Raw genomic sequence first — 111528 nt, 5'->3', positions numbered from 1 at the left:
CGGTCCCCGCGCTCTGCCCACGCGTGTTTACGCAAATTTTTCGTAAGAGCGCCACCTTTTTCTGAAATTGTTCGGTCGACCGGCGTAGCCTTTCAAGGAGTTTGACAAGTAAAGCGCTAACGCAAATGAACAACAATCCCGGTGATCGGCAAGGCGCTCGTTCGCGTGGCCTTCGCGCGCTCGTTCTGGCGGCGCTCCTGGTGGGTGGTTCGTTCAACGGCATGACCTATGGCGCCGACGCATCGGTCGTTGTGCCGACCGAGCCCGCCTATGACGCCGTCCCACAGGGCATACCGACAGCCGAAGACATCGCGACGATGTTGAACCTGCGGTTTCATATCGGCCTGCACGATGCGCTGAAAATCGGCGAGGCGGTGCTGCAAGCTGCACGACGCGACACGATCTCGCCGATTCTGCTGCTCGCCGTCATCGCCGTCGAATCGAATTTCGACCGCTTCGCCGTGAGCGTCGCCGGCGCCAGGGGGCTCATGCAGATCCTGCCGTCGCAGCACAGGGACATCGTGCTTCGTGCTTCCGATCTGACCGACGCGGGCACCAACGTCAGCATCGGGTCGTCGATCCTGCACGGCTACATCGAGGCGTCCGATGGGGACGTTCACGACGCGCTTCTGCGCTATAGTGGTGGCGCTAAAGACTACCCGCGGCGCGTGGCCGATCGCGTAAGCGTGATCAAGACGGCATTCCCCGTCCAACCGCGTAGTCCGGCATCCGAAGCGGCGGCGCAATTTTAGTAACGACGCTTGCGTGGGAGGTACAACAACCATGATTCAGCCAACTGCTCAACTCACTGAGCCCATCCTGGCCGCGGACTCGTCCGTATGGTTTTCGGCCTACCGGTTTGGGTGGGGATATTGCGCCTATTCACTCCCTTGCGAGGTGCTTTGTGAAAAGCTGGGTGCGACGGACGAGTCCCCGAAACAACTCATGCTGGCATTTGCACTCAATAAATCGAGGCTCGTTCGTGTAATCGAGCATCGATATCCTCTACTCGTCAACGAGCGCATCACACTGGCGGCCACCGATCTCTGAGTGCGTTCTGGCTCGCTCGCTCGCGAATATAAACCCGACTGAGCAGCGCGAACCCCCGAGACCTGCGTCAACGGGGGGCTTCGGTTTTGTCAGGTGCCTTGCTTTAACGGCGTTGCATCTTGATGACGCGCGAAACCTGCGCGGACGTCAATCCACAGTTTTGCACATACGGCGCGCAGGAAAGCGGGGTGACGAAGGACTCGTCCGGAGCATACAGCCCCGCAAACCGGTAGGCGTCCGTGTCCGTCTTGATGAATACGGGGATGGCATCGCGTTGTCCCGACAGCGTTCGCCCCGCCGCATACGCAGAAGCACTGCTGTTGCAGATGATGACTTCGGGCGCTTGCGGATTGAGGTCCGTCCGCAAACAGGCGGCGACGACCTTGCCGTTCTTCATGGGAAGAAATGCCTGCTTGTTGCCGCCACAGACCTGGTGGATGAATTCGCGTGTGTAGTTCTTGTTAATCTCAAACATGGAAAACTCCTGAATCGACTGCTGTTGATATCCACTCGGCGAATGGCCGAACAGGATTAGGGTGCTTTCCGCATTGCAGTGACGTGCGAACCGATCGGGTACGAGCCGACGGCTGATCAACCGCAATCGCGGTGTTCAGATGACAATGAGGGTCGTGCGGAATTGCTGCCGGGACGCGCACCGTTCGCCTGCTGGCAAGACGGTGGCTTGAGGAGAAGGCTCAGACGTCTTGTCAGTCAGGCAAGGAACAACCAGGGGGACGAGGACATCGGATGTTCATGGAACATCTCCGTATTGGATTACCGCAATATTTTAATGCGCTATCTTTTTGCGGCAAGTAAAAAGAGCGTAAAGGCGTTCACAGGATAGTGAATTCAGTGCCGCTCCACCATATAGGCGTTATCGGTCGTTCTGCAAGCGACGGTTAGCGTGCGTCGCAGGTGCGTGCCGCCAGCCAATTAAGGTAGGACGACTGAGTACGGCGCTGTCATCGGGGCAACCGGGGAAGTGGACCGTATCGACGAGCCTGAACCCTAGCGTGTGGTAGAAGTCGAGAAGACCACCCGCGGCAACCGGCGTATCGAGAGCCAGTTGCGCATAGCCCAGGGCTGCTGCCCACCGATTGGCAAACGACAGTAATGCCCGGCCAATGCCCAGGTGTTGCCAACGCGGATCGACGCCGTACCGGTGAATCGTTGCCACGTCCTGGCGCCGGTAGTGGCGGCACGGTGAGGAGGGGTTGGTTGCTTCGATGGTCAGCGTTCCCACGAGCTGACCGTTGCACGCGGCGATAAAGCACGCCTCTGCTTTCGCGCTTCGCCGCCGGCCGGATTCGCGACTCACGTAGTAGCGGCTAATTTCCTCTTTCCTGTCGAGGCTCGAGACGGCGCTGCGAAGCAGCTTCGCGATCAGTTCCGATGAATCGCGATGGATGTCGAACCGCCGGATCTGGAGCCGGACCATTTCGGACGGATCCAGGCTGAGCCATTCGTCGTGTTCTTCTGTTGCGATCATGAATGATTCGGCTTTGGAGTAGGAGAACCGGCGCCTCAATGCGGCCGCGTAACGGGTGTTGCGCGCAGCGGCCAGGTCTTCTGAACATGCCGGGATGGCTGGCATCGACGACGAGAATGGGGCTCAGCGTTACCGCCTACGCACGGAAGCGCGGAGACCGATCCCGTGATCGCCTCCGTACAGCGTAGAACGAAGCCTGTAAAGATGGTGCAAAAAGATGGTGCTTCCCGACACGGCACGTGCGATGCGCGCCGTTCGCTGCGCGAGTGGCACTCGCTCGTGAAGGCCGAGGGCGCGTATTTCGCGGCCACGGAGCGCTTCGCCAACGGTCAGGCCTTCGACTGGGCGGCGTTCGCCCAGGACGAAGGCTTCGCGGACAGGCGCACTCGAGCCGCACGACCCGCCGCATGACGGGCTTCTCGCCCACCGACTTCGCGCAGCGCTATGTCGAGGACGAGGCGTTCTGGATGTACCGGTTGTGGGTGTGAGCTGGCCGTGCGCGCGCAGGCTTAGCGGTCCACGCGCTGCTGCCACTGCGCCGGATAGCGGTCGCCCGCGACCTGGATCTCGTTGAGTGCCGCTTCGATGGCGGCGAGATCGCCCGCGCTCAACTCCACACTGGCCGCGCCCACGTTCTCGTCGAGGCGCGCAAGCTTCGTGGTGCCAGGAATCGGCACGATCCACGGCTTTTGCGCGAGCAGCCAGGCCAGCGCGATCTGCGCGCGCGTCGCGCCTTTGCCGTCGGCGACGCGGCCGAGCACGTCGACCAGCCCCGCGTTCGCCTTGCGGTTCTCCTCCGTAAAGCGCGGCACCATGGCGCGGAAGTCGCTCTGGTCGAACGACGTGCGCTCGTCGATCGCGCCGGTCAGAAAGCCCTTGCCGAGCGGGCTGAACGGTACGAAGCCGATGCCCAGCTCCTCCAGAACCGGCATCACCTTGTGCTCCGGCTCGCGCCACCAGAGCGAATATTCGCTCTGCAGCGCCGCGACGGGCTGCACGGCGTGGGCGCGGCGGATGGACTGCTCGCCCGCTTCGGAAAGGCCGAAGTGCTTGATCTTGCCCTCGCGGATCAGGTCCTTGACCGTGCCGGCCACGTCTTCCATCGGCACGTTCGGATCGACGCGGTGCTGATAGAACAGGTCGATGCGGTCGGTCTTCAGGCGCTTGAGCGACGCTTCGGCCACGGCGCGGATGCGCTCGGGGCGGCTGTCCATGGGCTTCTTCGAGTCGCCGTCCTGAAAGCCGAACTTCGTGGCGATCACCACCTGATCGCGAATCGGCGCGAGCGCCTCGCCAACCAGTTCTTCGTTGACGAAGGGCCCGTAGACCTCGGCCGTGTCGAAGAACGTGACGCCGCGCTCGAACGCCGTGCGGATCAGGCGGATCGCGTCGTTCTTTTCGGTGGCGGGGCCGTAGCCGAAGCTTAAGCCCATGCAGCCAAGGCCCAACGCGGAAACTTCCAGGCCGTTCTTGCCGAGTGTGCGCTTTTGCATGTCTTGCTCCTGTTTGCGTGAACTGAAATGAGCGGCGCTCCGTTCGCGTGGGCCCCGCCTTCTACCCGATCGAGTGTAGGTTGCTGCAGGGCGCTCAACAATCCCGCTAAACTTGCATGGGGTATTGAGGAAAATTCACAAATGGTGCGCACCGGCTTATCCGAATTGACGGCCTTCGTGACGATCGCCGAGCAGCGCAGCTTCAGCGGCGCCGCGGGCGTGCTGGGCGTTTCGCCTTCCGCGCTGAGCCATACCGTGCGCAACCTGGAGGCGAAGCTCGGCGTGCGCCTCCTGAACCGCACCACACGCTCCGTGGCGCTGACCGAGGCGGGCGAGCAACTGCTCAGCCGCGTGCGGCCCGCCATGGCCGATCTCGAAGACGCCGTCAACGACGTCGCGACCGCGAGCAACCGGCCTTCGGGATCGATCCGCATCAGCGCCTCGGAGTCGGGCGCGCGCCCCCTCATTCGCCATGTCCTGCCGGGGTTCCTCGCCCGCTATCCGGACATCCGCGTGGAGTTCGTGGCGGACTCGCGGCTCGTGGACATCGTGGCGGGCGGATTCGACGCCGGTGTGCGCGTGCTCGAAGACGTGCCGCGCGACATGATCGCCGTGCGCTTCACGCAGGACATGCGCTTTGGCGCGGTGGCCTCGCCCGACTATCTGGCGCAGCATGCGCCGCCGCGCGCGCCGCACGACCTCGAGCAGCACCGCTGCATCCGCTTTCGCTTCGAGAGCGGTGCGCTGTTCCGCTGGGATTTCGCGCATCGCGGCAAGAGCGCCAGCATCGACGTGGACGGCCCGCTCACGCTCGGCAACCTCAACCTGATGGTCGAGGCGGCGCTCGCGGGGGTGGGCGTGGCCTGGGTGCCGGAAACGCTCGTGGCTGAGCATGTGGCCGCCGGGCGGCTCGTCCACCTGCTGCCCGAGTGGGGGCCGGTGTTTTCCGGGCTCTGCCTTTACTATCCGGCCAATCGGCATCCGCCCGCGGCGCTGCGCCTGTTCGCGCAGGCCGTGCGCGAATGGGCCGATGCCGCACCGCAGCGCAAGCCGCAAACGTGAACGGACGCGCTGAAACGAACAAGCCTGCAATGTATTGTGTCCCGCGCCCGCGCCGATACAGTGAGATACAAAGCCTGTCGCGGCATGGGGTATAAACGCATCATTCCCTGCACACGGAGTCCGAACATGCACGCCGATGGACTTGCGGCCCGCCGCACACCGCTGGTTTTAGCGGGCGGCGCGGCAATGAGCGCGCTGCACTGGCCGCGCACGCTGTTCGCGCGCCTCGCCCTGATCCTTTGCGTCGGCCTCGCGCTCGCGCAGGGGCTGTCGTTCAAGCTCACGATGACCGAGCGCAACGACGCCACCGCGAACATGATGACCAATTACATCTCGCGCGAAGTCGCCATCTCCGTGGCGCTGCTCGACCATCTGCCCGCGGCCGAACGCGCCGCGTGGCTGCCGCAACTCGCGCGGCGTACCTATAGCTTCATCCTCGGTCCCGGCACGCCGGGCGAGCCGCCCGAAGCGAGCCGCTCGAAGGACGTGGCCTCGGCCATCGCGGCGGGCCTCGGCGACAAGTACGCGCTCACGACCAATTCGGTGCCCGGCAAGCACGAACGCCTGCAGATCCACCTGCGACTGTCGGATGGCTCGCCGCTCACCATCGACTACCGTCCGGGTCCCGCGCTGCCCCTGTCGGGCTGGCTGCCGGCCGTGCTCGTCGCCCAGCTCGTCGTGCTGGCGGCATGCTGCTGGTTCGCGGTGCGCACCGCCACGCGGCCGCTGCACGAACTCGCGCGCGTGGCCGACGCGCTCGGTCCGGACCTGAAGGCGGAGCGTCTGGAGGAAGAAGGGCCTTCCGAAGTGGCGCGTGCGGCGCGCGCGTTCAACGCGATGCAGCAGCGCATCTCGGCGCACGTGGCCGAGCGCATGCAGATTCTGGCGGCCATCTCCCACGATCTGCAGACGCCGATCACGCGCATGCGGCTGCGCGTGGACCAGATGGACGACGAAGCGCAGGCGGGCAAGCTCGCCCAGGACCTGCACGAGATGGAGCAGCTGGTGAAGGAGGGCGTGGCCTACGCGCGTACGCTGCACGGCACCGGCGAAGCGCCCGCCCGCGTCGACCTCGATGCGCTGCTCGACAGCCTCGTATGCGACTACGTGGATGCGGGCTCGCCCGTGACCTTCGAGCGCCGCCTGAACGTGGCGATCGTCACGCGCGTGCAGGCGCTGCGCCGCATCGTCGGCAATCTCGTCGATAACGCGCTGAAGTATGGGAGCACGGCGGCCATCGAGGTGAGCGCGTCGCCGCAGGACAAGACCGTCACGATCTCGGTGCTCGACAGCGGCCCCGGCATTCCCGAGGAAGCGCTCGAAAAGGTGTTCGAGCCGTTCTACCGGCTCGAAACCTCGCGCAACCGGGGCACGGGCGGCACGGGCCTGGGCCTCGCGATCTCGCGCCAGCTCGCCGTGGCGATGGGCGCTGAACTCACGCTGCGCAACCGGCCCGAAGGCGGGCTGGAAGGGCGGCTCGTGCTGGGCGGCGCGGAGGCGTGAATGGCGGCGCGCCACGAGCGCCCGGTCGTGCGGGTCAAGCGGTTGCTCAGGCGAGCGGAATGAACACGTTGAACTGGCCTTCCTCGGGGTGGCGCGAGCGATGGCCCTTGCCAATGGTGTCTTCGCACAGCACGACCGTGCCCGGCTCGCAGTGGCGCGTGTCGCCGTCGCTCGTTTCGAACTCGACCCAGCCGGTCATCCAGATCACGAACTGACGAACCGGCGTGGTGTGCCAGTCCGCCTCCTTGAGGCCGGCCGGCACCCAGCCGAAGCGCACCGCCTTTGCCGGCTCCCACGTCGAGAGGTAAATGGGCGGGATGTTGGGAAAGAGTTCGAGCGGCGTGAGCGGGATATCGATGTCCTCGAAATGGGACTCGCCCTGGGCGTCGGCATAGATGCGCAGACATTTCATGGGGACCTCCTGGAGCCGTTCTCTGCGTTTCGCTCGCTATCAGCTTGCGAGCATAAACAATGCCGGTTTGTGGCTGGCCCGGCTGTGGTCATCGCCGGCCATTTCAGGTCGATATGCGTCGCGCCGGATGGGCGCTAGCGGTCATTGTCGTCCCGAATCGGGTGGGGCGGTTCCAGGTTGTACGCGGCGGATGGCGCGCTATCCATCACCCAACGAAATCAATGGAGAGCAAGATGAGCACGTCGACGAGCACGACCCGCTGGAAGGGTACCTGTCATTGCGGTGCGGTAGAGTTCGAAGTTCACACGGCGATCGAGCCGGCCGGGCGTTGCAACTGCAGCCTGTGCCGGCGCAAGGGCGCGCTGATGAGCCCGCCGTTCGAGGCCCGCGAACTGACGATCCTCGCGGGCGAAGACGCGCTCACGCTGTACCAGTTCAACACGCGCGTGGCGAAGCACTATTTCTGCAGGCACTGCGGCATTTATCCGTTTCACCAGACGCGCAGGGACCCGGCGCGCTGGCGCGTCAATCTCGGCTGTCTGGAAGGCGTGGACGTCTACGCGCTCGAAGCGTCGGTTGCCGACGGTGCTAGTCTTTCCCTGGTGGAGGACGCATGAAACGCCTGCTCGCCATCCTGTTCTTCGCGGCGAGCGGCCTGGCTGCGGAGATTGCGCATCCGGTGTACTGTTCGTGCATCGCAGAAACCCGTTCACGCCCCGCGCGCAAGGAGAAAAACACCAATGACGGAAAAGATGGATCACGTCCTGATCGTCGACGACGATCGCGGCATACGTGAACTGGTCGGGGCCTACCTCGAGAAGAACGGCATGCGCGTGTCGCTGGCCGCGAACGGGCGCGAAATGCGCTCGGTGCTGGAGGGCGGCGCGCCCGACCTGATCGTGCTCGACCTCATGATGCCCGGCGACGACGGGCTCGTGCTGTGCCGCGAGCTGCGTGCGGGCAAGTTCCGCGCCGTGCCCGTGGTGATGCTCACTGCGCGCAATGAGGAGACGGATCGCATCGTTGGCCTCGAAATGGGTGCCGACGACTACCTGCCCAAGCCGTTCGCCGTGCGCGAACTGTTCGCCCGCATCCGCTCGGTGCTGCGCCGCACACGCATGCTGCCGCCGGGCATGGAAGTGAGCGAGGCGGCGCAACTGCTCGCGTTCGGCGACTGGCGGCTCGACACGACGGCGCGGCATCTGCTCGACGCCGAGGGCACGATCGTCGCGCTGAGCGGTGCGGAATACCGGCTGCTGCGCGTGTTTCTCGACCATCCGCAGCGCGTGCTCACGCGCGATCAGTTGCTGAGCCTCACGCAAGGCCGCCAGGCCGACGCGTTCGACCGCTCGATCGACCTGCTCGTGAGCCGGCTGCGCCAGCGCCTGCGCGACGAGGCGCGCGAGCCGCGTTACATCAAGACGCTGCGCAGCGAGGGGTATGTGTTTTCCTCGGCGGTGACCACGGTCGAAGCACCGGAGTAACGCCCGAGGAACGCCGGAGGAACGCCGGCCCTGGTCAGGTCTGGCCGAAGAAACGCAGCAGTGCTTCGGCCACGGCCGCGGGTTGCTCCTCCGGCAGAAAATGACCGCAGTGGGCCAGCGTCGCGCCTTGCACCTCATCGGCGTAAAGGTGCAGCGGACCGGCCATGTCGGCAATCGAGCCCTGATCGGCGCTCAGCGCGAGAACGGGCATTCGCAATTTGCCGCGTGAGCCCAACTCGCGATTCTGACGCGCCGAAACGTCGGCCGCGCGGTAGTAGGCCAGCCCCGCACGCAAGCCGCCTTCCTTCGTGAACACGCGCAGATATTCGTCGATATCGGCATCTGTGAAGGTTTGCGGATTCGCCGTTTTGCGGCGCAGAAACCACTCCAGATACACGCGCTCCTTGCCTGCTATCAGCAGCTCCGGCAGATCGGGCACCGCATGGAAGGCGAAGTGCCAGGTGCGCCACGCGCGCTCGGGCGCGACGGGCAGCGCTTCCGGCAGCGTGATGCCGGGAATGCCGGCGTCGAGCAACGCGAGGCTCGACACTTCATCGCTGAATAGTGCCGCATAGGGGTAAGCGACCCAGGCGCCGACATCATGAGCGGCGAGGTGGTAGCGGCGTGCTCCGAGCTTACCGAGCAGCGCGTGCAGGGCGGTTGCGACGGATTGCGTGTCGTAGCCGCCCTGTGGGCGGTCGGAGTCGCCCTGGCCGGGCAGGTCCGGTGCGATCACGCGGTAACGCTCGGCGAGCAGCGGCATGACCTTGCGCCACGCGAACCAGCTTTCCGGATAGCCGGCCAGCAGCACAATTGTTTCGCCATCCTGATTTCCGCCGATCACGTAGTGGAGCCGTGTGCCTTCGATGGTTTCGAAGCGATGCGTGAAGCCTGGCAGGATGGAGTCGGCCAGCGACGCTGGACCGTGGTCGATGATGCGTGAGGGCGTACTCATGGCGTGACACTCCAGTGGGTTTGAGGAACGCAGGCATCGATTGGAAATAATAATTTCCAAATTAGCCAAAAAAATTTCAACGCAGTAGACGCATGGCTTCGTCGGCGGCGGCCAGCATGTCGCGCTGCGTGCGACCGGATTTGCCGATCAGACGAAAACCGTGGAGCAGGGCGAGTAACGTGCGCGCCATGGCCGGGACATGGATTTCCGCTGCAACCGAACCGTCTTGCTGGCCTTGCTGGAGGAGTTCGCGCAGCATCTCTTCGGTGCGCCGCATGGCGGCTTCGATGCGCGTGGCGACTTCGTCGTCGAACGTGGCGAGCGCCGTTGCGCTGGAAACCACGAGGCAGCCACGCCGGCCCTCGCTGCCGTGGGACGACTCGGCGTAGAAGATGAAGATGACGCGGATCTTCTCGCTTGCTTTGGACTGCTTGTCGAGGCGAAGGCGCAATTCGGCGTTGCGCGTGGTGACGTAGTGGTCGAAGGCGGCGAGGAAGACGCCGCGTTTGTCGCCGAAGGCCTTGTAGAGGCTGCCTGCGGTCAGGCCCGTTGCTTCGCTGAGGTCGCCTACGGAGGTGGCGTAATAGCCGCGCTCGCGGAAGACGCGCACGGCGCCGTCCACGACGGTTGCCATGTCGAATTCGCGTGGGCGGCCGGGGCTGCGGGCCAGAGGTTGGGATGGGTGCTCGAATGCCATGGGGGTGATTATAGGAAATGTTTATTTCCTAATCAAGGGATTTTTCTGACAGCAATTCAAGATAAAACGGGTATGGGGATTCCACCCTGTTGTTGCACACTGGAAGGCCTTACCGCGGTTTGCCGACACCGCTCGCCGGATTTCATCCGCTAAGCCGGCGCCATGTTTCGCAGGCTAATCAACGCCTCCATTTGTCAGTCTTTGACACGCTAGCACTGAGATGCGTCAAAAGATCTCCAGTTTTCGGTCTATACCTCATTGAGGCCGTGTCGTCCGCACGATATAACCGGAATGATTCGAGAGTGAACACCTTCGCTGTCTTCTGAAGCCCAGATCACGATCCAGATCTTGGTCACGTTTCCCAAAAAACAGCTGCGAAATCAATTTGTTTAAAAAGGCAAGAGAATGCGGACTTTCTCAAAGAAAGGAGTGACCGGCATCTTACTCTGCCTCTTATTTATGCTCCAAGGTTGCAAGAAAGAGCCCTACATGCTGGGGTTGGTTGGATACAACTATACAGACCGGCAAATTGCTGACTTTTCGGTGAATGGTCAATGGGGTGCAAATCTCGCGCTAAGTACGCCAACCTCCGGTGGAGGAAGCACCATGTGTTGCGTAGTTATGAGCCGTGACACGAAGACGCCGTTCTCGGTTGATGTGGAATATCAGATGGATGCACTTGAAGCCTTTCCACCACGCATGGTAATTGAGCCAGATGGCTTATACAGAAAATCGAGGATTCAGGTGACCGGTCCCATTCCACAAGATCCAAACTACCTTGAGATTCATTTTTTATCCTGACGGTCATATCGAGGCGGCCCTATCAGGCCGGGACGGCCCTTCACCGCCGCGGTTGAAGCTTGAGCGCCGCTTACCTTTCGTTCGCTGAAACACAAAGACATCAAGTGAAAACGAAGAACTCCGTTCTGCTTCTTATTTTTTGCGTGCTGCCGGTTCTGTTAACTCAGGGTTGCAAGAAAGAGCCTTATATGCTTGCCGTTATCGGCTATAACTACACCGACCGCGCTATAGCTGATTTCGCAGTCAATGGTCAGGGAGGTAGCAACGTAGAACTTAGTACACCTTACGCTGGCGGAGGAAAGGAATCTTGTTGCGTCCTTATGAATAGCGACACGAAAACACCATTTTCGGTCGACGTTGAGTTTCAAATGGATGCACTCGAAGCGTATCCGCCACGGAAAGTAATTGAGCCAGCAGGACCATACAAAGAAAAGAGGGTTGAGGTAACAGGCCACATACCGTCCGACCCAAGCTACCTCGAGATTCACTTTTATCCGGATGGCCATATTGAGGCCGCCCTATCAGGCCGAGATGGCCCGTCACCGCCGCGACTGAAGCTTGAACGCCGCTTGCCTTTCGTCCGATAGAGGATAGTCATGCTTGACGATACCCAAGTTCCGCACATCGCAGGTCTGCGCTCCCTGACTTTGCCTGAGCGAGAGGCGCGCGCTGCTGCGATGGCCTGTATGGACCCCGCAAAGAAACCAGGAATGGCAGATTGTTCGCAGTCGATTTGGATTTCTATCTTTTTCGACGGTACTGGAAATAATCGGTTCGTAGACACCTCCAAGTCGAAGCATAGTAACGTTGCACGTCTTTTTTTCGCGCACGAAGCAGATACGGGGGCTAGCGGTCGATATCCGATTTATATCAACGGCCTTGGTACACCATTTCCAGAGATCGGCGAGCATGCGTACAGCCCCATCGGTTCGGCATTCGGAGTGGGTGGCGAAAAGCGCTTGCAATGGGCACGTAAGCAGTTTGACGATCGCATTCAAAAGGCGAAGGCTCGGGCAAGGAATCCAAGGCAGCCAATTCGAATAATCAATGTCGCCCTGTTTGGTTTTTCCAGAGGCTCGGCGCTCGCGCGTGCCTTCGCTGTGAGGCTTGCCAAGGAGTGTCGGAAAGTGGGAGACGACTGGCAATATCAAGGGTACCCAATTCGCCTGTATTTCATGGGCATGTTCGACACAGTCGCGTCGGCCGGACTACCGGCGAGCTTCCAGCTTCTGGATCGCAGTCCGATGATCCAGATTGCGACTACTACGGTTTCCGCAGTCCTGAGTTCCGCTCTGGTGTATGTCCCAAAGGATGGGCACTACACCTGGGCGAAGGACCTGAAGATTCCACCGATGGTTGAGCAATGCGTCCACTACATTGCGGCACATGAGGTTCGGGATTCATTCCCACTCGATTCGGTGCGTGACGGCAAGAGTTATCCACCCAACTGTGTCGAAATCGTCTATCCCGGTGTGCACTCCGATGTTGGTGGCGGATACGCGCCGGGTGAGCAAACCCGTACCCTGAAAGACGACGAAAAACTGAGCCAGGTTCCGCTGCTGCACATGTATCGAGCCGCAATCGCCGCTGGTGTACCGCTTCAGGCATTGAACACCATGGCTGGAAAGGTTCAGGAGACATTCAATCTTTCCCCGAAAACCGCGTCGCTTTTCGACGCTTATCAAAAGCTTGCCCACGCATCCGGCCCGGTTGAAAATGCTGTCGCGGGCCACCTCTATCCGCTGTATCTAGCGCGTAGCTACCTGTCCAAACAGAAGGCCGATGAGGATGCGCGCGCTCGCGTGCCCGCAGCAAAGCGGGTTCTTATGCAAACGGGAAACCAGAAACTCGCAGATGCCCTGGAAATGGAACTGGCCAGAATCACCGCCGGGGGGAATGCCGTGAACGTGGCGGCCGCAGACGCGGAAACGCGCAAAATCGATGGCAAGTCGCTCAGCTTGCGAGAGGCGATGCTGGCGCGCGCGTACGAGGACATGACCTTGATCACCGGCTCCGGTGAGACGCACCAGGCGTTGCTAGATTTCTTCGACTACCTTGTACATGACTCCGTGGCTGGCTTCGGCATGGACGCCTCGAAGTTACAAAACTGGAGAATGATTTACTTCGGGAATCAGGGTTATCAACCTGCGAATGACTGGAGCGTAGCGGATGCGACCGAGCCAGACGAAAACGCGGATGCCATTGCATGACTGGCGACAGCATGTGTCGTTCGCCAGCTTTGGGGGGGCGAGTGATGTAACTTATACGCCGAACGTGGTTCCAGCGGGGCAGTTCTGTTGCGGCAAATCGGTGCGGTGTCAGGCAGTGGCCAGCCAACCCCCTCACTCCACACTTTCCCCCCGCCCCTTATGCTGCGCCGCCAGCCTTTCCTGATGTGTCGGCGGCACCGGATCGTAGTGGCTCAACTGAATGCTGTAATTCCCATTGCCGCCCGCGAGCGAATTCAGCCGCGACTGGTAATCGTTGAGCTCGGCAAGCGGCACCTTCCCCGCAATGACCATGGCCTGGCCGCCCACCGTGCGCGTGCCATGCACCTGCCCACGCCGCGCGGAAAGATCGCCGATGATGTCGCCCATCGCGGCCTCGGGCGTCATCACCTCGATATCGACAATCGGTTCGAGCACGATGGGCTGCGCTTTGAGCACCGCATCGATAAACGCCTTGCGCCCCGCGGTAACGAACGCCACTTCCTTCGAATCCACCGGATGGTGCTTGCCGTCGTACACGATCACGCGCACGTCCTGCATGGGAAAGCCTGCGAGCGGTCCGCTGTCGATCACCTGCAAGATGCCTTTCTCCACCGCAGGCATGAACTGCGAAGGAATCGCGCCGCCTTTCACGGCATCCACGAACTCGAAGCCCGCGCCGCGAGGCAGGGGCTCCACGCGCAGCATGACTTCGCCGAACTGGCCCGCGCCGCCCGTCTGCTTCTTGTGGCGGCAATGGCCCTCGGCTTTGCCGCCAATCGTCTCGCGCCACGCAATCGTCGGCGGACGCGTCACGACTTCGAGTTTGTACTGATCGGTGAGCCGCTCCAGCATGTAGCGCAAGTGCAGTTCGCCCAGCCCGCGCACCACGGTTTCATTGGTCCCTTCGGGGTGATCGATCTGCAGGCAGGGATCTTCCGCCGCGAGCTTTTGCAGCACTTCCCACACGCGCTGCTCATTGCCGGGCCGCGCCGGCTCGATAGCGAGACCGTAAATCGGATTGGGAAACGCAGGCGGCGTGAGGTGGATGTTGCCGTCCTCGGGCGCGTCGTGCAGCACGGCGTCGAAGCCGATGTCGTCGGCCTTCGCCACCGCGCAGATATTGCCGGGGCCCGCGCGCTGCACCTCCGTATGCTCCTTGCCCTGCAGCATCAGCAGATGCGCCACCTTGAACGGCTGTCGCGCGTTGCCGATATAGAGCTGGCTGTCACGCGTCACCGTGCCCTGATGAATGCGAAACACGGCCACCTTGCCGATATACGGGTCCATCACGATCTTGAACACATGCGCGAGCACGTGCTTGTCGGCATCCGGCTCCGCGCGCACGGGCTCCTTGCCTTCCTTGCCCTCCACTTCGCGGTAGAACAGCGGCGGATTGCCTTCGGTGACATTGGGCAAGAGCCGCACGAACACGTCGAGCAGTTGCGCGATGCCCGCACCGGTCGCCGTGGAGGTGAAGCAGACCGGCACGAGATGGCCTTCGCGCAGCGCGCGTTCGAACGGCTCGTGCAGTTGCTCGGGGCTGATGGCTTCGCCTTGTTCGAGGTACAACTCCATCAACTCGGGATCGAGTTCGATCACCTGGTCGACGAGCGCATTGTGCGCTGCTTCCACCGAATGGAAATCGGCCTCGCCGGCCGGGTTGAAAAAGCAGTCCACCACTTCGCTGCCGCCCTGCGCAGGCAGATTGATCGGCAGGCAGGTCTTGCCGAAGGTCTCCTGAATCTGCTCGAGCAGCCCCGGCAAATCGACCTTTTCGGCGTCGATGCCGTTCACGATGATCATTCGGCACAGCTTGCGCTGCTGCGCGTACGCCATCATGCGGGTCGTCGTCATTTCGATGCCGGTGCGTGCATTGATGACGATGGCCGCCGTTTCCACCGCGGGCAACGCGCTCATCGACATGCCGGCGAAGTCCGGGTAGCCGGGTGTGTCGAGCAAGTAGATGCGTGTGTCCTGGTGGTCGAAGTGGGCGATGGCGGAGTTGAGGGAGTGGTGGTACTTGCGTTCGAGGGGATCGAAATCGCAGAGGGCGGTGCCGCGATTCACGTTGCCTGGCGCGTGCAGCGCGCCGCCCTGGTGCAGGAGCGCTTCGGCAAGCGAGGTCTTGCCGCAGCCGGCATGGCCGACCAGAGCGATCGTGCGGATGGCTTCGGGACTGTAATCCATGGCCGCCGTCGTCCGTTAGTGGATGTTCGGCAATTATTGGCGATATTTCCGCGCTCTGCCAATCCCAAGCTCAAAAGAAGCGTGCACGAGCGCGCGCAGTGCAGTGGCCTGCTTTTTCGCTGCGCTGCAATATTCAGGTGAACTGCCGAAGGCGCAAGCGGCTCGAAACCGAGGGGCCGGATCACTTGCCCAAGCGCTCGATCAGCGCGTTGAGCAGTTCGATCGGCAGCGGGAAGACGATGGTGGAGTTCTTGTCGGCGGCGATGGTGGTGAGCGTCTGCAGATAGCGCAGTTGCATCGCCTGTGGCTGCTTCGCGAGGCATTGCGCGGCTTGCAGCAATTTTTCGGACGCCTGCAGTTCGCCTTCCGCGTGAATCACCTTTGCGCGGCGCTCGCGTTCGGCTTCGGCCTGGCGGGCAATTGCGCGGATCATCGTTTCGTTGAGGTCCACGTGCTTGATCTCGACGTTCGACACCTTGATGCCCCACGCGTCTGTTTGCGCATCGAGTACTTTCTGGATGTCGGCGTTCAGTTGCTCGCGCTCGGCGAGCAGGGCGTCGAGTTCGTGTTTGCCGAGCACGGCGCGCAGCGTGGTTTGCGCGAGCTGGCTCGTCGCGTCGATGTAGCGCGCCACCTGAATCACGGCCTTTTCCGGGTCCACCACGCGAAAATAGACCACGGCGTTGACCTTCACCGAAACGTTGTCGCGCGTGATGACGTCCTGCGAAGGCACGTCGAACACCACGGTGCGCAGGTCGATGCGCACCGCCACCTGCACCACGGGAATGATGAGCACGAGGCCCGGCCCCTTGACCTTCCAGAAGCGCCCGAGCATGAACACGACGCCGCGTTCGTACTCCTTGAAGATGCGGATGGACGATAACGCGATCAGCACCAGCAGCGCGATCAGAAGACCTGTGAAGCCGAACGTGAAGCCGATCATGAATGTTCTCCCTTGTCGTTTGCCTTCTCGTGTACCGCGCCGTGCAGCGGGGTGACGGTGAGCGTGAGACCGCTGCGCGAGCTCACGCGCACGCGGCTGCCGGCGGCGAGCGGCGTGGCGCACGCCACGCGCCAGCGCTCGCCGTGCACGCGCGCCCAGCCTGTGGCTAAGGCTGCGTGGCCTGGCCGCGGGTCGGGGTGCAGGCCCTCGTCGATCACTTCGCCCGTGGCGCCTACCATCGCCTCCGCGCCGGTCACCACGGGCCGGCGTCGCGCGCGCAGCGCCACGCTGGAGACGGCGGCGACGAACGCCGCGCCGCCGAGCGCGAGGCCCGCGATGAGCGGAATGGGGATGCCGTAGCCAGGCGCGCTGGTGTCCATCAGCATGAGCGCGCCGATGGCGAACGCCACGATGCCGCCGAAGCCCAGCACGCCAAAGGTCGGCAGAAATGCCTCCGCGATGAGGCATGCGAGCCCGAGCAGCACGAGCCCGAGGCCCGCGTAGTTCACGGGCAGCAGCTGCATGGCGAAGAGGCCCACCAGCAGGCAGGTCGCGCCCGCCACGCCGGGCAGCACGAAGCCCGGGTTGGCGAACTCGAAGAAGAGTCCGTAAATGCCGATGGTCAGCAGAATCAGCGCGACGTTCGGGTCGGCGACGATCGAGAGGAAGCGGTTGCGCCAGTCGGGCGCGACGACTTCGAGCGGTGCGTGCGCGCTGGCGACGCGCAGCGTGCCCGCCGTGGTCGTGACGGTGCGGCCGTCGAGCTGGCGCGCGAGATCGGCGGGGTCCTGCGCGATCAGATCGATCACGTGCTGGTCGCGCGCTTCTTCGTCCGAGAGGCTCACGGCCTCGCGCACCGCACGCTCGCCCCACGCCGCGTTGCGCCCGCGCAGCTGCGCGAGGCCGCGGATGTAGGCGGCGGAGTCGTGCATGACCTTGCGGGCTTCCGTCGATTCGTTGTCGTCGGCGTGCGGGGCCGAGGCGCCGGAAGCTGTCTCGGGGGCGCCTGGCGGGCCACCTGGCAGGCCACCGCCACCGCCGCCGCCCACGCCGAGCTGCACCGGCGATGCCGCGCCGAGGTTCGTCCCCGGCGCCATGGCCGCGAAGTGGCTGGCGTAGACGATATAGGTGCCCGCGCTCGCGGCGCGTGCGCCGCCGGGCGCGACGAACGTCGCAACCGGCACCGGCGAGGCGAGAATCGCCTTGATGATCTGGCGCATCGACGTGTCGAGCCCGCCGGGCGTATCCAGTTCGAGGATCGCAAGCGGCGCGCGCTCGCGCGCGGCGCGCTCCAGCGAGCGGACGATGAAATCGGCGCTGGCGGGCCCGATCGCACCGTTCACCGTCATGACGACGACGGGCGGGCTCGGTGCCGCGAACGCAGCCGGCACGGCCAGCGCGGCCGCCAGGGCGGCCCACGCGACCAGCAAGGCGACGAACACAACGGCGCGAGCGAGCCGCGCCGTGAGCGGGTGGTGCGGGTGAGCGTGCGGCGCGTCGTGCACCGCGGCATGCGAGGGGCGATGATCGCGCATCGGAAGTCCGGAAGGTGGCGCACGTTCCGGCTCACAGATGGGGCAAGAGCCGATACCTCAAGATTAGGCGCTTTCCGCCCAAAGCGCGAACCGGCCCGAATGGCGCGAAAACGCGCCGAACGTTGCGCCGCACACTTAATCCGCGGCGCCGAAGGCAATGGAGGAATCGGGATTTGGCGCGCAGGGCGCTGTGGCTAACATCCGGTGGCCGGGGAGGTCGTTGCTATTGCAACTAAATGGCAAGAGGGATGTGGAAGCACGCACGGACCGAGCTTTGCTGCATCGACGCAGCGAACTCCGAAGACGAACAGGGCGTAGCCGCGTACCGCTCGAACGCGGTCGCGCATTTGATGCTCACGCGCTACCAGGATTCGGTGCGGTGGCCATGGTGAAAGCCACGCGCTCACCCCCGGCGGGGTCTGGACGACCGGCCGGTCACGCGGGAACTGCGTGGCTTTGCGCAAGCCTATGACCGCGCACGCGAACTTCTGGCTGCGCCGGGATCACGGCCCGATGCGGCGCGCACGGATGCCTCCCGAATCGAGGCACGGCTGGGCGCCGCATGAAACCCGACCGCTCGATGCGGCCGCGTATTACTTTTCGTCCCTCGTTTGTACGGGCAGGGACGCTTGCTGCAGTCAGGCGCGGTTTAGTACCAGCGGCGCTGAGCTTCTGCGAGCAGTTCGCAGTATTCGAGGTGACGGTTCAGCGCTTCGGCGCCAAGACGACGCAGTGCAGCCAGAACTTGAGTCAGTTTTTCGACGATTGCACCCATGATTTCCTCTTTGCTAGGGTTAGTGCCTAAGGGATAACCCTTATTATAGGGTTTTCAGGGCGGAATGCAAGGCGCGGGGGGCTAAGTGTGCAGTGCAGCAACACTTTCGATTCGCCCCTTTTTGGTGTACTAGCGGGCCCCGCCCACCCGGCCGGGCGCCTTCTTGTATCGCACTGTGTCTGGCCGTCCGCCTGACAAGCGCGCTTGCAAAAACGGGCTCGCGCGCAAACAAGCCAGATACATCGCGGCGTTCAAATGTCTCCTACGCAAGGTTGATACACAACAGTGCGCAACCACTCACCAACGTCAGGAGAAACACCATGAAGCTCGCACACTCGCTCGCCGCCGCCGCTCTTGCTGCCCTCGTTGCCGTTCCCGCGCTCTCGTTCGCACAGTCGAGCCAACCGGTGACCCGCGCCGAAGTGAAGGCCGAACTCGTGCAACTCCAGAAGGCAGGATACAACCCCGCGAGCGACAACACGCAATACCCCGCGAACCTGCAAGCCGCGCTCTCGCGCGTGAGCGCCGAAAGCGGTGCAGCGGCGTCGTCATTCGGTGGCGTAGCCGATGGCGCATCCGCAGCAGGCAGCCGCACGCACGCCCGCGCCGCATCGAACGCGGCCGGTGCCGATGAGGCCGGTCAGGATGTCGTCGGCCTCGGCCCGATCTACGCGCACTCGTAATGCGCGCGGCACCACGCCGCGAAGTTTGCCGCGCACCGGCAGGCTTCGCGGCGTTGCCGCGTCCAGGACCAGCCTCAGCCCCAGCCCACTCGTTCCCGATCCCCCGCCGACCTGCTGTTACCATGTGCTTGCGTGGCTACGCGGCACACGCGAACGCTTTCACGTTCGAGTTCAAGGCGCATCCATGCGCATCACGGCGCCCTTCGCGCCCACACCCCGAAGCTCGCACGAGGTCAACATGCCGGGAACCCAGATCCCCCCTTCCGCTCGGCCGCGCATGATCCTGTTCAGCGCGCGCCAGTACGACGTCGATACGTTCACCGAGGCGAACACCGCTTTCCAGTACGAACTGCACTACCAGGAATCGCATCTCGATGCCGATACCGCCGTGATCGCCGATGGCTACGACGTGGTGTGCCCGTTCGTCAACGATACGGTCGACGCCGCCACGCTCGAGCGCCTCCAGAAGGGCGGCACGCGACTCGTGGCGCTGCGTTCGGCGGGCTTCAATCACGTCGATCTCGGGGCGGCGCAGCGTCGTGGCATCACCGTCGCGAGAGTGCCCGCTTATTCGCCGCATGCGGTGGCCGAGCATGCCGTCGGGCTGATCCTCGCGCTCAACCGCAAGCTGCCGCGCGCCGTGTCGCGCACGCGCGAAGGCGACTTCTCGCTCGCCGGGCTGCTCGGTTTCGACCTTCATGGGAAGACGGCCGGCGTGATCGGCACGGGCATCATCGGCCGGTGTTTTGCGCGCATCATGGCGGGCTTCGGCATGCAGGTGCTCGCCCATGATCCGGGCCCGCCGGCCGCCGACTTGCTGGTGCTCGGCGCGCGCTACGTGCCGCTCGATACGCTGCTTGCGCAGTCCGACGTGGTGAGCCTGCATTGCCCGCTCGTGCCCGCAACCCGTCATCTGATCGACCGTCACGCGCTCGCGAAGATGAAGCGCGGCGCCATGCTTATCAATACCGGCCGCGGCGGGCTCGTGGAAAGCACCGCACTCGTCGATGCGCTCAAGAGCGGCCAGCTGGGACATCTCGGACTCGACGTGTACGAGGAAGAAGGCGGCCTGTTCTTCGAGGACCACTCGGATGCGCCACTGCAGGACGACGTGCTCGCGCGTCTCCTGATGTTTCCGAACGTGATCGTCACATCGCACCAGGCGTTCTTCACGCGCGAGGCGATGAGCGAGATCGCGCAAACGACGCTGCGTAACGTGGAGGCCTGGCGCAACGGCTCGCCCAGCAATCTCGTGGAAGCGCCGCACGGCTGAAGCGCCACGTGCGCGGCGACACGCCAAAGCAAAGCGGGGCGCGCACAAGCCGCCCCGCTTTTTTGCTTCCTGCTGCTACGCGATTACGCCTCGACCACGCTCAGCGTGACGTCGATGTTGCCGCGCGTCGCCTTCGAGTACGGGCAGATCTGGTGTGCCGTTTCGACGATGCGCTGCGCCGTCTCGCGATCGACGCCCGGCAGGGTGACGTTCAGGCGGCCGCGCAGCTTGAAGGCGTCGTCGGCGTTGATGAGGTCGATCTCGGCGTCGACTGCCACGTCGCGCGGCAGCGTCGTGCCGAGCTTCGTGGCGGCGCGGCCCATCGCGCCGATGAAGCACGCCGACCAGCCCGCCGCGAACATCTGCTCCGGGTTCGTGCCCGGCGCGCTCGATCCGGGCGGCGAGAGCTTCACGTCCAGACGCCCGTCGTCGCTGCGTGCCGCGCCATCGCGGCCGCCGGTGGTGTGGGTCTTGCCGGTGTACAGCACTTTTTCTGCCTGACTCATGGTATTTATCTCCTAGGGTTAGCGTCGTTGGGACAATGAATTAGCTGCCGCGGTACAGTTGCTGGATCGCGGCGAGCTGGCCGTCGTGCTGCGCCTGAACCAGTTCCTGGCGAACCTGTGCACGCGTGATCTTTGCGTTGGCCGCATTGCTGGCGGGCATCCATGCCTGGCTTTGCTGAACTGAGGGTTGCGCGGCGACCGACTGAGCGGGCATGGCGGCGAAGGCCGGAGCGGCGGTGAGGACCGCGGCGCTGGCGGCGAAGGCGAGGGCGAGCTTCGAGACGTTCATGACTTTCTCCTTGGAAGGGTTCGGAAATCCGTCCGGTCAACAGCAAGTTCCGGCGTTGATGCATTACAACCACCGGACGTATCTGCCGTGTTTCATGAACGCCGCGTTTTGCAAGGGTATGTGTCTGTCGTCGGCGCTTATACATTGCGATACAAACTCGCCGCTCTTTCAATCCCGCTCGCGCCGCAGCGATCCTGGCACGCCGACGCTTTTTTGATTCGTTTTGTGTACGCGCTCGCAACAGACACATTGGGATACATGGCGCTTTTCCTGCCCGGTTATAAATTCACCGGGGCATTTGCCTGCCGCCGCGAGCGCGATCGACCGGTTGAACGATCTGCTGCCGCCGGCTCATCAACGAGGCCAAGCCGTTCGGGCGCGGCCTGCATGCACAACAAGGAGAAATGGTCATGTCAGATCCCGTCAACGTCCGGCGCCGTCGCCTTCTCGGCACGTCGCTTGCCGGCCTCACGCTCGCGGACTTCGCATTCGGCGGTCTCGCGCACGCACAGTCGGCTGGCGGCACGGAAGGCAACTCGCGCACGGGCAACGGCGTCTCGTTCGGCCCGATCAAGCAGGTCAACGCTGGCTTGCTCAATGTAGGCTACGCCGAAGCGGGTCCGAAGAACGGTCCGGTTGTGATCTTGCTCCACGGCTGGCCGTACGACATCTATAGCTATGTCGAGGTCGCACCGATGCTGGCCGCGTCGGGCTATCGCGTGCTCGTGCCGTATCTGCGCGGCTACGGCAGCACGCGCATTGTCTCGGACGACACGCCGCGCAACGGCCAGCAGGCCGTCACCGCTGTCGATCTGATCGCCTTCATGGACGCCCTGAAGATCGATCAGGCCGTTCTGGGCGGCTACGACTGGGGCGCGCGCACGGCGAACATCGTCGCGGCGCTGTGGCCCGAGCGCGTGAAGGGAATGGTCTCCGTGAGCGGCTATCTGATCGGCAGCCAGGAGGCGAACCGCAAGCCGCTGCCGCCGCAAGCCGAACTGCAGTGGTGGTACCAGTTCTACTTCTCGACCGAGCGCGGCGCGCAGGGCTATGCCGCGAATCGCGACGCGTTCAACAAGCTGATCTGGCAACTCGCCTCGCCGAAGTGGAACTTCGACGACGCGACCTACGAGCGCAGCGCAGCGTCCTTCCAGAATCCGGACCACGTGGCCATCGTGATCTCGAACTACCGCTGGCGCCTCGGGCTCGTGCAGGGCGAGGCGAAGTACGACAGCCTCGAGCAGCGTCTCGCCGCCGCGCCGGCCATCACCGTGCCGACCATCACGCTCGAAGGCGACGCCAACGGCGCGCCGCATCCCGCGCCGGCCGCTTACGCGAAGAAGTTCACGGGCAAGTATCTGCACCGCAATCTCGACGGCGGCATTGGCCACAATCTCCCGCAGGAAGCGCCCAAGGAGTTCGCGCAGGCCATCCTGCAAGTCACGCATCTGTGACGGGGGCCGCGATGCAAGCACGTTTTCTCAGGCATCGCGCGCCCGTCGCGCTCGCCCTGCTCGCGGGTCTCGCGCAGGGGCCTGCCGCATGGGCCCAGCAAGGTACGCAAGCGCCGGGCCAGGCCGCCTCGCCGATCTACGGCGTGACGATTCCGCCCGGCTACCGCAAGTGGGAAATGATCGCGCCGGCCGAGGAGGCCGCGCCGCTCGACGAACTGCGCGTGGTGCTCGGCAATCCGGTTGCGATCAAGGCCATCGAGAATGCGACGCTGCCGTATCCCGACGGCACGATCCTCGTGAAGCTGGCGTACAAGCGTAAGCAGTCCGACGATTTCGGGCCGGCCACGGTGCCGGGCCAGCCCACGACCGTGCAGGTCATGGTGAAGGACTCGCGCCGCTATGCGTCGACGGGCGGCTGGGGGTACGGGCGCTTCATCAACGGCGTGCCGGCCAACGAGGCGCAGCATCAAACCTGTTTTGCGTGCCACGCTTCGAAGGTGAAGGATCGCGACTACGTATTTACGCGTTTCGCGCCTTGACAGGGTGCAGGGGCTCCTGATTCAGGATCGGTGACATAATCCGGCAGTCGTCTTCACACTGATCGGGAGAGCCCCATGCAGCGGACGTACCGTGGAAGTTGCCATTGCCAGTCGGTGAAGTTCGAAGCCCTGATCGATTTCAGCAAGGGCACGGGAAAATGCAACTGCAGCTTCTGCGGAAAATTGCGCCTCTGGCTCGTCCAGGTTCGCCCGGAAGCTTTCGTTCTGCTCTCGGGCGAAAGCGAACTCACGCATTACGAAGGGAGCAACCCGGTGGCGCATCATCCGTTCTGCAAACACTGCGGCGTGCATGTATTCGATCGCGTCGATATGCCGAATGGAACGGGCTACCCCTATATCAACGTGAATATCATGTGCATCGACGACTTCGACCTGAACGAAGCCCTCGACGCACCAATGTACTATGCCAACGGTCTCGCGAATGACTGGGGCAATCCGCCTCGGGAAACGCGGCATCTCTGAGTGTTTCAGGGCGCTCGTCCCGTATGTTGGGCAACGCTGGGCCCGCGGGCGTCCAGTTGATGCCGTTCACACGTGAACTGTACGAATTCGGCGTGGAATCGTGAGGGTTCATCGAGCGTGCCGGCGTAGATCGTCACGATATCCGGCGCATGCTGCGGTGTGCCAAAGAGCAGGCTGCTGCAATGTGCACAAAAATTTCGCGTAGTCGGCATGCCGCTGCCGCCGGTCATCGTGTAAGACCGGATTTCGCCTTCGAACGAGAATTCATCCGCGCTCACGACGACCACCGGCAACCCGGCCGATCCTGAAGCGCGCTGACAATCACGGCAGTGACAAACGAGCTGCGCGAGCGCTCCGCCGCGCGCGTTGTATTGCACCGCGCCGCACAGGCAGCGGCCTTTCCAGTCCGTCGACATCGGTCTTCTCCCTTTATGCGGGTACGTGCGCATGTTACGCGTATAGTCGGTTGCTTCGCTCGCGATCTCGAAGGGAAAACATGGCGCAGAATATTTACGATGATCCGGATTTCCTCGCAGGCTACAGCCAGCTCCCGCGCCAGCTGCTGGGGCTCGAAGGCGCGCCCGAATGGCCGGCAGTTCGCGCGCTGCTGCCGGATTTGCGCGGCAAACGCGTGGCCGATCTGGGATGCGGCTTCGGCTGGGCATCACGCTGGATGCGCGAGCAGGGCGCGGCCTCGGTGCTCGGCATCGACATTTCGCAGCGCATGATTGCGCGCGCGAGGGCAGATACGGCGGACCCCGCCATCGAGTACCGGATCGGCGATCTCGACACGCTGAGCCTGCCCGGCGAGGCGTTCGACCTCGTGTACAGCGCGCTGGCCTTTCATTACGTCGCCGATTTCGGCCGCCTCGTGCGCACCCTTCGCGGCGCGCTCGCAGGCGCCGGCCAACTGGTCTTCACGATCGAGCATCCGGTGTACATGGCGGCGGCGAACCCGCACTGGATCAGTGGCGAGGCGGGCGACCAGCAGGGCCGCAAGACCTGGCCTGTCAACGGCTACGCCATGGAGGGCGAGCGCCGCACCGACTGGTTCGTCAAGGGCGTGCTGAAATACCATCGCACGCTGGGCACCACGCTGAACACGCTGATCGACGCGGGTTTCCATATTCAGCGCGTGAATGAATTCGCGCCGACGCCCGGGCAGATTCAGCAAACGCCCGCATTGGCGGAGGAACTCGAACGTCCGATGCTGCTGCTGGTTTCGGCGAATACGTAGCGTAGCGCCTTGAGAGCGCCGCCGCCCCGCAAGCCGGAGCGGTGGCGCCAGCCGATCATCCCTGCTTGCCCTGAATGCCCAGCAGATCGCGGACTTTCTGCTCGGTCTGCGCGTAGTCGCCCTCGCCGAAGTGGGTATAAACGAGCTTGCCGTTCTGGTCGATGAGGTAGACCGCCGGCCAGTACTGGTTGCCGTAGGCATTCCACGTCGCGTAACCGTTGTCCTGCGCGACCGGATACGTAATGCCGTATTGCTTGATGGCCTTCTGCAGGTTGCCGGTGTCGCGCTCGAACGAATACTCGGGCGTATGCACGCCGACCACCACGAGACCCTTGTCGCGATAGCGCGCGTCCAGCTCCTTGATGTGCGGGATAGTGTGCGCGCAGTTGATGCAGTCGAAGGTCCAGAAGTCGACGAGCACGACCTTGCCTTGCAGCTGTTTCAGGTCGAGCGGCGGGCTGTTGAGCCAGTTGTTGATGCCGGTGAAGTTGGGCGCCTGCGCGCCAGTCTGCAGCGCGGCCGAGCCGCCCGACGGCGCTTCGCCCGAAGCGTACGCGGCGAGCCCGGCGGTGGCGGCGAGGCCGATGGCGACAGCGGCAATCTTGAGACGAGAGATCATGAGGGTTCTCCTTGTGTGGACGACGAGCGTATTGGAACGCTCCCGCGTATCTGGCTCGTGTCCCGTTGGCGGCACTGTTGAAACGTAGTGTGTCGCCGCCGGGGCGCGATACGTAGCGATACAAATCGTCCACTGCGCGTGCCCAGCCTCGCGCGTGCCGCGGCACGCCGCGCGCGTGTTTGTATCGCTTTGTATCCAGCCGCTTTCGCGATACATGACGATGCACGACGCCCGCGTTCCAGACATTCCCCGGATACATGCCCGCGCTGAAATACGCCACATGGCAAGTCCGCCGACATTCGTCTGGAGACCGAACTCATGTTACTCATCGTCATCGCATTCGTGGGCGGTGCGTTCACCGTCCTGAGCCCCTGCATCCTGCCGGTCGTGCCGTTCGTGTTCGCGCGTTCCGAAGAACCTTTTCTGACTGGCCGGCTACCCATGCTGCTCGGCCTTGCGCTCACCTTCGCGCTGCTCACGGGGCTCGGCGCCGCCGGCCTGAACGGCGCGGCGCAGCTGAGCGAGTACGGCCGCTGGGTCGCGCTCGGGCTCTTCGCGCTGTTCGGCGCGGCGCTGCTCTTTCCCGCGCTCGCCACGCGCCTTTCCGGCCCGCTCGCGGCGCTCGCCGACCGCTTCATGGCGCGCTCGCAGGACGACGGGGCGTCGCGCCGCATCGGCTCCGCCGTGCTGCTCGGCGCCGCCACGGGCCTGCTGTGGGCGCCGTGCGCCGGGCCGATCCTCGGTCTCATCATCACCGGCGCGGCCCGCCACGGCGTGACCTGGCTGACCTGGGCCGCGCTCGCGGCCTACGCGGTGGGCGCCGCCAGTTCGCTCGCGGTGGTGGCGGGCCTCGGCCATCGCGCGATGGCCGCGCTCAAGCGCTCGCTCGGCGTGGGCGAGCATGTGCGGCGTGCGATGGGTGCGCTCGTGCTGCTCACGGTCGGCGCGATCGCACTGGGCGTGGATACGCGCCTGCTGGCGCTGGTGCCGGGCGCGCCGACCAATGGCGTGGAGGCACGCCTCGTCGACTTGCTTGCGAGCCCCGCTACGGCACGGCAAGCGCCGCGCGCGGAGCCGACGCGTCAGGAGGAGCGGCAAGCCCAGGCGCGTCCAGCGGTGCAGGACGAATCAGCGGCTCACATCGTGCGCGTGTCGATGCCGGCCCCGGCGCCCGCCGTCGATCTTCCGGTGGAAGGCCGTCTGCCCGCGCTCGACGGCGCGAACGCGTGGCTCAACTCCGCGCCGCTCACGCCCGACGCGCTGCGCGGCAAGGTCGTGCTGGTCAACTTCTGGACCTATTCGTGCATCAACTGCCTGCGAACCCTGCCGTATCTGAAGACGTGGGCCGACCGCTACCGTAACGACGGCCTCGTCGTAATCGGCGTGCACACGCCGGAGTTCGGCTTCGAGCATGACACGGGCAACGTCAAGCGCGCGCTGACCAATCTGGACATCCGCTATCCCGTTGCCGTGGACAGCGACTACCGCATCTGGAACGCCTTCGGCAACCAGTACTGGCCGGCGTTCTATCTCGTCGATGCCCAGGGCCGCGTGCGCTATCACCACTTCGGCGAAGGCGATTACGCGCAGGCCGAGCAGGCGATCCAGCAACTGCTGGCCGATAACGGCCGCGCCACGGCTGCGGCCACGCCGAAAGCACCGCAGGCGAGCGGCGCGCTGGCGCCCGCGGATCCGCGCGACATCGGCTCGGGCGAGACGTACGTGGGGTATCGCGAGGCGCAGGGCAATGCGAACGCGCAGCGCGTGCAGGCCGATACTGCTGCCGCGTACACGTTGCCGGGGCAGCTCGACTTGAACCAGTGGGCGTTCGGCGGGCAGTGGAACGTGGGCGCCGAGTCCGCCGTGGCGAGTGCGCCGCAGGCGAGCATTGCCTATCGCTTCCATGCGCGCGACCTGCATCTGGTGCTCGCGCCCAGCGCCGACGGCAAGCCCGTGCGCTTTCGCATCAGCATCGACGGCGCGCCGCCGGGCGCCGCGCACGGCGCCGACGTCGCAGCGGACGGCAGCGGCGTCGCCACGAGCGCGCGCCTGTATCAGCTCGTGCGGCAGTCCGGCCGCATTGGAGATCACACCTTCGAGATCCGCTTTCTCGACCCGGGCGCGCAAGTCTACAGCTTCACGTTCGGCTGATACGCGACGCGCTATGCCATGCCGCGCCGCCGTGCCCTCGCGGGCCGGCGGCGTTTTGCGTTACGGCCCGCGCCGCGCATCGCGGCGGGCTTTTTGTAGCGCAATGTATCTGCGCGCAATTCGGACACGTTGATATGCAAACCGCGCCCCAAATGGAAACACGGCAGATACATCCGGACGTTCAAATACACCTACGCCAGCTCGATACACCCCTCGCGCTGAACCGAACCCGGTTTGAACCCGATCGCTGTCTACCTCATTGATCTTTGGAGAACGTCATGAAAGCCCTCAAGCTCCTCGCCCTTGCAGCTCTTGCCGCCGCCCCGGTTCTCTCGTTCGCCCAGTCGAACGAGCCCGTCACCCGTGCGCAGGTGCGCGCCGAACTCGTGCAGCTGCAGAAAGCCGGCTACAACCCGGCCGCCGACGAAACCCAATACCCGCGCAACATCCAGGCAGCGCTGGCGCGCGTGGAAGCCACCCAGGTCGCGCAACAAGCCGCTTCGTCGTCGTATGGCGGTGTGGCGGACGGGGCGTCCGATGCGTCCGCTCCGCGCAAGCCGCATCACGCCATGAACGGCACGAAGGCCGCGCGCGCCGCCCAGGACGATATCCCCGGCCTCGGCCCGATCTACGCGCATTCGTAATCCGCCTTTCCCGACCCACCGAACGACCCGATAAGAGAAGAGAGAAAAACGATGGCTTCGATCAAGCAGATTTTCACGTCCGTGGCGCTCCTCGGCGGCCTGTTCGCGCTGCAGGCGGCGCATGCCGCGCCGCCGCAGGACCTGAAAGGCACCAACGTCGTGCTGGTGCACGGCGCGTTCGCCGACGGCTCCAGCTGGAACCGCGTGATTCCGTTGCTCGAGGCGCGCGGCCTGCACGTCGTGGCCGTGCAGAACCCGCTCAGCTCGCTCGCCGACGACACGGCCGCAACGAAGCGCGTGATCGAGCAGCAGAAGGGCCCGGTGGTGCTGGTCGGCCACTCGTGGGCGGGTGTCGTGATCAGCGAAGCGGGCAACGACGAGAAGGTGAAGTCGCTCGTGTACGTGGCGGCCTTCGCGCCCGACAACGGCCAGTCGATCGCCGATATCACCCAGGGCCAGCCGGACGCGCCCTGGGCGAGCGAACTGCGCAAGGACTCGGCGGGCTACCTGACGCTCTCCGACAAGGCGATCGGCGAGGACTTTGCGCCCGACCTGCCTCCCGTGCAGCAACGCATCGTGGCGGCCACCCAGGGCCCGTGGTTCAGCGGCGCGCTCTCGCAGAAGGTCACGCAGGCCGCGTGGCACGACAAGCCTTCGTATTTCGTCGTGACGGCGCGCGACCGCATGATCGACCCCGCGCTGCAGGAATCGATGGCGAAGCATATCGGCGCAAAGGTGACGCGCGTGAACGGCAGTCACGTCTCGATGCTGAGCCAGCCGAAAGCCGTGGCCGACGCGATCATCGACGCGGCGGAGCACGCGCAGCAGGACGCAAAGTAACCGGCCCGCGCCAGCCGTGCGGTGGAGGCGCTTCCACCCGCGCGGCAGCTAGCCTGCCACCGACATCGCACCCGAGGAGCACCTGAATGCAGCGCTGGGTACAGGGACTGATAATCTGCACACTTCCGTCATCGTCCGGAATTTCCGCCGTGCGCCCATTCAGTGCTCTCATCATGCTTGTCGGCGTCCTGCTCGCATCGGCAGGCTATGGCGCGACGTTCCTGTTTTCCATGCACGTGCGCGCCATCGGCGGGAACGACATCAACACCGGCGTGGCGCTCGCGGGCGCCGCGCTCGGCACCTTCGTGGGCGTCTCGCTCACGGGCTGGGTTGCCCAGCATGTGGGCGCGGCGCGCATGGCCGCGCTCGCGGCGCTCTGCGTGGGTGCGGGCGTGGTGAGCTTCGCGCTCGTCGAGCACGTGAGCAGCTTCGACGTCGTGCCCGGCTTCCTCGTGGGCTTCGGCTGGGGCGCGTTCTGCCTCGCCGCGCCCATGGCGCTTGCCGAGCGTACCAACGACGCCGAGCGCGGTCTCTGGTTCCTGCGCTTCGCCACCATGCAGATGACGGGCATCGGCGCCAGTCCGGCGCTCGCGGGCTTTGCGATCCGCTTCTGGCGCATGCCGCTTGGCGGCGTGCTCTACACGATCGGCGGCCTGTGCGTGCTGGCGGCCGTCCTGCTCGAACTGTTCGGCCGGCTCGCGCCGCACGTGCGCGCCGCTTCCACTGCCACGACGCAGGAGCCGGCCTCGCCGGACCCGTGGCTCCTGAAGATGGGCGTGATCGCCCGAACGCGCGCGGTGTATCCCATCGTCATCATCGCGCTGGGCGGCTGCGTGTTCTCGGGCCTCATGACGTTCCAGATGTCGCTCGTGCAAGGCACCGAGGCGAAGGCGACGACCTTCTTCAGCGTCTACACGGTGACGGTCATCGCCACGCGCTGGCTGCTCTCGCGCGTGGTCATCAAGATGCGCTCCGAAACCGCGACGAAAGTGCTGCTCATCATGATGGTGATGGGCAGCGCGGCGATGTTCGTCGTGCCGTTTCACGTGTTGTTCCAATCGGCGGCCGCGGTGCTGCTGGGCACCGGGTACGGGCTCGCTTACCCGATCGTCCAGCTCCAGGCCGTCAACGACTCCGTTGCCGCGCACCGCCGCGCCGCGCTGACGTGGTTCGTCGCGGCGTACTTCGTCGGCGCGTTCGGGTTTCCGACCGTCGGCGGCTGGGTGCTGGTGCACGGCGGCCGCGCGGCGCTGCTCGCGCTCATTGCGGCGTGCGGACTCGCGGCGCTCGCGCTGGCGGTTCTGCGCGACCGGCGGCGTGTCGAGACCTTATCGGCCAGCGCCTGAACAGGCCTGGCCATTCCCAATTTGCCAACGAACCGGAGGGATCGTGACTGAACTATGGCGTTTAACTGCAACTGAACTCGCCAGGCGGGTTCGCGCGCGCGAGGTGTCGGCACGCGAGGCCGCGAAGGCCGCGCTCGAGCGGCTCGAAGCCGTCAATCCGCTCATCAACGCGGTGATCGACTATCGGCCCGAATGGGTCTTTGACCAGGCCGACAGGATCGACGCGGCGATTGCGCGCGGCGAAGACCCGGGGCCGCTCGCGGGCGTGCCCGTGACCACGAAGATCAACATCGACCAGGCGGGCTTCGCGACGACCAACGGCACGCGGCTGCAAAAGGATCTGATCGCGCAGGTGAACAGCCCCGCCATCGAGAACCTCGTGCGCGCGGGCGCGGTGCTGCTCGGCCGCACCAATTCGCCGACCTTCGCGCTGCGCTGGTTCACGAGCAACCAGGTCCACGGGCATACGAAGAACCCGCGCAACGCGTCGCTCACGCCGGGCGGTTCGAGCGGCGGCGCGGCGGCGGCGGTCACGGCCGGCATCGGGCATATCGCGCTCGGCACCGACATTGGCGGCTCGGTGCGCTACCCGGCCTATGCGTGCGGCGTGCACGGTTTGCGGCCCAGCATCGGGCGGGTGCCGGCGTTCAACGCGTCGTCGCCCGAGCGGCCGATCGGCGCGCAGATGATGTCGGGCGCGGGCCCGATGGCGCGTACGGTCGAGGACCTGCGCCTGGCGCTCGCGGCGCTTGCCGCGCCCGACCTGCGCGACCCCTGGTGGGCACCGGCGCCGCTCATCGGGCCCGATGTGCCGCGGCGCGCGGCGCTCTGCCTGCGCCCGGGCGGCATGAGCATCACGAAGGAGGTGGAGGACGCCTTGCTCGACGCCGGCCGCCGGCTCGCCGAGGCGGGCTGGACGGTCGAGCAGATCGACGACGTGCCGCTCCTGCGTGACGCCGGCGAAGTGCAGGAACGCCTGTGGCTCGGCGACGGCTTCCCGGCCCTCGCCGACGCCGTGGCCCGCGACGGCGACCCGGGCGCGCAGGCGGTGGTGGACGGCGTGCGCGCCAAGGTCGCGGCGATGCCCGAGAACGTGGTGGTCCCGTCGCTGGTGCGCCGCACGACGCTCACGCGCGCATGGCGCTTGTTCCTTGCGGACTATCCCGTGCTGCTGCTGCCGGTTTCGGGCGAACTGCCGTTCCCCGACAACCTCGACATGCAGGGCGCGGCAGGATTCCAGCGCGTGTGGGACGCCCAGCTGACCATGCGCGCATTGCCCGCGATGGGCCTACCGGGACTCGTCGTCTCGACGGGCATGGTGAAGGACGTGCCGGTTGGCGTGCAGATCGTCGCCGGGCACTTCCGCGAAGACCTGTGTCTGCTGGCGGGCCAGGCCATCGAGGAACGCGGCGCGCCGCCTTCGCCGATCGACCCCGCCATGTAAGTCGGGGGCGGGCGTTATGCGGGCTTCTTGACCACGGTGTCGTGAGGGGTGAGCGCCTGCCCCTCACGGGTCTGCGGAAACATCGAAAGCAACGGCTTGCCCGTTGCTTTGTCGATCAACCACGAATGCCGTTCGCCGCGCTCGAACAAATGGCGCTCGCCCCACTGCTGAAGCGCGACGATGATGGGGAAGAGGCTTTCCCCTTTCTTCGTTAGCACGTACTCCTGATAGGTCGTGCCGTCGGAGGCAGGCCGGGTTTCGAGAATGCCGGCCTCGACGAGATGGCTCAAGCGGCCGGACAGGATATTGCGCGCCACGCCCAGATTGCGCTGAATGTCACCGAAGCGGTAGATGCCGTCGAAGACGTCGCGCAGGATCATCAGCGACCACCGGTCGCCGATCACGTCGACCGAGCGCGCGACGGGGCAGGTCTCCTTCTGCATGGATTTGCGGCTTGCCATGACGACTCCCTCTTATGCCAGTCCAGATTGACGCAATGCGTTCGCCTCACGTAGTTGCATTTTAAAACCAGTCGACATACCATTCAATCAGTTTTGTTTTGAAACTGGATTGAAGATCATGGAAGCGGATCCCGTTGCGCTTGCACCGCCGGCCCGCGGCGCTCCCGTGCGGCCGCACGCGCCGTTGCCGCGTGGCATCGTACTGCTGTTCGCCGTGGCCAGCGGTTTGAGCGTCGCCAATGTCTACTATGCGCAGCCCTTGCTGGACGCCTTGGCGCGCGATTTCGGCATTACCCGCGCCGCGATTGGCGGCGTGGTCACGGCGACACAGACCGGTTGCGCGCTGGCGTTGCTGCTGCTCGTGCCGTTGGGCGACAGGGTGGAGCGCCGCCGCCTGATGATCGCGCAACTGCTGGCGCTGGTGGCCGCGCTGGGCGTGGTCGGTCTCGCGCGATCAGTCGCGGTGCTGCTGGCTGGCATGCTGGGTGTAGGCATGCTGGGCACGGCCATGACGCAGGGTTTGATCGCCTATGCGGCCGCCGCCGCCGCGCCCGACGAGCGCGGGCGCGTGGTGGGCGCAGCGGGCAGTGGCGTGTTCATCGGCCTGCTGCTGGCTCGCGTGTTCTCCGGCGGCGTGAGCGATCTCGCCGGTTGCCGCGGCGTGTATGGCTGTTCCGCCGCCGTCATGCTCGCGCTTGCCGTGCCGTTGTGGCGCCGGCTGCCGAAACTGGCGCGCGGCGCGCTAGATACGATGAGCTATGTCCAGCTGATCATCTCGATGTTCGCGTTGCTGCGCTCGGATCGCGTGCTGCAGACGCGCGGCGCGCTCGCGCTGCTGATGTTCGCGACCCTCAATATCTTCTGGAGCGCATTGGTGCTGCCGTTGAGTGCGCCGCCCTACAATTTCTCTCATACGGCGATCGGGGCCTTCGGCATCGCCGGGGCGACGGGCGCACTGGCCGCCGCGCGCGCGGGCCACTGGGCCGACCGGGGTTGGGGCCAGCGCACCAGCGCTGCCGCGCTGGCGCTCCTGTTGCTGGCGTGGTGGCCGCTCTCGATGCTGGGACACTCGCTATGGATGCTGCTGGTCGGCATCGTGCTGCTCGATCTCGGCGGCCAGGCGCTGCACGTGACCAATCAAAGCCTGATTTTTCGCAGCGATGCGCAACTGCATAGCCGTCTCGTGAGTCTTTACATGCTGTTCTACGCGGTTGGCAGCGGGCTTGGCGCGATCGGCACGACGGCGACGTATGCCGTGGCGGGCTGGCATGGCGTGTGTATGCTGGGCGCGGCCACGAGTTTGCTGGCGCTCGTGTTCTGGACACTCACAGTGCGCAGCATGCCGCGCGCGGCCTCGTGCGCCTGCACATCGAATTGAAGCTTGAATGGAAACCCGAACCGGGAGACATGGATGGATGAACTGAAACTGCTGGCGGATGCCGACGCGCGCGGCCTGCGCTACCTCGAAGGCAACGCCACGCGGCGCGTTTTCCCCTCGAACGAAGCCATTGCGGCGCTCGGTGCGTTCGACGAACCGCTGCCCGCAAGCGGATTACCCGCCGAAGACACGCTGTCCCTGCTCGACCGCGTAGGCTCGCCGGCGACTACGGCTTCAAACGGCCCGCGCTATTTCGGCTTCGTGATCGGCGCGGCGTTGCCCGCGGCGGCCGCGGTGGAGCGGCTCATGCTGGCGTGGGACCAGTGCGCCTCGACGTTCGACAACTCGCCGGTCGCGGCCACGGTGGAACGCATCGCCGGCCGCTGGGTGCTCGAAGCACTCGACCTGCCGCGTGAGAGCGCCGTGGGCTTCGGCACCAGCGCCACCGCGTGCACGCTCGGCGCACTCGCCACGGCCCGGCGCGCGCTGCTGGCACGGCAAGGCTGGGACTTCGACCGCCAGGGGCTGATGGGCGCGCCCGAGATCAAGGTCGTGATCTCGGAACTCGCTCACATCACGGTGAAGAAGGCGCTGCGCATTCTGGGCTTCGGGCTGGATCGCATCGTCTACGCGGCCGTCGATGCTCATGGCTGCGTGGATGCGGCGCGACTCCCGCCGCTCGACGACCGTACGATCCTGTGCCTGCAGGCCGGCGAGGTGAATACCGGCGAATTCGACCCGTTTGCGCCGATCATCGCGCGTGCGCGGGCGGCCGGCGCGTGGGTGCATGTCGATGGCGCGTTCGGCCTGTGGGCGCGGACCTCGTCACTGGCTGCGCTGACCGAAGGCATCGAAGGGGCCGATAGCTGGACGACCGATGCGCACAAGTGGCTCAACACGCCGTACGACTGCGCCATGGTCATTTGCCGCGATGCAACGGCGCTGGCCGAGGCGATGAACAGCGACGCGGCGTATTTGTCCGCGAGCGCCGACGCGCAGAAGAACCTCACGCTGGAATTTTCGCGCCGCGCGCGCGGCATTCCCGTGTGGGCGGCGCTGCGCACGCTCGGACGCGGCGGTGTCGCGGCCATGGTCGAGCGCCATCACGCGCAGGCGCAACGCATCGGCGCGGAACTCGGGCGGCTGGGCTACGAGGTGCTCAACCGGGTCGTGCTGAACCAGGTGCTGTTCCGCTGCGCAACGGATGCGCAGACGCAGGCGCTGCGCAGCGCCGTGCAGGCCTCCGGCAAAACGTGGTTCGGCGGCACGATCTGGCAAGGGCGGCCTGCGTTGCGGATCAGCGTGTCGTCGTGGCGCACGCGGGATGAAGACATCGAAGCGCTCGTGCAACTGCTGGCATCGTTGCGCGGCGATTCGCGTGCGCCGTAGCCAACATCGGTGACAACGTTGCGCGCACAGCGAAAGAGGCGGTATGGCCGCGCACGGCTCATGACCTCGAGTCAACGCAGCAATGCGAGACTCAGCGCGATACCGGCCGCGTAAGTGCCGAGCGCGCCGAGAAATCGGGCGGGATTGGGTTTCGCCATCGAGGGAAACGCGATCAGCCCGACGACGAGCAGGCACCGGCAGGCGGTCGCGGCCACGATCAGCGCGAGCGTGACCGGCGAGGGCGAGCGTGTGCCCAGATAGAGAAACAGCACGGCCAGGAAGGGCACATATTCGGCGGTGTTCGCATGCGCGCGCACGACCTTGTGCAGCAGGCTGGCCGGGTCCGTCGCGCATCCCGAGAGCGTGCCTTCGCGAAAGCGAAGCATGGAAATGGACAGGCCGAGGCCAAACAGCAGGAGACCCAGCACGGCCACGCAGGCCAGCACAATTCTGTCCATTTGAAGCTCCCTGGCGAAAGCAGGCGATGCGATTGCTTGTGGTGCGCGCTAGCCGACTTCCACGCGGTTGCGTCCGCTGTCCTTGGCCCGATAGAGCGCCACGTCCGCGCGTTTGACGATCGCACCGAAGTCATCCTCGCCCGGCAGGCGTTCCGTCACGCCAATGCTCACCGTAAACGGCACAGGCTTGCCCAGCCGCCATTTGTGCTCGAAGTCCTGCTGCTCGATGGTCTGGCGCAGCTCCTCGGCCACGGCCGTTGCCTGCTCGATATCGAACTCGGGCAGGGCGGCGACGAATTCTTCGCCGCCCCAGCGGGCGAACACGCCAATGCGCCTGTCACTGTTCATCACGACCTTGGCCAGCACGCGCAGCACTTCGTCGCCGATGTCGTGCCCGTAGCTGTCGTTGATCTTCTTGAAGTAATCGATATCGAGAATAAAGACGGAGAGCGTTTTGTCCGCTTCCAGAAGCTGCTCGACGGTATCGGCAAATTCGCGGCGGTTCGGCAGGCCGGTCAGCTCGTCGGTCACGGCCTGTTTCTGGAGCAGGTCCATCAATTGCACGCGGTCGGCGATATCGCGAATCACCGCGGTGAATTCGATCAGCCCGCCCACGTTGATTTTCGAAATCGCGATTTCGACGGGCAACAGCGACCCATCCCGATGCAATCCATACACGCGGTTGCGCTCGTCCATCTGCCGCGAGCGCACCGGCGAGCGCGCGAACTGGTGGACATATTGCGAATGATTGCCGCGGAAGCGCTCGGGCAGAAGGTCCGTGATCGGTTGGCCGAGCATTTCCTCGGCGGAGTACCCGAACAGGTTTTCGGCGGCGCGATTGAACAGCGTGATGCAATGCTGCTGGTCGATCGTGATGATGGCGTCGTAGGCTGCGTCCACGACCGAACGAAAGCGCGACGTACTGACTTCCAGTTCGTGCGTCAGCAACATTTTCGTAGTGATTTCAAGGCCTGTGACCATGATTTCGAGCACGGAGACGCCGCTTTCGGCGTGGCGTATCGGCTTCAACGACAGGCGCCACCAGTGCGTTCCGTCCCTCAGGTCATAGGCTTGCTCGAGTTCCCGGGCGACGCCGGATTCGAAGCACTGGGTCAGTTTCTTGCGGAATTCGGTTCGGGCGTAGTTGGGAATGAGCGAATCGAACGGTGCCGGGAACGACTTGATCGCGCTACGCCTGCCGCCCGTCATTCGCATGAAATGATCGTTGCAGGCCGAAACCACGAACTGGCCCCGCTCGTCGCGGCCGATCATCGCCACGCTCGCCGCGATCTCGTCGACGAAATCGCGCATCATGTTCGACCAGTCGGCCATCGAGCCTCCTTTGCCCGGTTGCCCAATACACTGACGATATAGTAGTCCGCATTGCGCGGCGCGGCAGCGTAATGTGCCCAACGGACGTTTTCGAACATGCGGGTTCGCGCGCGTCCGGGCAGACCCAATCTGGCTCGACTTACCCGTGCGCGACGCCGCGACAGCACGCTGCGACGAGGCACGCATTGCCGCGATCACGCAGGGTTTCGACGCCTAGCGCGCCGCGACGATGCCTCCGTGCAGTTCCACATGCAGCACGACGAGCCACCGCAAAGGGCAGGCGCTCGCTACGCGCACGGCACGGCCGGGGCGAATCGCGGCCGGCTGCACGAAGCCCCACTCTCTCGCGCGCGACCACGCATGACGCGCATCGGAGCGTATCCACACGGCAAGCAGCGTGCAGCACATGAAGCAGAAGAATGCCGTGAGTCCCAGTGCAAAATCGGGGTGATTCGAATACGCGAAGAATGCGAACGCTGAAGTCAGTATGGGACTGATCAGCAGAATCAACGCGCACACGCGCAGCAATGCGCGTCTTTGCGGACTGATGGCGCGTGCGGCATTCAATGTGCGCCGAAGCGGCGAAGAGAGGTTGCGCATGCGAGCGGACCGAGACGCCGTCAATGCAACAAGGTCACGGGCACGCTGCAAAGCCGCCTGAGCCTTGCGAGCATCATCCATTTGCGCAGAAAGCCGAGATGGCTTGCGTCCACGAGAACGATATCCGCGCCGCCGCATTCCACGCACGCGGCAATGCTGCGTTCCGCGGGGCCAGGCGCGTGGCGCAGGCGGTACGGCACGCCTGCGTCCTTGAGAATCGCGCAGGTGGCGTCGAGCATGTCGCGGCCGTGCCGTTGTCTGCGCTTGCGGGCGCCGTCGCTCGCCTCGGCTTGCTGCATCGTCTCAACGATCTCGACTTCCACCATGCCGCGTTCGGCGAAAAGAAACGCGCTGTGGCGTGCGGCTTCGGCTGCGCCGTGCCGGTCAATGACGGGAATGAGGAGTTTCAACACGAATTGGCCCGAGAGATTGCGGATCAGCATGATCGTAGCGAACGGCGCGTAAACAAGCCGTAAAAGATTGCCCGCCGGCGTGTAAATACGGTGCTTCTTTACGGCATTTTTTCTTGTGCGCGGAAGAACGCCACGCCTACACTGGCGCGTCGAATCCGCCCGTGTCATTGCCATGTTTTGCCTCCCGCCGTTCAATCCTGTGTTTCTCCGCTAATCATGCCGATGCGTTTTAGAGGCTGGTTGAAGCTCGCGCTTCTCACGTTTTCCGTGGACCAGATACTGACTGCCGTGTTCGGCTACGTTACCCAGCAAATCGATCCGGGCATCTCGGACTTCGAGACAGTGATCTTTAGCTGCATTACGTGCCTGCTCGTCAGCAACTGGCTGGTGACCGACGCGCGCGCCGCGTGGGCCACGGCAAAGAAGCAGGGATTCATCGGGCCGGCGCGAACCGAAGGGAGTGCGCACGAAGCGCAACTCCAGATTGCCAACGCGTGCCCGCGACGCTGGCTCGTCGTGCTGCATCTCGAGTTGAATCCGCAGCTCGCACAAGGCATGTGAAATTTAGACACGACGCACCGCTATTTTTAACACCGGTTTTACGCGTTCGGGAATACGCTGAAGTTGTGTTCACAACCTGCGAATAGCAATTCAAATCTCATGGCTTGCGCAAATCCCATCCCCCGTTACGAGATCGTGGCGCCGACTCCGCGCCCGCTTGCGAAGGTCGTTCCGTTGCGGGCCCCGCGTGCCTGGCTCGAAGTCATGCTGAACGCGAATACCGAAGAAGCCGCGCGGGCGCATCTCGCGGCGCTGCTGCATTCGCCGCTCGGCGTCTATGTCGCGCAAACTGCGTTCGTGCGCGGCGCCATGCGCGTGCTACTCGATATCGCGCCCGAAGACATCGACTTCACGATGCATACGCTGATAGTCAGCGTGCCGGAAGCCACGATCGGCGCATTGCGCCCGCGCACCGGCAACAAGGGGGCCTGATATGTTCGAGGGAATCTGGTTGCCCATTGTGACGCCGCTGCGCGATGGCGAAGTGGATGTCGATGCGTTGGAACTGCTGACTGACAAATACGCGAGTGACGGCGTTGCCGGCATCGTCGCGCTCAGCACGACCGGCGAGGCGGCGCTCCTGAACGACGTGGAGCGCGTGACCGTGCTGCAGGCCATAACCGAGGTCGCAGCGGGGCGCGTGCCCGTGATCGCGGGCCTGGGCGGCAGCGATACGCGTGCGTTCGTGCACGATCTGCGCACGCTGGAACGGTGGGACGTGGCGGGCTTTCTCGTTCCCGCACCGTCGTATGTCTGCCCGGACCAGGCGGGGCTCGCATGGCACTTTGGGCAGATCGCGCGTGCCACGTCGAAGCCGTTGGTGCTTTACGATGTGCCGCATCGCACGGGCGTGCCGATCGAAGTCGAAACGGTGCGCGAACTGGCGGAATTCGACAATATCGTGGCCATCAAGGCTTGCGCAAGCGAGCGCTTCAAGGCGCTGGGGCAACTGCCCATCTCGCTGCTTTGCGGGACGGACGAAGCGTTTCTGGAGTGCGTCGAGGCGGGCGCCGCGGGCGGCATACTCGCCAGTGCGCACGTTTGCCCGGACCTGCTGCGCGATGTGCACGCGCTCGCGAAGGCGGGCTACGGCGAGGCGGCGGCGCGGCTGTTCGCGCGCTTCAAGGGCGTGCTGCGCCTGTTGTTCGCCGCGCCGAACCCGAGTGCGATCAAGGCCATGCTGGCGCTCGACGGCACCCTGTCGCACGAAACGCGCATGCCGATCCGGCCGGCTTCGCCCGCGCTCGTCACGCAACTCGAATTCGCCCGCGCCGTGCTCGACGACCTGCGCGCCGCCGCGCCGTCGCCCTGATTTCGCTGCGCACTCGCGCCCGCGCGGATTTTTTTTCGCGTTTTCGAACTTTCATCTTGTCGCGCTACTATCCCCCTACCGTGTCATGGGGAAACCGCGAAGATGAAGTACGAGAACGCCTTGCAGCGAGCGATCAAGGAGCGCCTCGAGCGCGCCATGGAGCTGGCCGAACTATTCGGTCTGTTGATCATCGGCATTGGCACCGTGGCCGCCATGGGCGCGCTGATTTGGCATATGGTGCATTCGGACGGCGTGACGCTGACCGACCTGCTGCTGATGTTTCTCTACCTCGAGATCTTCGCCATGGTCGGGCAGTATCTCAAGGCGGGTCAGCTGCCGGTGCGCTTCCCGCTCTATATCGCCATGGTGTCGATCGCGCGGGACCTCATCCTGCGCGCCGGCGCGAACACGGAGCTGCATTTGCTGGCTTCCGCCGGGGCGATCGTGCTGATCGCGCTGGGCGTGCTGATCATCCGCTTCGGGCAGGCGAAATATCCCAGCAACACCGATGAGCGGCGCGTGGAAGAGGCGAAGTAGGCCAGACCGGCTGCTGTTGCGCGGCTGCCGTTGCTGCCTTAGCGCACGCAAACCGGCCCAAGCCGCGCCGCGATGGTGCGGCACGCGGCGAGCAGGGGTTCGATGTAGCTGCGCTGCGCGTCATCCTGGCGGCGGAACATCGGCATGCTGACGCTCACGCAGCCCACTGCATGGCCATCGGCGCCGAGAATCGCCGCGCCGTAACACCAGATCGACTGTTCGTTTTCTTCGCGATCTTCCGCGTAGCCGCGTTGCGCCGTGAGTTCGATCTCGTCGCGGATCGCGCCGAGGTCGGTCATCGTATGCTCCGTGAAGCGCGCGCGCGGCGCCTGCGCGAGCAAAGGCTCGCGCTCGGCCGGCGTGAGCGTCGCGAGCCAGGCTTTGCCGACCGAAGTCGAGGTGAGCGCCACGCGGGTGCCGATGCGCCCGCGGACGGCATTGCGCTGGACGGCTTGTGGCGCGCGTGGCGTCATATCGAGCGCGATGCGTGATGGCGGCGACCGCGTGGCGCGGCTGAACATGATGAGCGCATCGATGCAGGGTGCGCTGGCGTTCCAGAAGGGCCTGGGTTGCGTGCACAGCCTGAGCCATTCGCTGGGCGGCATCAACCCGCGTTTGCATCATGGCACGCCGAACGCGATTTTCCTGCCGGCTGTGCTGCGGTTCAACGAACAAGCGCCTTCGGTGCGCGAGGAAGACAAGCTCGCCCGTCTCGCGCGAGCGCCGGTTCATGACGATCTGGACGACGAGCGCAACGCCGCCAAGCGCGATGAACGCCCCGACAATCGGCACCGCGCCGTAGCCGAGACCGGCCGAGAGTGCCGCGCTGCCTGCTGCGGCGCCCAGCGCGTTGCCGTGGCCTGGAGACCAAAGTGTTTTGATTTCGAGTCAAGAATGAAGGGCGCTTAGCCCGAAGCGCCCGCGTGCGCGGAGTCAGGCGTTATCGCGGCTTCAAAACCGTCGTCATATATTCGCTTGCGAATTCGATGAATGCCTGCACGCGCAGCGGCAGCCGCCTTTGCACGGGATAGACGATTTGCGCGGCGAGCGGTTTCGCCTGCCATTTCGGCAGGACGCGCACGAGGCGGCCCGAGATCAGATCCTCCTCGATCAGCCATTCCGGCAACACGGCCACGCCCAGCCCCATGCGCGCGGCCTCGCGCATGCTCGTCACGCCTTCCGAGATCATCACGGGCTCGATCTGCAACGTATGCGTCGTTGCGCCCGCATACAGCGTGACATCCCTCGAACCGCCGAATTGCCGGCTCGACAGTGCGATCCACGGTAAGACCTGGAGACTTTCCGGCTTGCTGGCGAACTTGTGATCCTTGAGGAACGCTGGCGAGGCAACCGGATAGCGGTGGATCTCGCCCAGCGAGCGCGCCACGACGCGATCGTCAGTGAGCGCCCCGGCGACGATACCCGCGTCGCAGCCCTCTTCGATCATGTGGAGCGGGCGGTTCGAATAGGCCAGCTCCATTCGCACAGCCGGGTGGGCCTGGATAAAGCTGCTGATCATCCGGCTCACCACGGACTGGCCGAAGTCGATTGTGGAAAACACACGGATATTGCCGCTCAGCGCGCTCTGATCGCGCCGCATGCGCTGGCCGGCCTCCTCGGCGAGCGCGAGCAGTGCCTGGGCGTCGGCCAGGAACTGATGGCCGGTTTCCGTGAGGCTCATGCGGTGCGTGTCGCGCCGCAGCAGCGCCGCGCCGCATTGATCTTCGAGCGAACGCAGCTGGCGGCTCAGCGTGGGCTGGCTCAGGTTCAGCTTGCGCGCCGCCGCGGAGATGCTGCCGCTCTCCACGATGGCAACGAAGGCCTGCAGCAGGCTCAGGTCGTTGAAGATGGTCATACGCGGGAAGCATAACCGATATTCCGGCTATGCGGCTACCGTGGGGCGTCGCCTGGCGGGAAGATGCACCCATCGCATCACGTTGCATCACCCACCCAACCGGAACGGAGAGTCACCATGAGCACGCAAGCCAACCCCAGCAAAGTCGCGATCGTTACCGGCGCTTCCCGCGGTATCGGCGCATCGATCGCCCGTCGCCTCGCGAGCGAAGGCGTCGCAGTCATCGTCAACTACGCCGGCCGCGCGGCGGACGCCAACGCAGTCGTGGAGGAAATCAAGGCCGCGGGCGGTCGCGCCGCGGCAATTCAGGCGGACGTGGCCGTGCCCGCCCAGGTGGCCGCGATGTTCGACCAGGCTATTACGCTCTTCGGCGGCGTGGATATCGTGGTGAACAACGCGGGCATCATGCAGCCGGGCCTCGTCAACCTGGCCGATACCGACGACGCCCTGTTCGACCGGCTCGTCGCGATCAACCTCAAGGGCACCTTCAATACGCTGCGCATTGCCGCGAAGAAGCTGCGCCAGGGCGGCCGCATCGTCAACTTCTCGAGCAGCATCCAGGCGCTCGCGCTGCCGGGCTACTCGGTGTACGCCGCCACCAAGGCCGCCGTGGAAGCGATGACCAACATCTTTGCCAAGGAACTGCGCGGCCGCAATATCACCGTGAATGCGATCGCCCCCGGGCCTACCGCAACCGAACTGTTCCTCAAGGACAAGACGCCCGAGCAGATCGAGCGCCTCGCGAAGATGCCGCCGCTCGAGCGGCTCGGCCAGGCGGACGACATCGCGGAAGTGGTGTCGTTCCTCGTCGGCAACGGCGCTGGCTGGATCGACGGTCAAACGATCCGCGTGAACGGCGGCATTGTTTGATGTCCTGATCAAGCGTTTTCATGACGAACGAGGAGCCAATCATGAAGAAGGTCATTGTCGTTACCGGCGCATCCAGCGGTTTCGGCCGCCTCGCCGCCGCAGCACTCGCCAGCGCCGGCCATACCGTCTACGCATCGATGCGTGCGACCGCCGGGCGCAACGCCCCGGTCGTCGCGCAGATGGCCGAATTCTCGCAGCACAACGGCGTGGATCTGCGCACCGTCGAACTCGACGTGCAGTCGCAGGCGTCCGTGGATGCGGGCATCGCCCGCGTGATCGCCGCAAGCGGGCGTATCGATGTGATCGTCCACAACGCGGGCCACATGGCCTTCGGGCCGGCCGAAGCGTTCAGTCCGGAACAGTATGCGCACCTGTACGACATCAACGTGCTAGGCACGCAGCGGGTGAACCGCGCGGTGCTGCCGCACATGCGCGAGCGCCGGGAGGGTCTGGTGGTGTGGGTGTCGAGCAGCAGTTCTGCGGGCGGCACGCCGCCTTATTTCGCGCCGTATTTCGCGGCGAAGGCCGCCATGGATGCGATTGCCGTTCAGTACGCACGCGAGCTTTCGCGCTGGGGCATCGAAACGTCGATCATCGTGCCGGGCGCGTTCACCTCGGGCACGAATCACTTCGCGCATGCGGGCAGCCCGGAAGACAAGGGCGTGGTCGCCGCCTATGAAGCCGGCCCCTATGCCGGGTTCGGCGAGCAGATCCAGAAGGCGTTCGCCGCCATCGTGCCGCCAGAAGCCGACGTCGGTCTTGTGGCCGAGGCGATCGTCGAGGTGGTCGATGCTCCCTTCGGGAAGCGGCCGTTCCGGGTGCACGTGGACCCGACCCAGGACGGCGCGGACGTCGGCTTTGCCGTACTGGACCGCGTGCGGGCGGAGATGCTGCATCGCGTGGGCCTGTCCGACCTGCTCGCGCCGCGCCGGCACGGCGACGCGTGATGCGACGGGCGGCGGGGCGCGCTTACTCCGTGACGCACTCCGACGCCTCGAGTCCGCGCAATGCCGCCTCGAACTCCTCGACAGGAATCGGGCGGCAGAACAGATAGCCCTGATACGCGTAACATCCGGCCGAGGCGAGGAAGGCACGCTGCTCCTCGGTCTCGACCCCTTCGGCGATCACGCCGAGGCCCAGGCTGTGCGCGAGCGCCACGATGGTGCGGGCGATCACGGCGTCGTTCGGATCGACGAGGACATCGCGCACGAAGGAGCGGTCGATCTTCAGTTGAGCGAGCGGCAGGCGCCTCAAATACGAAAGCGACGAATAGCCGATGCCGAAATCGTCGAGCGCGAAGACGATGCCGTTCGCCTTCAGCGCTTCCATTTTCTCGATGATCTCCTGCACGTTGTCGACCAGCACGCTTTCCGTCAACTCGAGCTTGAGCCGGTCCGCTCTCGCGCCGGTCTGTTCGAGGGTGGCCAGCACGCTTTGCACGAAGTCGGGCTGGTGCAGCTGCTGCACGCTGACGTTGACCGCAATGGTCAGGTGTTCGGTGTCGGGCTGCATGGCCCAGCGCGCCAGCTGGGTGCAGGCCGCGCGCAGCACCCAGCTGCCCAGCTCGGCGATGAGCCCGGTTTCCTCGGCCACGGGAATGAAATCGGCCGGGTACACGAGCCCGCGCAGGGGGTGACGCCAGCGCACCAGCGCCTCGACGCCGGTGACCCGGCCGCTGTCGATCTGCATCTGGTAGTGAAGCACGAACTCTTCGTTCTCGATGGCTTCGCGCAGCGCCGCTTCGAGCGCGGCACGCTCCACCACGACCGTCTGCATGTCGGGGTCGAAGAGGCGCACCGCGTTGCGGCCGCGTTCCTTGGACTTGTACATGGCGAGGTCGGCCTGCTTCATGAGGTCGTCTGTCGTCGCCTGGAAGCCCTTGAATACGGTTGCGCCGATGCTCGCCGTGCTGCGGTAGTCGATCTCGTCGAGTCGATAAGGATTCCCGAGCACAGCGAGAATCCGCTCGCCCAGGGCCTCGGCCTGGCGGGCCGCCTCGCAGGGAACGGGATTCAGATTGCCCACCACGACGACGAACTCGTCGCCGCCCACGCGCGCCACGGTGTCGCCCGCGGGTATGCTCGCCGCCAGGCGTTTCGCGACTTCCTGCAGCAGCAGGTCGCCCTTGTCGTGGCCCAGCGTGTCGTTCAGCGTCTTGAAGTGATCCAGATCGATGAACAGCAGGGCGCCACTCGTGCCGTTCCGCGCGCTGTCGGTCAGGGCGTCCTTGAGGTTGTCGAGCAGCAGCGTGCGATTGGGCAGGCCCGTGAGCGCGTCGTAGAAGGCCAGCTCCTTGATGCGCTGGTCGGCGATCTTGCGCTCGGTGATGTCGCGCCCGCTCGTGCGGAAACCGATGAAGTCTCCCTTCGAGTCGGTAATCGGCACCCACGAGGCGCAGAGCCACATGAGCGAGCCGTCCTTACGCACGCAGCGGAATTCCAGATTGTCGCCGCGCGAGCCCAGTTGCGCGCCGCGGAATTCGGGCGCGACGTAGGACGCGTCGCCCGGATAGATCACGGTGCAGGCGAAGTCGCTCATGGCCATGCACTCGTCGACGGTATAGCCGATGTACTGCTCCACCGCCGAGTTGATCCAGCGCGGCTTGCCTTCCGGCGACCACCAGATTTCCCAGTTGACCGTACAGTCCGCGATGGCGCGGAATTTTTCTTCGCTTTCGCGCAGTTCCTTCGTCATCGACGAGGCCATCCGTATCGCGCGGCTGCGGCCCGTCATCATGAGGCGCGTGAGCAGCGCGAGCAGCAGGCTCAGGCCCGTGCCGGTGATCGCGATGAGCGTTGCCGCGTCGCGGCCGAAGCGCGCCTTGAAGCCGTCGCGCGCCATCAGCTTGAGCATCCAGTCGTGTCCGCAGACCACGAGATATTCGGTCGCCGAAAGATCGCTGGGCAGGTGAAGAGCGGAGGCGCCCGACGTTCTGTAGAGCAATGCGTCCGGCGACGATTCCACGCCGTCGTAGATGGAGACCGAGAGGCCGGGCGGTTCCTCGCCGTAAAGGCTGGCGATGACGTCGTGCATGCGAAAGGACGCGTAGACCCAGCCCACCAGCTGCGCCTGGCGTTCCGTGGCGTTTTCCGGCGCGGAGCCGTGTGTGTAGACCGGCATGTACATCACGAAGCCGGGGTCGGCGCCGGGATCGGTATCGACCGAGAGGCGCACCTTGCCGGAAATCGTCGCCATGCCGGTGTCGCGCGCCTGCTCCATGGCGCGCCGGCGCACCGGGTCGGCCCAGGCGTCGAAACCGGGCGCCGCGCGATTGGCGCCGATATACGGCTCGCGCTGAATGATGGGGGCGTAGTTCGCCCGCGGACCGTCGGGCTCGATCGCGTAGCCCGGCAAGCCGCGCTGCTGCATGGCCGTGATATGCGCGGCCTTTTGCGTCTGCGGCACCCACGCTATGATGCCGATGGCCTGGATGCCGGAAAAATTGGCGTCGAGATTGAGCGTATTGACGTACGCGCGGAACGCGTCGCGATCGACCTCGCCGCTGGCGGCAAACAGGCTCTGCACGCCGCGCAGCAACAGCTCGTACGTGCCCATGCGCTGTTCGACGCGGCTCACGACGTCGCCGAGCGAGTAGTCGAACTGCGTGAGCAGTTCGTGGCGAGCCGCTTCCCGCTCGTGGTTCCAGAGCGTCCAGGTCACGCCGAGTGCGGCGGCGAGAACCAGTAGCGGGAGCAGAACGAGGCGCGTCCGGGTCATGGCGGCGTCTAGAAGGGGACCATCGAATCGGCGAGGTCAGGCTTGAAATACTTCGTGAAGATGCGCCGCACCGTGCCGTCGGCGATCATTTCGTTGACGAGGGCGCGCCACTTGTCCCGCTCCTCGGGCGAGAGCGCCTTCTTCGACATGATGAGTCCATGCGGAATGGGTGGATCGTCGAACTCCACGATATTGGTCACGCTCCGAATCTTCGCTTCATCGATGGCGGGATAATCGAACGGCTCGATGATCATTCCCTGAATGCGGCCAAGGATCAGCGCCTGGTAAAGCGGCTCGAGGCCGCCCGCCTGACTCACGCGGTTTTCGGCGGAGAGCGAATCGACCAGCCGGTTGGCCGACTTGCTGTAGCGGAAACTGCGAATCACGCCGAGCTGAAACTTGTCGTTGTGCTCGAAATCGGCCAGTTGATGGATGCCCGAATCCTTGCGAACCAGCAGATAGTACTTGTTGCTGAAGTACCAGGCAAAATCCGCGTATTGATTGCGCTCTTCGTTGGCAATGCCCGAAAGACTGAAATCGAGCGCGCCCGATTCGATCAGTTTCCAGATACGCGCGCGCGACATCAGGCTCACGCGGATCTGGCAGCCGCTGCGCCGCGCGAGGGCGTCGGCGAAGTCCTTGTCGATGCCCGTGTCCGTGTCGACGGAGTAGAGCAGCCCATGATCGTGTAAGGCGAGCGTAAATGAGCGCGAGCAGTCGGGGCCTGCGGCAACCGCGGTGCCGATGCAACCGAGCGCGAGCAGCAGGCCACCAAGGCAGGTTCGAATCACAGCGTCTCCGTTGCTTGTCAATGGCCCGATGGTGGTGCATCGGGCTGAAAACAGTCTTCACGTCTTATCGGCAGCGTGCTGCAATTCTTGAGACAATTCCAATTGTTTTTTTTGCACGTCTTTCGTGCAGGCGCTGGGGTGTTCAGGCGGGACAATTGCCGGTTCGCGCCAGACCGCGGCGGCCAAAAAAAAGCGCCGGCGCAAGGCCGACGCAATTTTCAAAACGGGATCGTGTAAGGAAGGCTCAGCCAGAACGTGGCAGAACGTGGCCCTCGCAACGGACGATTTAGCCGATACGCATGACGCTCAGTTCTCTTCCACGGGATCGCGTTTCAGCATGCTTTTCGGAATCGACAGAATCAGAACGCAGCTCACGAGCAGACACGCGCCCAGCGCATAGGTGCCGTTGTTGATGTCGCCGGTCAGGTCCTTCGCCACGCTGGTGATCATGGAGCCCGTGAAGCCGGACAGGTTGCCGACCGAATTGATGAGCGCAATTCCGGCCGCCGCGGCCGTGCCGGAGAGAATCTGCCCCGGGAACGTCCAGTAAATTGGCATGAGCCCGAGGATCGCGCAGGTGGCGATCGTCAGGAATACGATCGAGAGCGGCACGTTGTGCGCGAACAGTGCGCTCAGAATCAGGCCGATGCCGCCGATACAGGCCGGAATGGCCGCATGCAGCCGGCGCTCGCCCGTCTTGCGCGAGTGCGACGCGTTCCAGATCATGGCGGCCACGGCGCTGAGATAGGGAATCGCGGTCAGCAAGCCGATATTGAACGTGCTCTTCACACCGGAAGCCTTGATGATGGAAGGCAGCCAGAACGCCAGACCATAGAAGCCGGTATTGAAGGTCAGCAGGATGAACGTCAGCAGCCAGACGCGCGGGCTTTTCAGCGCCGCCATGGCGCTATGCGTTTTCTTCGCGCTTTCCTGTTCGAGATTCTTTTGCAGCACGGCCTTTTCGGCGGCGCTCAGCCATTTCGCCGACTGAATGCCGTCGCCCATGCGCAGCAGCACCACGAAGGCGACGAGAATCGAGGGAATGCCTTCGAGCAACAGCATCCACTGCCAGCCGCCCAGCCCGAACAGGCCATGCGTGTTTTCCATCAGCCAGCCCGAGATAATGCCGCCGAGCGTGAGGCTCACCGGAATGGCGATCAGGAACCCCGACATCGCGACGCTCTGGCGACGCGCCGGAAACCAGTAGTTCAGGTAAAGAATGATGCCGGGGAAAAACCCCGCTTCGCAGACGCCGAGCAGAAACCGCAGGATGTAGAACATCGTCGAGGTCTGCACGTGAAAGAAACTCGCGAGCGGCGCGATAAAGGCGAGCGACGAAGACACGATGCCCCACGTCACCATGATGCGCGCGATCCAGAAGCGCGCGCCATAGCGATGCAGGAGCAGGTTGCTCGGCATCTCGAAGAGGAAGTATCCCCAGAAGAAAATGCTTGCGCCCACCGCATAGATACTGTCGCTCAGGCCGAGCGAATCGAGCATCTGCAGTTTGGCAAAGCCGACGTTCACGCGGTCGAGGTAGGCGACGACATAGCACAGAAGCAGAAGCGGCAGGATCCGCTTCAGTACCTTGCGGTACAGCTGTTCTTCGGCTTCGTTGACGGCGGCCGGCGAGTCCGCAATCTGGGTCAGGGTGGGCATGGGATGTGTCTCCTTTCACATGTGCCTTTGAATGGTCCCGCTGCTGGGGAGCGATTCCACGAGCTTCGTGGTGTACTTGCTGGATCTCGGCGCTGGCTGTGAACAGCGCGCTGTTTTGTTATCGGTAACACAGCGGGAGCTAAATTAGCATGAGACGAGGCGCCACGGCAAGTCGGAGACCGGCGCCCAGGTCGGGAAAACGCGTGGTCTCACCTGGTGCACAGGGCGGGCGCAAAGTGCTAATATCCAGAAATGTTACCGATAACAAACGGCGTGGACCTGCCCGCCGCATCGTCGAGACAAGGAACAAGCAAGTGAGTGATATGACCCAGCCCAACGCACGGCGCCTGCGCAGTCAGGAATGGTTCGACGACCCGGCCCATGCGGACATGACCGCGCTCTATGTCGAGCGCTTCATGAACTACGGTCTGACCCGGGAAGAATTGCAATCGGGCCGCCCCATCATCGGCATTGCACAAACGGGGAGCGATCTCGCCCCCTGCAACCGTCACCATATCGAGCTGGCGGCGCGCACGAAGGCGGGCATTCGCGACGCGGGCGGCATCCCGATGGAATTTCCGGTCCATCCGCTCGCCGAGCAGAGCCGCCGGCCCACGGCAGCGCTCGACCGCAATCTGGCCTATCTGGGTCTGGTCGAAATTCTTCACGGTTTCCCGCTCGATGGCGTCGTGCTGACCACGGGCTGCGACAAGACCACGCCCGCTTGCCTGATGGCCGCGGCAACGGTCGATATGCCCGCCATCGTGCTGTCGGGCGGCCCGATGCTCGACGGCTGGCATCACGGCCAGCGTGTCGGTTCGGGCACGGTCATCTGGCATGCGCGCAATCTGCTCGCGGCCGGCGAGATCGACTACGAGGGCTTCATGGAGCTCACGACGGCTTCGTCGCCCTCCATCGGCCACTGCAACACGATGGGCACGGCGCTGTCGATGAACAGCCTCGCCGAAGCGCTGGGCATGTCGCTGCCCGGCTGCGCCAGCATTCCGGCCGCTTACCGCGAGCGCGGCCAGATGGCGTACGCAACGGGCAAGCGCATTGTCGACCTCGTGCGCTACGACATGCGGCCCTCGCGCATCATGACGAAAGAGGCGTTCGAGAATGCCATCGTCGTGGCCTCCGCGCTGGGTGCGTCCACCAACTGCCCGCCGCACCTCATTGCGATCGCGCGGCACATGGGCATCGAGCTGAGCCTCGAAGACTGGCAACGCGTTGGCGAACAGGTGCCGCTCATCGTGAACTGCATGCCGGCAGGCGAGTATCTGGGCGAGAGCTTCCACCGCGCGGGCGGCGTGCCCGGCGTGCTGCGCGAACTCGATCGCGCGGGCCTCGTGCACCGCGAATGCCTCACGGTATCGGGCCGCACCATTGGCGCCATTGCCGACAGCACGCCCGAGCCCGATCGCCAGGTCATCAGGACAACCGATGATCCGCTCAAGCACGGCGCGGGCTTCATGGTGCTCTCGGGCAACTTCTTCGACAGCGCGATCATGAAGATGTCGGTGGTCGGCGACGCCTTCCGGCAAACCTACCTGAGCGAGCCGGGCGCGGAAAATTCCTTCGAGGCGCGCGCAATCGTGTTCGACGGTCCCGAGGACTACCACGCGCGCATCAACGATCCGTCGCTCGAAATCGACCAGCACTGCATTCTCGTGATTCGCGGCACGGGCACGGTGGGCTATCCGGGCAGCGCCGAGGTGGTGAACATGGCGCCGCCGGCGGAACTGGTGCGCCAGGGCATCACGTCGCTGCCCACGTTGGGCGACGGCCGCCAGAGCGGCACCTCGGCGAGCCCGTCGATCCTGAACATGTCGCCCGAGGCGGCGGTGGGCGGCGGCCTCGCGCTGCTGCAAACGGGCGACCGCATTCGCGTGGACCTGAATGCGCGCAGCGTGAACGTGCTGGTCGACGAAGCCGAGCTTGCGCGGCGCCGCGAAACGGCGCACTTCGAGGTTCCGCCGGCACAGACGCCCTGGCAGGAGCTTTACCGCAAGACGGTGGGGCAATTGTCCACGGGCGGATGCCTCGAACCGGCCACGCTCTATCTGAAAGTCATCGCCGAGCGCGGCAACCCGCGCCATTCGCATTAACCCGGACACCCAACTGGACGCACCATGACCTCGAACACCCCCTCAAACTGGCTACCCGGCGATGTCGGGCAGGCGCTGCTCGTTGGCCGCGTGTGGCGCAAGGCAGGCGAACATGAAGGCCCTGCTGTCGTGCTCGTGCGCAACGGCGAAGTCATCGATATCACAGCCAGCGCGCCGACCACTGCGGATCTGTTCGACCGCGAGGACCTCGCGCAATTCGCGCGCACCGTGAGCGGCGAATCGCTCGGCCCGGTGGAAAAACTGATCGAAGCGAATCTGCCCGGCAGCGGCGAGCCCGCGCTGCGCCTGCTCGCGCCCAACGACGTGCAGGCGATCAAGGCTTGCGGCGTGACGTTCGCGGTGAGCCTGATCGAGCGCGTGATCGAGGAGCAGGCGGGCGGCGATCCCGCCAAGGCGCAGGAAGTGCGCGAAACCATCGCGGCCACGATCGGCACCGATCTCTCGAAGATCAAGCCGGGCTCGGAAGAAGCGATGAAGCTCAAGGCGGAACTCGAGCGGCGCGGCGCGTGGTCCCAGTACATGGAAGTGGGTATCGGGCCCGACGCGGAAGTCTTTTCGAAGTCGCAGCCCATGTCGGCGGTGGGCTTCGGCGCAGCTGTCGGCTTGCTGGCCGCTTCGGTCTGGAACAACCCCGAGCCGGAGATCGTGCTGGCCGTGAACAGCCGCGGCGAGATCGTCGGCGCGACGCTCGGCAACGACGTCAACCTGCGCGACATCGAAGGCCGTTCGGCGCTGCTGCTCGGCAAGTGCAAGGACAATAACGCCTCGTGCGCGATCGGCCCGTTCGTGCGTCTGTTCGACGAGTCATTCAGTCTCGACACGGTGCGCAAGACGAGCGTCGCGCTGCGCGTGGAGGGCACGGACGACGACTTCGTGCTGGAAGGCATCAGCCACATGAGCGAAATCAGCCGCGACCCGGCGGACCTCGTGGCGCAGACGTGGGGCCCGCATCACCAGTATCCCGACGGCTTCATGCTGTTTCTCGGCACCATGTTCTCGCCGATCAAGGATCGCGACACGCAAGGCGGCGGCTTTACGCATCATCTGGGCGACAAGGTCACCATCTCCGCGCCGGAACTCGGCGCGCTGATCAACACCGTGCAACTGAGCACGGCACTCGCGCCGTGGACCTTCGGCGTGCGCGCGCTCTATCGCAATCTCGCTGCGCGCGGATTGCTGTGAGTCACTGAATCGGGAAACGCGACATGAACCAGTTCGACAATTACATCGGCGGCCAGTGGGTGCGCGGCGCCACGGCCTCCACCAACATCAATCCCTCCAATCTCGACGACGCGATCGGCGAGTTCGCGCAGGCAGACGACGCGCAGACGCGCGACGCCATCGCCGCCGCGCGCAAGGCCTTTGCGCAGTGGTCGCTGTCCACGCCGCAGCAACGCTTCGATTTGCTCGACCAGGTGGGCAGCGTGATTCTCGCGCGCAAGGCCGAGCTGGGCCGCCTGCTCGCGCGCGAGGAGGGCAAGACGCTGCCCGAGGCCATCGGCGAAGTGGGCCGCGCCGCGCAAATCTTCAAGTTCTTTGCCGGCGAGGCGCTGCGCCTGGGCGGCGAGATCGTGCCTTCGGTGCGCCCCGGCATGACCGTCGAAGTGACGCGCGAGCCGATCGGCGTGATCGGGCTCATTACGCCCTGGAACTTTCCGATCGCCATTCCCGCCTGGAAGATCGCGCCCGCGCTGGCCTATGGCAACACGGTCGTCATCAAGCCCGCCGACCTCGTGCCGGCCAGCACGTGGGAACTCGTGAAGATCATTGCGGAAGCGGGCGCGCCTGCCGGCGTGATCAACCTCGTGATGGGGCGCGGCTCGGTGGTGGGCGAGGCGATCGTCAGCTCGCCCGATGTCGATGCCGTGAGTTTCACCGGCTCGGTCCCGACGGGCCGCGCGATCGGCGCGAAGTGCTTTGCAACGGGCAAGAAGTTCCAGCTGGAAATGGGCGGCAAGAATCCCATGGTCGTGCTCGACGACGCCAATCTCGACGTCGCCGTGGAAGCCTGCATCAACGGCGCATTCTTCTCGACGGGGCAGCGCTGCACGGCGTCGAGCCGCCTCATCGTGACCGAAGGCATTCACGACCGTTTCATCGAAGCGATGAAGGCGCGCATGAAAACGCTGAAGACGGGCGACGCGCTGGCGGACGGCACGCATATCGGGCCGGTGGTGGACGACAAGCAGCTTCAGCAGGACGAGCGCTACATTGCTATCGCGCGTGAAGAGGGCGGCGAGGTGTACGGCGGCGAGCGCGTGGAAGGCGCCACGCGCGGCTATTTCCTCGCCCCCGCGCTAGTCACCGGTACGACCGCGCCAATGCGCATCAACCGCGAAGAAGTGTTCGGCCCGGTCGCCTCGGTCATCAAGGTGAAGGACTATCACGAGGCGCTTGCCGTGGCGAACGACACCGAGTTCGGTCTGTCGGCCGGCATCTGCACGACGTCGCTCAGTCATGCCAACCATTTCCGCCGCCAAGTGCAGGCCGGCATGGTCATGGTGAACACCGCAACGGCTGGCGTGGACTATCACGTGCCGTTCGGCGGCCGCAAGGGTTCGAGCTACGGCCCGCGCGAGCAAGGCAGCTATGCCCGCGAGTTCTACACCACGGTCAAGACGGCGTACGTCAATCCGGGCGCAGTGTGAAGCCGCGCGGGCGGCGTACGGAATACGCCGCCCGCGCCGGTTTTCAGATCATCCCGTGCACGACGGAGTGGGCGAGCCGCAGCAGATCGTCGAATTGCGTGACCAGTTCGAAACACACGAGAAACGTGAATGCGGCAGCCGCCCCTGGAAAGCGCACCATCAGGCGCAGTGCGGGCTCGGCGGTCCGCTTCCTGACGGCATCGCGCGTCATCAGCCAGGTAATCACCACGCCGATTGCGCCGCCCGCGATCAGATCCGTGGGGTAGTGATAGCCCAGATACGCACGCGGCAAGCAGATGATCAGTACCACATACGACATCGCCAGCGCGCCGACCACACGCCATACCAGAAAGATCCCCATCGCGATCGCCACCCACAGCATGGCGTGATCGCTCGGAAACGAGCTGAAGTCGGTGAGCCCGGCCGCCCGCAGCGACGACGAGGCGAAATGCAGGTGCAGATCGGGATTGAAGAGCGGCCGTTGCCGGAACGGCAGAAGACGCGCGAGGAGGCGTCCCACGGCGAGCGCGATCAGGCCGCTGGCCACCGTGGCGATCATCATCTCGCGCCGCCACGCGCGCCGCTCGTTGGGCTGGAACCAGATCCACCAGATGAGCGGGATGAGGAAATAACCCTTGAACGTATAGAGCCCCACCATCACCCGGATCGCGTGATTGAGCAGTGGCGGCAGATCGACTTGGGTGAGGGCTCCCAGAATGACGGTATCGAAGCTGTTCATTTATTGTGGGCCATTCCGCTGGTTCTATTTACGAATGAGAAAGGCGGCCGGAAACGGAGGTCTCCGGCCGCCTTGGGGCCCGATGTTCCAGGCGCTGACAATCGTAAGTTTCAACTCAGTGCGCATAGGTAAAGAATCGAAAGCAAGTGTAAATCGCGCTTGCTCCCGCCCTCACTGCGCCGCAACGGCAGGCATCGTCCTGTGCGGTGTGCCTGCCGGCCCGCTGTTACGCCCCGTCACACATCGTTTCGTTTTCAAACGAACTGTGCCGCGTAACGTGTCCGTTATCGGGCACGACCCCACATCGTTTCGGGTGATTTACCCGGTTTCATCGCCTAGTTGGGCAGCAGCGAGCCGCTGCGCAGCGGCGTGGCGCCTGCCACCCACGCGACTTCCATCCCCGCCGTGGCGAAGCGCGTGCGTTGGCGTGCATACAGCATGCCGGTCACGGAACTCGTGATCGTGACGACGCGATCGGTCAGCGGGTCGACCACATCGGCGACCGGCTGGCCCGGTTCGACCCTCACGCCAACCGGTGTGCGGAACACGAGTACGCCGGAGGCCGGCGCGATGAGCGCTTCGGCGCCCGCGAACGGCGTGGCCGGGTATTCGAGCGCCGGCAGCGGCGCGGGCGCGCCCTCGATCACACCGCGATGCGTGAGGTAATTGATGATGGCGTTCGCGTCGCGCTCGGCGAAGTCGTAGCTCACGTCTGCCTGGCCGCGCAACTCGATCGTCACGGAAACCGCGCCGTTGGGAATCGGAAAGCGCTCGCCGTAGCGCTCGCGCAGCGCGGACCAGCAGAAGCTGTGGATCTCGTCGAACGGATTGCCGTCCGAATTGAGCGCGAACAGCGAGGCCTTCGCTTCGAGATAGCGCGCGAGCGGCTCGACATCGGGCCACAGATCGGGGTTCGTGTAGAGATGCAGCGCGCCTTCGAAGTCGCAATGCAGATCGAGCACGACGTCGGCGTCATACGACAGGCGCTGAAGCGCAAGCCGCTGCGAGCCGAGTTCGGTGGTGGGCGCCTGTTCGTCGAGCGCCTCGCGCATCGCAGCGCGCACGACGGCCACGTTCTGCTGTACGTCGGCGCTCAGGCGAGGACCGACACGCGGGAGCACGAGTCCGGCGAGATCGTGGAAGTGGCGGTTGAAGTTGGCCGCGGTGCCGCTTTCGAAGCGGCCGAGCAGCTGACCGAGCAGGCGCTGGTTGAGGCCGATGGGATTGGGCACGGGCACGACGACGACCTCGCCGCGCAGCTTGCCTGCGGCTTCGAGCGCGGCAAGGCGTTGGCGCAGCGCCCAGGCGACCAGCATGCCCGGCAGTTCGTCGGCATGCAGCGACGACTGGATGTAGATCTTCTGTGCGCCGGTGGGGCCGTAGTGGAAGCTCGTGAGGTGCCGCGCGGTGCCGAGCGCCGGCGAAATGAGCGGATGGGTCTGAATCTGCATGATGGCGAGAGGGCGGGGAAAGTTGCAGGCGGCGGAAAGGGCAAAAGGCGCGGGAGTGTCCCGCGCCTTCGTCGCGAATCGTATGCTCCGGTCAGGCTCAGGAACCGTACACGTCGAACGCGAAGTAGCGCGATTCGATCTTCTTGTACGTGCCGTCCTTGAGCATGTCGGCGAGTGCCTTGTCGATCTTCACCTTCAGGTCGGCGTCGTCCTTGCGCAAGCCGATGGCGGCGCCGTTGCCGAGGATGCCGCTGGGATCGCTGAGTTCGCCGTTCGTGAACGCGAAGCCTGCGCCGCGCGGGGTCTTCAGGAAGCTCAGGTCGGCCTGCACGGCGTCTTGCAGCGCGGCGTCGAGGCGGCCCGAGAGCAGGTCCGCATAGACCTGGTCCTGATCCTGGTAAGGCACGATCTTCACACCGTTCGGTGCCCAGTTGGCTTTTGCGTAGGCTTCCTGGGTCGTTCCCTGCTCGACGCCGACCGTCTTGCCCTTCAGCGAATCGGCAGCGGGCTGGAGGCTCGAGCCCTTCTTCGCGACGAGGCGGCTAGGCGTGTGGAAGACCTTCGACGAGAACGCGATCTGCGCTTCGCGCTGCGGCGTCATCGACATCGAGGAGAGCACGGCGTCGAACTTCTTCGCCTTGAGCGCCGGAATCATGCCGTCGAATTCGCTTTCCACCCAGACACACTTCGCGTTGATGCGTTTGCAGATTTCGTTGCCGACGTCGATGTCGAAGCCGACCAGCTTGCCGTCCGTGCTCTTCGATTCGAACGGGGGATAACTGGCGTCCACGCCGAAGCGGACCGTGGTCCAGTCCTTCGCGCAGACGGAGGTGGCGACGGCGAGCATCGCGATGCACAGGGCAAACTTCTTCATTGACGTGGAGTCTCCAGTATGTCTTTCGACGCCGCCATGAGGGATGGCGGCATGGTCAACAGCGGGCTGTCACGTCAGCCGTGTTGTATAGACAAGATAACGGCTCTCACATATTGAGACAACTAGGGTTTTTGCTGGCGGACGGTGTAAACGGGCTGACACGTGCGCGTTGCACACGGGAAGGAAGGGCGGGAGGCAGCGTGGAGTGCGCGTTGTAAGCGTTTATTGGCTAGACAACTTGGAGCGCGCTAACCTGGCCGAACAGGACCGCTTTCGCTGGGAGGGAGCGTGGGACGGGCACTAGCAGGGAGGAATGCGCGCGCATGACGTTGCGCGCGCAACGATCTGGGTGGCGGGCGCGCCGGTCAATCGTCGTCGTCGCCGTGGTGATGTTCCCAGCCGCGATGACGGCCGTGGTCGTGCCAGTGGTGTTCGTCGTCGTGGTCGTAGCGGTAGTAGCCGTAGGCGGGGGCCGGTTCGTAGACCGCAGCGGGCGGTGCTGCATAAACGACGGGCGGCGGTGCTTCGTACACTGGCTCGGGCGCGACATAGACCGGACCGGGAACGCCGAGATAGACACCGATATCGGCATGGGCGGATGCCGCTGTGCTGACACACGTCCCTGCGAGTCCTGCGAGGAGATAAAACGTCAGGCGATTCATGATGATCTCTATTCCAGTCAACGGACGCGGTTGCGATGGAAGCGGATTCTAGTCGCTGAGCTTACGAACGGGATGCGCAGATTTGTCAATCGTGTAACCGCTGGTAAAGCCGCGCGAAAAATGGCGGCCTTAAGGTTCCCATAAGGGAAGCGCGCGGCCCTGAATGGCCATTCGCGTGGGTAAGCCGCTTTAGGGTCATTACACGTTGGTGTCGTTGCCATTACCCTATAGAGGCTGCCCGCGCCCGAGACAGGTTGCCTATGCGTACCGACGATCGAACTTCTACGCAAGCCTGCATGCCCGAATTCCGGAAACAGGGCGACGTCTGCTCGTTCGGGAACCATGCCGTTGCCTTGCGCTGGGCGCTCGCGGATGAACACCTCACCCAGTTTTCACTTGTCGATTGCGCCGGGGCGGGTGCGTTGCCCATCGCCGCGCCGTTCGCGCTAACTTTCGCGGATGGCACCACACTCGGCCCGGCCGGCATGCAGGTGCTCGCGCCGGTACGGGAAGAGGCGCTCGCGGCCAACCCGCACGCATCGCGCCTGGCCGAACGCGTCGCGGGCCGGCGCGTGAGCATCACGCTGGGCGACGCCCAGGGACGCCTCGCGATTCAATGGAGCGTAGAGCAGCGCGACGGCGCGCGATATCTGCGCATGACGCTGAACGTGACGGCCTTGCGCCAGGACGAAGCCATTGCCGTCGTTTCCCTGCTGCAGGCGCGCGCGGTCGGCGCGCAGACCGGCAGCGAGCGCAAGGGCACGCCGGTCGTTGCGGGCAACTTCTATCTGGGCTTCGAGTTGCCGCTTGCAACCAGCCACGTGGACGCGGATAGCGTCAGCTTTACGCTGCAACGCACGCTGCCGCTGCAAAAGAACCGGACGCTGACTTATTCCGCCGTGGCCGGCGTGGCTCGCGACGGTCAGTTGCGGCGCGATTTCGCCACCTGCCTCGAGCAGGAGCGCGCCCGCCCATATCGTCCGTTTCTGCACTACAACAGCTGGTGGGATATCGGCTATCTCACGCCTTATACGCAGGACCAGGCGCTGGAGCGCATCGAAACGATCGGCCGCAAATTGCATACCGCGCGTGGCGTGCAGATCGATTCGTTTCTTTTCGACGATGGCTGGGACGACCTTGGCGGCGGCTGGCATTTCAGCCAGGCGTTTCCGCATGGCTTCGTGCCGCTGCGCGAGGCGGCGGCACGCTATGGCGGCGCGCCCGGCGTCTGGTTGTCGCCCTGGGGCGGCTATTGCGGCCCAAAGGACGAACGCGTCACGCACGGCCGCGCCGCGGGCTATGAAGCCATCGACAATGGTTTTGCGTTATCGGGGCCGCGCTATTACGAGCGCTTTCACGCAGTCGTGATGAGCCTGCTCGCGAGGGACGGCGTGAACCAGTTCAAGTTCGATGGGACGGGCAACGCGGACCGTGTATTTCCAGGCAGCCTTTTCGATAGCGACTGGGACGCGGCGATCCAGCTCATCGGCGACATTCGCGCGGCGAAACCGGCAACCTTCATCAATCTATCGACCGGCACGCATCCCTCGCCGTTCTGGCTGCGCTACGTCGACGCGATCTGGCGCGGCGGCAGCGACGACGGTCAGGCGGGCAGCGGCACGAGCCGCGAGCGCTGGATCACGTATCGCGACGCGCAGACGTACCGCAACGTCGTGCTGCGCAGCCCGCTCTTTCCGCTCAACTCCCTGATGCTGCACGGCATTGTCGTTGCACAGTGCAATCCACGCCTGAATGTGCCGGCAGGCGATGCATTCGCGCACGAAGTGCGGTCCTTCTTCGCGAGCGGTACGCAATTGCAGGAGCTGTACATCACGCCTTCGCTGCTGGGCGAGGACGACTGGGACGTGCTCGCGCAAGCCGCCCGATGGGCGCGCGCGAACGGCGACGTCTTGCGCGACAGCCACTGGATCGGCGGCGCGCCCGACGAAGCGGCCATCTACGGCTGGGCCGCGTGGACGCAGCACAAGGCAATCGTGACGCTGCGCAATCCGCACGATCAGGCGCAGCGCTTTGCCCTCGCGCTGCGCCATCAACTGGAATTACCGGCCGGGGCGGCAGGACGATTCCATGCGCGGAGTCTCTGGCAGCCAGGCACGACCGGCATTCCCGCGATACTCGACGCGGACGTGCCGTGCGAAATCCAGCTCGCGCCTTTCGAAGTGCTCACGCTGGAGTTGCTGCCGGCCGGTGGTGGCTAATACAACGAATTCATCAGTTGCACGGGTTTCGTTTCGGTCTGATGCAGGTCGAAGATCAGCACCTCGTTCTCGCCCTGCGTGAGCCACGGCGCGGGGCAATACAAGCGCTGTTGCGGGCCGATACGCCAGTAGCGCCCGAGATTGTGCCCATTGACCCAGACCACGCCCTTGGTCCATTGGCTCATATCGAGCCAGGTGTCGCCGATTTCATCCAGAACCAGGCGTGCCTTGAAAAAGAGCCCGGGTTTCAGCGGACTCGTGCAGCGTGCCTCTAACCCGGCGATGTACGCCTCATCCATCGGTAGCAAAAAGACTTCCCATTCCTCGATTGAGGAAACGGACCCGTCGGCGTATTGCATCTTCACGGGCGCGAGCAGTCCTTTGCGGTCGACGATCGCAGGCCCGAAATTGACGCGCCCCATGGCCTCTACCAGAATTTCCAGCGGGCCGGCCACGTTGGCGGGCAATGCGAGCGGCGCGCGATGTGTCACGTGTAACCGCTGTGCATAGCCGTGCGGAATGCCCGCGCGCGAGACGCCGCCCGCGTAGTGCTCGCCGACAAAAACTGCCGCATAGTCGTGAACGTCGCTGATATCCAGCGCACCGACCGGTTGCGCCCGCAACTGTTTGCGATACAACATGAGGCCGGACGTCTGACCGTAGTGCTCGAACGGCTGCGGACCGACGCTCGATTCGCGCGGCAAAGGCGCGGGCAGGTTGTCCCAGATCGAGGCATAGAGGGTGGGCGTCAGGGTGTGGCCCGCGACCGTGGGTATGGCGTCCGGAATCTCCGGCAACGGCTCGGCCAGATAACGGGCGATGATGTCGCGATACTTCAGGTATTTCGCGGTGGCGGCCCCTTGCTCGTTAATTGGCGCGCCATAGTCGTAGCTCGTGATATCGGGTTGATAATTACCCGACTCGTCCACATTCGCGCCGGCATAAAAGCCAAAGCTGGTGCCGCCGTGAATGACATAGAGGTTGAACGACAATTGCGACTGCATGAATGCCGTCAAGATGGCGGAAAGGTCGTAATGGAGTCCCGCGAATTCCGGCTCGCCCCAATGCGTCAGCCAGCCCGGATAGACCTCGCCCGCCATCGCGGGCACGGCAGGAAACGCGCGCCGCACCGTGGCGATTTGCGCCGCGTTGCCGTTGCTCAATGCGATGGCGCCACCCGTCACCGTCGTGCGATTGCGCTCGAGTTGCGCGAGACCGTCCTCGGTGTAGAAGGGCCCCGCTATGCCGCCCCGCAGCCAAAGCTGCCTCAATTCTTCGAGGTAAGCGGGATTGCTTGCATACGAGCCGAATTCATTCTCTATCTGGATCATCAGGATCGGGCCGCCGGCATCGATCATCAACGGCTTGATGCGGGGAGCCAGTTCGCCGATATAGCGTGTAACCGCGGCCATGTAACGGGCATCGGTGGCGGAGTCGGTGCGCAGCTGGATGTCCGGTTCGCCCAGCAGGTAAGCGGGGAGGCCGCCCAGGTCCCACTCGGCGCAAACGTAGGGGCCCGGGCGCAACAGCACCCACAACGCTTCTTGCTGGCACAGGCGGATGAAGGCTTCGATATCGCGGTTGCCGCTTGCGAAGTCGAACACGCCCGGGCGTGGCTCGTGGTAGTTCCACATGATGTACAACGCGATGCAGTTCATGCCCATCGCCTTGGCCATGCGAATGCGATGCAGCCAGTACTCGCGTGGTATGCGCGCGGGATGCATCTCGCCGCTGCGAATCTGCAAGGGCTTGCCGTCGAGCAGGAAGTGCTCGCCGTCGGGGCTGAACGAGAAGGTGTGGCGGCGTTCGAGGTTCATGGTGCTCGCGGTGCAATCGCGCCCTTGTATTTGCACACTCACGCACTATACTTCCACGGCTGATCGTAGAACGCTTAATTTCGCTTAAGCCTATAATTCGGCAAGAATACGCGCAAGTCAGATATGCCGAGCTATGTAACCGTATTGACGCAGTTACATTCGAATATGAAAAAGCGTGCTATTTTTCCGATTGCCAGTTCAACGCTTCTCGTCGCGGCGGGAATTTTCTGCATCGTCTTGTCGCTCTCGACACGATCCCTGATTGGAACGCTTTTCATCGCAAGGATGCTGTTGTTCTGCGGCTTCGTGCATGCCTTGAATCTCTTCACGACGAAAGACTGGAAACTCGCTATCAGGCGCTTTCCGCCAGTCATCGTGCCGATACTCATCGGCATTCTCATTCTGGTCAATGACAGCGCACGGGCGCGTGGGCTTACCGTGATGCTGATGATCTTCTTCGTACTCGACGGCTTCTTCAAGATCATTGCGTCGGTCGGGCAGGATGTGAAGATCAACAATATCGGCATTGTCAGCGCGGCGTTGTCTTTCCTGCTCGCCATTTTTCTGGCCGCCAATTTCCCGAGCGTGCCGTTACCCTTGCTCGGATTGTTCCTCGGGCTGGATCTCATTTCCATGGCCGTGGTGCCGTTTGGCGGCCGGGAGCGCAGGCGCGAGCTGATCTGATTTGACGAAAGCGCAGTCGGCGGCCGCGTCGCGGCCGTGCATCACGTTTCGCGCGCACACGGTGTCGCCATCGATGCCCGTGTCAGTGTGCGGTTGCCGTTTTACACACGCAAAACCGACGGAGGCGATTCATGATCTTCGCAAATGGCTTTACGTTTTCGAACTTTATTATCGATGCGTTTTCGATATTCATGTTCATTCTGTGGTTCTGGCTGTTCATCACGATCACGAGCGACCTGTTCCGTCGAACCGATATCTCGGGCTTCCTGAAGATCGTCTGGGTGATTTTTCTGATTGTTTTGCCCTATATCGGCATATTTGCCTATGTCCTCACGCAGGGCAGAGACATGGCGCATCGCAACCAGGAACGGGCGCAGAAGGCGCGCGAAGAACTGCGCCACATAGTGGGCTACAGCGTCGCGGACGAAATCGAAAAGCTCGACAAGCTGAAAACGACAGGCTCGATTACCGACGACGAGTACAAGCGCCTGCGCGCGCGGCTCGTCGAGTGAGAAGGGCGGCAGGCATGGCGACCGTCCATGCCTGAATCATGCAGCAAGCGCGGGCTACGGCAAAGTAGCCCGTCGCGTCATCCGGTCATTCAGTACCCGAAACGATCTTCGAGATCCTCCAGTTGCTTCTCGTCACCAGCACGTAGTCGCCGTTCACGCCAAGCCATTGCTGGCCGCGCTTCGGTGCGTCCAGGTTATGCGACTTCCAGTCCTTCATCTGATAGTTGTAGTGCCGATATTTCGAGGGAACCTGTTGGCCCTCGTGCCAGTCGCGATGCGGCATGGTTGGCATGACCTGCTGGCGACCTGTCCCCTGGCTTTGATCTGCACCCGATGCTGCGTCTTGCGCCATTGCGGAAGAGGCAACACCGACGAGGAGCGCAGCGATGACTGAGAGGACGAGTTGGCTTTTCATGATTCGATCTCCTGAGGCAAGAAGATGATTGACGTCGCCATGACCAATGGCTTCTTCGGTTATAGAACATCCCGAAAGCCGTGATATCGAACTGTGCGAACGTGCCCTTAAAAGCATATGGGCAAAGGCTGGAAAACGAACGAAACGAGCGGTGTGAATAAGGGTGTGAAGCGTCTATCCATAGTAGTAAACGGAATTCCGACTTCAAGTAATTTACGAGTGGTTGATTTTGCGGCGCTTTTGCGTAATTCCTGTGAATGCATGAAAGCGCTGCTTGTTAGATAACGATCCCAACGTTATGCGCTTTTCGCGCGCTTCTGCTCTTGCGAATTGCGCACATCGCGGGCCGTAAATCGCAGTTTGAGTGAACATCGCAATGATCCGGTCGAGTACTGCGCAATGAGCCGTTCGGGGCGCGCGCGTACCGTCTCTATTTTTCGGTGGAGCCTCGCGTGCCAAACTGCGAACCCAGACGCTGTAGACCGTGGCTGATCGGCATGGCGGCCATGTTGCTGCTGGCGGGCAACGGATGCCGCGACCGGCAAGCTCAGAGCGGCGCGGCGCCACCGCCGCCGAGCGTGCTGGTCGTAACGGTTGCGGCGCAATCGATTCCCCGCGAGATCGAACTGCCGGGGCGGATCGAAGCGATCCGCTCGGCGGAGGTGCGCGCCCGCGTGGACGGGATCGTCGAGCGGCGGCTCTTCGAGGAGGGCACCGACGTGCGCGCCGGCGCGCCGCTCTTTCTGATCGATTCGCGCGACTACGAGGCCGCATTGCAGCAGGCCCAGGCGGCGCTCAACCGGGCCCGCGCCGTGCAGGGCAATGCGGCCTCGGAGGTGGCGCGCTTCAAGCCGCTGGTGGCGCGTCAGGTCGTGAGCGCCCAGGAGTTCGAGGCCGCGAGGGCCGCACTGCAGCAGGCCGACGCGAACGTTGCGGACGCACGCGCCGCGGTGACGCTCGCGCAGCTTCGCCTCGATCGGTGTACCGTGCGCGCGCCGATAGCGGGCCGTGTGGGGCGCGCGCTCGTCACCGAAGGCGCGCTGGTCAGTGCGGCCGGCGCGACCTTGCTCACGCAGGTCAACCAGCTCACGCCGGTGAACGCCGTTTTTACCCAGTCGAATATTTCGTTGCTGGAAGTACGCAAACAGATCGCCTCGGGCACGCTCGCGGCGCCGGCCGCGGACCGCGCACAGGTCTGGCTCACGCTCGCGAACGGCGACGACTATGGCGAGCCGGGCGTGCTCGACTTCACCGACCTCGTCGTCGATCCTTCCACCGGAACGCAGGTGCTGCGCGCGCGCTTCAACAATGCATCGCGCATCTTGTTGCCGGGGCAGTTCGTGCGCGGGCGCGTCGTGATCGGCACGATACCGAACGGCCTGGTCGTCCCCGCGCGCGCCGTGCAGTTCGACAACAACGGGGCGAACCTCTCGCTCGTTGCCGAAGACGGCACCGTCGTGCGCCGCAATGTCGTGCTCGGCCCGCAGGAAGCGGGGCAATGGGTCGTGAAGGACGGGCTGGAGCCGGGTGAGCGCGTCATCGTCGACGGCTGGCAAAGGGTGCAGCCGGGGCAGCGCGTGGACGCCCATCCCTTCGCCGCGCCGGCCCACTCCTGAGCGGCGCGCCTCATGAACCGATTCTTCGTCTACCGGCCGGTCTTCGCGTGGGTCGTTGCGCTGTTCGTCACGCTCTTCGGCGCCCTCGCGCTCATGCTGCTGCCGGTCGAGCAGTACCCCGACGTCGCGCCGCCCTCGCTCACGATATCGGCGGTCTTCAGCGGCGCCGACGCGAACACGCTGGACCGCACGGTCACGTCGATCATCGAAGACGAGATGAACGGCGTCGACAATTTCCTCTACATGTCGTCGCAGAGCCGCTCGAACGGCACGGCGCAGATCACCGTCACGCTCAGGCCCGGCACGAATCTCGACGTCGCGCTCTCACAGGTTCAGGACCGCCTGAGCCGCGTGGAGCCGCGGCTGCCGCTGGAGGTGAGGCAGGTGGGCGTGAGCGTCACGAAAGCGTCGTCGGGCTTTCTGATGCTCGTTGCGCTGCAGTCCGCCGATGGATCGATCCCGGCCGTCGAGCTGGGCAACTTTGCCGCCAACAACATCGTCAACGAATTGCGCCGTATTCCCGGCGTCGGCGACGCGCAGCTGTTCGGTTCGTCGTATGCCATGCGGATCTGGATCGATCCGGAAAAACTGAGCAGCTTCGGTATTTCGGCCAACGAAGTGATGACGGCCATCCAGGAGCAGAACAGCCAGACTGCGGGCGGCAGCCTTGGCGACCAGCCGATTGCGCCGGGCGCCGAACTCAATGCGCAGATCGTCATGCGCGGCCGCTTTTCGACGCCCGAGCAGTTCCGCGAGGTGATCGTGCGCTCGAACCCGGATGGCTCGACGGTGCGTGTGGGCGACGTCGCACGCGTGGAGCTGGGTAACGACAGCTATGGCTTTCGCTTTCGCGTGAACGGCAGGGAGTCCGCCGGGATCGCCATCCAGCTCGCGAGCGGCGCGAATGCGCTGGCCGTGGCGCGCGCGGTGCGCCAGCGTCTCACGCAATTGCAGCCGACCTTCCCGAAGGGCGTGGCATGGGTCGTGCCGTTCGATACGACGCCGTTCATCACGACCTCGCTGAGCGGCGTGCTGCGCACCATGGTCGAGGCGCTGCTGCTCGTGACGGTCATCGTGTTCCTGTTCCTGCAGAAATGGCGCGCGACGCTCATTCCCACGCTGGTCGTGCCGATCGCGCTGGTCGGCACGTGCGTCGGCATTTTTTTGTTCGGACTCTCCATCAATCTGCTTTCGCTGTTCGCCATGGTCGTGGCGATCGGCATCCTCAACGACGACGCGATCGTGGTGGTGGAAAGCGTCGAGCGCGTAATCCAGCAAGAGGGACTCGGTTCGCGGCGGGCGACCGTCAAGGCCGTCGGGCAGATTGCGGGCGCCGCCATTGCGAGCACACTCGTGCTCATTGCGGTGTTCGTCCCGATGGCGTTCTTTCCGGGTTCGACGGGCGCGATCTATCGCCAGTTCTCGGTCACGCTCACCGTCTCGATCTTTCTCTCGACCCTGCTCGCGCTGACGCTGGGCGTGGCCATGTCGGCAACGCTGCTGGGCAGCAGGACGACGACCGGCGACGGCACCGGCAAGCCCGCCGCCACGCACTGGCCGGCCCGCATGCAGCGGCGCGTGTTCGATGGATTCAACCGCGGCATGGAAACCGCCACCGAGCGCTATGTGCTGGCCGTGCAGGCGATGCTGCGCAAGCCGGTGCGCTGGCTCCTCGTATTCGTCGTGGTGTGCGCGACGACCGGGTTCCTCTTCACCCAGTTGCCGCGCGGCTTCATTCCGGGCGAGGACCAGGGGCACATTTTCGTCGCGTATACGGCGGCGCCCGGCGCGACGGCGCAGCGCACGCAACAGGTCGTCGATCAGGTCGAGGCCTTTCTCAGGCAGCAGCCGCAGGTGCGCAATATCGCCTCCGTCACGGGATTCAGCTTCTTCGGCCAGGGCCAGTCGGCGGCAATGTCGTTCGTCGACCTGAAGCCGTGGGCGGAGCGGCCGGGCGCGGCCAATTCGGCGGGGGCGCTGGTGGCGCGCGCGAACGCGGCGTTCCGCAATATTCCGCAAGCGCTCGTCTTCGCGCTCGATCCGCCGGCCATTCCCGCGCTCGGCAATGCGAGCGGTTTCACGATGAAGATACTCGACCGCAGCGGCGTGGGCGGCGCGGCGCTGCAGCAGGCGAGCGCGCGCATGCTGGCGGAGGCTGCGCGCAGTCCCTTGCTGGTGGGCGTGCGTCCCGACGGTTTGCCGCCCGCGCCGCAACTCTATGTCGACATCGACCGCGTGAAGGCACGCGCGCTGGGGCTGCAGATCGGTCAGGTGAACAGCGCGCTCGCGCTCGCATTCGGCTCGAACTACGTGAACGATTTCGTCTACGAGGGGAACGTGTTGCGCGTGCTCATGCAAGCCGACGCCGACCAGCGCATGCGGCCCGAGGATATCGGCGCGCTGCGGCTGCGCAACAACGTGGGCGAGATGGTGCCGTTCTCGGCGTTCACGAGCGTGCACTGGAGCTCGGGGCCGCAGCAGGTCGAACGCTACAACGGCTTTCCCTCGGCCACGATCTCGGGACAGGCCGCGCCGGGCCGTTCGAGCGGCGCGGCGCTCGCGGAGATGGAGCGCATTGCGGACCACGTTCTTACCGGCAGCCTGACCTACGAATGGACCGGCACGGCGTTCGAGGAACAGCAGGCGGCCGGGCAGATCGGTGCGCTGCTGCTGCTCTCGCTCGTCGTGGTGTTCCTGCTGCTCGCCGCGCTCTACGAGAGCTGGGCGATCCCCATTGCGGTCCTGCTCATCATTCCGCTGGGCGTGCTGGGCGCGGTGCTCTTCACCATGGCGCGGCGTTTTTCCGCGGACATCTACTTCAATATCGGCCTCGTGACCATCATCGGCCTCGCGGCAAAAAACGCCATTCTGATCGTGGAATTCGCGATCAAGGAGGAGGCCGCGGGCAGCGATACGGTGAGCGCGGCCGTGAACGGCGCGCGTCAGCGCCTGCGGCCGATCCTGATGACGAGCGTGACCTTCGTGCTCGGCATGCTGCCGCTCGTGCTCGCCACGGGCGCGGGCGCGGCGGGCCGGCAGGCGGTGGGTACGGGCATCATGGGCAGCATGCTCACGGCCACGCTGTTCGGCATTTTCTTTACGCCCGTGTTCTACGTGGTGGCGCGCCGATGGTTGAGCCGCAAACGCATGCGCGACGATGACGAAGAAGACGCGCGGCCCGCGGGAGCGCACGATGCTTAAGACTGCCAGGTGGACGGCGATCACGGCATGCCTGACGCTCGCGTCGTGCAACTTCGCGCCGCGCTACCAGCAGCCGGAGTTGCCGATTGCGCAAAGCTACGAGAGTGCGGATATTGCCGCACCGGGCGGCGAGCGGCTCGCTTCGGAGCTCAGTTGGGAGACTTTCTTTCGCGACCCGGCGCTCAAGCAGTTGATTGCCATGGCGCTGGCGCATAACCGCGATCTGGCGGCATCGGTTGCGCGCATCGAGCAGGCTCAGGCGCTTTACCGCGTGCAGCGCTCCGCGCAGTTTCCGCAAGTGGCCGCGGGCGCCGACGCTACCCGCACCAAAACGCCGCTCAACTCCATCGAGCCCGAACTGCCCAACAACAACACGTCGATTCACTTCAACCAGTACAGCGTGCAGGTGGCCGTCACGTCGTTCGAACTCGACTTCTGGGGGCGCGTGGCCAACCTGAGCGAGTCGGCGCGGCGCAATTATCTGGCGACGATGGAGGCCAACGAAGCCTTTCGTCTCTCGCTCATCAGCAATGTGGCGGCGACCTACTACGCCATCCTCTCGGGCAACGAGGGCATCGACCTCGCGCAGCACACGCTGGAAACGCGCCAGTATGCGCTGGAGGTCGCGCGGCTGCGCCTCGAAGCGGGCGCGACCTCGCTCGTGGACTACGAGCAGGCGCGCATTCTCGTCACGCAGGCGCAGACGCAGCTTGCCGAGCTGCAAAGAACGACGGGCCAGCAGCGCGATCAGTTGGCTGTCCTGATCGGCGGACCGCTGCCGGATGCCGCGGAGATGACGCAGCGCCACGCGCTGGCCGACGCCGACCAGTTCGGCACGCTCGACGCGGGCCTGCCTTCTTCGCTGCTCGCGCTGCGCCCCGACATTCGCGCGGCCGAGCAGTCGCTGCGTGCCGCCGACGCCGATATCGGCGCCGCGCGCGCCGACTATTTCCCGCGTGTTTCGCTCACGGGCAATTTTGGCTATGTGTCTCCCGAGTTGAGCGACCTGTTCGTGCCCGGCAAGCAGGCATGGCTCATCTCCGGGTTCGTCACGCTGCCGATCTTCGACGCGGGGCGCCGCAGCGCGCAAGTGCGCCTCTCTGAAGCGCGCCAGACCGAACTCGTGGCGAACTACCAGAAGGCCGTTCAGGTGGCGTTCCGCGAAGTCTCCGACGCGCTGATCGCGCGCCAGCGCCTGCAGGAGCAAATCGCGGCACAGGAGCGCGCGGTGGCCTCCGAGTCGCGCCTCGCCGAGGCCGCGGAACTGCGCTACGAGAACGGTATTTCCATCTACCTGGAAGTGGTCGATGCGAAGCGCAGCCTGTTCGCGGCGCAACAGCAACTGATCCAGCTACGCGCGGCGGCGCTGCAAAACGGCGCGTCGTTGTATGTGGCGCTGGGAGGCGGGCAGGATGCGCCTCGGGCCGAGCACGCAGGCGCCGCTTCTACCAGCGTCGCCACCCCGTAGCCGAGCGGGTCAGGCGCAGCACATGGCGACGCGGTTGCGGCCGCGCGCTTTCGCGTCGTACAGCGCCTGATCGGCCGCCTTGATGACCTGCGTGACATCGACATCCTGGTCCGGCGACCAGCTTGCGGAGCCAATGCTTGCCGTGACCCGCCCGTACTCGCTGCCCGCATGCTCGATGGCGAGTTCGCTGATCGCATGGCGGATCTTCTCGGCGATCGCGCAGGCGCCTTCGAGCAGCGTATCGGGCAGCACGACGATGAACTCTTCGCCGCCGTAGCGGGCGGCGGTGTCCGCGGGCCGGCGGATGTTTTCGCCGATGCAGCGCGCCACGGCGGCGAGCGCGTCGTCGCCGGCCTGATGGCCGTACTGGTCGTTATAGGCCTTGAAGCGGTCGATATCGACGAACAGCAGCGAGATCACGCTGCGCGCGCGCCTGGCGCGCCGCCACTCCTGTTCGAGGATTTCGCCGAGCGTGCGGCGATTGTTCAGGCCCGTGAGACTGTCGGTGCGCGCGAGCAGCTGCAGTTCCGACTCGGCGCGCATCCTGCGCCGCAACTGCGTGGCGAGCACGAACGAGAGGCCGACGAAGCCGATCGCGAAGGTGCCCATGAGCGTGCCGATGGTCAGCGCGCGCCGCCGCCACGCGGCGTAGATATCGGGTTCGGCTTCCGCAACCATGATGATCAGCGGCTGGCGCGGGAAATTGCGGAAGAAGTACATCCGGCGCACGCCGTCGATCGACGACGTGTCGGAGAAACTGCCTTCCTTCGCAGCCAGAAAGTGGCGGAAGGTACTCGCGTTGCGGATGTTGCGCCCCACCACGGCCGGATCGTAGGGCTGGCGCATGATCATGGTGCCGTCCTGCGCGATCAGCGAAATCGCCCCGTGGCGGCCCAGTGAGAGCCCGGCGAACAACTGGTGAAAATACTCGAGGTTAATGGCGATCATGACGATGCCGGCGAACGACCCGTCGGGATGCGAAAGCCTGCGGCTCAGCGCAATGCTGGGCGAGCCGTTGCGCAGGCGCGAATGGTAGGGCGCACTGATGTAGAGGCCGGCATGGGGATTGTCGCGCTGCGCCGTAAAGTAGTCGCGGTCGGCGAAATTGGCGTTGAGCGGCGCGCCGGTGGCCGAATTCATGACGACGTTGCCCGTTTCGTCGAGCACGAGTATCGAGCCCAGATATTGCGCGGTAATGGCGTGGTCGAACAGCAGCTGGCTGCGCAGAGGCGCGGGCAGCGCCATGACGTCGGGCCGGCCGATGCCGTCGACCACGGCTTGCAGCGAGAGCTCGTAAAGCTCGAGGTTGCGCTCGATATCGCGTTCGGCAATCAGTGCGACGTTGCGCGAGTTCTCCCTGGCGCGCTCCAGGGCGTCGTGGCGGCTCTCGTAGAGCACCGTCGCGCAGAGCGACGCCATGATGAAGGCGACCGCCAGGCTGCCATAGAAAATGGTGCGCGGCCCCGTGAGCCATCTGAGCAGGTTACCGTTGCTGAATGCTGGCCGCATGGCTCGCTTCCAGGTAAGACTGCGCGCTCGCTGCATCCACAGGACGTGAGAACCAGTAGCCCTGCGCCTCGTTGCAGCCGTTCTCGATCAGGAATTCCAGTTGCCGCAGCGTTTCCACGCCCTCGGCCACCACGCGTATGCCGAGCGTATGACCGAGTGCGAGCACGGCCTTCACGATGACCTCGTCCGCGCGCGAGTGGCCAATGCCCCTCACGAACGACATGTCGAGCTTGAGGCGATCGGGCATGAAGCTGCGAATGTACCCGAGGCTCGAATAGCCCGAGCCGAAGTCGTCGATGGCGACCGAGAGCCCCATCTCGCGCAGGGCGCGCAGCGTGGCGAGCGAACGGGGCGCCATGAGCACGCCTTCGGTGATTTCCAGCTCGATATTGCGCGGGCTCACGCCGGTGCGCGCGAGCGTTTCCGCCATCATGGCGGGCAAATCCGCGCGCACGAACTGGACCGGCGAAACGTTGACCGAAACGACGATGTCCGGGTGCTGACGCGCCCACTCGCGGGCCTGGCGGCAGGCCTCCTCGAACACGAACTCGCCGATCTGCACGATCAGGCCGTTTTCCTCGGCGAGCGGCACGAACAGCGCCGGGCTCACCTGGCCGCGCTCCGCGTCGTGCCAGCGAACGAGCGCCTCGAAACCCATCGTCTCGCCCGTCCTCGGGTCGACTCTCGGCTGCCACGCCACGGCAAACGCGCGCGCCGCCACGGCGAGGCGCAACGCCTGCGCGAGGCTCGCGCGCTCGAGGTTCTGCATGGCGATGGCCATGTCGAACACCTGCATGCTGCCCGGTCCCACCGACTTGGCGCGGTACATGGCCGAGTCGGCGTACTTGAGGAGTGAATCGGGGTCGCTCGAATGATCGGGGAACACGGCGAGGCCGACACAGGCGAGCGGCACGATGACCTTGTTGCCGATCAGCAGGCCATGTGTCAAGGATTCCTGCATGCGTGCCGCGGCGGCGACGAAGTGATCGACGCCGCCCCGGCCGTACAGCACGGCGACGAACTCGTCGCCCGCATAGCGCGACACCATTTCGCCCCGGGCGATATTGGCGGACAGGCGGCGCGCCACTTCGCACAGCACCTCGTCGCCCGCGGTATGGCCGAGCGAGTCGTTGACCTCCTTGAAGTTGTCGAGGTCGATGAACACCAGCGCGAACTTCTGCTGCGCGTCGAGCGCCGTCCTGACCAGTTCGCGCAAACGCGCCTTGAGGCCGAGCCGGTTCGGCAGGTGCGTGAGCGAGTCCTCGTTGGCCTGCAGGCGCAACTGCTCCTGATAGCGGATGCGCTCGGAAACGTCGTTGAACACCGTTACGCAGTGCGTGGGGCGATTGCGCTCGTCGAGCACCGGCGCGACATGCAGCTCGATCCAGTAGGGCGAGCCATCGGGCCGGCAGCATTTGAGCAGGCCCTCGCCTTCGCGCTCCGATTGCATGGCACTGCGAACCATATGGGCATCGGCGGACGCTTTATCGCAATCGAGCATGTCCCAATGCCCGGCGCCATTCGCCGCCGCCACGGCGCGGCCGGTGATGCGCTCGAACGCCGCGTTGGCGTACGTGATGATGCTTTCGCCGTCGACCTTTTGCGAAATGATCACGGCGTTTCTCGAAGCCTCCAGCGCCCGGCTGCGAATGCGCAAGTGCTCTCTCGCCTGTTCGTGCGCCGTGACGTCGTGCGCGGTGATGAAGCACGCGTCCTGGCCCGCATAGTCGAGCAGATGCCAGGCGATATCGACGTGGATCACTTCTCCGTCGATGCGCACATGCCGGCGCACGCCGCCTGCGCCGCTTTGCGCGCCGGAATTGACGTAGCCGTGCAGGTCGCGGCGGAACGCGCCGGTTTCGGCCTGCGGGCGCAGCCGCTCGATCGACATGCCCTTGAGCTGCTGCAGGCTCGCGCCGTATTGGTGCTGGGCCGCGGCGTTGGCGGTGAGGATCGCATAGGAGCGCACATCGAAGATGAGCATCGCAACCGGATGCTGCTCGAAGTACTCGCGAAAGCGCCGCTCGGCCTCGAACGCGACGATCTTCGCCGCGCTGCGGGAAAGCGCTGCGCGGTGGCTCGTAAACAGCGTGAAGAGCAGTAGCAGCGCGCCGGCTGTCGCCGTGCCGATCAGCGAGATCTTTTGCCGCGCGAGCTGCGCCTGCGCGCCGAACTGCACGACCTTGATCTGCTCGCGCTGCTCGGAGCGCAGCTCGGTGAGCAGCGACATGATGGAGCTGAGCGTTTCGTTCGCGCGCTGCATCAGGGCGGGCTCGAGCCTCGCGCCCGCGTCGGCGAGCGCGATGTTGCGGGCGGCCGCGTCGAGCTGCTCGGGCCAGACGGCGCTCAGCTGCCGCAACTCGCGGATCGCGCGCTCGTTGCGCGGCGCGCCGGCAAAGTCGTGCTCGAGCCGGTCGTAAATACCGGCCACGACGGCGGCCCGCTTGATCGGCCACGCGCGCGACGTGTAGCCAGCGGTGCCGACGCCTTTGAGGAAGTCGGTATTCGCAGCAATATGCAGCGTGAGCAGGGCTTCGAGTTCCGTCGTGATGCTCAGTTCCTGGCGAAGCCGCGAGTCGGCCGTGCCGCGCGAAAGGTTCGCGCTCAGTATCGCGCCGATTGCCACACAGACGATCAGCGCCACGGCTAGCGCTACGGCGACGCCCTTGCCGGGCGCGCGGGACGGGGCCTGTGGAGGGGTTCCGGATAGTTCAGCTACGTTCATCGCCACGCAACGCGATTCGGCACATCGCCACTCGCGCCGCGTTGCTGGGCCGGAGTGGGCAGGTTACTGGTGAAAGCACCGGGGGGCAGAGGGGCCATGGTGTTCCGGGCGTGCAGACGGCGAAGGCACGGCAAGTCCGTGATCGGTCGCTACTGTCTGAATAACGGGTAGTCGGCGTGCCGCTTTGATGGGTGTTTTTACCTAGATGCCTGGATGCCGGCGCTACGCGTGGGACAGACATCCCGAATACATCCGACGCCCGTGCTTCAATACGCTCATGGCATGAAGGATCGCGCGCGGTCCGCCGTTTTAACTCTCGCTTCTGCCCCTCGTTTTTGCCCCCGGTTACTCGTTCAAGGGACTCCCATGAAGAAACTCGTCAACGATCCTTCGTCCGTCGTGCGCGAAATGCTCGAGGGCATTGCGCGCACTGCGCCGCATGTCGCCGTGCTCGGCAACGAAAACGTGCTCGTTCGCAACCCGCTGCCCAGCCCGGCCGAGCGCCCCGTCGCCGTGATTTCGGGGGGCGGCAGCGGCCACGAGCCCGCGCATGGCGGTTATGTCGGACAGGGCATGCTTACCGCCGCCGTGTGCGGCGAGGTGTTCACGTCGCCCTCCACCGACGCCGTGCTGGCCGCGATTCGCGCGAGCGCGGGACCGAACGGCGCGCTGCTCATCGTGAAGAACTACACGGGGGACCGGCTCAATTTCGGTCTCGCGGCCGAACTGGCGCGAGCCGAGGGCATGCCGGTCGAAATCGTCATCGTGGCCGACGACGTGTCGTTGCGCGGGCATGCGGAGCGCAATCAGCGGCGCGGCATTGCGGGGACGGTGCTCGTGCACAAGATCGCGGGCGCGGCGGCGGCGCGCGGCGACGCGCTAGGCCTCGTGGCCGCGATTGCGCGCGGCGTGGCCGAAAATCTGGGCACGATGGGCGTGGCGCTCGACGGCTGCACGCTGCCCGGCGCGGAGCAAGCCGGCTTTCGCCTCGCCGACGACGAGATCGAACTCGGCATGGGCATCCACGGCGAGAAGGGCGTGGAGCGCACGGTGCCGATGGCGGCGGGCGAATTGACGGAAACGCTGCTCGCCAATATCGTCGAAGACCTGGCGTTGAAAAGCGGCGAGCGCGTGGCGCTGCTCGTGAACGGACTGGGCGCGACGCCCGCGATGGAACTGGCGATCATCATGCGCGATGCATTCGAGGGCCTGAATCGCCGTCATGTGACGGTCGAGCGGGCGTGGACCGGCACGTTTCTTTCGGCGCTCAACATGCCGGGCTGTTCGATCTCCGTGCTGCGGCTCGACGATGCGAAACTGGCGCTGCTCGACGCGGTCACCGAAGCGCGCGCGTGGCCCGGCGTCGGCACGGTCAACCGGCGAATCCGCATCGAGCCGGCGTTTTCAGCGGCCGATGTGCGCGCCGAGGCGGGCGCGACGCCTGCGGACGCGGCGAGCGTTGCATGGGCGCGGCGTCTGAAGCCGGCGCTCGATGCCGTTGCGCACGCATTGATCGAGAACGAAGCGCTGTTCACGGACCTCGATTCCCGAGCCGGCGACGGTGATCTGGGCGCGAGCATGCAGCGCGCCGCGCAGGCCATGCTCGCCGTGCCGCAAGGCGCGCTCGGCTCGCCGGGCAGCGCGCTCGCCGCACTCGGCGCGGCATTGCGCCGCGCGATAGCGGGCAGTTCCGGGCCGTTCTACGCAACGGCGCTGCTGCGCGCCTCGCGCATGCTCGGCGAGAAAGCGCAGCCCGACGCGCGGGACTGGGCGGCCGCCATGCGCGGCGCGGCCGAGGCGATCAGCGAACTGGGCGGCGCGAAACCCGGCGACCGCACGATGCTCGATGCGCTCGTTCCCGCCGTCGCTGCGCTGGAAAGCGCCTTGAAGTCGGCGCGCCCCGTGAGCGAGGCGTGGGCGCAGGCGGTGAGCGCCGCGGAGTCCGGTGCGAAAAGCACGGCGCAAATGACGCCGCGCGCGGGCCGGGCAAGCTATCTCGGCGCGCGCGCAATCGGGACGCCCGATGGCGGGGCGGTGGTGGTGGCATGCTGGCTCAAGGCGCTGCAGCCGCATATCGGCGCGGCGTGAGGCGCGGGGCGGCGCAACGCGCGGCTCAGAGCACTTCGAAAATGCTGTAGACCGGGCCGCCCGGAAAGCGGTGGCCCGTGCCGACACGGCGCAACGCACCCCCGGTCTGGCCGACGATCTCGATCGGCTTGACGTCGAGCCGCATCACGAAGAGCGGACGTGTTTGCACCGCCTGGAGCGCGGGCGGGAGTTCATCGAAACGAGGCGTGGACATGGTGGTCACCTTGGGGCCGTTCACGTTGATGGCGGGCTGGCGGACGTCGTCGGATAACGCGGGTTCAGCGGCGAGAAATCGGCGGGCCGCATCCGTGTATGCGAGCGGCCTCCGGCCTGGGCGGCGGCGCAAAGAGCACTACGCTGCCGTGCGCCCGCCGTTGACGCGCAGGATTTCGCCCGTCATGAAGCTGGCCGCGCCGGAGCCGACGAAGCGGATCGCGTCGGCGATCTCCTCGGGGCTGCCGGCGCGCTTGAGCGGCACGTTCGCGAGCGAGGTCGCCTTGCGCTGCGGGTCGGGCATGAAGCGGTCGAGCATGGCGGTCTGCACGGGGCCGGGCGCCACGGCGTTCACGCGCACGCCGAACGACGCCGCTTCGAGCGCGGCCGACTTCGTGAGGCCTTCCACGGCATGCTTGCTCGCCACGTACAGCGCGGCGTTGGGTGCGCCGCGCGCGCCCATGGTCGACGAAACGTTGACGATGCTGCCGCTGCCTTGCGCCGTCATGGCGCGCAGTTCGTGCTTCATCGCGAGCAGCGTGCCGAGCACGTTCGCGTCGAACACGGCCGCGTAGTTCTCCGGCGTTTGTTCGGTGACGGGGCCGGACTCGCCTTCGACGCCGGCCGAGTTGACGGCGATATCGATGCGGCCGAAACGTTCGATCGTGCGCTCGATCAGCGCGCGCACGTCGTCTTCCTTGCTCACGTCGGCGTGGATGTATTCGGCTTGCGCGCCGAGTTCGCGGAGTTCGTCGGCCAGGGCGCGGCCGGGCTCGTCGCGGCGGCCGGAAACGACCACCCGCGCCTTGTCGCGAGCGTAAGCGAGAGCGGTGGCGCGGCCGATGCCGGTCAACGCGCCGGTAACCAGAACGACAGGTTGGGTGTCCGTGTTCATGTTCATGGTATGGCTCCGTGAAGGTTGTGCGAGTCGACTCGGTTGCGGCCTGCGCTTCTTCCTCGACAAGCGTAGTGCCGAACTCTAGAGCGCGCTTGCGCGGCGGAAAAAGACTTTGTAGGCTTGCCGGCATACCTGCGAGGCATGGCGAGACTGGAGCGCGCGATGGAACTGCGGCATCTGCGGTATTTCGTGGCCGTGGCCGAAACCGGCAGCCTGACCGTCGCCGCGCAGCAGCGGCTGTTCACGTCGCAACCGTCGCTGAGCCGCCAGATCCGCGATCTCGAGGACCAGGTGGGTGTGGATCTGTTCATTCGCAGCGCGCGGGGCGTGGAACTGACCACTGCCGGCAAGGCGTTTCTCGACCACGCGCGGCTCGCGCTCACGCAGGTGGACGCCGCCGCCGAGGCCGCGCGCCGCGCGGCGCTGCCCGAGCGCAAGGTGTTCGCGCTGGGCTTCCTCACGGGCGAGGAAATGACCTGGCTGCCGCGCGCGATGAGCGTGCTGCGCGACGAGCTGCCCAATATCGACGTGACCGTATCGAGTTACTACTCGCCGGACGTGGCCGATGCACTCGCGCGCGGCAAGCTCGATCTCGGCTTCCTGCGCGCCGAGCCCGGCTACGATCTCGAATACCGCGTGGTGAACCGCGAGCGGCTCATCGTGCTGATGCCTGCCGATCATCCGCTCGCGGTGAAGGCAGCCATTTCCCCGCAAGACATTGCCGGCGAGCCGTTCGTCATGGCGTCCAACAAGGCGCGCGTGCTGCACGAGGTGATCGTGGGTTATCTGCAGGCGCAAGGCGTGAAGGTGGCCACCGAGCACGGCGTGGACAACCTCGCGATGGCCATGTCGCTCGTGGCTTCCACGCGCGGCGTCGCGCTCATGCCGGAGTATGCGAACAACCTGCTGCCGGGGTCGGTCGTGAGCCGGCCGCTGGAGGGCGAGGCGCCCACGGTCGACCTCGTGGTCGGGTACAACCGCGCCAATGCGTCGCCGACTTTGCAGCTCTTTCTTTCGCGGCTCGACGCGCTCGGACTGCCCTGATCCAGAGACCGGCGGCGTGCGCGCCTGAGGGTCATGCCCGCGAGGCATGGCCCCCTTCCCAGAAGGTCTTTTTACTTTGCGTCGCCGCCCGCTAGATTGTCCAGCAGACGGCGTCGCGACGAAGCGTGGCTCCCGAAGGGCAGTGTGGGACTGCGTATCCCCATGCCTGGGGCCGATATCGACAGTTCGCGTGCCGACGACTTTACGACTCTCGAGGAAAGACCATGGCACACCTGTTCACCCCTACCACGCTCGGCGCTTACTCCCTTTCGCATCGCGTCGTTCTGGCGCCCATGACCCGCCTGCGCACGATCCAGCCCGGCGACATTCCGAGCCCGATGATGGCCGACTTCTACGGCCAGCGCGCCTCCGCCGGCGGCCTCGAGATCGTGGAGGGCGTCAGCATTTCCGTGACGGCCCGCTCGTATCTCGGCGCGGCCAGCTTTTATCACGACGGCCAGACCGCGGGCTGGAAAGCGATCGCCGATGCGGTTCACGCCAAGGGCGGCCGCGTCTTCATGCAACTGATCCACGGCGGCCGTCAAAGCCATATCGACATGACGGGTGGCGTTACGCCTGTCGCGCCTTCGGTCGTGTCGTTCGAAGGCGTCGCGTTGACGAAAGACGGTTTTGTGCCGGTCTCGCCCCACCGTGCGCTCGGCATTAGTGAAATTCCCGGCATCGTCGAGGCATTCCGCGTCGCGGCGCAACGCGCGCTCGACGCCGGATTCGATGGCGTCGAGCTGCATGGCGCGAACGGCTATCTCGTCGACCAGTTCATCCAGGACGGCACCAACCAGCGGACCGACGCTTACGGCGGCCCGATCGAAAATCGCGTACGCTTCCTGCGCGAGGTGATCGAAGCGCTGATTGCGGTGTGGGGCGCCGATCGCGTCGGCGTACGCATCTCGCCGTCGGGCGAATGGGGCGGCATCTCCGACAGCAATCCGGAGGCGACGTTCAGCCATGTCGCCAAGGTGCTCGACGCTTACAGGATCGCATACCTGCATGTGATCGAGCCGCGCGTCAAAGGTGACGACACGCTTCACGAAGGGCACGCGCCAGTCGCAGCGAAATATCTTCGCGAGCACTTTAGCGGGCCGATCATCGCGGCTGGCGGCTTCGACGGCGAGAGCGCCGAAGCGATCGTGGCGTCGGGCGACGCGGATCTCGTGGCGTTCGGCAGGCATTTCTCGTCAAACCCGGACTTGCCGTATCGTCTGAAGCACAAGCTGCCGCTTACGCCCTATGTACGCGCCGCATTCTGGGGCGGCGACGAAAAGCACTACTCGGACTTCCCGGTTCATCAGTCGAATTCACAGGCTGTAATGACCGCGTGATGCGCTCATTACGCCCTCATCAATCCAGGCAGGAGTCAGTCATGTCACGCACAGTCAGGTTTGCACAGGCAGGTGGCCCGGAAGTGCTGCAATTCGTGGACGAACCGGTACGCGCCCCCGGCGCCGGCGAAGTGCGCATCAACGTGAAAGCCATTGGTCTGAATCGCGCGGAATCGATGTGGCGCGCCGACCAGTACATCGAACCGGTACGCTTTCCGGCAGGACTCGGGTACGAAGCGGCCGGCGTGGTCGATGCCGTGGGCGAGGGGGTAGTCGGCATCGCACCGGGAGACAAGGTCAACGTGATCCCGTCGTTCTCGATGAATCAGTACTTCACGTATGGAGAAAGCATCGTCGTGCCGGACTATGCAGTCGTCAGGCATCCTGAATCGCTTTCGTTCGCCGAGGCCGCGTCGGTGTGGATGATGTTCGTCACCGCATACGGCGCGCTGATCGAAGATGCGAAGGTGGGCACCGGCGACTATGTCGTCGTGCCGGCCGCGTCGAGCAGTGTCGGCCTCGCCGCGATCCAGATCGCGAACTACGCCGGAGCGACTTCGATCGCGGTCACGCGTCACGCCGCCAAGAAACAGCCATTGCTCGACGCAGGCGCGGCGCACGTGGTCGTGACCGACGAGACGGATCTGCTGGACGAAATCATGCGCATCACCGGCGGCAAGGGGGCGCGTGTCGTGTTCGATCCGGTCGGCGGCCCGAACTTCGCGAAGCTGATCTCGGCGCTGTCTTTCCAGGGGATCGCGTATCTCTATGGCGCGCTCGACGAACGTGCCACGACGCTGCCGGTGCTGGAGATGATCGCGAAGGTCGTGAGCGTGAAGGCCCACAACATCTGGCTCACCAGCGGCGACGCACAGCGCCGCAAGGCCGCCGTGGAATACGTGCTAAAGGGACTCGAAAGCGGTGCGCTCAAGCCCGTTATCGACCGCACGTTCACGTTCGAGCAGATTGTGGATGCGCACCGCTACCTCGAAACCAATGGGCAGTTCGGCAAGATCGTGGTGACGGTATAGTCTGCCGATACGCGGCGCCCCGCATCGGCAAAAACGATCAGCAATACCCGGTGCGCAGCGCCGCTGCCCAGTCGGGCCGGCCATGGGCGGCGGCACGTTCGGCGGCCGCGTGCCAGTCGTACTCCACGGCGCGAAACTCCACCTCCCAGCCGCGCGGGGTACGGGTGACGCTCGCGTAGCGCGCATGCGGCGTCCCCGTTTCCATGCGATGCGCGAACGGGTGCGTGTCTTCGTACGCGTGCAGGCCGACACTGCCTGGGTTGACGATGAAGCGGCCGTCGGCGAGCTGCATCGAGCGAGCGAGATGCGTATGGCCGCACAGGATCAACGCCGCCTCGACTTCGGCCGCGCGGCGTCTGACCTCGCTGTGCGTGGCCGTTCGGCATCCGCTGGCCGTGACGGTTTCGAGGAAATAGGAAAGGTCGTCCTGCGGCGTACCGTGCACGAGCAGCACGTCGCTTTCGAGCCATAGCGTGGCAGGCAATGCGCCGACCCACGCCAGCTGTTCTTCACTCAGCGCGCCGCGCGCAAAGCGGTCCGACGGCCCCATGCGAGTGCCATCCGCGCCCGTGTCCACGGCCGATCGTTCGTACTTGCGTATTGCATGGATCGCACCGGGTTATTGACAGACCAGTCCACAAACTTTATTCTCGCGTCATGGTCAGACCTAGAGAATTCGATCGGGACGAGGCACTGGGGCGCGCGCTGCGCGTGTTCTGGGCGAAAGGCTATGCCTCGACGTCCACCGAGGACTTGCTCGCCGCGATGAATATCGGGCGGCAGAGCCTCTATAACGCGTTCGGCGACAAGCGCAAGCTTTACCTCGAAGCGCTGGAGCGCTATCAAGGCGAAAGCACGACAGGGCATATCGCCCGCCTGAATGGCAATGCGTCGCCGCTGGGCGGCATCGAGGCGCTCTTGCTGGGCCTCGTCGCCGACGACGAGGACGAGCGCGCGTTAGGCTGCATGGGCGTCGTGGCCATGAGTGAATTCGGCGCCGCCGACCCGGAACTCGTGGCACTGCGCAACAAGGTCGCGCCGCGTCTTTCGAAGCGTCTCATGGAGCGTATTCGCGAAGGCCAGGCGGCCGGCGAAATCGACACGAGCCTCGACGCGCGCCAGGCCGCGGCCTTTGTGCTGATGACCATGCAGGGCATCCAGCTCGCGGCGCGCGGCGGCAGCGACGCGAAGAGCCTGCGCGCGCTGGCGCGCTTCGCCATCGACCGCTTCAGGGCGCGCTGATCTGAGCTGAACCGACAACCGTCGAACCGCGCAAGCCGTCTTTGCGCGGTTTACTTTTGCTGTGTTATGGACTGAACTGTCAAAAAAGGAGAGGAAAATGGAGACGACCTTGGCACTCGAGGGAAAAACAGCGCTCGTATTCGGCGGTTCGCGGGGCATTGGCGCGGCGGCGGCCAGACGCCTGGCGCAAGAAGGCGCCGATGTCGCGCTGACCTATGTTTCAGCGCCACAGCGCGCGGCCGAAACCGTTGCCGCTATCGAAGCCGCAGGCCGCGCGGGTCTGGCCATTCACGCCGATAGCGCCGATCCGGCCGCCATCCGGGGTGCCGTCGCGCAGACCGTGGAACGATTCGGAACACTGAACATCGCCGTGGTCAACGCGGGCATTCTCATGCTCGGCGACATTGCGACCGTGTGCGTCGAAGATCTTGATCGCATGCTCAGCATCAACGTGCGCGGCGTGTTTCTCGCCATTCAGGCTGCTGCCACGCACATGGCCGAGGGTGGCCGCATCATCACGATCGGCAGCAACACAGCGGTGCGCAGCGGCCATCCGGGTTCGAGCGTGTACTCGATGACGAAGGCCGCCGTCGCCGTCATGGTGAAGGGGGCGGCCGTGGATCTCGCGAGCCGTGGCATCACGGTGAACAATATCCAGCCGGGGCCGACGGTCACCGACATGACCGCCGAACACATCGACGCGATCAAGCCGCTCATTCCACTCAAGCGCGCGGCGGACCCGGACGAGATTGCCGGGCTCGTTGCGTGGCTCGCGCGCAAGGAGTCCGGCTATATGACGGGGTCGAGCCTCACCATCGACGGCGGCATGGCGCTGTGATCGCACGTGGTGGCGAGTGTTCAGGTCCGCTGGGCGTAGACGTTGCACCAGCCATCGGCGGTCACCGCCTTGCCGGGGAACATCGGGCACGCGCCTGAAGCGTCGGTGGCCGCGCCAGCATAGAAGCGGCAACTCGCGCAGCGCTGACCCGCCGCGTACTTCGGAAACTTGCCTGCGTCGACGCTGCTGGCTTTGGCGCGATAGCCCAGCGACTTCGCGGTCGTGTCGTTCTCGTCGACGAGGGCGGGGCCGGCGAGCGCGCGCCCGGCCGTGGCGAGCGCGGCGCAAAGACCGGCGGTATGAAGGATGAAGGTTCTGCGATTGCGGGAGATCATGCGGGTTTCCTGGGTTGGGTTAGTGGCGCGGTCCGGCGTTGAGCGGCGTGGTCGAAGATTGCGCGGCCTCGGCAGTGAGCTTTGCGTTGCCCGTGTCATAGCCGTTCGTGTAGAGCAGGAAGGCCATCAGATCGGCGTATTCTTGATCGCTCATCTTGCCCGGGCGGTCGGCCGGCATGTTGGTCGACATGTATTGATAGATGCCGCCGATGGTCAGATGCGAATTCGCGGCCGGGGCGAAGGCCGGGCCGCTCAGCGCCGGCGCGGTGATGCCTTCGAGTTGCGCACCATGGCATTTCGCACAGGATTCCGAATAAAGATGCTGGCCGTGCTCGACCTGCTCGTGGTCGAATGCGGGTGCGTTGCCGCCAGTCGTTGCGGCGACCTTGATGAAGGCGCCTGGGCCGTGCATGGCGCTGCGCCGATACGAGGCCTTCGTGCCTTCGAGCGAGGGCGCATTCGAGCGCGCCTCGCTCGCGGCGCTTTCCGGCAGCGTCCAGCCGCGCGTGAGTGCGGCGAGACGGCCGTCGTCGTTCATGCGGGCAAGGGCGTCGTCGATGCGCGTTTGCAGCGCACGCATGCCGGCGCCCGATGCGAACACGAGATGCCAGTCGGCATACGGCGAGACCGTCACCGCGACCGCGAATTGATGTTGCGGATGCGCGCGCTGGTAAGCCACGACGGCCGGATACCAGACGATCGCGCGCTGTGCACGCCCTTTCGCGACCGCGTCGACGGTCAGCTCGGAGGTGTTCTCCAGGTCGAAGCGCGCGTTCTTCTGCTGCACGGCGATGAGCTGAGATGGGCTCGACCAGGTCGCCGCGACCGTTTCCTTGCCGTCGGCAGCGGGTGCGGCGGCGCGCGGGTGGCGCAACGTGACGCTGACATAGCCCGAGCGCAGGTAGCCTTGCGAGAAAATCATCGGCGAGCCCGATGCGTCGGCGACGCTCGAGCGCGGGAAGCCCGCAACGAGGTCGCAGTCGCGGCCCAGCGCGCTGGCGAGTTCGTGCGCCGAGATGCCGTCGTCGCCGCCATCGTCGTCGATGCCGTGGGTGACAAACGTTGCGGCCACGCCGGCGGTTTTCAGCACGGCGCGCGCGACGGCCTGGTCGAGCGCGGCCGTCGGGCTGCCCGGCAGCGTGCAGACACGCACGTCGTTCGCCGCCGCCTGGGCGCTGGTGTGCGCGCCGCCTGCCGCGAGCGCGGCGGCCACGGCGAGCCAGGTGATCCAGATATTCATGATCGTGTGTTCCAGTGAAGTCGGGGCCGCACGCAAGCGCGTGGCTTACGCACATGCGTGCGGCGAAAGGCGAGAGCGTCGTTCAACCCAGGTTCAGCCCCGGTCCAGCGCGAACACGTAGAGCGTGCCGCCGCGCGGGACATCCTTTGCCACATCGGCCATCGGGCCACCCCAGATCGGATTCGCGCCGCCGTAGCCCGCCAGCACGGCGACGTACTCCTTGCCGTCGACTTCGAACACGGAAGGCTGCGCGATGATGCCGCTCGCGAGCTGCGGGCTTTCCCAGAGCACCTTGCCGGTGGCGACGTCGAAAGCATAGAGATGGCCGTCGAGCGAGCCGCTGAACGCGAGACCGCTGGCCGTGGTCGCCACGCCGCCGTTCCAGGGCATCCTGGTCCAATGGCCCCAGAGCTTCTTGCCGGTGTTCACGTCGATGGCCTGCAGTTCGCCATAGCCTTCGCTGCCCGGTTCAGGCTTGATTTCGAAGCCTTCGCCGAGATAGGGCAGACCTTCCATATAGCTCACCGACTTGCCCGAGAGGCTCATGCACGCGTGAAGTGCGGGCACCACGGCGATGTGCCGCTCCGGATCGTAGGACACCGACCACCAGTTCTTGCCGCCCAGAAAGCTCGGGCAGGTGTCGATGGTCGTGCCGGCCTTCGGGTATTTCGACGGGTCCTGAACCGGCTTGCCGTCGTCCGTGTAGCCCGTGACCGAGGTCGCCTTCACGAATGGCTCCGCGTAGATCAGCTTGCCCGTTTGACGGTCGATGGCGTGGAAGAAGCCGTTGCGGTCGGCGTGGATGATGGCGTCGTAATCCTTGCCCTTGTACTGGATGTTCGCGAGGATCGGCGTGTTGACGCCGTCATAGTCCCACGTGTCGTTGCTCGTGTACTGGTAATGCCATTTGAGCTTGCCGTTCTTCGGGTCGAGCGCGAGCAGTGAGTCGGAGTACAGATTGTCTCCGGGGCGCAGTGCAGCGAGCCACGGGCCAGGGTTGCCAACGCCCCAGTACAGCGTGCGGCTCGCGGCGTCGTAGGTGCCGGTGAGCCACGCGGCGCCGCCGCCGTGCGCCTGCATGCCGTCGGGCCAGGTCTCCGCGCCTTTTTCGCCGGAGCCCGGAATGGTGTAGCGCTTCCACACGATCGCGCCGTCGTCGGGTTTCAGCGCGGCGATGTAGCCGCGAATGCCGTACTCGCCGCCCGAGGTGCCTACGACGATCGAGCCGTCGAGCGCAAGCGGCGCGAGCGAGAACGCATAGCCGAGGCCCGGTTCGAACATCTGCTTCTTCCAGACCACCTGGCCGGACTTTGCGTCGAGCGCGGCGATCTCGCCACTCAGCATGGCGATATAGACGTTCTTGCCGTACAGCGCCACGCCGCGGTTCACCACGTCGCAGCACGCGGTCTTGAACGACTCCGCGCCGAGCTTCGGCTCGTATTTCCAGAGCTGCGCGCCGGTCTTCGCATCGAAGGCGTAGACGTTGTCTTTCGGCGTGCTGACGAAGAGGTAGTTGCCGTTGACGATCGGCGTCGCCTCGAAGCCCTGCTTCAGTTCGGCGGGGAACTGGTAGCTCCACGCCTGCTTCAGCTCGCCGACGTTCGACGCGTCGATCTGCTTGAGCGGCGAATGCGACTGGCCGTTGTAGCTGCGGTAGTACGTGAGCCAGCCTGGGTCGCTTTGCGCGCGGGTCAGGCGGTCATAGGTCACGGGCGGATAGTCCGAGGCGGCATCCACTGGGCCCGCGTTCAAGGACATCGCCGCTGCGATGGCCATGGCGCAGGTCGCAAGCCGGCTTGCCGCAGCCGAGCGTCTCTTCATCTTCGTCTCCTGAGTATTTGTCGATGCACGCCCGGAAAGCGGTCAGGCTGGATGCGCGGGGATGGGGGCCGGTCCGGGTGCGCTGCCGTTCTTGCAAGTCGTATGCCATTGGCCGCGAAGCGTTGCGAGGCGGGCGATGCAGCCGGTTGACCGGCTTCCCGGCGAGGTGCCCCGCGTGTGGCCGATGTGTTGCATTCCGGTACAGGACGCGGCGAAGAGTGTTGGCGAACGTGACAGTGGGCCGGTCGCTCAGAAAGGTGCTGCGCGGTATCGCATCGTGCCGATGACAAGCGCGGCATGGCAAAGGGCGTCGCCATGCACGCTGGCACGTTCCTGGCTAGATCACGGCAAAGAGCGGACGGTTGTGTGCGCACCGGTCGGCGCTCGACGCTACGGGGTCGAGCTGCACGAGCGGATAAAACAGATGGAGACGAAAGTTGATTCCAGAGAAGGCGGTGGGCGCCAGGCGCGCGTATGCGACGCTCGGCACGAGCCTCGCCCTCGGCGCGCTGTGCGTCGGTACATCCACACTGGCCATCGCGCAGGCACAGAGCGCAGCGGATAACAGCGCGACGAGCGAAGCGCCGGGCCCGCTCGTGCTGCCCGCTGTCGTGGTGGTCGGCACGACGCCGCTGCTCGGCATCGGTACGCCGCTCGCGAAGGTGCCGGCCAACGTGCAGACCGTGACCGCGCAGGATCTCGCGACACAGCACCGCGAAACGCTGACCGACTTCTTCGCCGCGAACCTGCCGGGCGTGAGCGTGACCGACGCGCAAGGCAATCCGTTTCAGATGAACCTGAGCTATCGCGGCTTCACGGCTTCCCCAGTGCTCGGCACGCCTCAGGGATTGTCGGTGTTCGTCGACGGCGTGCGCGTGAACGAGCCGTTTGGCGACGTGGTGAACTGGGACCTGATACCGGCCGGCGCGATCGACAAGATCCAGCTCATTCCAGGCTCGAATCCTGTCTACGGCCTCAACACGCTGGGCGGCGCCATCGCGATCACCACGAAGAACGGGCGCACGAGCCCCGGCGGCGACATCGATCTCTCGGGCGGCTCATGGGGGCGCAAGAGCGCGCAGTTCGAGCAGGGCGGCACGCTCGGGCCGCACGTCGACTACTACGCGAACGCGAACGTCACGAACGACAACGGCTGGGCCGACCACAACGCGAGCCGCGTGCGCCAGAGATTCGGCAAGCTGCGCTATACCGACGACGACACCACGCTCTCGATCTCGGGCGGCGGCGCGGACAACCAGCTGTACGGCAGCCAGACCATTCCGCGCTCGTTTCTGGACAACCCGAAACAGGCCTATACGTTTCCGGACCTGAACCGCAACAGCGTGGGCTACCTCACGCTCTCGGGCGAGCACTTCTTCAACGACAACGTGGAACTGAGCGGCAACGCCTACTATCGCCATCTGCGCAACGAGAACGTGAGCAGTAACAACAACACGGACTACGGCTCGATCGACGCGGACGGCAACGTCGACACGCTGGAGGGCAGCAACGTCGATTCCATCATCACGACGGACAGCCTTGGCGCGAGCCTGCAGTTGACACTGCTCGGCAAGCTGGGCGGCATGGCGAGCCAGCTCGTTGCGGGCGTGGCGGCGGACTTCGCGAACTCGCGCTACGTGTCGTCTTCGCGGGACGCCACGTTCACGCCCGATCGCGCGACAGTCGGCATCGGCGATTTCGTTCAGCAGACCGATGCCAAGACGCGCAACGCGAACTATGGCATCTACCTGAACGAAACACTCGCGCTCACGCCGCAATGGACGCTTACGCTGTCGGGCCGCTACGACTGGGCGAGTGCGCGCATCGCAGACGAAAGCGGCGTGCAGCCGCTGCTCGACGGCTATCACACGTTCTCGCGCTTCAATCCGGCCGTGGGGCTCAACTGGAATCCGCTGCCCGCCGTTACCGTCTACGCGACCTACAACGAAGGCATGCGCGCGCCCACCGCAATCGAGCTTGCGTGCGCGGACCCGGCTGCGCCATGCTCGTTGCCGAACGACTTCGTGGCCGATCCGGCGCTGCAACCCGTGGTCTCGAAGACTTTCGAGGCTGGTGCGCGCGGTCGCATCGGCGCGCAGACTACGTGGAGCGCCGCCGCGTTCAGCACCACGCTCTCCAACGACATCGAGTTCGTGAGCGCGGCGGGCAGCACGCAGGGCTATTTCCAGAACGTCGGCAAGACGCGCCGCCAGGGTGTCGAGCTGGCGGGCCACACGGCGTTCGGCCCCGTTAGTGTCGGCCTGAACTACAGCTATGTGGACGCGACCTACCGCTCGACATGGACCGAACAGAGCCCAGCGAATTCCTCAGCGGATGCGAACGGCGTCATCACGGTGCGGCCGGGCGACCACGTGCCCGGCATTCCGGCGCATGCCGTCAAGCTGCGGCTCGACTACGCGGCCACGGCGCAATGGAGGATCGGCACGAACATCACGTGGCGCAGCGGCGTGTATGCGCAAGGCGATGAAAACAATCAGGATGCCAATGGAAAGATCGCGGGCTATGTGCTCGTGGATCTCGACACGCGCTATCGCGTCACGAAACGGCTGGAGGTCTACGCGAACGTGACGAACCTGTTCGACAGGCGCTATGCGAGCTTCGGCGTGCTGGGCCAGAACTTCTTCAACGGGCCCGGCCACACGTTCGACGGCGCGAATCCGGTGAACGAGCAATTCGTCGGACCAGGCGCGCCGCGCGGTTTCTGGGTGGGCCTCCATTACGCCTGGGATTGAACTCAGGGGCCGAGCGTACGCATCGGGGTGAGTCCGCATTCCTCCACGCGGGCCATTTAAGGTAATACACAGGCTGGCGAATCGCGTGGCACGTGTTTCGATCGACGCACGCTGCCTTGCATACGGTTCGCTTACACAGCGTGTTGCGCGTCGCGCGCGCATTCGGCGCAAACCGGCTGGCTGGAATCGATGGCCGGATGGCCCGGAGCTTGCTATTAGAGGACACCGAGAAATACCGAAGTGTCCGGCAAGGTACCGGCCAATCGTGGAGGAGAGCATGCGCGACGACGTACAGATGGCCGCGGGTCAAGCGGTCCAGGTGTCCAATGGCTGGCCCGCACCGGCCATTCAGAAGGCGCACGAGCGCTCGGAGACCTTCGGTCTGCGCGCGGGCGCGAGACCGGATTACGACGTGCTTTCGGGCGCGGGTCTCGAACTCAAGCGCGAGCAGAACCGCGTGCTGTGCATGCATGCCACGCCGGTCATGGAGACGCTGCACGAGCAGATCGTCAACACGCAAAGCATGATCGTGCTGACCAATGCCGAAGGCTTGATCCTGCATTCGATCGGCGACGACGATTTCCTCCAGCGCGCCGAAAAGGTCGCGCTGCGGCCCGGCGCCAACTGGGCCGAGGACCGCCAGGGCACCAACGCGATCGGCACTGCGCTCGCCGAGCGCTGTGCGATGGTCGTGCACGGCGACCAGCATTACCTCGCGGCGAACCGCTTCCTCACCTGCTCGAGCGTGCCGATCTTCGACCCGTACGGCGACGTGATCGGCGTGCTGGACGTGACGGGCGATCATCGCAGCTATCACCAGCACACCATGGCGCTCGCGCGCATGTCCGTGCAGATGATTGAGAATCATTTGTTTGCGACGACTTTTCAGGAGACGCTGCAGGTCTCGTTTCATGGCCGCCCGGAATTCCTCGGCACGCTGATGGAGGGCATCGCCGCCTTCACGTGCGACGGGCGTTTTCTCTCGGCCAACCGCAGCGCGCAGTTTCAACTCGGCCTCTCGCTCGCCGCGCTGCGCGCCCATACGCTCTCGTCGCTATTCCAGACCACCAGCGCGCAACTGATCGACAGTATGCGTGCGGGGCTGGAATCGCACCTCATGCTCAATCTCGCGAGCGGGGCGGTGGTTTGCGCGCGCGTGCAGTTCAGGCGTGCGACGCTGGCCGAAGGCGCCCGGCCCGTCGTGGTGCATGGCGCGGCTGCGCAGCCGGCCGCCTATGCGACGGCGCAGCCGCCTTCCATGGGCCTCTCGCGCCTGAGCTACCTCGACACGGGCGATCCGCAAGTGGCGCTCGTGATCGCGAAGGTGCGCAAGGTGATCGGCAAGGACATCCCGGTTCTCGTCACCGGCGAAACCGGCACCGGCAAGGAACTGCTCGCCCAGGCCATTCATAACGATTCGCCGCGCCGCGACCAGCCGTTCGTGGCGGTGAATTGCGCGTCGATTCCGGAAACGCTTATTGAATCGGAACTGTTCGGCTACGAGGAGGGCGCCTTTACGGGCGCGCGGCGCAAGGGCGCGGCGGGCAAGCTGTTGCAGGCGAACGGCGGCACGCTGTTTCTCGACGAGATCGGCGACATGCCGTATCCGCTGCAAGTGCGCCTCTTGCGCGTGCTGCAGGAACGCATGGTCAATCCGCTCGGCTCGACGAAGACCATCCCTGTCGATATCGCGATCATCTGCGCGACGCACCGCGACTTGCGCGAGATGATCGCGCAGAACCGCTTCCGCGAGGACCTGTACTACCGGCTCAACGGCCTCGTGGTGCGCCTGCCGCCGCTGCGCGACCGCACGGATCTCGCGGTCGTGATCCAGAAGCTCCTGCACCGCGAATCGCACGGACGTGCGAACGTGCAGCCGCTCAGCGTCGCACCGGACGTGATGGCGCTGTTCGAACGCTGCGCGTGGCCCGGCAACTTCCGGCAGCTGGGCAACCTGCTGCGCACGGCCGCGGCCATGGTCGACGACGATGGCCAGATCCGCCGCGAGCACCTGCCCGACGACTTCTTCGACGACCTGCGCTGCTGCGGCCAGACCCAGGCATTGCCCCCGGCGCATGCCCACGCGGAGCCGCTGTTGCCGGAGGATGCGCGCCTCGAAGACGTGACCGCCTCGACCATTGCGGCCGCGCTCGCGCGCCATGGCGGCAACGTGTCGGCTGCAGCGCGGGCGTTGGGCGTGTCGCGCAATACCATCTACCGCAAGATGCCGGCTGCCGATTCCGGGCGCGGTTCGGGCGACGCCTGAAGCGCCATTCGCGCGCGGCCAGGTCGCTTCCTGTCTCTTCCTCTGTCCCACGGGTGTTGCATCCTGTAGCACCCGTGTTCCGAAACGCAACACCCTTTTCCACGCCGGCAGCACTGGCCGCATCGGGCGAACGCTGGCTCGCACCGGCATGCCCCTTGCTTTGAAGAGACTGGCCGCACATTCGATGCGGTATGCAGCCTCAATCTCAAACAAGGAGACATGTCATGCAGTGGACCACCCCCGCTTATACCGATCTGCGTTTCGGCTTCGAAATCACGATGTATATCGCCAACCGCTGAGCGCACGGCAGCGTGCCGTCCGCGCGGCCAGCGAGGCGTGGCGGGCGGCATGCAGCGAGAACGATCATGAAGATCAGGATACTGGGTTCAGGTGCGGGCGGCGGCCTGCCGCAATGGAACTGCAACTGCGCGAATTGCCGCCGCGCGCGGCAGGCGTACGGCGATGTGTTGCCGCGCACGCAGTCGTCGATTGCGGTGAGTGGCGACGGCGTGGACTGGGTGCTCGTCAACGCGTCGCCGGATCTGCTGGCGCAGTTGCGCTCGCATCCCGATCTGCAGCCCGCGCGCGCCACCCGCGATAGCGCGCTCGCCGCCGTCGTGCTGACCGACGCGCAGATCGACCATGTAACGGGCCTGCTGATGCTGCGCGAACACACCTCGCCGCTGCCGCTCTATGCCTGCGGGCCGGTGCTCGACGATCTGTCGGCCGGGCTGCCGCTCGTGCCGCTGCTCGGTCATTACTGCGGCGTGGAAGCCCACACGATCGCACCGGGCGAGCCGTTCACGATTGCCGCTTGCGCCGGCCTGCGCTTTACCGCGCTACCCGTGGAGAGCAAGCCGCCGCCGTATTCGCCGCGCCGCGAGGCATCCGTGCCGGGAGACAATATCGCACTCCTGATCGAGGATGTCGAAGCGGGCACGCGCGCGTTCTATGCGCCCGGTCTCGCACAGATGAGCACCGATGTGCTCGCCACCATGCGCCGAGCCGACCTCGTGCTCGTGGACGGCACGTTCTGGACCACCACCGAAATGATCGACCTCGGCCTCTCGACGAAGCACGCGGCCGACATGGGGCATCTCGCGCAGCGCGGCGACGACGGCCGGCCGGGCATGATCGACTGGCTCGACACATTGCCGCGCGGCACGCGCAAGGTGCTCACACATATCAACAACACGAATCCGATTCTCGACCCGCATTCCGTCGAGCACGCGCAACTGCGTGCACACGGCATCGATGTGGCCCACGACGGCATGCAGTTTCAGGTATGACGATGAACGCCCCTCTCAAGCTTGAAAGCACGCATGCAATACCATGGACTGCGAATGAATTCGAGTCGCGTCTTCGTGCGCTCGAATCGCGCTATCACATCTACCATCCGTTCAACCAGATGCTCAACGGCGGGCGTTGCTCGCCCGCGCAGATCCGCGGGTGGGTCGCGAACCGCTTTTACTATCAGATCAACATTCCGCTCAAGGATGCGGCGATCCTCTCGAACTGCCCCGACCGCGCTACGCGGCGCCGGTGGATCCAGCGTCTGACCGACCACGATGGGCAAGGCGAGAACGAAGGCGGCATCGAAGCCTGGGTGCGCCTGGGCGAAGCCGTCGGCGTCGATCGGGACACGATGTGGTCGCAACGACTCGTGCTGCCCGGCGTGCGCTTCGCGGTCGATGCTTACGTGAATTTCGCGCGGCGCGCGCCGTGGCAGGAGGGCGTGTGTTCGTCGCTCACCGAGATGTTCGCGCCGCAGATTCATCTGGACCGGCTCGCGGGCTGGCCTTCGCATTACCCGTGGATCGAGCCGCAAGGCCTTCAGTATTTCCGCAGCCGCGTGCCGCTCGCGCAGCGCGACGTCGAACACGGGCTCGAAGTGACGCTGAGCCATTTCCGCACGCCTGCCGAGCAGCAGCGCGCGGTGGAGATCCTGCAGTTCAAGCTCGATATTCTCTGGTCGATCCTCGATGCGGTCGAAAAGGCTTGGCCCATATGAACCCGATAGTGCCCGCTGCAGGCAGCGGCGTGCCGCTGCGCCCGCGCTTGCGCGGCATGTACCGCCTGCAGTGGGAGGCGGCCCAGGACGCGTACGTCCTGCTCTATCCCGAGGGAATGGTGCAGCTCAATTCGAGCGCGGGCGAGATACTCGCGCGTTGTGACGGCGCACACGAACTCGACGAGATCATTGGCGAGCTGGAGCGGCTTTTCAGCACCTCCGAACTGGCGCCCGACGTCTATCGCTTTCTCGATCACGCGCGGCTGCGCGGCTGGCTCGACTGACATGGCGACCGCTACCGCACTCCCGCCCAGGCCGCTCTGGCTGCTCGCCGAGCTGACCTATCGCTGCCCGCTGCATTGCGCGTTCTGCTACAACCCGGTGGACTTCGCGCGGCACGGCGAAGAACTCGACACCGAAACATGGCGCGCGACCATCAGCGCCGCTCGTGAACTGGGCGCGGCGCAGATCGGTTTCTCCGGCGGCGAGCCGCTGCTGCGCGACGACCTGGAAGCGCTCGTCGCGCATGCGCGCCAGCTTGGCTTCTATACGAACCTGATCACGTCCGGGATCGGCTTGAACGTCGAGCGCATCGAGCGGCTCAAGGCGGCCGGGCTCGATCATATCCAGGTGTCGATGCAGGATTCCACGCGCGAACTCAACGACTTTCTCACGAGCACGCGCACGTTCGAACTCAAGCGCAACGTTGCGCGGCTCGTGAAGGCGCATGGCTATCCCATGGTCCTCAACTGCGTGCTGCATCGCTTCAACCTGCCGCATATCGCGCAGATCATCGACATGGCGCTCGAACTGGGCGCCGACTATCTGGAGCTTGCGAACACGCAGTATTACGGCTGGGCCATGCTCAACCGCGATCAATTGATGCCCACCGCCGAGCAGCTTCGCGAAGCGGAGGAGACCGTGAATCGCTATCGCGCCCGGATTGGCGAGCGTTGCCGCATTCTGTTCGTCGTGCCCGACTACTTCGAACAACGGCCCAAAGCGTGCATGAGCGGCTGGGGCAGCGTGTTTCTCGGCGTGGCGCCCGATGGCGCGGCGTTGCCTTGCCACGCGGCGCGTTCGCTGCCGGGCCTCGTGCTGGCGAACGTGCGCGACGTGCCGCTGCAGCAGATCTGGTACGAGAGCGAAGCGTTCAACGCGTTTCGCGGGGACGGCTGGATGCGCGAGCCCTGCCGCAGTTGCGACGAGCGTCACGCCGATCATGGCGGCTGCCGATGCCAGGCCTACCTGCTGACCGGCGACGCCGCCGCGGCCGACCCCGTGTGCGCGAAGTCGCCGCATCACGACCGCATCGTGCAGACCGTGGCATTCGCGAGACGGCCAACGCGCGACGACGAGCGGCCGATCGTGTTCCGCAGCAGGCAGAACTCGCTCGCGCTTTGAGTGGAGAATCGACATGGCGTCGGTCGTTGCGCGCTTCAATCGCGGTGAGCGTGTGGTATTCGGCCCGCACGTGTTGGGGCGGCGTGCTGCAATTGCCGCTGTGGTTGCGGGCGTGCTCGCGCTGCATGCCGCGCTGATCGCGGTGGCACGCTGGGGGGCGAGCGCGTCGCACGCCATGCCGGTGCGCGTGAGGGTCGTGGACGCCGTGCTGATCGCGCCGGAGTCGCACAAGAGCGAAGCGCCTGCGCGAACGTCCTCGCCGAGTCGGTCAACTCATGAAGCAATCCGAAGCGATCCTGTGCAGCCGGCTCGAACGCGTCCAGCGGCGCCGGTGCACGCGCAAAGCGTCACCCGCACGCCCTGGTCGCCAGCGGCAGCACCTGCCGCACATGCTGCCCCCGAAGCCGCAATGCCAACGGAACGCCTCGCCGGATCGCAGCCGCAATCGCAACCCGCCCCCGTCGCCCAGGCGCCGGCCGCGGACACGCCGCGCCGGGTCGCCCATCTGGACTGCGCGCTCACGAAGCCCGACTACCCCGCGCAGTCCTTGCGCCGCGCCGAGGCGGGCACGGCCATCATCGAAGTCGATACCGCAGCGGACGGCCATGTAGTCGCCGCGCGCGTAGCGACGACGAGCGGCTACACGAGGCTCGACGAAGCGGCGCGCGCCGCCGCGCTCGCGAGCCGTTGCCAACCGTATGCCGAGGACGGCAAGCCGGCGCCCGCACGCGCCGACGTGCCGTTCACGTTCACCCTCAGCGAATGAAACGGAGGACCACATGCCAACCTATGGAATCGCGCACCTGTGGGCTCAGGGCGATCCGATGACGCGCTTCGTGGCGGCGCTGCTCATAGCGATGTCGGTCGTGTCGTGGGCGGTGATCGTGTTGAAGGCGTGCGAGTTCGCGCATCTGCGCCGCCATGGCGGCGCCGCGCAAAGGCGCTTCCGGGAAGCCGGCGACGCCGACGATGGCGTCGACGCCTTGGGCCGCCCCGGCACGCCGTTCTTCGAATTGGCCAGCGCCGGCCAGCGCGCGCTGGCGCACCACGAGGCGAGCAGCGCCGGGCACCGCGGGCGCGTCGATCTGAGCGAGTGGCTGCTGCGCAGCCTCAGGGCTTCGGTGAGCGAGAGCTCGACGCGTCTTCAGCGCGGCCTTGGCCTGCTTGCCTCGATCGGCAGCACGGCGCCGTTCGCCGGCCTGCTCGGCACCGTGTGGGGCATCTACCATGCGCTGCTCGCACTCGGCGCCAGTGGCGACGCCAGTCTCGAACACGTCGCGGGGCCGGTTGGCGAGGCGCTCATCATGACGGCGCTCGGCCTGTGCGTGGCGATTCCCGCCGTGCTTGGCCACCACGCGCTCGCGCGTGTCTCGCGCGATATCGTCGCGCAGCTCAACCGCTTCGCCTACGGGGTGCACGCGCTGTTGCTCACGGGCAGCGCGCCTGCGCCGATGAAGGAACGGGTATGAACGACGATCGCGATCTGGAAGACGAAGCGATGCCGGCGGCCGACATCAACATGACGCCGCTGATCGACGTGATGCTCGTGCTGCTCGTCATCTTCATGGTGACGCTGCCGGTTCTGCACCAATCCGCGCATCTGGCGTTGCCGCGCGCGACCAGCCAGCGCGAGGATCTGGCGGCGCCGCACGTCGACATCGTCGTCGATGCGCTCGGCCACATGAGCTGGAACGCGCAGCCTGTTCAGGAGTCCGGTCTATCGGCGCGGCTGGCGGAAGCCGCGCGGCTCACCCCGCAGCCCGAAATCCGGCTCTCGGCCGATCGCGCCACGCCGTACGGGCGTGTCGCGCAGCTGCTCGCGGCGGCGAGCGCCGCAGGACTCGCGAAGGTCGGCTTCGTGACCGAGCCGGACGCGCCGCCGCGCGGCCAATGACCGCTGGCGTTAGAGCTTCATGCGCTGCAAGACACGATCGTTGAGCACGAAACGATGAAACAGCGCCGCGGCCACATGCAGGCAGATGAACGCGAACAGCACCCACGCGAGCACGCTGTGGACGTCGCCCATGGCGTGCCCGAACGACGATCCCGCAGCGGAGAGCGCGGGCAGGGGGATGGCGCCGAACAGCGTGACGTCCCATGCGCGCGACGAGGCGTTGATCCAGCCGAGCACCGGCACCGCGATGAGCAGGGCGTAGAGACCGACATGCGTGAGGGCCGCCACGGCGCGCATGAACGGCGTCTGGTCGTCGGGCGGCGGGCGATGGGTGGCGCGCCAGACCAGACGGCACACCATGGCGGCGACGAGCGCCGTGCCGACGCCCAGATGCCACGCAATTTCGCCAACGGGGCGCGTGTCGCGGTGCACGTCGGGCATGGTCCAGCCGATCACGAACTGCGCCGCCACGAGTGCGACGACGAGCCAGTGAAGCAGGCGCGCTACGAAGTCATAGCGCGAATCGGCGGCGATTTGCATGGGCGCTCCGTGCTCAGAAATGGTCGGTTGAAAGCGGCGATTCTAGCGTGCCGAGATTAACGGATCATTAACTGTGCAACTTGCCGGCCCCTTTTACAGCCACGTCCCCCCTTGGCGCTCGTTCGGCTCCTGCGCAAGCGCGTCGAAATCGTGGATCCAGTCCAGATGATTGAGCACGCCCTCGCGCGAGCCGAGCCGGGCGTTGCGTTCCCGCGCGGCGGGGCCGTCGGGCAGATGCAGCACGTCCGCCGTGGTGATCGAAGCGTACTGCACCTTGCGCGTGCGGCCCCGGCGCAGGCGCTCGTAGGCTTCCTGCGCTTCGTGCCAGTTGCCGGGTCCCGCCTTCGCCAGTTGGTCGGCCAGCACCACGGCATCCTCGATCGACTGGTTCGCGCCCTGGCCGTGGTGCGGCACGAGCGCATGCGCGGCGTCGCCGATCAGCGTGATGCGGCCCTTGCTCCAGCGGCCGAGCGGCGGGCGGTGGAACAGCCCCCAGCGCTGGCTGATCGGCGCGGCGGTGATCATCTGCACGACGGCCGGGTGCCAGTCCCTGAAAAGGCGCAGTTGCTCGCCCTCCTGGGCGGGCATGACCCACTTGCGCGACGGCCACGGCGAGGGATGGCGCTCGACCAGCAGGAAATTCTGGTCGCCCTTGTCGCCAATCGGATAGTGCAGCAGATGGCCGCCCGGCCCGACCCAGAACTGGATGGTCTCGGGATCGGGCAACAGGTCCACGCGCTCCGCGGGCACCACGCCGCGAAAGCCCGAGCAGCCCGAATACAGCGCGTCGTCGTAGCCCAGCATCCAGCGCCGCGTGATCGAGCGCGCGCCGTCGGCGCCGATCACGAGATCGGCATCGACGCGTTCGCCGTTGGCGAACGTCAGGCTCACGCGATCGGCATGCTGCGCGAGATCGACGAGCCGATGGCTGAGCTTGATGCGCTCGAGCCCGACCGCGCCCGACAGCACCGCTTGCAGATCGGCGCGATGCACGCCCCAGTACGAGCCGCCGAATTGCCCGCGGGAGTCCGGTGCGCCGCGATGGTGGCCGATCACCGCGCCGCTGCGGCCGTCGCGATAGACGAGCCCCGGCACTTCCGCGCAGACTTTCTCGAAGGCCGGGCGCAGGCCCATGCGCTCGTAGAAGCGTGTGGCGTTGGCCGAGAGCGCGACGGCCGCGCCCACTTCGCGCAGCTCGTCGGTCTGCTCGAAGAGTTGCGCGTCGATGCCGTGCTCGCGCAGCGCGAGCGCGAGTGTGAGGCCGCCGATGCCAGCGCCGACGATCGCAATCTTCAGATCACGTGGTTTCATGACTGTGTCTCCGATATTCAGATATGTGGGGTCGGCTGGCGCTGGTTCGTCACGCTCACACCGTGTCGGCATTCTCGGCAGCCGCTTCTCATTCCACAATAAAATGGAATGAATCTGCTTCATCACTGGATTGAATGAATGGAACTGGGTGACATCGATCTCAACCTGCTGCTGCTTTTTCATCGGCTCATGCGCGAGCGGCGCGTGGCGAGCGTGGCCGAGCAGATGAACATGAGCCAGCCCGGCGTGAGCAACGCGCTCGCGAAGCTGCGCCGCCTGCTGGGCGATCCGCTCTTCGTGCGCGGGCCGGGCGGCGTGGTGCCCACGCCGTTCGCGCTGCGTCTCGCGGAGCCGGTCGCGCAGGCGCTCGCCACGCTGCACGGCGCGCTCAATCCCGTGACCGGCTTCGATCCGCTGCGCGCCACGCGCACCATGACGATCGGCATGACCGACATCGGCGAGGTCGTGTTTCTGCCCGCGCTGCTCGAGCGCCTCGCGCGCGAAGCCCCGGGCGTCGCGCTCAATACCGTGCGCAATACGGGCGTCAATCTCAGCGACGAGATGGCCGATGGCCGGGTCGATCTGGCCATCGGGTTGCTGCCGCAACTCAAGGGCGGCTTCTATCAGCGGCGCCTCTTCGATCAGCGCTATGTCTGCCTTTTCAGGCGGGGGCATCCGCTCGAGAACGCGGCGCTCACGCTCGCGGCCTGGCGCGAGGCCGAGCATCTGGTGGTGGTGTCGGCGGGCACGGGGCACGGCCAGGTCGACGAGTGGCTGAAACGGCGCGGCGTGAAGCGTCAGGTGCGGCTTTCGGTGCCGCACTTCATGAGCGTGGGCTACATCCTCGAACGCACCGATCTGATCGCCACCGTGCCGGAGCGGCTGGCGCTGCAACTGGCGAAGCCGTTTTCGCTGAGCCTGAGCGCGCTGCCCATGAAGCTGCCCGCCGCGCCGATTCACTTGCTCTGGCACGCGCGCGTGCAGCACGACGAAGGCAACCGCTGGCTGCGCGAACTCGTGATCGAACTCTTTGCCGATGGGGGCGGGCAAGCGCGCAAGGGTAGCGGCGCTGCCCGCGCTTGAGCGGCGACAGATTCAGCCAGTGCCACGAGTTACATCATAATGTGATATAAAGTGCGGAGGACGTTACTGACCGATTTCGAGCGGCAAGAGGAACCATGAGCAATCACAACGGCGACAGGGGCGATTTCGCGACCGATGTCCGGCTTCTGCGCATTAGCGCCATTGCGGCCGCCGGCGGCGCGCTGAGCACCGTCGCGGCGGACTTTCTCCTGCACCTCATCCGCTTCTTCACGAACCTGTTCTTCTTCCAGTCGTTTTCCACGGCGAATCATTCGCCGGCCGAGAACACGCTCGGCCTGCTCGTGGTCGCGATGCCGGTGATCGGCGGCCTGATCGTGGGGCTGATTGCGCGCTATGGCTCCGAGCAGATCCGCGGCCACGGCATTCCCGAAGCCATCGAAGCCATCTTGTTCGGCAAGAGCAAGATGTCGCCGAAAGTCGCCGTGCTCAAGCCGCTCGCCTCCGCCATTGCGATCGGCAGCGGCGGCCCGTTCGGGGCCGAAGGCCCGATCATCATGACGGGCGGGGCGATCGGCTCGCTCATCGCGCAGTTCTTCCACCTCTCGGGGGCGGAGCGCAAGGCGCTGCTCGTGGCGGGTGCGGTGGCGGGCATGACCGCGGTGTTCGGCACGCCGGTCGCCGCCGTGCTGCTCGCCATCGAGCTGCTGCTGTTCGAATTGCGGCCGCGCAGCCTGCTGCCCGTCGCCATTGCCTGCGCCGTCGCCGGCTTCACGCGTCCGCTGCTGCTCGGCAGCGGCCCGCTCTTTCCGCTGCAAACCATGCCGCTCGGCACGGTCGGCATCGTGTCGTCGTGCATTGCCGGGCTCGTCGCGGGCGCGTTGTCGTGGGGCCTGTCCACGTGGCTCTACAAGGTCGAGGACCTGTTCGGCAAGCTGCCGATCCACTGGATGTGGTGGCCGGCGCTCGGCGCCATCGCGGTGGGCATTGGCGGGTACTTTCAGCCGCGCACGCTCGGCGTGGGCTACGACGTGATCGGCGACCTGCTGCACAACCACCTCGCCATGCAGGCGGTGATCGGCATCGTGGTCGTAAAGGCCATCATCTGGGTCATTGCGCTTGCCTCGGGCACCTCGGGCGGTGTGCTCGCACCGTTGCTGATGATGGGCGCGGGCGTGGGCGCGCTGGCCGGCCCCTACATGCCGGGCCACGAGCCCGCGGTGTGGCCGCTCATCTTCATGGCGGCCGCGCTCGGCGGCATGATGCGCGCGCCGGTCATGGCCGCCGTGTTCGCGTTCGAACTCACGGGCGACGCCAATGCCTTGCTGCCGCTGCTCGCTTCGGCGGCGGTGGCGTACGGCTTCACGGTGCTGCTCATGCGCCGCTCGATTCTCACCGAGAAGATCGCGCGCCGTGGCTATCACATTTACCGCGAATACAGCATCGACCCGCTCGAGCGGCACTACGTGGATGAGGTCATGACCAAGGGCGTGCAATCGATCGACGCCCGCACGCCGGTCGCCGACGTGCTGCGCACCTACTTCGGCGCGCAGCAGAAGTTCCGCGCGTTCCCCGTGGTCGACAACGGCGTGCTCGTGGGCATGGCCGACCGCGCGCTGCTCGACCGTGCGTTGCCCAGTTCCGCGGATGCGCCCATCGGCGCGCTTTTCTCCGATGCACTGCCCGAAGTTGCGCTGCCCGGCGAGACCTGCCGGAACGTGGCCGCGCGCCTGGCCATCACGGGGCTCGACCGCGTTCCCGTCGTCGACGACGACAAGAGCCGCCGCCTGCTCGGCATCGTGTCGCGCCACGATCTCGTCAAGCCTTCGCTTTCGGTGTTCACGGAAGAGCGCGAGCGCGAACAGTTCCGCCGCGTGTGGGTGCCGCGCAACGAGCGCTTCGCACCCACCAGCAAGCGCCCGGGCATGACGGACGAGCGCGCCGAAGCCAAACACTGAGCCCTGTCCGCACAACGCAACGCGCCAACACGGAGAAATAGATGCCTGATGAGGGAAAAGCAAAACAGGGGTTTGGCGCATTCCTTAAATCATTTGCGACGCGCGTGCTGACCGAGCGCGACACGCACCTGGGCGATGTGCCCAACGAATACTTCGCCATGTGGCTGGACCCGAGAATGGTCTACTCGTGCGCGTGGTTCGAAAGCGGCGAAGAAGACCTCGCCACGGCGCAGCTCAAGAAGATCGACCATGTGCTCACGAAAATCGGCCTGCAGCCGGGCCACCGCGTGCTCGATGTCGATTGCGGCTGGGGCGCACTGGTCATTCGGGCCGCGCAGCAACCGCAATGCGCGAAAGCGGCATCGAGGTGTCGATCTACGAGATCGTCGGGCGCAAGGTGGGCACGCGGGCCAGCGCGCTGCCCTGGCCCGGCGTGAGTTAACCCCTCCGCTAGCGGAATTTGCCCGCGCGCTGGGTGGCCGCGGGCAACTGCCGCGTTTCGCGCACCGAGCGCGGATGCCACAGGCGCGCGCCGCCCTCGATGCCCCGGTCGTTCGACACGGTTGCCACGTTCGGCGGCAGATCGAATGTGAGGCGAGCCGCGTTGCCGCCGCCTATCCACAGCTTGTCGTAGTGCACGAGCGAGTCGAGTATGCCGATGATCTTCTCGACGCGCGCGTTCCAGCGCTTGTTCCCCGCCTTGCTGCGCGCGGCGTCGCCGATGTACTCGTCGTACGCGCGCTTCCTGCTGACAGGATGATGTGCGAGTTCGAGGTGCGGCATCAGTTCGCCGTCACGGAACATGGCTGTGCCCACGCCCGTGCCGAGCGTCATCACGAATTCCAGTCCTTCCCCTTCGATCGCGGCGAGGCCCTGCATTTCCGCATCGTTGATCATGCGCACCGACGCAATGCCGAGGCGCTCGCCGAGCATCTGCGCGAGCGGCACGTCGTTCCAGTCGTCGGGGCCGAGATGCGGCGCCGTGATCACATGATTGTTGCGCACGAAACCAGGAAAGCCGATCGAAACGTGGGTCGCCGGATACTGCTTGAGCAGCGGGCCGGCGAGCGTCGCGAGCGTTTCGACCAGCAAGGCGGGCGGGCACGGATGCGGCGTCGCCACACGCACGCGCTGCGTGCGCATCGCGCCGCTCGCGTCGATGATCGCGGCCTTCAGGCCCGTGCCGCCTACGTCGATGGCGAGAATATTTTCGATGTCCTGCGGCGTGTGCGCTGCACTGACCGCGCTTTTCACAGCACTTTTCTTGACCGCTTTTTCGATTCTGGTCATACGTTCTCCTTGGCTGTCGGGTTCACGTCTTCTTCGCCGGCGCCGGCGCGAGGGCGCGCCACGCCCGGCCGTCGCGCGCGAGCAGCGCATCGGCCTGCGCCGGCCCTTCGCTGCCCGCGGCGTACTCGTACACGGGAAGCGCGGCGTCGAGTTCCGGGTGCAATACGCCATCCACGGTCGACCATGCCGCTTCAATGCCGTCGGCGCGTTGAAAGAGCGTCTGGTCGCCGAGCATGCAATCGTAGAGCAGGGTTTCGTAGCCCACGTTGGCGCGCTCCGCGAAGAAGTCGTCGTAGTCGAACGACGAATGCACGGGGCCGATCTGCACGACCGGCCCCGGCGTCTTCACGTTGAAGTCGAAGCTCGTGCCATGCGACGGGTCGATACGCAGCGTCAGCACGTTGGGCGTGAGCGTATCGACCGGCGTGTCGCGAAAGAGCAGGAACGGCACGCTTTTCAACTGCACCGAAATCTCCGTGCGCCGGGCGGCGAGGCGCTTGCCGGTACGCAGATAGAACGGCACGCCTGCCCAGCGCCAGTTGTCGATCTGCACGCGCGCGGCGGCATAGGTTTCGGTGCGGCTGTCCTGCGCCACGTCCGGCTCTTCGCGGTAGCCCACGCCCGCCGGGCCTTTTGCGTATTGACCGAACACCACGTCGTCGGGCGTGAGCGGCTTGAGCGCATCGAAAATGTCGGCCTTCTTGTTGCGCACGGCTTCGGCGTCGAACGAGTTGGGCGGCTCCATGGCGACCATGCCGAGCAGCTGAAACAGGTGATTGGGCACCATGTCGCGAAACGCGCCGGTCTGCTCGTAGAACTTGCCGCGGCCCTCCACGCCGATCACTTCCGAAGCCGTGATCTGCACGCTGTCGATGTACTCGCGCCGCCAGACGGGCTCGAACATCGCGTTGGCGAAGCGCAGCGCGAGAATGCTCTGCACTGTGTCCTTGCCGAGGAAATGGTCGATGCGATAAACCTGCGATTCGTTCGCGACGCGCAGCACATGCTGGTTCAAGTCGCGCGCCGAAGCGAGATCGGCGCCAAAGGGCTTTTCGATCACGACGCGGCGGAACGTGCCGTTGCCGTCGTTGCCCTCGTCGAGCAGCCCGGCCCGCCCGAGGCGCTCGATAATCGGTTTGAAGAAGCGCGCGCCCACGGCGAGATAGAACACGACGCTGCCGCGCGACTTGCCGTTCAGCTGCTGCGCGAGGCGCTCGAACGCGCTGTCGTCCTCGAATTCGCCCGCCATGTAGGTGAGGCGCTGCGCGACCCAGTCCCACGCCTTGTCGTCGAGCTTGCCGGCGTGGAAGGTGCTCGCCTTGTCGGCGGCGAATTTTTCGAGTGAGGCGTGCAGGTCGTCGGCCCACGCCTTCGTCTCGCGCTCGCCATGATTCACGCCGATGATCTTCATGCCGTCGTCGAGCAGGCGGTCGACGGCGAGGTTGTAGAGCGCCGGCATCAACAGGCGCTTGGTCAGATCGCCGCCCGCGCCGAAGATCACGAGCGTGCAGGGCGGCGCGGGATGCTTGCCGGGGGGCGAGGCGGGCGCGGCCGGTGCGCCGCGCGGATGCGCAGGCACTTTCGCGCTGGGGGCCGCGCGGGAAGCTTCATTGGAAGAGGCAGGGTGAGTCGGTTTCGTCGACATGATTTCGCTTCAGTGGGCCGAAATGAAGACAGCGAGCAAATCCGGTACCTTGACTGACCCAGTTTGCGCGCATTGAGTTCAATCCGCCAATGAAGGTATTTTGTAATGTCGTGGGCGCGCACGTCGGGCCGCTCCCCACCTCGCCGATGGCGCGATTCGCAGTACCCTTACCGGCGGCGGCACTTCGATCAATCTGCATGAACCGACCCGAGGATGGTGGTTATGTCCGAAAAGCACTCCCCCGACGAAAAAGATTCCCATGATCCGCAGGGCATGCGTGGCGGACTGACGAACTACGGCGACACCGACTTCTCGCTGTTCCTGCGCAAGGCCTTCATCAAGGGCGCCGGATATACCGACGATGCGCTGGCGCGACCCGTCATCGGCATCACGAACACGGGCAGTGCGTACAACCCGTGCCACGGCAACGTGCCCCAGCTGCTCGAGGCGCTCAAGCGCGGCGTTCTGCTGGCGGGCGGCTTGCCGATGGAATTCCCGACCATCTCCATCCACGAGAGCTTTTCGCAGCCGACCAGCATGTTCATGCGCAACCTCATGTCGATGGATACGGAGGAGATGATCCGCGCCCAGCCCATGGACGCGGTGGTGCTCATCGGCGGCTGTGACAAGACGGTGCCTGCGCAGTTGATGGGCGCGGCATCGGCGGGCATTCCGGCCATTCAGCTCATTACCGGGTCGATGGTGACGGGCGCGCATCGCGGCGAACGCGTCGGCGCGTGTACGGATTGCCGCCGCTACTGGGGCAAGTTTCGTGCGGGCGAAGTTACGGCGGACGAGATCGCCGAGGTGAACGACCGCCTCGTGCCGAGCGTCGGCACCTGCGCCGTCATGGGCACGGCCAGCACGATGGCCTGCGTGGCGGAAGCCATGGGCATGACGACGCCGGGCGGGGCCTCGCCGCCGGCGGTGAGCTCGGACCGTATGCGCGTGGCCGAGCAGACCGGCGCGCAAGTCGTGGCGATGGCGAAACGGCGGCTCACCATCGACCAGGTGCTCAGCGCCGAGTCGTTCGAGAACGGCTTGCGGGTGCTGCTGGCCATTGGCGGATCGACCAACGGTATCGTGCATCTCGCCGCTATTGCCGGGCGCATGGGCTTCGACATCGATCTGGACGCGGTGGACCGCATGGGCCGCGAAACGCCGGTGCTGCTCAACCTGAAGCCGTCCGGCGAGCACTACATGGAAGATTTTCATCGGGCTGGCGGCATGGCCACGCTGCTGCACGAGCTGAAGCCGTTGCTGCATCTCGATGCCATGACCGTGACCGGCCGCACCCTGGGCGAGGAGATGGAGCGCGCCGGGCCGCGCTTCGCGCAGGACGTGGTGAAGCCGCTCAGCGCGCCCATTTACCCGCAAGGCGGCCTCGCCGTACTGCGCGGCAATCTTGCGCCGGGCGGCGCGGTCATCAAGCAATCGGCCGCCTCGGCGGCACTCATGGAGCACGAGGGCCGCGCCGTGGTGTTCGAAGACGCGACCGATATGGCGAACCGCATCGACTCCGACGACCTCGACGTGCAGGCCGACGACGTGATCGTCCTCAAGCGCATCGGGCCCAAAGGCGCGCCGGGCATGCCCGAGGCCGGCTATATCCCGATCCCGAAGAAGCTGGCGCGGGCCGGCGTGAAAGACATGGTGCGGATTTCGGACGGACGCATGAGCGGCACGGCATTCGGGACGATCGTGCTGCACGTCACGCCGGAAGCCGCCATCGGCGGCCCGCTCGCGCAGGTCCGCAACGGCGACCGCATCCGCTTGAGCGTGGCCAACCGCGAGATCGCCCTGCTCGTGGACGACGAAGAACTGCGGCGCCGGGCGCTGGCGAATCCGGTGACTGCGCCCACGGCAAGCCGCGGTTATCACAAGCTCTTTCTGGACACCGTGACCCAGGCAGACCAGGGCGCCGATTTCGATTTCCTCAGGGCTGCCGAAACGCGCGGCACAGTTCCCAGGAAGTAGCGTGCGGGCCGGAAGGCCGGGAAGCCGGGAAGCCGGGTGCGCAGTTGCGCGTGGCCGCACTGCTTGCCCGGCGTTCTGATTTCGGTATAATGAAAGCTCGTTCGGAATATCGAACAAGAATAAATCAAGCAGCAGCAAAGCATCCAGAGTCGGACTGACCGACGCCAACCTGCCTCCCGGGCAAGGTGGAAGCCCTCGAGGCGATGCGGCCGATTAACGGCAACGAAACGGGAACAGCCTGGCTGGCACCGGTTCGATCAACCTTCATCCGGAGCCACCATGCATCAAGACACCTCCTCCTCGTCGACCGTCTGTGAAGACCTGTCGCACTGCCTTCCTGGTTTCACGCTGACTCACACCGTTCATCTCGTGTCCGGTCTGGATCTTGGCGTTGTTTCGACCGCTGCCGGCGTGCTCGACGGCGAACGGGTGGTCGTCGACCGATGGGCCGTGACCCGCTTCGGCGACGTGCTCGAGCAAAAAATCGTATTTGGCGACATGACCGAAAGGCGGGCGGCCCGGCTGCGCGAACAGCTCGCGGCCGTCGACGGCGTGTTGCGCGCGAAGATAGAGCATCATTTCGTGCGCGCCCGCTGAAACCGCCGGCCGCCGTCGCCGCTGCACTGAACGAGGAGTCAGGGTGCCAGACACCAGCGTTGAACGAGGGCAACACCCACGCGTCTTTGTTGCGGACATCGGCGGCTCGTACATCAGGCTCGGTGTATCGGACCGCCCGGGCAGCGTACGCCTCGTGGAAAGCGTGCCGACGCCCGTCGACAGCTGGGAGGCGTTCGGCGCGGCCCTCGAAGCCCTCGCGACCCGGCATATCGGCGAGACCCGCTCGCCCCTCGTCATCTCGATGGCGGGGGCGATCGATCCCGCAAACGGCGTGATTTGCGCGTCCAACATCCCCTGCGTCTCGGGCCGCGTGCTCGGCGCGGCGTTGTCGTCCCGGCTCCAGCGGCGCATCCGCATTGCCAACGACGCGGACTGCCTCGCCTTGGCCGAGGCCGTCGAGGGCGCGGGGGCGGGCCACGATGTCGTGTTTGGCGTGGTCCTCGGCTCCGGTGTCGGCGGCGGGCTCGTCGTGGGCGGCCGTGTGGTCGGCGGTGCGAGCGGCATCGCGGGCGAGTGGGGCCACGGGCTGCCCGTCAGCACGCACGTCGACTTCGACGGCACGGGCCACGCCCAGCCCGTGAGCGCCTTGCGTTGCGGCTGCGGGCGCCTGGGCTGCGTCGACACCATCGGCGCGGCACGCGGTCTGGAACGGCTCCACGCACTCCTGCACGACGAACAGAAAGACAGCCATACCCTGCTCGACGACTGGCAGCGAGGCGGCGCTTGCGCGCGGCGCACCGTTGCCGCCTGGCTCGCACTGGTATCGGAACCGCTCGCAGCCGTGGTCAATATCACGGGCGCCTCGGTCGTCCCGGTTTGCGGCGGCCTGTCAAATGTGGCCCCATTGATCGACGCGCTGGATGCGGCCGTGCGCAAGCGCACGCTGCGGCAATTTCGCGAACGCGTCGTGGTTCCGGGCGCGTTCCGGCAGGACGGCGGACTCATCGGTGCGGCCATCATCGCGAGGCAGGACGACTGGCGCGAGCCGTAACGCGCCGTGATCGCCCGCACAGGAAAAATGGGCTTCCGACGCCTAAACTGATCTATGAAGCCAGACGGCTATCGGTCAGGGTATCGGTCAGCGGCTACCGGGGTAAGCATCATGAAAGGGCGTGAATTGTGCAGACTCCTGCTCGTGCTCGTGGCGCTATGCATCAGCGCCGGGGCGAGCGCGGGGAGAGGCGGCGGATGGATGCATGGCGGCGGCGGTGGCTGGGGCGGCGGTGGAGGCGGCTGGGGCGGCGGCTATGGCGGCGTGAATCGCGGCAGCGGCTGGAGCGGCGGCTACCACGGCGGTTATAACGGCAGCTATCACGGCGGCGGCTGGTATCACGGCGGTTATTACCACGGCGGCTACTACCACGGCTACGGCTGGTACCACGGCGGCTACTATCACGGCTGGTATGGCTGCTGCGGATCGGCGAGCGTCGGCTTCTACTTCGGCCCCGGCTTCATCTACGGCTATCCGTTCTATCCGTACTACTATCCGCCGTACGTCGCGAGCGTCTACTACCCCTACGTTTCCGGCGACTTTTCGCAGCCCACGCAGTGGATCGAACAAGGCCAGGGCCAGGCCCAGGCCGAGCCCCAGTACGGCGGCGCCAATATGTACGATCAAAACGAGGAGCAGTACGGGCAAGGCGGCCAAAGCGGCCAGGGTGGCGAGGCGCCATACGGCGTCTGGTACTACTGCGTCGCGTCGCAGACCTACTACCCGTACGTAAGGACCTGCCCCGGCGGCTGGCAGCTGGTGCCCGCGCGGCCACCGGACAGTTGAATGACGGCGCGTCAGCGCACCGCGTAGCGTTCGGCTTCGGCGTGGCGGAACGTCAGGCCATGGCCGTGGCGCGCGAGGTCGGGCGCGATACGTCCGGCGTGCAGGCGCGGCGCGCCTTCGAACAGCATCGCTTCGATGCGCGCGTGATCGTGAAACCACTCGATATGCACGAGGCGCCGCGCCGCGCACGCCACGTGCAGATGCAGCGCCGGCGCGCAATGCGCCGAGAGCGGCGTATGCCATGCATCGCACAGCGCGTCGGCCTGCAGAAAGCCGGTGACGCCGCAGCAGCGCGTGGCGTCGGCCTGCAGCACGTCCACGGCGTGGCTTTCCAGCAGCGCGCGGAAGTCGTCTGCCGTATAGGCGTATTCGCCCGCCGCGAGCGCCATGCGCGCGGGCAGGGCGGCGCGCAGCGCGGCGAGGCCGCGGCGGTCGTCCGAGGAGACCGGCTCTTCGAACCACTGCACGTCCTCTTGCGCGAAGCATTGCGCGAGTCGCTGCGCCTCCTTGATCTCATACGCGCCGTTGGCGTCGACGAAAAGGCCCGCTGTGTTGCCTATCGCCTGGCGCGCCGCCGCCACGCGCGCCGGATCGTCGGCCGGGTGCGAACCGACTTTCATCTTGACCCACGCGCAGCCGTCGTCCTCGACCCAGCCGCGCAGCTGCTTCGTGAGCGTTTTCAGGTTGTAGCTCGTGAAGCCGCCGCTGCCGTACACGGGCACGCGCTCGCGCTGCATGCCGAGCAGCGCGCATAGCGGGATGCCGAGCGCCTTCGCCTTGAGGTCCCAGAGCGCGGCATCGACGGCGGAAATCGCGCAGGCCGCGAGGCCCGGCCGGCCGATGTTGCGAACGGCCCGCTGCATGTCGAGGTTGATGCGCGCGATGTCGAAGAGGTCGTGCTGGCGCACGGCGTCGCCGAGCACGCTCTCCACGAGCGCCGTGGCGCCCGCATGCGCATAGGTATAGCCCACGCCCGTGAAGCCGAGCGCGTCGATTTCGACCAGCACGAGCGTGGTGGAACGCCAGGCGATCGTGCCGTCCGCTTCGGGGGCGTCGGTGGGGATCGTATAGGCGCGGGCTTCGAGGCGCGTCACCCGGGTTGCGTTCATGGTCTCGGGTCCGGGCCGGTTTCACAGCAGCTTGTCGAGTGTGATCGGCAGATCGCGCACGCGCTTGCCCGTGGCGTTGTAGATCGCGTTCGCCACCGCTGCGGCCACGCCCACCACACCGATCTCGCCCACGCCCTTCGCGCCGAGCGGGTTCACCACGTCGTCGTGCTCGTTCACGAACAGCACGTCGATCTCGCCGATGTCGCGATTCACCGGCACGTGATATTCCGCGAGGTTGTGGTTCATGATGCGCCCGAGCGTATGGTCGATTTGCGCTTCCTCGTGCAGCGCCATGCCGATGCCCCATACCACGCCGCCGGCGATCTGGTTCGCCGCTGTTTTCGGGTTGACGATGCGGCCCGCCGCGACCGCGCTCACCACGCGCGCCACACGCACCACGCCGAGCGCTTCGTCCACGCGCACTTCGGCGAACACGGCCGAATGCGTCGCCATGGAATACTGCTTCTGGAGTGCCTCGGGCGCGAGCGTGATCTGCGCTTCGAGCGTTTTCATGCCCGCGTCGGCGAACACGTCGGCAAGGCGGGCGCGCGTCTCGGGCCGGCCGGCGCTCTCGTGCAGGCTCACTTCGCCGCCTTCGATCACGAGCGCTTCGTCCAGCATGGCGGGGTCGAGATTGGCGAACGCCACGCCGCCGTGCGCGGGCAGCAGTTGCGCGAGGCGCGAGCGCAGTTGCGTGCAGGCCAGCGATGCGGCGCTGCCGACCGAAGCCACGGTCCACGAGCCGCCCTCGATCGGCGCGCTCGGCAATGACGTGTCGCCGAGCGTGAAGTCCACGTCGTCGATGGCCATGTGCAGCGCGTCGGCGGCGATCTGCGAAATGGCGGTGTAGGTGCCGGTGCCGATATCGGCCGTGGCGCTGGCGAGTTCGAGGCGGCCTTGCGCATTGAGCACGGCGCGCACGGTCGCCTCCGTCTGCAACGCTTCCCAGATGCCCGTGGCCATGCCGTAGCCCACCAGTTCGTGGCCCTCGCGCATGGCACGCGGCGTGGCAATGCGCGCGCCCCAGCCAAACCGCTCGGCGCCTTGCGCGTAGCAGTCGAGCAGCGCCTTGCTCGAATACGGCAACTGCTTGTTCGCGTCTTCGTCGGCGTAATTGCGGATGCGCAGTTCGAGCGGGTCCATGTCCAGCGCGACGGCCAGTTCGTCCATGGCGCATTCGAGCGCGTAGAGGCCTTGCGCGGCGCCGGGCGCGCGCATGTCGAGCGGCGTGTACACGTCGAGCCGCCCGAGCTTGTAGCCGAGCTGGACGTGCGGCGCGCGATAGAGCCGTCCCGTCCAGTTGACGACCACGTCGGTGAAGTCCTCGAACTGCGAGGTTTCTCCCACGGCTTCGTGGATGATCGCTTCGAGGCGGCCGTCGCTGTGCGCGGCGAGCGCAACGTGCTGGATCGAGGCGGGCCGGTGCCCGAACGTGAACATTTGCGCGCGCGTGAGCGCTACGCGCACGGGCAGGCGCAGCGCGCGCGCCGCCATCATCGCGAGCGGCAGATGATATTGCGGCCGCAGGCCGGAGCCGAATGCGCCGCCCACGAACGGCGAGATCACGCGCACGCGGTCCTGCGCCAGGCCAAATACCTTCATGAGGTATTGCTGAGTATTGCTCACGCCCTGGGTCTTTTCGTAGACGGTATAGCGGCCGTCGGCGGAAGGCACGACGGTGCAGCCGTGCATCTCCATCGGCTGATGAAATTCCGTGGGCGTGCTGTAAAACGCGTCG

107 protein-coding genes, 3 pseudogenes and 1 riboswitch are annotated in these 111528 nt (G+C 65.4%); of the genes and pseudogenes, 65 read left to right on the top strand and 45 right to left on the bottom strand.

Going from position 1 to position 111528, the window contains the following annotated elements; genetic code table 11:
- Window positions 1–125 precede the first annotated feature (125 nt).
- Window positions 126–752: a lytic transglycosylase domain-containing protein gene (locus AB4Y40_RS08035; protein ID WP_368687219.1), complete on the top strand. Its 627-nt coding sequence runs from the start codon at window positions 126–128 to the stop codon at window positions 750–752.
- A gap of 401 nt (window positions 753–1153) precedes the next feature.
- Here AB4Y40_RS08035 and AB4Y40_RS08030 read toward each other — a convergent pair whose 3' ends face one another.
- Entirely contained in the window at window positions 1154–1525 is a 372-nt protein-coding gene (locus AB4Y40_RS08030; RefSeq protein WP_368687218.1) for a hypothetical protein, read from the bottom strand.
- Window positions 1526–1924: 399 nt separating this feature from the next.
- Window positions 1925–2539, bottom strand: coding sequence for a GNAT family N-acetyltransferase (locus AB4Y40_RS08025; protein ID WP_368687217.1), 615 nt, complete (start codon window positions 2537–2539; stop codon window positions 1925–1927).
- Window positions 2540–2743: 204 nt separating this feature from the next.
- On the opposite strand from AB4Y40_RS08025, the gene AB4Y40_RS08020 reads away from it, so the two are divergent.
- Window positions 2744–2950 (top strand): hypothetical protein, encoded by a 207-nt coding sequence (locus AB4Y40_RS08020; RefSeq protein ID WP_368687216.1) that lies wholly within the window; start codon window positions 2744–2746, stop codon window positions 2948–2950.
- Between the two features lie 98 nt (window positions 2951–3048).
- Here AB4Y40_RS08020 and AB4Y40_RS08015 read toward each other — a convergent pair whose 3' ends face one another.
- A complete protein-coding gene (locus AB4Y40_RS08015; protein WP_368687215.1) occupies window positions 3049–4032 on the bottom strand; it encodes an aldo/keto reductase in 984 nt (327 codons plus the stop codon).
- 141 nt (window positions 4033–4173) lie between these two features.
- On the opposite strand from AB4Y40_RS08015, the gene AB4Y40_RS08010 reads away from it, so the two are divergent.
- The gene (locus AB4Y40_RS08010; RefSeq protein ID WP_368687214.1) at window positions 4174–5094 is read left to right on the top strand and encodes a LysR family transcriptional regulator; all 921 of its coding nucleotides are present in this window, start codon (window positions 4174–4176) and stop codon (window positions 5092–5094) included.
- Between the two features lie 186 nt (window positions 5095–5280).
- Window positions 5281–6597, top strand: a complete 1317-nt coding sequence (locus AB4Y40_RS08005) for an ATP-binding protein (RefSeq protein WP_368687474.1) — start codon at window positions 5281–5283, stop codon at window positions 6595–6597.
- Window positions 6598–6643: 46 nt separating this feature from the next.
- Here AB4Y40_RS08005 and AB4Y40_RS08000 read toward each other — a convergent pair whose 3' ends face one another.
- Window positions 6644–7009, bottom strand: coding sequence for a hypothetical protein (locus AB4Y40_RS08000; RefSeq protein WP_133181087.1), 366 nt, complete (start codon window positions 7007–7009; stop codon window positions 6644–6646).
- Window positions 7010–7242: 233 nt separating this feature from the next.
- Here AB4Y40_RS08000 and AB4Y40_RS07995 point away from each other — a divergent pair, with 233 nt between their 5' ends.
- Genes AB4Y40_RS07995 through AB4Y40_RS07985 form a run of 3 tightly spaced genes read left to right on the top strand, consistent with a single transcriptional unit; the run spans window position 7243 to window position 8493 of the window.
- Entirely contained in the window at window positions 7243–7626 is a 384-nt protein-coding gene (locus AB4Y40_RS07995) for a GFA family protein (protein WP_368687213.1), read from the top strand.
- Window positions 7623–7805: a hypothetical protein gene (locus tag AB4Y40_RS07990; protein ID WP_368687212.1), complete on the top strand. Its 183-nt coding sequence runs from the start codon at window positions 7623–7625 to the stop codon at window positions 7803–7805. The genes AB4Y40_RS07995 and AB4Y40_RS07990 overlap by 4 nt, the downstream gene beginning before the upstream one ends.
- Window positions 7750–8493 carry a response regulator gene (locus AB4Y40_RS07985; protein ID WP_069266943.1) on the top strand — a complete coding sequence of 248 codons (744 nt, stop codon included), beginning with the start codon at window positions 7750–7752 and terminating at the stop codon, window positions 8491–8493. Before AB4Y40_RS07990 ends, AB4Y40_RS07985 begins: the two co-directional genes overlap by 56 nt.
- Window positions 8494–8527: 34 nt before the next feature.
- Here AB4Y40_RS07985 and AB4Y40_RS07980 read toward each other — a convergent pair whose 3' ends face one another.
- Together AB4Y40_RS07980 and AB4Y40_RS07975 are read right to left on the bottom strand one after the other, a co-directional pair.
- The gene (locus AB4Y40_RS07980) at window positions 8528–9448 is read right to left on the bottom strand and encodes an alpha/beta fold hydrolase (RefSeq protein ID WP_368687211.1); all 921 of its coding nucleotides are present in this window, start codon (window positions 9446–9448) and stop codon (window positions 8528–8530) included.
- A gap of 76 nt (window positions 9449–9524) precedes the next feature.
- Window positions 9525–10082, bottom strand: a complete 558-nt coding sequence (locus tag AB4Y40_RS07975) for a TetR/AcrR family transcriptional regulator (protein WP_368687210.1) — start codon at window positions 10080–10082, stop codon at window positions 9525–9527.
- A gap of 552 nt (window positions 10083–10634) precedes the next feature.
- On the opposite strand from AB4Y40_RS07975, the gene AB4Y40_RS07970 reads away from it, so the two are divergent.
- From AB4Y40_RS07970 to AB4Y40_RS07960, 3 genes are all read left to right on the top strand, one after another.
- The gene (locus AB4Y40_RS07970) at window positions 10635–10946 is read left to right on the top strand and encodes a DUF3304 domain-containing protein (RefSeq protein ID WP_368687209.1); all 312 of its coding nucleotides are present in this window, start codon (window positions 10635–10637) and stop codon (window positions 10944–10946) included.
- A 104-nt stretch (window positions 10947–11050) separates the two neighbouring features.
- Complete coding sequence (locus AB4Y40_RS07965) at window positions 11051–11533, top strand: DUF3304 domain-containing protein (protein ID WP_368687208.1); 483 nt, start codon at window positions 11051–11053, stop codon at window positions 11531–11533.
- 9 nt (window positions 11534–11542) lie between these two features.
- Window positions 11543–13156, top strand: a complete 1614-nt coding sequence (locus AB4Y40_RS07960; RefSeq protein ID WP_368687207.1) for a DUF2235 domain-containing protein — start codon at window positions 11543–11545, stop codon at window positions 13154–13156.
- A 132-nt stretch (window positions 13157–13288) separates the two neighbouring features.
- Here the strand turns inward: AB4Y40_RS07960 and fusA are convergent, their stop codons facing one another.
- The 3 genes from fusA to AB4Y40_RS07945 form a co-directional block, all read right to left on the bottom strand.
- Complete coding sequence (fusA, locus tag AB4Y40_RS07955) at window positions 13289–15343, bottom strand: elongation factor G (RefSeq protein WP_368687206.1); 2055 nt, start codon at window positions 15341–15343, stop codon at window positions 13289–13291.
- A gap of 181 nt (window positions 15344–15524) precedes the next feature.
- Complete coding sequence (locus tag AB4Y40_RS07950; RefSeq protein ID WP_069262378.1) at window positions 15525–16286, bottom strand: slipin family protein; 762 nt, start codon at window positions 16284–16286, stop codon at window positions 15525–15527.
- The gene (locus AB4Y40_RS07945; RefSeq protein ID WP_368687205.1) at window positions 16283–17821 is read right to left on the bottom strand and encodes a nodulation protein NfeD; all 1539 of its coding nucleotides are present in this window, start codon (window positions 17819–17821) and stop codon (window positions 16283–16285) included. The genes AB4Y40_RS07950 and AB4Y40_RS07945 overlap by 4 nt, the downstream gene beginning before the upstream one ends.
- A 248-nt stretch (window positions 17822–18069) precedes the next feature.
- Between AB4Y40_RS07945 and AB4Y40_RS07940 the strand changes: the two genes are divergently transcribed.
- Window positions 18070–18213: a hypothetical protein gene (locus tag AB4Y40_RS07940; RefSeq protein ID WP_368687204.1), complete on the top strand. Its 144-nt coding sequence runs from the start codon at window positions 18070–18072 to the stop codon at window positions 18211–18213.
- Window positions 18214–18231: 18 nt separating this feature from the next.
- Window positions 18232–18387: pseudogene (locus tag AB4Y40_RS07935) on the top strand (flagellin N-methylase); the annotation flags it as partial.
- Window positions 18388–18470: 83 nt separating this feature from the next.
- Here AB4Y40_RS07935 and AB4Y40_RS07930 read toward each other — a convergent pair.
- A complete protein-coding gene (locus AB4Y40_RS07930; RefSeq protein ID WP_256094506.1) occupies window positions 18471–18596 on the bottom strand; it encodes a hypothetical protein in 126 nt (41 codons plus the stop codon).
- A gap of 320 nt (window positions 18597–18916) precedes the next feature.
- Here AB4Y40_RS07930 and AB4Y40_RS07925 point away from each other — a divergent pair, with 320 nt between their 5' ends.
- Both AB4Y40_RS07925 and AB4Y40_RS07920 read left to right on the top strand, forming a co-directional pair.
- Window positions 18917–19279, top strand: a complete 363-nt coding sequence (locus AB4Y40_RS07925; protein WP_368687203.1) for a DUF4148 domain-containing protein — start codon at window positions 18917–18919, stop codon at window positions 19277–19279.
- A gap of 238 nt (window positions 19280–19517) precedes the next feature.
- Window positions 19518–20552, top strand: a complete 1035-nt coding sequence (locus AB4Y40_RS07920; protein WP_368687202.1) for a 2-hydroxyacid dehydrogenase — start codon at window positions 19518–19520, stop codon at window positions 20550–20552.
- Between the two features lie 83 nt (window positions 20553–20635).
- On the opposite strand, the gene AB4Y40_RS07915 is transcribed toward AB4Y40_RS07920, so the two are convergent.
- A complete protein-coding gene (locus AB4Y40_RS07915; RefSeq protein ID WP_368687201.1) occupies window positions 20636–21058 on the bottom strand; it encodes an organic hydroperoxide resistance protein in 423 nt (140 codons plus the stop codon).
- A 40-nt stretch (window positions 21059–21098) separates the two neighbouring features.
- Window positions 21099–21347 (bottom strand): DUF4148 domain-containing protein, encoded by a 249-nt coding sequence (locus AB4Y40_RS07910; RefSeq protein ID WP_368604723.1) that lies wholly within the window; start codon window positions 21345–21347, stop codon window positions 21099–21101.
- On the opposite strand from AB4Y40_RS07910, the gene AB4Y40_RS07905 reads away from it, so the two are divergent.
- From AB4Y40_RS07905 to AB4Y40_RS07890, 4 genes are all read left to right on the top strand, one after another.
- Complete coding sequence (locus tag AB4Y40_RS07905) at window positions 21346–21564, top strand: hypothetical protein (RefSeq protein ID WP_368687200.1); 219 nt, start codon at window positions 21346–21348, stop codon at window positions 21562–21564. The genes AB4Y40_RS07910 and AB4Y40_RS07905 overlap by 2 nt on opposite strands.
- Window positions 21565–21757: 193 nt before the next feature.
- Window positions 21758–22801: an alpha/beta fold hydrolase gene (locus AB4Y40_RS07900; RefSeq protein WP_368687199.1), complete on the top strand. Its 1044-nt coding sequence runs from the start codon at window positions 21758–21760 to the stop codon at window positions 22799–22801.
- Window positions 22802–22812: 11 nt separating this feature from the next.
- Complete coding sequence (locus AB4Y40_RS07895; protein WP_368687198.1) at window positions 22813–23340, top strand: cytochrome P460 family protein; 528 nt, start codon at window positions 22813–22815, stop codon at window positions 23338–23340.
- 75 nt (window positions 23341–23415) lie between these two features.
- Window positions 23416–23823: a GFA family protein gene (locus AB4Y40_RS07890; protein ID WP_368687197.1), complete on the top strand. Its 408-nt coding sequence runs from the start codon at window positions 23416–23418 to the stop codon at window positions 23821–23823.
- A gap of 5 nt (window positions 23824–23828) precedes the next feature.
- On the opposite strand, the gene AB4Y40_RS07885 is transcribed toward AB4Y40_RS07890, so the two are convergent.
- Window positions 23829–24272 carry a GFA family protein gene (locus AB4Y40_RS07885; protein WP_368687196.1) on the bottom strand — a complete coding sequence of 148 codons (444 nt, stop codon included), beginning with the start codon at window positions 24270–24272 and terminating at the stop codon, window positions 23829–23831.
- Between the two features lie 47 nt (window positions 24273–24319).
- Between AB4Y40_RS07885 and AB4Y40_RS07880 the strand changes: the two genes are divergently transcribed.
- Entirely contained in the window at window positions 24320–25060 is a 741-nt protein-coding gene (locus AB4Y40_RS07880; RefSeq protein ID WP_368687195.1) for a class I SAM-dependent methyltransferase, read from the top strand.
- A 55-nt stretch (window positions 25061–25115) separates the two neighbouring features.
- Here AB4Y40_RS07880 and AB4Y40_RS07875 read toward each other — a convergent pair whose 3' ends face one another.
- Entirely contained in the window at window positions 25116–25679 is a 564-nt protein-coding gene (locus AB4Y40_RS07875) for a thioredoxin family protein (protein ID WP_368687194.1), read from the bottom strand.
- A 318-nt stretch (window positions 25680–25997) separates the two neighbouring features.
- On the opposite strand from AB4Y40_RS07875, the gene AB4Y40_RS07870 reads away from it, so the two are divergent.
- The 5 genes from AB4Y40_RS07870 to AB4Y40_RS07850 all read left to right on the top strand — a co-directional run bounded on the left by AB4Y40_RS07870 (window position 25998) and on the right by AB4Y40_RS07850 (window position 32104).
- Window positions 25998–27830, top strand: coding sequence for a cytochrome c biogenesis protein DipZ (locus AB4Y40_RS07870; protein ID WP_368687193.1), 1833 nt, complete (start codon window positions 25998–26000; stop codon window positions 27828–27830).
- A gap of 278 nt (window positions 27831–28108) precedes the next feature.
- Window positions 28109–28474, top strand: coding sequence for a DUF4148 domain-containing protein (locus tag AB4Y40_RS07865; protein WP_368687192.1), 366 nt, complete (start codon window positions 28109–28111; stop codon window positions 28472–28474).
- 51 nt (window positions 28475–28525) lie between these two features.
- On the top strand, window positions 28526–29314 hold the full coding sequence (locus AB4Y40_RS07860) for an alpha/beta fold hydrolase (RefSeq protein WP_368687191.1): 789 nt from the start codon (window positions 28526–28528) through the stop codon (window positions 29312–29314).
- 149 nt (window positions 29315–29463) lie between these two features.
- A complete protein-coding gene (locus AB4Y40_RS07855) occupies window positions 29464–30660 on the top strand; it encodes an MFS transporter (RefSeq protein WP_368687190.1) in 1197 nt (398 codons plus the stop codon).
- Window positions 30661–30703: 43 nt separating this feature from the next.
- The gene (locus tag AB4Y40_RS07850) at window positions 30704–32104 is read left to right on the top strand and encodes an amidase family protein (protein ID WP_368687189.1); all 1401 of its coding nucleotides are present in this window, start codon (window positions 30704–30706) and stop codon (window positions 32102–32104) included.
- A gap of 14 nt (window positions 32105–32118) precedes the next feature.
- On the opposite strand, the gene AB4Y40_RS07845 is transcribed toward AB4Y40_RS07850, so the two are convergent.
- The gene (locus AB4Y40_RS07845; RefSeq protein WP_368687188.1) at window positions 32119–32565 is read right to left on the bottom strand and encodes a winged helix-turn-helix transcriptional regulator; all 447 of its coding nucleotides are present in this window, start codon (window positions 32563–32565) and stop codon (window positions 32119–32121) included.
- Window positions 32566–32683: 118 nt separating this feature from the next.
- Between AB4Y40_RS07845 and AB4Y40_RS07840 the strand changes: the two genes are divergently transcribed.
- Complete coding sequence (locus AB4Y40_RS07840) at window positions 32684–33943, top strand: MFS transporter (RefSeq protein ID WP_368687187.1); 1260 nt, start codon at window positions 32684–32686, stop codon at window positions 33941–33943.
- A gap of 33 nt (window positions 33944–33976) precedes the next feature.
- Entirely contained in the window at window positions 33977–35332 is a 1356-nt protein-coding gene (locus AB4Y40_RS07835; protein WP_368687186.1) for an aspartate aminotransferase family protein, read from the top strand.
- A 71-nt stretch (window positions 35333–35403) separates the two neighbouring features.
- Here AB4Y40_RS07835 and AB4Y40_RS07830 read toward each other — a convergent pair whose 3' ends face one another.
- From AB4Y40_RS07830 to AB4Y40_RS07815, 4 genes are all read right to left on the bottom strand, one after another.
- On the bottom strand, window positions 35404–35790 hold the full coding sequence (locus AB4Y40_RS07830) for an MAPEG family protein (protein ID WP_368687185.1): 387 nt from the start codon (window positions 35788–35790) through the stop codon (window positions 35404–35406).
- A gap of 48 nt (window positions 35791–35838) precedes the next feature.
- Window positions 35839–37122 carry a diguanylate cyclase gene (locus AB4Y40_RS07825; protein ID WP_368687184.1) on the bottom strand — a complete coding sequence of 428 codons (1284 nt, stop codon included), beginning with the start codon at window positions 37120–37122 and terminating at the stop codon, window positions 35839–35841.
- A gap of 213 nt (window positions 37123–37335) precedes the next feature.
- A complete protein-coding gene (locus AB4Y40_RS07820; protein ID WP_368687183.1) occupies window positions 37336–37722 on the bottom strand; it encodes a hypothetical protein in 387 nt (128 codons plus the stop codon).
- A 20-nt stretch (window positions 37723–37742) separates the two neighbouring features.
- A complete protein-coding gene (locus AB4Y40_RS07815; protein ID WP_368687182.1) occupies window positions 37743–38165 on the bottom strand; it encodes a universal stress protein in 423 nt (140 codons plus the stop codon).
- 210 nt (window positions 38166–38375) lie between these two features.
- Here AB4Y40_RS07815 and AB4Y40_RS07810 point away from each other — a divergent pair, with 210 nt between their 5' ends.
- The 4 genes from AB4Y40_RS07810 to AB4Y40_RS07795 all read left to right on the top strand — a co-directional run bounded on the left by AB4Y40_RS07810 (window position 38376) and on the right by AB4Y40_RS07795 (window position 40545).
- Window positions 38376–38696: a hypothetical protein gene (locus AB4Y40_RS07810; RefSeq protein WP_368687181.1), complete on the top strand. Its 321-nt coding sequence runs from the start codon at window positions 38376–38378 to the stop codon at window positions 38694–38696.
- 135 nt (window positions 38697–38831) lie between these two features.
- Window positions 38832–39128: a hypothetical protein gene (locus tag AB4Y40_RS07805; protein WP_368687180.1), complete on the top strand. Its 297-nt coding sequence runs from the start codon at window positions 38832–38834 to the stop codon at window positions 39126–39128.
- Window position 39129: 1 nt separating this feature from the next.
- Window positions 39130–40008: a 4-hydroxy-tetrahydrodipicolinate synthase gene (locus AB4Y40_RS07800; protein WP_368687179.1), complete on the top strand. Its 879-nt coding sequence runs from the start codon at window positions 39130–39132 to the stop codon at window positions 40006–40008.
- A gap of 102 nt (window positions 40009–40110) precedes the next feature.
- Complete coding sequence (locus AB4Y40_RS07795) at window positions 40111–40545, top strand: phosphate-starvation-inducible protein PsiE (RefSeq protein ID WP_069262357.1); 435 nt, start codon at window positions 40111–40113, stop codon at window positions 40543–40545.
- 38 nt (window positions 40546–40583) lie between these two features.
- Here the strand turns inward: AB4Y40_RS07795 and AB4Y40_RS07790 are convergent, their stop codons facing one another.
- Complete coding sequence (locus AB4Y40_RS07790) at window positions 40584–41018, bottom strand: IclR family transcriptional regulator (RefSeq protein ID WP_368687178.1); 435 nt, start codon at window positions 41016–41018, stop codon at window positions 40584–40586.
- Between AB4Y40_RS07790 and AB4Y40_RS07785 the strand changes: the two are divergent.
- Window positions 40971–41262: pseudogene (locus AB4Y40_RS07785) on the top strand (iron-containing alcohol dehydrogenase); the annotation flags it as partial. The gene AB4Y40_RS07790 and the pseudogene AB4Y40_RS07785 sit on opposite strands and share 48 nt — an antisense overlap.
- A gap of 223 nt (window positions 41263–41485) precedes the next feature.
- On the opposite strand, the gene AB4Y40_RS07780 reads toward AB4Y40_RS07785, so the two are convergent.
- Window positions 41486–42400, bottom strand: coding sequence for a LysR family transcriptional regulator (locus AB4Y40_RS07780; protein ID WP_368687177.1), 915 nt, complete (start codon window positions 42398–42400; stop codon window positions 41486–41488).
- A gap of 117 nt (window positions 42401–42517) precedes the next feature.
- On the opposite strand from AB4Y40_RS07780, the gene AB4Y40_RS07775 reads away from it, so the two are divergent.
- Window positions 42518–43270, top strand: coding sequence for an SDR family oxidoreductase (locus AB4Y40_RS07775; protein ID WP_368687176.1), 753 nt, complete (start codon window positions 42518–42520; stop codon window positions 43268–43270).
- A gap of 41 nt (window positions 43271–43311) precedes the next feature.
- On the top strand, window positions 43312–44217 hold the full coding sequence (locus tag AB4Y40_RS07770; RefSeq protein WP_368687175.1) for an SDR family NAD(P)-dependent oxidoreductase: 906 nt from the start codon (window positions 43312–43314) through the stop codon (window positions 44215–44217).
- A 22-nt stretch (window positions 44218–44239) separates the two neighbouring features.
- On the opposite strand, the gene AB4Y40_RS07765 is transcribed toward AB4Y40_RS07770, so the two are convergent.
- The 4 genes from AB4Y40_RS07765 to AB4Y40_RS07750 form a co-directional block, all read right to left on the bottom strand.
- A complete protein-coding gene (locus tag AB4Y40_RS07765) occupies window positions 44240–46987 on the bottom strand; it encodes an EAL domain-containing protein (protein WP_368687174.1) in 2748 nt (915 codons plus the stop codon).
- A gap of 8 nt (window positions 46988–46995) precedes the next feature.
- Window positions 46996–47778, bottom strand: a complete 783-nt coding sequence (locus AB4Y40_RS07760; RefSeq protein ID WP_368687173.1) for a substrate-binding periplasmic protein — start codon at window positions 47776–47778, stop codon at window positions 46996–46998.
- A 57-nt stretch (window positions 47779–47835) separates the two neighbouring features.
- Entirely contained in the window at window positions 47836–48000 is a 165-nt protein-coding gene (locus tag AB4Y40_RS07755; RefSeq protein WP_368687172.1) for a hypothetical protein, read from the bottom strand.
- Window positions 48001–48084: 84 nt separating this feature from the next.
- A complete protein-coding gene (locus tag AB4Y40_RS07750) occupies window positions 48085–49437 on the bottom strand; it encodes an MFS transporter (protein WP_368687171.1) in 1353 nt (450 codons plus the stop codon).
- A gap of 323 nt (window positions 49438–49760) precedes the next feature.
- Between AB4Y40_RS07750 and AB4Y40_RS07745 the strand changes: the two genes are divergently transcribed.
- The 3 genes from AB4Y40_RS07745 to AB4Y40_RS07735 are packed head-to-tail and all read left to right on the top strand — an operon-like array spanning window position 49761 to window position 54214.
- Window positions 49761–51545 (top strand): IlvD/Edd family dehydratase, encoded by a 1785-nt coding sequence (locus AB4Y40_RS07745; protein ID WP_368687473.1) that lies wholly within the window; start codon window positions 49761–49763, stop codon window positions 51543–51545.
- Window positions 51546–51569: 24 nt separating this feature from the next.
- Window positions 51570–52748, top strand: coding sequence for a fumarylacetoacetate hydrolase family protein (locus tag AB4Y40_RS07740; protein ID WP_368687170.1), 1179 nt, complete (start codon window positions 51570–51572; stop codon window positions 52746–52748).
- A gap of 23 nt (window positions 52749–52771) precedes the next feature.
- Complete coding sequence (locus AB4Y40_RS07735; protein ID WP_368687169.1) at window positions 52772–54214, top strand: aldehyde dehydrogenase family protein; 1443 nt, start codon at window positions 52772–52774, stop codon at window positions 54212–54214.
- A 43-nt stretch (window positions 54215–54257) separates the two neighbouring features.
- Here the strand turns inward: AB4Y40_RS07735 and AB4Y40_RS07730 are convergent, their stop codons facing one another.
- The 4 genes from AB4Y40_RS07730 to AB4Y40_RS07715 all read right to left on the bottom strand — a co-directional run bounded on the left by AB4Y40_RS07730 (window position 54258) and on the right by AB4Y40_RS07715 (window position 57940).
- Complete coding sequence (locus AB4Y40_RS07730; protein ID WP_368687168.1) at window positions 54258–54953, bottom strand: phosphatase PAP2 family protein; 696 nt, start codon at window positions 54951–54953, stop codon at window positions 54258–54260.
- A gap of 335 nt (window positions 54954–55288) precedes the next feature.
- Window positions 55289–56404: a succinylglutamate desuccinylase/aspartoacylase family protein gene (locus AB4Y40_RS07725; protein WP_368687167.1), complete on the bottom strand. Its 1116-nt coding sequence runs from the start codon at window positions 56402–56404 to the stop codon at window positions 55289–55291.
- A gap of 97 nt (window positions 56405–56501) precedes the next feature.
- A complete protein-coding gene (locus tag AB4Y40_RS07720) occupies window positions 56502–57278 on the bottom strand; it encodes an ABC transporter substrate-binding protein (RefSeq protein WP_368687166.1) in 777 nt (258 codons plus the stop codon).
- Window positions 57279–57643: 365 nt separating this feature from the next.
- Window positions 57644–57940, bottom strand: a complete 297-nt coding sequence (locus tag AB4Y40_RS07715) for a hypothetical protein (protein ID WP_368687165.1) — start codon at window positions 57938–57940, stop codon at window positions 57644–57646.
- Window positions 57941–58236: 296 nt separating this feature from the next.
- On the opposite strand from AB4Y40_RS07715, the gene AB4Y40_RS07710 reads away from it, so the two are divergent.
- Window positions 58237–60159 (top strand): enterotoxin, encoded by a 1923-nt coding sequence (locus AB4Y40_RS07710; protein ID WP_368687164.1) that lies wholly within the window; start codon window positions 58237–58239, stop codon window positions 60157–60159.
- Here AB4Y40_RS07710 and AB4Y40_RS07705 read toward each other — a convergent pair.
- Window positions 60156–61976 (bottom strand): beta-galactosidase, encoded by a 1821-nt coding sequence (locus AB4Y40_RS07705; RefSeq protein WP_368687163.1) that lies wholly within the window; start codon window positions 61974–61976, stop codon window positions 60156–60158. The genes AB4Y40_RS07710 and AB4Y40_RS07705 overlap by 4 nt on opposite strands.
- A 165-nt stretch (window positions 61977–62141) precedes the next feature.
- On the opposite strand from AB4Y40_RS07705, the gene AB4Y40_RS07700 reads away from it, so the two are divergent.
- Both AB4Y40_RS07700 and AB4Y40_RS07695 read left to right on the top strand, forming a co-directional pair.
- Window positions 62142–62660, top strand: coding sequence for a hypothetical protein (locus tag AB4Y40_RS07700; protein WP_368687162.1), 519 nt, complete (start codon window positions 62142–62144; stop codon window positions 62658–62660).
- A 131-nt stretch (window positions 62661–62791) separates the two neighbouring features.
- Window positions 62792–63172: an SHOCT domain-containing protein gene (locus AB4Y40_RS07695; protein ID WP_110383799.1), complete on the top strand. Its 381-nt coding sequence runs from the start codon at window positions 62792–62794 to the stop codon at window positions 63170–63172.
- 85 nt (window positions 63173–63257) lie between these two features.
- Here the strand turns inward: AB4Y40_RS07695 and AB4Y40_RS07690 are convergent, their stop codons facing one another.
- Complete coding sequence (locus AB4Y40_RS07690; protein ID WP_368687161.1) at window positions 63258–63587, bottom strand: RcnB family protein; 330 nt, start codon at window positions 63585–63587, stop codon at window positions 63258–63260.
- Between the two features lie 452 nt (window positions 63588–64039).
- On the opposite strand from AB4Y40_RS07690, the gene AB4Y40_RS07685 reads away from it, so the two are divergent.
- Genes AB4Y40_RS07685 through AB4Y40_RS07675 form a run of 3 tightly spaced genes read left to right on the top strand, consistent with a single transcriptional unit; the run spans window position 64040 to window position 69872 of the window.
- On the top strand, window positions 64040–65203 hold the full coding sequence (locus tag AB4Y40_RS07685; protein ID WP_368687160.1) for an efflux RND transporter periplasmic adaptor subunit: 1164 nt from the start codon (window positions 64040–64042) through the stop codon (window positions 65201–65203).
- 12 nt (window positions 65204–65215) lie between these two features.
- Window positions 65216–68404, top strand: coding sequence for a multidrug efflux RND transporter permease subunit (locus AB4Y40_RS07680; protein ID WP_368687159.1), 3189 nt, complete (start codon window positions 65216–65218; stop codon window positions 68402–68404).
- Window positions 68397–69872: an efflux transporter outer membrane subunit gene (locus AB4Y40_RS07675; protein WP_368687158.1), complete on the top strand. Its 1476-nt coding sequence runs from the start codon at window positions 68397–68399 to the stop codon at window positions 69870–69872. The genes AB4Y40_RS07680 and AB4Y40_RS07675 overlap by 8 nt, the downstream gene beginning before the upstream one ends.
- A gap of 9 nt (window positions 69873–69881) precedes the next feature.
- Here the strand turns inward: AB4Y40_RS07675 and AB4Y40_RS07670 are convergent, their stop codons facing one another.
- Both AB4Y40_RS07670 and AB4Y40_RS07665 read right to left on the bottom strand, forming a co-directional pair.
- The gene (locus AB4Y40_RS07670; RefSeq protein WP_368687157.1) at window positions 69882–71381 is read right to left on the bottom strand and encodes a diguanylate cyclase; all 1500 of its coding nucleotides are present in this window, start codon (window positions 71379–71381) and stop codon (window positions 69882–69884) included.
- Complete coding sequence (locus AB4Y40_RS07665) at window positions 71356–74106, bottom strand: putative bifunctional diguanylate cyclase/phosphodiesterase (protein ID WP_368687156.1); 2751 nt, start codon at window positions 74104–74106, stop codon at window positions 71356–71358. Before AB4Y40_RS07665 ends, AB4Y40_RS07670 begins: the two co-directional genes overlap by 26 nt.
- 366 nt (window positions 74107–74472) lie before the next feature.
- On the opposite strand from AB4Y40_RS07665, the gene AB4Y40_RS07660 reads away from it, so the two are divergent.
- Window positions 74473–76194 carry a dihydroxyacetone kinase family protein gene (locus AB4Y40_RS07660; RefSeq protein ID WP_368687155.1) on the top strand — a complete coding sequence of 574 codons (1722 nt, stop codon included), beginning with the start codon at window positions 74473–74475 and terminating at the stop codon, window positions 76192–76194.
- A gap of 25 nt (window positions 76195–76219) precedes the next feature.
- On the opposite strand, the gene AB4Y40_RS07655 is transcribed toward AB4Y40_RS07660, so the two are convergent.
- Both AB4Y40_RS07655 and AB4Y40_RS07650 read right to left on the bottom strand, forming a co-directional pair.
- Entirely contained in the window at window positions 76220–76408 is a 189-nt protein-coding gene (locus AB4Y40_RS07655) for a hypothetical protein (protein ID WP_368687154.1), read from the bottom strand.
- A gap of 138 nt (window positions 76409–76546) precedes the next feature.
- Complete coding sequence (locus AB4Y40_RS07650; RefSeq protein ID WP_368687472.1) at window positions 76547–77302, bottom strand: SDR family NAD(P)-dependent oxidoreductase; 756 nt, start codon at window positions 77300–77302, stop codon at window positions 76547–76549.
- A gap of 165 nt (window positions 77303–77467) precedes the next feature.
- Between AB4Y40_RS07650 and AB4Y40_RS07645 the strand changes: the two genes are divergently transcribed.
- The 3 genes from AB4Y40_RS07645 (at window position 77468) to AB4Y40_RS07635 (ending at window position 80720) form a co-directional block, all read left to right on the top strand.
- Window positions 77468–78349, top strand: a complete 882-nt coding sequence (locus AB4Y40_RS07645) for a LysR family transcriptional regulator (protein ID WP_368687153.1) — start codon at window positions 77468–77470, stop codon at window positions 78347–78349.
- Window positions 78350–78573: 224 nt separating this feature from the next.
- Window positions 78574–79689, top strand: coding sequence for an alkene reductase (locus AB4Y40_RS07640; protein WP_368687152.1), 1116 nt, complete (start codon window positions 78574–78576; stop codon window positions 79687–79689).
- A 41-nt stretch (window positions 79690–79730) separates the two neighbouring features.
- Window positions 79731–80720 carry a zinc-dependent alcohol dehydrogenase family protein gene (locus tag AB4Y40_RS07635; RefSeq protein ID WP_368687151.1) on the top strand — a complete coding sequence of 330 codons (990 nt, stop codon included), beginning with the start codon at window positions 79731–79733 and terminating at the stop codon, window positions 80718–80720.
- Between the two features lie 37 nt (window positions 80721–80757).
- Here AB4Y40_RS07635 and AB4Y40_RS07630 read toward each other — a convergent pair whose 3' ends face one another.
- The gene (locus AB4Y40_RS07630) at window positions 80758–81270 is read right to left on the bottom strand and encodes a metallophosphoesterase (protein ID WP_368687150.1); all 513 of its coding nucleotides are present in this window, start codon (window positions 81268–81270) and stop codon (window positions 80758–80760) included.
- A 107-nt stretch (window positions 81271–81377) separates the two neighbouring features.
- On the opposite strand from AB4Y40_RS07630, the gene AB4Y40_RS07625 reads away from it, so the two are divergent.
- The gene (locus AB4Y40_RS07625) at window positions 81378–81962 is read left to right on the top strand and encodes a TetR/AcrR family transcriptional regulator (protein ID WP_368687149.1); all 585 of its coding nucleotides are present in this window, start codon (window positions 81378–81380) and stop codon (window positions 81960–81962) included.
- Window positions 81963–82059: 97 nt separating this feature from the next.
- On the top strand, window positions 82060–82800 hold the full coding sequence (locus tag AB4Y40_RS07620; protein WP_368687148.1) for an SDR family NAD(P)-dependent oxidoreductase: 741 nt from the start codon (window positions 82060–82062) through the stop codon (window positions 82798–82800).
- A 20-nt stretch (window positions 82801–82820) separates the two neighbouring features.
- Here the strand turns inward: AB4Y40_RS07620 and AB4Y40_RS07615 are convergent, their stop codons facing one another.
- The 3 genes from AB4Y40_RS07615 to AB4Y40_RS07605 all read right to left on the bottom strand — a co-directional run bounded on the left by AB4Y40_RS07615 (window position 82821) and on the right by AB4Y40_RS07605 (window position 86196).
- Window positions 82821–83135, bottom strand: coding sequence for a high-potential iron-sulfur protein (locus AB4Y40_RS07615; protein ID WP_368687147.1), 315 nt, complete (start codon window positions 83133–83135; stop codon window positions 82821–82823).
- Window positions 83136–83154: 19 nt separating this feature from the next.
- Complete coding sequence (locus AB4Y40_RS07610; protein ID WP_368687146.1) at window positions 83155–84375, bottom strand: c-type cytochrome; 1221 nt, start codon at window positions 84373–84375, stop codon at window positions 83155–83157.
- A gap of 93 nt (window positions 84376–84468) precedes the next feature.
- A complete protein-coding gene (locus AB4Y40_RS07605; protein WP_368687145.1) occupies window positions 84469–86196 on the bottom strand; it encodes a methanol/ethanol family PQQ-dependent dehydrogenase in 1728 nt (575 codons plus the stop codon).
- 437 nt (window positions 86197–86633) lie between these two features.
- Between AB4Y40_RS07605 and AB4Y40_RS07600 the strand changes: the two genes are divergently transcribed.
- The 10 genes from AB4Y40_RS07600 (at window position 86634) to AB4Y40_RS07555 (ending at window position 96524) form a co-directional block, all read left to right on the top strand.
- Window positions 86634–88949, top strand: a complete 2316-nt coding sequence (locus tag AB4Y40_RS07600) for a TonB-dependent receptor (protein WP_368687144.1) — start codon at window positions 86634–86636, stop codon at window positions 88947–88949.
- Window positions 88950–89226: 277 nt separating this feature from the next.
- Window positions 89227–91215 (top strand): sigma-54-dependent Fis family transcriptional regulator, encoded by a 1989-nt coding sequence (locus tag AB4Y40_RS07595; RefSeq protein WP_368687143.1) that lies wholly within the window; start codon window positions 89227–89229, stop codon window positions 91213–91215.
- A gap of 224 nt (window positions 91216–91439) precedes the next feature.
- A complete protein-coding gene (gene pqqA, locus AB4Y40_RS07590; RefSeq protein ID WP_006410019.1) occupies window positions 91440–91514 on the top strand; it encodes a pyrroloquinoline quinone precursor peptide PqqA in 75 nt (24 codons plus the stop codon).
- 66 nt (window positions 91515–91580) lie between these two features.
- Complete coding sequence (gene pqqB, locus AB4Y40_RS07585; RefSeq protein ID WP_368687142.1) at window positions 91581–92504, top strand: pyrroloquinoline quinone biosynthesis protein PqqB; 924 nt, start codon at window positions 91581–91583, stop codon at window positions 92502–92504.
- A 2-nt stretch (window positions 92505–92506) separates the two neighbouring features.
- Window positions 92507–93226 (top strand): pyrroloquinoline-quinone synthase PqqC, encoded by a 720-nt coding sequence (gene pqqC, locus AB4Y40_RS07580; RefSeq protein ID WP_368687141.1) that lies wholly within the window; start codon window positions 92507–92509, stop codon window positions 93224–93226.
- Window positions 93223–93510, top strand: a complete 288-nt coding sequence (gene pqqD / locus AB4Y40_RS07575) for a pyrroloquinoline quinone biosynthesis peptide chaperone PqqD (protein WP_368687140.1) — start codon at window positions 93223–93225, stop codon at window positions 93508–93510. Before pqqC ends, pqqD begins: the two co-directional genes overlap by 4 nt.
- Window position 93511: 1 nt before the next feature.
- Window positions 93512–94630: a pyrroloquinoline quinone biosynthesis protein PqqE gene (pqqE, locus tag AB4Y40_RS07570; RefSeq protein WP_368687139.1), complete on the top strand. Its 1119-nt coding sequence runs from the start codon at window positions 93512–93514 to the stop codon at window positions 94628–94630.
- A gap of 13 nt (window positions 94631–94643) precedes the next feature.
- On the top strand, window positions 94644–95396 hold the full coding sequence (locus AB4Y40_RS07565; protein ID WP_368687138.1) for an energy transducer TonB: 753 nt from the start codon (window positions 94644–94646) through the stop codon (window positions 95394–95396).
- A gap of 13 nt (window positions 95397–95409) precedes the next feature.
- Window positions 95410–96099: a MotA/TolQ/ExbB proton channel family protein gene (locus AB4Y40_RS07560; RefSeq protein ID WP_368687137.1), complete on the top strand. Its 690-nt coding sequence runs from the start codon at window positions 95410–95412 to the stop codon at window positions 96097–96099.
- The gene (locus AB4Y40_RS07555) at window positions 96096–96524 is read left to right on the top strand and encodes an ExbD/TolR family protein (RefSeq protein WP_368687136.1); all 429 of its coding nucleotides are present in this window, start codon (window positions 96096–96098) and stop codon (window positions 96522–96524) included. The genes AB4Y40_RS07560 and AB4Y40_RS07555 overlap by 4 nt, the downstream gene beginning before the upstream one ends.
- 9 nt (window positions 96525–96533) lie before the next feature.
- On the opposite strand, the gene AB4Y40_RS07550 is transcribed toward AB4Y40_RS07555, so the two are convergent.
- Both AB4Y40_RS07550 and AB4Y40_RS07545 read right to left on the bottom strand, forming a co-directional pair.
- Complete coding sequence (locus tag AB4Y40_RS07550) at window positions 96534–97058, bottom strand: cytochrome b (RefSeq protein WP_342923619.1); 525 nt, start codon at window positions 97056–97058, stop codon at window positions 96534–96536.
- Between the two features lie 99 nt (window positions 97059–97157).
- Window positions 97158–98375, bottom strand: a complete 1218-nt coding sequence (locus tag AB4Y40_RS07545; RefSeq protein ID WP_368687135.1) for an FAD-dependent monooxygenase — start codon at window positions 98373–98375, stop codon at window positions 97158–97160.
- Between the two features lie 138 nt (window positions 98376–98513).
- Between AB4Y40_RS07545 and AB4Y40_RS07540 the strand changes: the two genes are divergently transcribed.
- The 3 genes and pseudogenes from AB4Y40_RS07540 to AB4Y40_RS07530 form a co-directional block, all read left to right on the top strand.
- The gene (locus AB4Y40_RS07540; protein WP_368687134.1) at window positions 98514–99458 is read left to right on the top strand and encodes a LysR family transcriptional regulator; all 945 of its coding nucleotides are present in this window, start codon (window positions 98514–98516) and stop codon (window positions 99456–99458) included.
- A gap of 95 nt (window positions 99459–99553) precedes the next feature.
- Complete coding sequence (locus AB4Y40_RS07535) at window positions 99554–101374, top strand: chloride channel protein (RefSeq protein ID WP_368687133.1); 1821 nt, start codon at window positions 99554–99556, stop codon at window positions 101372–101374.
- Window positions 101375–101478: 104 nt separating this feature from the next.
- Window positions 101479–101709, top strand: a pseudogene (locus AB4Y40_RS07530) (class I SAM-dependent methyltransferase); the annotation flags it as partial.
- A gap of 115 nt (window positions 101710–101824) precedes the next feature.
- On the opposite strand, the gene AB4Y40_RS07525 reads toward AB4Y40_RS07530, so the two are convergent.
- Both AB4Y40_RS07525 and zwf read right to left on the bottom strand, forming a co-directional pair.
- Window positions 101825–102664, bottom strand: coding sequence for an ROK family protein (locus tag AB4Y40_RS07525; RefSeq protein WP_368687132.1), 840 nt, complete (start codon window positions 102662–102664; stop codon window positions 101825–101827).
- A 22-nt stretch (window positions 102665–102686) separates the two neighbouring features.
- Entirely contained in the window at window positions 102687–104309 is a 1623-nt protein-coding gene (gene zwf / locus AB4Y40_RS07520) for a glucose-6-phosphate dehydrogenase (RefSeq protein WP_368687131.1), read from the bottom strand.
- A 222-nt stretch (window positions 104310–104531) separates the two neighbouring features.
- On the opposite strand from zwf, the gene AB4Y40_RS07515 reads away from it, so the two are divergent.
- The 4 genes from AB4Y40_RS07515 to AB4Y40_RS07500 all read left to right on the top strand — a co-directional run bounded on the left by AB4Y40_RS07515 (window position 104532) and on the right by AB4Y40_RS07500 (window position 108681).
- Complete coding sequence (locus tag AB4Y40_RS07515) at window positions 104532–106286, top strand: IlvD/Edd family dehydratase (RefSeq protein ID WP_368687130.1); 1755 nt, start codon at window positions 104532–104534, stop codon at window positions 106284–106286.
- Window positions 106287–106420: 134 nt separating this feature from the next.
- Window positions 106421–106523: riboswitch (SAM-I-IV-variant riboswitch) on the top strand.
- 42 nt (window positions 106524–106565) lie between these two features.
- On the top strand, window positions 106566–106883 hold the full coding sequence (locus AB4Y40_RS07510; protein WP_368687129.1) for a hypothetical protein: 318 nt from the start codon (window positions 106566–106568) through the stop codon (window positions 106881–106883).
- 43 nt (window positions 106884–106926) lie between these two features.
- Window positions 106927–107895 (top strand): ROK family protein, encoded by a 969-nt coding sequence (locus tag AB4Y40_RS07505; protein ID WP_368687128.1) that lies wholly within the window; start codon window positions 106927–106929, stop codon window positions 107893–107895.
- A 111-nt stretch (window positions 107896–108006) separates the two neighbouring features.
- Window positions 108007–108681, top strand: a complete 675-nt coding sequence (locus AB4Y40_RS07500; protein WP_368687127.1) for a hypothetical protein — start codon at window positions 108007–108009, stop codon at window positions 108679–108681.
- Window positions 108682–108692: 11 nt separating this feature from the next.
- Here AB4Y40_RS07500 and AB4Y40_RS07495 read toward each other — a convergent pair whose 3' ends face one another.
- Window positions 108693–109790, bottom strand: a complete 1098-nt coding sequence (locus AB4Y40_RS07495) for an enolase C-terminal domain-like protein (RefSeq protein WP_368687126.1) — start codon at window positions 109788–109790, stop codon at window positions 108693–108695.
- 21 nt (window positions 109791–109811) lie between these two features.
- A partial coding sequence (locus AB4Y40_RS07490; protein WP_368687125.1) for a xanthine dehydrogenase family protein molybdopterin-binding subunit occupies window positions 109812–111528 on the bottom strand: 1717 nt, incomplete at its 5' end.

The sequence above is a fragment of the Paraburkholderia sp. EG287B genome (assembly GCF_040965595.1).
Taxonomy (GTDB): domain Bacteria; phylum Pseudomonadota; class Gammaproteobacteria; order Burkholderiales; family Burkholderiaceae; genus Paraburkholderia.
This window is presented reverse-complemented; position numbering and strand designations above follow the sequence as displayed.

Bases quoted from the DNA above. Each gene is read 5' to 3' on its own strand.
- AB4Y40_RS08035 (WP_368687219.1), top strand. From the start codon at position 126: ATGAACAACAATCCCGGTGATCGGCAAGGCGCTCGTTCGCGTGGCCTT.
- AB4Y40_RS08030 (WP_368687218.1), bottom strand. From the start codon at position 1,525: ATGTTTGAGATTAACAAGAACTACACACGCGAATTCATCCACCAGGTC.
- AB4Y40_RS08025 (WP_368687217.1), bottom strand. From the start codon at position 2,539: ATGATCGCAACAGAAGAACACGACGAATGGCTCAGCCTGGATCCGTCC.
- AB4Y40_RS08020 (WP_368687216.1), top strand. From the start codon at position 2,744: ATGGTGCAAAAAGATGGTGCTTCCCGACACGGCACGTGCGATGCGCGC.
- AB4Y40_RS08015 (WP_368687215.1), bottom strand. From the start codon at position 4,032: ATGCAAAAGCGCACACTCGGCAAGAACGGCCTGGAAGTTTCCGCGTTG.
- AB4Y40_RS08010 (WP_368687214.1), top strand. From the start codon at position 4,174: ATGGTGCGCACCGGCTTATCCGAATTGACGGCCTTCGTGACGATCGCC.
- AB4Y40_RS08005 (WP_368687474.1), top strand. From the start codon at position 5,281: ATGAGCGCGCTGCACTGGCCGCGCACGCTGTTCGCGCGCCTCGCCCTG.
- AB4Y40_RS08000 (WP_133181087.1), bottom strand. From the start codon at position 7,009: ATGAAATGTCTGCGCATCTATGCCGACGCCCAGGGCGAGTCCCATTTC.
- AB4Y40_RS07995 (WP_368687213.1), top strand. From the start codon at position 7,243: ATGAGCACGTCGACGAGCACGACCCGCTGGAAGGGTACCTGTCATTGC.
- AB4Y40_RS07990 (WP_368687212.1), top strand. From the start codon at position 7,623: ATGAAACGCCTGCTCGCCATCCTGTTCTTCGCGGCGAGCGGCCTGGCT.
- AB4Y40_RS07985 (WP_069266943.1), top strand. From the start codon at position 7,750: ATGACGGAAAAGATGGATCACGTCCTGATCGTCGACGACGATCGCGGC.
- AB4Y40_RS07980 (WP_368687211.1), bottom strand. From the start codon at position 9,448: ATGAGTACGCCCTCACGCATCATCGACCACGGTCCAGCGTCGCTGGCC.
- AB4Y40_RS07975 (WP_368687210.1), bottom strand. From the start codon at position 10,082: ATGGCAACCGTCGTGGACGGCGCCGTGCGCGTCTTCCGCGAGCGCGGC.
- AB4Y40_RS07970 (WP_368687209.1), top strand. From the start codon at position 10,635: ATGCTGGGGTTGGTTGGATACAACTATACAGACCGGCAAATTGCTGAC.
- AB4Y40_RS07960 (WP_368687207.1), top strand. From the start codon at position 11,543: ATGCTTGACGATACCCAAGTTCCGCACATCGCAGGTCTGCGCTCCCTG.
- fusA (WP_368687206.1), bottom strand. From the start codon at position 15,343: ATGGATTACAGTCCCGAAGCCATCCGCACGATCGCTCTGGTCGGCCAT.
- AB4Y40_RS07950 (WP_069262378.1), bottom strand. From the start codon at position 16,286: ATGATCGGCTTCACGTTCGGCTTCACAGGTCTTCTGATCGCGCTGCTG.
- AB4Y40_RS07945 (WP_368687205.1), bottom strand. From the start codon at position 17,821: ATGCGCGATCATCGCCCCTCGCATGCCGCGGTGCACGACGCGCCGCAC.
- AB4Y40_RS07940 (WP_368687204.1), top strand. From the start codon at position 18,070: ATGTGGAAGCACGCACGGACCGAGCTTTGCTGCATCGACGCAGCGAAC.
- AB4Y40_RS07930 (WP_256094506.1), bottom strand. From the start codon at position 18,596: ATGGGTGCAATCGTCGAAAAACTGACTCAAGTTCTGGCTGCACTGCGT.
- AB4Y40_RS07925 (WP_368687203.1), top strand. From the start codon at position 18,917: ATGAAGCTCGCACACTCGCTCGCCGCCGCCGCTCTTGCTGCCCTCGTT.
- AB4Y40_RS07920 (WP_368687202.1), top strand. From the start codon at position 19,518: ATGCCGGGAACCCAGATCCCCCCTTCCGCTCGGCCGCGCATGATCCTG.
- AB4Y40_RS07915 (WP_368687201.1), bottom strand. From the start codon at position 21,058: ATGAGTCAGGCAGAAAAAGTGCTGTACACCGGCAAGACCCACACCACC.
- AB4Y40_RS07905 (WP_368687200.1), top strand. From the start codon at position 21,346: ATGACTTTCTCCTTGGAAGGGTTCGGAAATCCGTCCGGTCAACAGCAA.
- AB4Y40_RS07910 (WP_368604723.1), bottom strand. From the start codon at position 21,347: ATGAACGTCTCGAAGCTCGCCCTCGCCTTCGCCGCCAGCGCCGCGGTC.
- AB4Y40_RS07900 (WP_368687199.1), top strand. From the start codon at position 21,758: ATGTCAGATCCCGTCAACGTCCGGCGCCGTCGCCTTCTCGGCACGTCG.
- AB4Y40_RS07895 (WP_368687198.1), top strand. From the start codon at position 22,813: ATGCAAGCACGTTTTCTCAGGCATCGCGCGCCCGTCGCGCTCGCCCTG.
- AB4Y40_RS07890 (WP_368687197.1), top strand. From the start codon at position 23,416: ATGCAGCGGACGTACCGTGGAAGTTGCCATTGCCAGTCGGTGAAGTTC.
- AB4Y40_RS07885 (WP_368687196.1), bottom strand. From the start codon at position 24,272: ATGCGCACGTACCCGCATAAAGGGAGAAGACCGATGTCGACGGACTGG.
- AB4Y40_RS07880 (WP_368687195.1), top strand. From the start codon at position 24,320: ATGGCGCAGAATATTTACGATGATCCGGATTTCCTCGCAGGCTACAGC.
- AB4Y40_RS07875 (WP_368687194.1), bottom strand. From the start codon at position 25,679: ATGATCTCTCGTCTCAAGATTGCCGCTGTCGCCATCGGCCTCGCCGCC.
- AB4Y40_RS07870 (WP_368687193.1), top strand. From the start codon at position 25,998: ATGTTACTCATCGTCATCGCATTCGTGGGCGGTGCGTTCACCGTCCTG.
- AB4Y40_RS07865 (WP_368687192.1), top strand. From the start codon at position 28,109: ATGAAAGCCCTCAAGCTCCTCGCCCTTGCAGCTCTTGCCGCCGCCCCG.
- AB4Y40_RS07860 (WP_368687191.1), top strand. From the start codon at position 28,526: ATGGCTTCGATCAAGCAGATTTTCACGTCCGTGGCGCTCCTCGGCGGC.
- AB4Y40_RS07845 (WP_368687188.1), bottom strand. From the start codon at position 32,565: ATGGCAAGCCGCAAATCCATGCAGAAGGAGACCTGCCCCGTCGCGCGC.
- AB4Y40_RS07840 (WP_368687187.1), top strand. From the start codon at position 32,684: ATGGAAGCGGATCCCGTTGCGCTTGCACCGCCGGCCCGCGGCGCTCCC.
- AB4Y40_RS07835 (WP_368687186.1), top strand. From the start codon at position 33,977: ATGGATGAACTGAAACTGCTGGCGGATGCCGACGCGCGCGGCCTGCGC.
- AB4Y40_RS07830 (WP_368687185.1), bottom strand. From the start codon at position 35,790: ATGGACAGAATTGTGCTGGCCTGCGTGGCCGTGCTGGGTCTCCTGCTG.
- AB4Y40_RS07825 (WP_368687184.1), bottom strand. From the start codon at position 37,122: ATGGCCGACTGGTCGAACATGATGCGCGATTTCGTCGACGAGATCGCG.
- AB4Y40_RS07820 (WP_368687183.1), bottom strand. From the start codon at position 37,722: ATGCGCAACCTCTCTTCGCCGCTTCGGCGCACATTGAATGCCGCACGC.
- AB4Y40_RS07815 (WP_368687182.1), bottom strand. From the start codon at position 38,165: ATGCTGATCCGCAATCTCTCGGGCCAATTCGTGTTGAAACTCCTCATT.
- AB4Y40_RS07800 (WP_368687179.1), top strand. From the start codon at position 39,130: ATGTTCGAGGGAATCTGGTTGCCCATTGTGACGCCGCTGCGCGATGGC.
- AB4Y40_RS07795 (WP_069262357.1), top strand. From the start codon at position 40,111: ATGAAGTACGAGAACGCCTTGCAGCGAGCGATCAAGGAGCGCCTCGAG.
- AB4Y40_RS07790 (WP_368687178.1), bottom strand. From the start codon at position 41,018: ATGACGCCACGCGCGCCACAAGCCGTCCAGCGCAATGCCGTCCGCGGG.
- AB4Y40_RS07780 (WP_368687177.1), bottom strand. From the start codon at position 42,400: ATGACCATCTTCAACGACCTGAGCCTGCTGCAGGCCTTCGTTGCCATC.
- AB4Y40_RS07775 (WP_368687176.1), top strand. From the start codon at position 42,518: ATGAGCACGCAAGCCAACCCCAGCAAAGTCGCGATCGTTACCGGCGCT.
- AB4Y40_RS07770 (WP_368687175.1), top strand. From the start codon at position 43,312: ATGAAGAAGGTCATTGTCGTTACCGGCGCATCCAGCGGTTTCGGCCGC.
- AB4Y40_RS07765 (WP_368687174.1), bottom strand. From the start codon at position 46,987: ATGACCCGGACGCGCCTCGTTCTGCTCCCGCTACTGGTTCTCGCCGCC.
- AB4Y40_RS07750 (WP_368687171.1), bottom strand. From the start codon at position 49,437: ATGCCCACCCTGACCCAGATTGCGGACTCGCCGGCCGCCGTCAACGAA.
- AB4Y40_RS07745 (WP_368687473.1), top strand. From the start codon at position 49,761: ATGACCCAGCCCAACGCACGGCGCCTGCGCAGTCAGGAATGGTTCGAC.
- AB4Y40_RS07740 (WP_368687170.1), top strand. From the start codon at position 51,570: ATGACCTCGAACACCCCCTCAAACTGGCTACCCGGCGATGTCGGGCAG.
- AB4Y40_RS07735 (WP_368687169.1), top strand. From the start codon at position 52,772: ATGAACCAGTTCGACAATTACATCGGCGGCCAGTGGGTGCGCGGCGCC.
- AB4Y40_RS07730 (WP_368687168.1), bottom strand. From the start codon at position 54,953: ATGAACAGCTTCGATACCGTCATTCTGGGAGCCCTCACCCAAGTCGAT.
- AB4Y40_RS07725 (WP_368687167.1), bottom strand. From the start codon at position 56,404: ATGCAGATTCAGACCCATCCGCTCATTTCGCCGGCGCTCGGCACCGCG.
- AB4Y40_RS07720 (WP_368687166.1), bottom strand. From the start codon at position 57,278: ATGAAGAAGTTTGCCCTGTGCATCGCGATGCTCGCCGTCGCCACCTCC.
- AB4Y40_RS07715 (WP_368687165.1), bottom strand. From the start codon at position 57,940: ATGAATCGCCTGACGTTTTATCTCCTCGCAGGACTCGCAGGGACGTGT.
- AB4Y40_RS07710 (WP_368687164.1), top strand. From the start codon at position 58,237: ATGCCCGAATTCCGGAAACAGGGCGACGTCTGCTCGTTCGGGAACCAT.
- AB4Y40_RS07705 (WP_368687163.1), bottom strand. From the start codon at position 61,976: ATGAACCTCGAACGCCGCCACACCTTCTCGTTCAGCCCCGACGGCGAG.
- AB4Y40_RS07700 (WP_368687162.1), top strand. From the start codon at position 62,142: ATGAAAAAGCGTGCTATTTTTCCGATTGCCAGTTCAACGCTTCTCGTC.
- AB4Y40_RS07695 (WP_110383799.1), top strand. From the start codon at position 62,792: ATGATCTTCGCAAATGGCTTTACGTTTTCGAACTTTATTATCGATGCG.
- AB4Y40_RS07690 (WP_368687161.1), bottom strand. From the start codon at position 63,587: ATGAAAAGCCAACTCGTCCTCTCAGTCATCGCTGCGCTCCTCGTCGGT.
- AB4Y40_RS07680 (WP_368687159.1), top strand. From the start codon at position 65,216: ATGAACCGATTCTTCGTCTACCGGCCGGTCTTCGCGTGGGTCGTTGCG.
- AB4Y40_RS07675 (WP_368687158.1), top strand. From the start codon at position 68,397: ATGCTTAAGACTGCCAGGTGGACGGCGATCACGGCATGCCTGACGCTC.
- AB4Y40_RS07670 (WP_368687157.1), bottom strand. From the start codon at position 71,381: ATGCGGCCAGCATTCAGCAACGGTAACCTGCTCAGATGGCTCACGGGG.
- AB4Y40_RS07665 (WP_368687156.1), bottom strand. From the start codon at position 74,106: ATGAACGTAGCTGAACTATCCGGAACCCCTCCACAGGCCCCGTCCCGC.
- AB4Y40_RS07660 (WP_368687155.1), top strand. From the start codon at position 74,473: ATGAAGAAACTCGTCAACGATCCTTCGTCCGTCGTGCGCGAAATGCTC.
- AB4Y40_RS07655 (WP_368687154.1), bottom strand. From the start codon at position 76,408: ATGTCCACGCCTCGTTTCGATGAACTCCCGCCCGCGCTCCAGGCGGTG.
- AB4Y40_RS07650 (WP_368687472.1), bottom strand. From the start codon at position 77,302: ATGAACACGGACACCCAACCTGTCGTTCTGGTTACCGGCGCGTTGACC.
- AB4Y40_RS07645 (WP_368687153.1), top strand. From the start codon at position 77,468: ATGGAACTGCGGCATCTGCGGTATTTCGTGGCCGTGGCCGAAACCGGC.
- AB4Y40_RS07640 (WP_368687152.1), top strand. From the start codon at position 78,574: ATGGCACACCTGTTCACCCCTACCACGCTCGGCGCTTACTCCCTTTCG.
- AB4Y40_RS07635 (WP_368687151.1), top strand. From the start codon at position 79,731: ATGTCACGCACAGTCAGGTTTGCACAGGCAGGTGGCCCGGAAGTGCTG.
- AB4Y40_RS07630 (WP_368687150.1), bottom strand. From the start codon at position 81,270: ATGGGGCCGTCGGACCGCTTTGCGCGCGGCGCGCTGAGTGAAGAACAG.
- AB4Y40_RS07625 (WP_368687149.1), top strand. From the start codon at position 81,378: ATGGTCAGACCTAGAGAATTCGATCGGGACGAGGCACTGGGGCGCGCG.
- AB4Y40_RS07620 (WP_368687148.1), top strand. From the start codon at position 82,060: ATGGAGACGACCTTGGCACTCGAGGGAAAAACAGCGCTCGTATTCGGC.
- AB4Y40_RS07615 (WP_368687147.1), bottom strand. From the start codon at position 83,135: ATGATCTCCCGCAATCGCAGAACCTTCATCCTTCATACCGCCGGTCTT.
- AB4Y40_RS07610 (WP_368687146.1), bottom strand. From the start codon at position 84,375: ATGAATATCTGGATCACCTGGCTCGCCGTGGCCGCCGCGCTCGCGGCA.
- AB4Y40_RS07605 (WP_368687145.1), bottom strand. From the start codon at position 86,196: ATGAAGAGACGCTCGGCTGCGGCAAGCCGGCTTGCGACCTGCGCCATG.
- AB4Y40_RS07595 (WP_368687143.1), top strand. From the start codon at position 89,227: ATGCGCGACGACGTACAGATGGCCGCGGGTCAAGCGGTCCAGGTGTCC.
- pqqB (WP_368687142.1), top strand. From the start codon at position 91,581: ATGAAGATCAGGATACTGGGTTCAGGTGCGGGCGGCGGCCTGCCGCAA.
- pqqC (WP_368687141.1), top strand. From the start codon at position 92,507: ATGAACGCCCCTCTCAAGCTTGAAAGCACGCATGCAATACCATGGACT.
- pqqD (WP_368687140.1), top strand. From the start codon at position 93,223: ATGAACCCGATAGTGCCCGCTGCAGGCAGCGGCGTGCCGCTGCGCCCG.
- pqqE (WP_368687139.1), top strand. From the start codon at position 93,512: ATGGCGACCGCTACCGCACTCCCGCCCAGGCCGCTCTGGCTGCTCGCC.
- AB4Y40_RS07565 (WP_368687138.1), top strand. From the start codon at position 94,644: ATGGCGTCGGTCGTTGCGCGCTTCAATCGCGGTGAGCGTGTGGTATTC.
- AB4Y40_RS07560 (WP_368687137.1), top strand. From the start codon at position 95,410: ATGCCAACCTATGGAATCGCGCACCTGTGGGCTCAGGGCGATCCGATG.
- AB4Y40_RS07555 (WP_368687136.1), top strand. From the start codon at position 96,096: ATGAACGACGATCGCGATCTGGAAGACGAAGCGATGCCGGCGGCCGAC.
- AB4Y40_RS07545 (WP_368687135.1), bottom strand. From the start codon at position 98,375: ATGAAACCACGTGATCTGAAGATTGCGATCGTCGGCGCTGGCATCGGC.
- AB4Y40_RS07540 (WP_368687134.1), top strand. From the start codon at position 98,514: ATGGAACTGGGTGACATCGATCTCAACCTGCTGCTGCTTTTTCATCGG.
- AB4Y40_RS07535 (WP_368687133.1), top strand. From the start codon at position 99,554: ATGAGCAATCACAACGGCGACAGGGGCGATTTCGCGACCGATGTCCGG.
- AB4Y40_RS07525 (WP_368687132.1), bottom strand. From the start codon at position 102,664: ATGACCAGAATCGAAAAAGCGGTCAAGAAAAGTGCTGTGAAAAGCGCG.
- zwf (WP_368687131.1), bottom strand. From the start codon at position 104,309: ATGTCGACGAAACCGACTCACCCTGCCTCTTCCAATGAAGCTTCCCGC.
- AB4Y40_RS07515 (WP_368687130.1), top strand. From the start codon at position 104,532: ATGTCCGAAAAGCACTCCCCCGACGAAAAAGATTCCCATGATCCGCAG.
- AB4Y40_RS07510 (WP_368687129.1), top strand. From the start codon at position 106,566: ATGCATCAAGACACCTCCTCCTCGTCGACCGTCTGTGAAGACCTGTCG.
- AB4Y40_RS07500 (WP_368687127.1), top strand. From the start codon at position 108,007: ATGAAAGGGCGTGAATTGTGCAGACTCCTGCTCGTGCTCGTGGCGCTA.
- AB4Y40_RS07495 (WP_368687126.1), bottom strand. From the start codon at position 109,790: ATGAACGCAACCCGGGTGACGCGCCTCGAAGCCCGCGCCTATACGATC.